We start from the raw sequence: 99,970 nt of genomic DNA on the forward strand, positions 1-99,970 counted from the left end.
CTTGGCTCGCGGCGGTTTCTCTACATCTGGGCGGATGGCGTCTCCTTCAAGCCGCGAATGGCTGAGGAAAAGCAATGTGTTCTGGTGATCGTGGGCGCCGATGAATACGGCCGCAAGGAGCTTCTGGCGATGACCGACGGCTTGGAAACACATCCGGACGTCAAACCCGATCGAAAGCACCTTCGCGACACTCCGGCATCGCACAAAACGCACCAACGGCTGCCTCAGCCGCAAGACCGGGTTGACCATGGCGTTCAAGCTGATGATGTCGGCGCAGAAGAAATGGCGCAAACTCGACGGCCAAAACCGCCTGCCCGAGATCATCAAAGGGGGTGAGTTCCGCGACAGACTCCGCCAGCTGCAAACGGCCGCCTGATCAAGCGTCACCAACTTCTGCGCATATCTCGACGGCAGCATCAGGTAGTGAAAGTGACTGATGAAATGCGCGACGCAGATCAGCGCCAGCGTGCGCGCGGGTGCGATGGGGCTGGCAGAGCCGGCGCGGTAACCATGCCGCCCTCAGTTGAGGATGGCGACGATGAAGCGCAGGCTCACAACCGCAAGGAACAGGCCGAAGGCGATTTCGAGCGCGCGACGGGAGAGCGCATGCGCAAGGCGCACGCCCAGCCCGGCGGTCAGCACCGTCGTCGGCACAAAAAGCGCGACACCGAGGAGCGAGACGAAACCCACGGCATCGGGCGGCAGGTCGGTTCGCCCCCAGCCCGCGAAGACATAGCCCAGTGCACCGGGGATCGAGATCAGCACCCCGATTCCCGCCGAGGTCGCCACCGCCTGGTGGATAGAGCGCCCGTGCAGCGTCATCAGGATATTGGCGATCTGCCCGCCGCCGATGCCCATCAGCGAGGACAGAAGCCCGATGATCCAGCCGTAGACGCGCAGCAGCCAGCCGCCCGGTAGCTCCGGCGACAGGTCCCAGCGCCTGGTGCCGCTGATCAGCTTGATGGCGTTGACCCCTGCCACCACCACGAAAACCAGCTGCATGACGATGGGCGAGGCGTAGCGCGCGATCACCGCGCCGACGAGCACGCCGAGGATGATCGGCACTGCCCAGCGGCGCAGCAGATCGCTGTCGACCGCCCCGCGCGCGTGGTGCGCCCGCCACGACCTGAGCGAGGTGGGGATGATCACCGCCAGCGAGGTGCCGACCGCAAGCGGCATCCGGGCGGCGTCGTCCACGCCGATAAAGCCGAACGCCTCGAACAGCACCGGCACCATCAGTGCGCCCCCGCCCACGCCGAAAAGCCCCGCCAGCACCCCGGTCAGCGCCCCCGCCACCAGCAGCACCCCGGCCAGTACGATCAGTTCCGATGAGAATTCCATGAGGTGAGCGCTACCTTGAGAAACGCGCGGACACCACCCGATTCGACGGTGCCCGCAGGGTCAGATCACGCGCGTCTTCAGGTCGCCGATCCCGGCGATATGACCGTGCAACTCATCGCCCCGATGAACCGCGGCGACGCCCGAAGGCGTTCCGGTCATGATGAGGTCGCCGGGCGCGAGTTCGAAGAGGCGAGAGAGTTCTGCGATAACTTCGCCCACTTTCCAGATCAGCTGGGTCAGATCCCCCTCCTGACGCAACTCGCCATTGACCTTGAGCCAGATCGCCCCTTCGACCGGGTGGCCGATCTCGGCGGCGGGGACAAGTTCGGAGCAAGGCGCGGAATTCTCGAACGCCTTCGCAGCCTCCCAGGGGCGCGATGCCTTCTTCAGCCCGGCCTGAATGTCGCGCCGGGTCATGTCGAGCCCGACGGCATAGCCGTAGACCAGATCCATCGCCTGCGCGATGGGCACGTCACGACCGCCGGCCGAAAGCGCGACGACGAGTTCAATCTCGTGGTGCACGTCCTCGGTCATCGGCGGATAGTGGAAATCCGCGCCGTCGGTGAGCAGATTGTCGGGGCTCTTCTGGAAGAAGAAGGGCGGCTCCTTGTCGGGGTCGTGGCCCATCTCGACCGCGTGCGCGGCGTAGTTGCGCCCGACGCAATAGACGCGGCGGACCGGAAAGCGGGCATCGGTGCCGCGCACCGGCAGCGTGGTGAGGGACGGGGCCGGGATCACCAGCGGCGCGGGGGGTGATTGCAGGTTCATTCGTGCTTCCTTCTTCATTTCTGGCGCGTTTGCAGGGCTTGATAGCCGTGAGGTTTCCGGGCCTCGTCCAGCGCGACGCCCTCTCGAACGGTCGCGAGGATCGCGTTCTCCGTCGTCTCGACCGCCTCGACTGTGCTCAGCACCTCCATCGCGCGCGGCAGCGGGACCACGACGACCCCGTTGCCATCGGCGCTGATCACATCGCTCGGTTTCAGCCGTACATGGCCCAGCGCGACCGGCACATTCGTCGGCTGCAGGACCACGCGGTCCTTGCCAGTGTGCATGTGGCCGCGCATCGACCAGATCGGGTAGTCGATCGCCGGACTTTCCTGCGGTTCGCGATTGACGCCATTGATCACCGTGCCCTCGATCCCGCGCGCCTTGGTGACCTCGGTCATGATGTTGCCCCAGACCGTGCGGTCGGTGCGCCCGCGGTAGTCGATAACGACGACATCGCCAGGTCCCAAGTCATCCAGGAACTCCCCGACGGTTTCGCCCGCGACCCCGGCGGGCAGGTGGGCGAAGGTGAAGGCCTGCCCAGCGATGTCGGCTTCGGGATCGATCGGCGAAAGTCCCTCGACCGCGCCGGCAATCCCGAGACGTCCATCGCATCCGACAGGCCCGAGGTGGTGAGGGCGCGAAAGCGGGAGAGATCTTCGGAAGACAGGCGTTTGCCGGCCATCGGTGGGGCGCAGTTCGCCACGCGTCGTGTCGATCATTTCGGCCAGTTCACGTTCCGCCGGCAAGCGGGTGTTCGGAGCAAACTCCCGCAGTGCCAGCATGGCGCGCAGCTGAACCAATGCAGAATGGTATGGTTCCATGGATCCGTCCGAGCCGCCCCTTCAATTCTGCGTACCTATTAAGCCGGTTAACGACTGGAGCAAGAATTGTCTTGATTAACTTTCATGATTCTTCGACCCAATCTCCTCGTTCGGTCGTGCCACCTGCGAAGAGACACTGCGATTCGAAGGCGTCTCGGGCCCGGCCGCGTCGACCGACTTTCAAGATGGCATCGCCGAGCGCATCCGCCCCGGCCAGCGGCGCGAACCGGTCATGGCCGCCTGGGGCTTCACCGCGACCGGCCAGCGCGTGCTGCTGCACCGGATGGCGGGATCGAAAGAGGGCGCCGAAACCGTCTCGGCCGTTCGCCGGGCTTACGCGGCCCCATTGGCCACGGTCCCGGCTCACTCCAGGACATGCGCGCCCGCGGGCTCGGTGATCCGCTCCTCGTGTTCTCCGACGGCGCCCCCGGCGTGATCAAGGCGATCGAGACCTGCTTTCCCCGCTCGACCCGCCAGCGCGGGCTCGCGCATCGCATGCGCAACCTTGCCGCCAAGGTGGAGGACATCCTGCCCGAGGTGAAGGCCCGCATCCAGGCCGTCTACCAGGCCCCCAGCCGCGCCATCGCCCGCGACCTGGCCGAGGGCGCCGTCGCCGAGTACATTGGCTCCCAGCCTCCACTTGGATCATCCTACGCAAAGAAATGACCCATGCTATGCTCAAACGGGATTCTAAACATGGGAAGTTCACAGCGACGTACCACCTGCGCAGCGGCGTCGTGAGAAATTCGACCGGCAGAAAAGGCACTGCCTTTGGTCCTCCGCTGCGCCTGCCACGAACGTCAGTTCCGGTCCGAAACTGTAGCTGGACATGCGGAGAAATTCATCTCTCTGCGCGGTGATTGATTGTGCAAGTGTCCGGTCAGTGGGCGTAGTGCGGCACGATGTGTAAGGCGTGCCAAAACCACCCCTTCCTGATTGCGCGCAGGTGATCAGTAGGACAATTGGCTTGACCCCTCGAGTCGTGCCACCTCGACCAGGGCCGTGTGGGCGCTGCAGCCCTGGCCCAGGCGCGAGGTGCCGGCGTCTCGCGTCAGGACGTTCGGGTTGCCGTGCGGATCGATGTTGTCGCCCGGCTCACCGAACCAGGCGCCTGTCGGAAGGGCGACGACCCCGGGGCTATCTTTTGAGACCTGCGCCCGGGCGCGGCAGGCGCCACGCGCGTTGAAGACGCGCAGAAGATCGCCGCTGCGGATGTTGCGCGCCCGCGCGTCGTCGGGGTGGATCACCAGCGTCTCGGGGCGCGCGCCCTCGACATCGGCAAGCGCGCTTTCGAGCTGGCTGTGGAGCTTGTCGCCGGGCTGCGGTGAAACGAGATGCAGCGGCGCCGCCGACGTCGCGGTCCCGAGCCATTCCGAGGGCGGCAGCCAGACCGGGTGGCCAGGGCAGTCGTCGTAGCCGAACCCGTCGATGGTCTCGGAGAAGATCTCGATCCGTCCCGAGGGCGTCCGGAGCGGTGCATGTTCCGGGTCGTCGCGGAACGGCGCGAGAAGGGTGCGGTTGGGACCCTCCGTCCGGATCGGCAGATGGACCCAGTTCTGAACCTTGAGCGTCTCGAGGTCGGGCACCTCGACCCCCTGCTCGGCGGCGAGGGCGCGATACTCGGCATAGAGCAGGGCGATCCAGTCGGAAGCGCTCCGCCCCTCGGTGAAGTCCTGCGCCACGCCGAGGCGTTCGGCCAGGTCCGCGAAGATCACGTAGTCGTCGCGCGCCTCGCCGACCGGCGGGATCAGTTGCGGCATGTGAAAGAGGTAGTCGTCGAGATTCGTCCGCCCGATATCTTCGCGCTCGTAGGGCGTGGTGGCCGGAAAGACGATGTCCGCGCGCTTCGCCGTCGCCGTCCACCAAGGCTCGTTCACGATGATCGTTTCCGGCCGCTGCCAGGCCTTGTGCAAGGCGTTGAGGTCCTGGTGGTGGTGGAACGGGTTGCCGCCGGCCCAGTAGATCAGGCGGATGTCCGGATAGGGCTCGCGCCGTCCGTTGAAGTCGTAGGGCTGACCGGGATGGCGCAGCATGTCGCCGATCCGCGCGACCGGGATCACCTTGCCCACCGGGTTCCGGCCTTGCGGGAAGGTCATGCCACGCAGGCCCACCAGCGACTTGCCGATCCCCCCGATGGCGCCATAGCCGTAGCCGACCCCGCCACCGGGCAGACCGATCTGCCCCAGCATCGCGGCGAGCACCGCCGACATCCAGTAGGGCTGCTCGCCATGCTCGGCCCGCTGCAGCGACCAGGCGACGGTGATCAGCGTGCGCGTCGCCGCCATCCGCCGGGCAAGGTTGCGGATCGTTTCGGAGTCGACGCCGCAGAGCGCGCCTGCCCATTCCGGCGATTTCGGCTGCCCGTCCACCTCGCCCATGAGATAGGGGCGGAAGCGGTCGAAGCCGGTAGTGCAGCGGGCCAGAAAATCTCGGTCGGCCAGTCCCTCGGACTCCAGCACATGGGCGAGCGCCAGCATCAGCGCCGTATCCGAGCCGGGCCGCAGCGGGATCCACTCGCACCCCTCGGGCGCGTCGGTCCGCTGCGGACCGATGTTGATGCAGCGCATGCCACGCGCGGCGAAACGCGCGAACCAGCCGGCGGTCTCGTGCTCGGTGACGCCGCCCATGCTGACTTGAGAGTTCTTCGGGTTGACACCGCCGAACATGACGAGCGTTTCCGTGTGGTCGTGGATCGTCTGCCAGCCGTCCTGATGCTCGTAGAGAAACTTCAGGAAATCCTCGCCGAAGACATGCGGCATGATGGCCTGGGCGCAGCCCGTGGAATAACTGCCCACCGAGGCGACATACCCACCAATGCAGTTGAGGAAGCGATGAACCTGGCTCTGCGCGTGATGAAAGCGGCCCGCCGAGCCCCAGCCGTAGGAGCCGCCGAAGATCGCCTCGTTGCCATGGGTCTTGCGCACCCGGTCGATCTCGGCCGCCGCAATGTCCAGCGCCTCGTCCCAGGGCAGCTCGACGAAGTCCTCGTCGCCGCGACCCCCGCGCTCCCGCCGTTCGAGCCAGCCGCGGCGGATAGAGGGCCGCGCCACCCGGCTCCGGTGATGGACCGCGGCAGGCAGGATGTCGGGGATCGCCGAGGGATGCGGGTCTGCCGCGAACGGACGCGTTGCGACGATCCGATCGCCCGCGACATCGACCTCGAACGCGCCCCAGTGGCTCGACGTCACCCTTGTCTGCCTGTCCGGAGTGTCGGTCATCAGATCCCCTCTCCTTGTCGCCGCGAACCTTCGTCCGAATCTAGCAAGAACCCACAGAGTCGGAAACGGCAACGTTGTCGGGTTTCGGGTTGAAACCGCCCCTCGCCTTGGTTCACCCGACAAAGCTGATACGTCACTCGGGAAGGCCGGCGGCGATCCGTTCCGCGCGGGCATGCAGCGCCCGCTGTGATCCCTGGCCTACCGCGCGGCCAGATCCATACTCACTGTGCTCGCGGTCGAAGCCAATGTCGTGGCGGATCCTGCTCTCGGGCATCCCGACGCCGGGTCGGGTGCCTCTTGGCTCCCGCGTGAGCAATGCGGAGAGCGCACGGAATAGTCGCGCAGCATAAGGAAGCTGGCGGTAAAGCGAAACGTCGATCGGCATCCTCTCCTCCGGTGCAGCTCCAATGTGCAGAGTTTGCCCGATCTCGCGGATCATGATAATATGACCCATATGGTATTTATAATCCCGGAAAACGGGCTGATACAGGATGCGCGATCTGCAATCCATCACCACCTTCGCCGCCGTCGCCCGGGCCGGAAGCTTTGCCGAGGCGGCGCGCCGGCTGCGGATCTCCACCACCGCCGCAAGTCGCCACGTAGCCGATCTCGAGCAGGCGCTCGGTGTGCAATTGCTGCAGCGAACCACGCGCAGCGTCAGCTTGACCGAGGCGGGTGCCCGCTACCTTCCCCGGGCCGAGGCGATCCTCGGCGAACTGGACGCCCTGCATGCCGAGACCGCCGCCGCCGACCAGACGCCCCGGGGCACGCTGCGCATCGCCGCGCCGCCCGGGATCGGGCATGACTGGATCGTGCCGCTGGTGACCGATTTCCTGGCCGACAACCCCGCGATCAGTCTGGACCTCGACCTCAGCGAACGCCTGGTCGACCTTGTCGCCGAGGGCTACGACGCGGCGATCCGGTCCGGCGCCCTCGCCAGTTCCAGCCTGATCGCGCACCGGATCATCGAAATCCGCTACCGGCTCTGCGCGAGCCCCGCCTATCTCGATCGCTGTGGGACACCCGAGACTCCGTCGCAACTGGTCGATCACGCCTGCCTCTTCTGGTGCAGCAGTGGCGCCGGGCCGGTCGCCGAATGGACCTTCCTCCAAAGCGGCTCTTCAGAGACGGTTCCGGTCAACTGTCGGCTCCGCATTGGCAGCCTGCCAGCGCTGCGGCACGCCGCACTCCTCGGGCTTGGCCTCGCCATCCTGCCGGAGCGCGATGTCACAACCGACCTGGCGGAGGGGCGGCTCGTGCACGTCCTGCCCGACTGGGAGATTCCCCCCGAAAGCCTCAGCCTGGTGCGTCCCGCCGGTGCCTTCGAGCCCGCCAGGCTGCGGCTCTTCATCGACTTCATCACAGCGGCGCTGCGTCGAAGCGGATCACGATCGGTGCGCAACGATCCGTGAATGCCCGACGCGGCTCTGCGCTAGCGCCTGTGCGCCTGGCGCTCTCGAACGGCTGGGTCGAAGTGGTGTCCCGGTCGGGATCAAGTTTGCTAACGCCTCACTCCTCATGGCGACCTGTATCGGTGCGGTTTCGCTCGTATCGTCTGGCAAGCGGAAACGACGGCAACCAGGACTCGCGGCGGATGATCCAAAGCTCGTAGGTCGGCAGCAGTTGGTCCGGGGCATCCAGAGCGCCGAGGTTCACTTCGATCTCGTCATCGCTGCGACCGAAAACTGGCGACCCACAGCGGGGGCAGAAGAAGCGTCCGGCATAGCTGCTTGCTTCACCCTCGATCGTTACCGCATCCTGCGGAAAGATGGCGGAGGCGTGAAACAGCGCGCCATGATGCTTGCGGCACTCGAGGCAGTGACAAAGGCCGACCCGATAGGGTCGTCCCGTCGCTAGGATACGTAGGTTGCCGCATAGGCAACCGCCCACGAACCGATCCATGATGCTCTCCCGTCAAGAGAGATGGATGCTGTCAGTCATCCTGACCGAACGAGCCTATGCGCTACGCGCGCGATCACCTGGTCGAAGCCGCTGCCGCGCTGGACTTCGGCGGGCCACGCCCGGTCGGTTGAACCGGCGCGCACTTCGCAAATCTGGCCTAAATCTTCGAAAAAGTGGTGGGTGATGACGGGCTCGAACCGCCGACATCTTCGGTGTAAACGAAGCGCTCTACCAACTGAGCTAATCACCCGACGCACCGGCCATAGCCAAGGCTGCGGCGCGAAGCAAGTGCGCTCTGCGTGCGAGGGTATTTCACGCCGGGCGGTGGCGGGGCGCGCGCATTGGGAGCGGTTGCGGCAGGCGTCCAAGGTTGGACGCTCTCGCAACCAACCGATATAGAAGGATAAAATCGGAAAATTAACCGCAATGAAACTTTCGCCGAAGGCGCGCGTCGGGGGCGGTTTCGGCCTGCCGCCGGTCCGCGATCAGGCCGGCAGTTCGGCGCCGACCGTGGCCAGGGCGGCCGCGGCGCGATAGGCGGGCACGGGACAGTCGTCGGGGCTGGCCGCGCGCAGCAGCGGGTCCCAGACCGGAAGCCCGGCGCCCGCCGTACCGGGCGGCAAGGCGCCTGCGTGGCAGCGCGCGGACAGCGCGGCCAGAAGTGCCGCGGCGCGCGCGGTGCTGCGCGGGCTGCCGGCAAGGTCGGGCTCGGTCTGCAGAAGCCGCGCCAGAAACCCGGTGACCAGCCCCGCGGCAAGCGCCGTGCCGTCCAGCGCGGCAATGCCCTCTGCCACGTCGAGGACGAGCCCCGCGCCCGGCGCGGCAAGGTCCACGCCCGGCCCGCGGGCGGTGAAGCCGGCCAGCGCCTCGGACCCCGGTGCGCCCCCCGAGCCGGCCAGGGCCGCCACGGACAGCACCGCGCGCCCGGCGGCGGGTTCCATCACCGCGCCGGCGCTGTCGCCCGCGGGCGCGATGGCGACGACCCCCGCGGCGCGCGCGCGCGCCAGCGCCGCCGCCAGCGCCTGGCAGGGGCGGTCGGCGGCAAAACCCAGGTCCAGCAGGTCGACGCCGGCGGCGATGCTCCAGTCGATCGCCGCGATCAGGTCCGAGGCGCGCGGCGCCTCCGGCAGGCGCAGAACCTCAAGAAAAACACCCGGGGCGGCGGCGGCAATCAGCGCCGCCACCGGTGAGGGAGAGGCACCGGCCGGCAACCAGCCTTCGACCAGCGCGCCGCTTTCGACGCGGGACCGGACGAAGGGGGACGCCGCCGCCCCGGGGACAAGCACCGCGACGCGGACGGGCTGCGCGCCCGGAACCGTCAGAAGCGGTGCAAGATCAAGGCCCATCGCTTCGACCCCGTGATCGCGGGGCGCGCCAAGCGCGGAGTCGAGGGGCGAAAGGACCAGGGTGTTCAGCCGCACCGCCGCATCGGGTGCGGTCTGGCGCAGGACCGGGCGCAACATCTCGCGCCCCCAGAACCCCACCGGCGGCACCAGGACAAGGCGCCGCACCGCCGCCGGGTTGTCGCTGCCGACCGGCAGGCGGGCCAACCCCTCGGCATCGGTGATCGCCGGCGTGGGATCGTCGATGCCGGCACCTTCGGCCAGCAGGCGCACACCGGCGAGCGGCAACCCATCGGGATCGGTGACCCGGAAATGCAGCGCGCCGCGCGGCCGGGTATCGGCGCCGGACGCCGCGGGGCGGGGATGGCGCGTGCCCATCGGCCCGGCCTGGTAGGCATGGCTTACATCCGCCTCGACGCAGAGTGCAGGACCGTAGCGCTGGCGCAGGACGTCCAGCGCGCCGGGATCGAGCACCGCGGCCAGCGTGTCGTGCCCCCGCGTGGCGGCGGCAAGGCGGCGCGGCGGCGGGGCGTCGGCGGGTTGCAGGGCGCGCAGGTCGGCCTCCAGCCCGTCGAGGTCGGGCAGCCAGCCCTGCCAGCAGGCAAGGCGCATCGCCCCCATCGTGTCCGGCGACAGCGAAAGCAGGAAGGCGTCGGTCTGCGGGGCGGGCATGGGGTTCCTCCACTGGCGGGGATGGCGGGCGATCCGGTGCCGCAGCCATAGCAACCGGGACGTTAGACCGGCGTTAGGGGGACCGCCGCCCGCGCCCGCCCACCGGCTAACGGCGCGCTAACACCGGCTGACAGAGGGTGATTTTGTGTTAGGCTGGCCAGACAGGAGACCCACATGCCCGACCTCTACGGCGCGGGAGGCAGGTGGCGCCAGCAGGCGCGGCCGCGCCCCGTGACCCGAGCGGAGGCCGGCGCCTTGCAGAACGGTGCGCGCGCGATGACCGCAGTCAGGGAACCCGAGGGCGAGCCGGTGCTGCGGCTGCACCTTCTGGGTGCGTTCTGCCTGCGCGACGGCCAGCACCGGACCATCGCCATCCGCACCCGCAAGGCGCAGGCGATGCTGGCGCTGCTGGCCCTGTCGCCGCGCGGCGCGCGCAGCCGGGTCTGGCTGCGCGACAAGCTGTGGAGCGGGTCGGACGAGAAACGCTCCTCCACCTGCCTGCGCCAGACACTGTTCGAGCTGCGCCGCGACCTGGGGCCGCTGGCCGACAGGGCGCTGCGCGTGTCGGTGCACGAGATCGCGCTGGATCTGCAGAAGGTCTGGATCGACCATCGCGCGGTCGCCGCCGACCCCGGCGCCTTTCACCGCTTCGGCCTCTGCGCCGAGACCGAGCTGCTGGAAGGCTTCGACATCGCCGACCCGGAGTTCGAGGACTGGCTGATGCTGGAACGCTCGGCCTGGGCCGACCGCGCCGAGGAACTGGCCGACGCCCCCGCCCCGCCGCTCGCCGCCGCGTCCGCGACGCCGGGCGACCGGTCCGCCGTCCTGGGCCACGACGGCGCGGTCACGGCGATGCCGGCACCGGAACCCGCCGCCTCCATCGCGATCCTGCGCAGCGTCCTGCACGGCGGCGACGCGCTCTGCGTGCCGCTGGCCGACCGCGTGATGGAGGGCATCGCCACCGGCCTGTGCGAGTTGTCGCGGGTCGACGTGCTGGACCTGCGCGAACGCGCCACCGAGGTCGAAACGCTGGTGAAAAGCGCGCGCACGGAATTCTACTGCCGGCTGCGCCTGCTGCGCGTGGGCGAGAATGTCACGCTGACGCTGCTGGTGCACCGGGCCTCGCGCATGGCGCTGGAATGGAGCCAGTCGATCCAGTGCAGGATGGACGAACTGGTCGCCTATGACGGGGTGATGCTGCAGGGCTTCGTCGCCCAGTGCGTCGACCGGCTGGCGCAGACGCTGCTGCCGCAGGGCCGCGATGCCGAACCCGCGGGCAGCGCTCGGCGGTCGGGCTATGCCGCGCTCAACCTCATCTTCCGGCTGGACCCGAACGCGCTGGAAAGCGCGCGCCGCCTCCTTCTGCCCGAGGACGACGCGCACGATCCGCTGCACGAGGCGTTGCGCGCCTATCTGGCGTCGTTCAGCGTCGGCGAGAATCTCGGCACCCTGACCGAATCCGACCGGGCCGAGATCTACCGGATGGGCACCGCGCGCCTGCGCGCCAGCCCGTTCAACAGCGTGGCGCTGGCCTGTTTCGGCCATGTGCTGGGCTATGTCTTTCAGGAACACGCCGCCGCCGGCGAGTTGCTGGAACGCGCCGTCCGGCTGAACCCGGCGCAGGCCTTCGCCTGGGACCATTACGCGCTGCACAAGCTCTATGCCGGGGATGCCCGCGCCGGGCGCGCGGCCGCCGAACGGGCGGTGGCGCTGGGGGCCTACAGCCCCATCGCCTACAGCTACGAGACGACGCTGACCATGGCCGCGACCCTCGAGGGCGATTACGACCGCGCGCTGCAGGCCGGGCGGCGGGCGCTGCAGAAGCAGCCGAAGTTCAACGCCACAAAGCGCTACCTGATGATCGCGCATACCGCGCGCGGCGACCGGGCCGAGGCCGAGGCGCTGCGCGACGGGCTTCTGGACGCCGACCCCGATATCCGCCACCCCGATATCCGCGAGGCCCGCTTCGGCCGCGGGATCCTGCACGGCAACACGGCGCTGATGGCGCATCTCGACCGACTTTTCGACTGAGGCATTTCGAATGAGCTTTCTGGACATCCTGAGCGAGGCGCGCTTCACCGTGACCGAGGTCGCGCTGCGCCTCGACGCGGTGCAGGCCGCGCTTGAACCGGCGAGCGGCGGCACCGGCAGCGCCGGCGGCGCCGCGCTCTTCGCGCTCAACCGCAATCGGAACCGCAACCGCAACCGCAACCGCAACCGCAATCGAAACCGGAACCGCAACCGCAACGACAGCGCCGGGCCCGACCTGTCGATCCAGGAGCCGTGGAAGGAACGCGCCAGGCTGCACGAACTGGCCGCCAACTGGACCGACCTGCCGCTGGCCCCGCCCCCCGACCCGGACCAGCTGCGCCACGAGGCGCTGGAACTGCTGGAAAAGCAGCACCGCCTGCGCCAGCCCGAGGAAGCCCTGCGCCGCGAGGAGATCTTGACCGAGGCCGAACTGGAATTGTCGCGCTACCTGCGTCCCCTGGGGATCGAGACCACGGGCGGCTTCGAGGCGACCATCCACCTGATGCTGGTCCTGATGGCCCTGACCGACGAGGTCGGGCTGCGCTACAAGGCGCGCTGGAACGTGCCCCGCCCCAACCAGGTGGAGCCGCGCCTGCGCCCCTTCATCGCCCAGCCGGCGCATGCCAGCTACCCGTCGAACCACGCCTTCCAGTCCTTCGCGCTGGCCTTCGTCTTCTGCCGCCTCCTGCCCGAGCATCCGGCGTCCAGCGAGCTCTTCCGCTCGGCCCGCCGGATCGCCGAGAACCGCGAATGGGCCGGGCTGCATTACGCCGCCGACACGCAGGCGGGATACGAGCTGGCCCGGATGGTCACCCCGGTGCTGGAAGAGGTGCTGGAACCCCTGATGCTGGCCGCGCAACAGGAGTGGTTCTGATGCCCGATGCCGCAACGACCGTGATCCGCCCCCCCTATCCGGCGCATGACGCGCTGTGGCCGCTGGTGATGATGGGCGTGCTGACCGCCGACCACGCCCCCAACGGCTGGACCCTGCCCGCGCCCGCGCGGCGCACGCGGGTGGCGCTGATCGACACCTCGGTGGCGGACGGGCATCCGAACCTCGACCCCGCGCTGTCGCGCGATCTGGCCTTCGATCTCTTCTCGACGCGCCTCGGCGCCTTTCCCTGGCGCGCCAGCGACGCGCCCTTGGACAACCTGCAGCTGGGCGACAGCGCCGCGGCGGTGGCGGGCCTGCCGCATTGCACCGCGCTTCTGGTCGCGTTGAAGGCGCGGCTCAGACCCGGGCAGATGCCGCGCATCGGCGGGGTCCGTCCGGCGACGCGGGCGACCTTCTCGGCGCACGGGACCGCCGCGGCCGGGCTGATCGCCGCCCGCCCGGCGCGCGCCCGCACGGAGGAGGCGCACCTGCCCGGCGACACGGATGGCGAGATCGCGCTGCCCTTCATGGGCGTCGATCCCAGCGCCGAACTGGTCCCGATCTCGACCAATTTCGACCCCGACCCCGAGGCGCTGATCCTCGCCTTCCTCTATGCCGACCTGATCGGCGCGGATGTCATCGTGCTGCCGCGCATCCTGCCCGACCCGCTGCGCACCGTGCCCGAAATGCCCGCGCACGACATCGACGGCACCGCATTCGCCGATGCCGCCGCACCCAGCCCGCTGGGCCAGAAACAATGGGAGATGTGGGACGAACTGGCGCAACTGATCGTCAATGTCTCGCTGCGCCGGCCGGTGGTCTGCGCGGCCGGAAACGCCAACGAGGAATTCGGCATCTACCCGGCCAATCTGGCGGCCGACGACAACGGCGTGATCGCCGTGGGCGCGGTCAATGCCCGCGGCTGGCCCTGCAGCTATTCGGCGGCATCGGGCCTGACGATCTGGGGGCCCAGCAGCGACGGCGAACGCTTCGACCGGGCCGAGGTGCGGCTGGACGTGCGCCGCCACGACTACGACCCGGTGGGCGTGCCGGCCGACAACGCCAACCACCGCTTTTCGCCCTTCAGCCTGATCGCGACCGACGTGCCGGGGCGCGGCGGCTACGCGGCCAGCCCCTTTCCCGGCCCTGAACCCGACGGCGATCTGCGCGAATACGGCTCGTACTATTGCCGTTTCGGCGGCACCTCGGGCGCGGCGGCGCTGGTCGGCGGGTTCCTGTCGCTGGGCCGCAGCCTTGGCCACTGGGACCGCGACGACGGCGGCATCGCCGCGCGCGACTGGCTGCTGTCCCGGTCAAAACCGCTGGCCGCCGAACGCGGCGATGCGCGCATTCCGGTGCTGTCGGGTGAGCCGGTCTTTCCCGACGACTCCACCCCCTGAGCCCGTTTCGCCCCGCCGTGGCGAAAGTTTCATTGCGGTTAACGGCGGATTTTCATGAAACAATTTCAGTGCGTTGCGAAAGTGTGCACGCGTGCACACCCCTAGCCGACAAAGGCTTTTTCGACCACGAAGTCGCCCGGTTGCGCGTTCGATCCTTCCTGCAGGCCCCAGTCCTTCAAGAGCGCCGACATGTCGCGGTTGAAGGCCAGCGACCCGCAGACCATGACCCGGTCGGTCTCGGCCGTCAGGGGGCCGGGCTGGCGCAGTTCGGCAAAGGCCCGGCCCGAGGCCAGCAGATCGGTGATCCGCCCCATCCGCGGCGACGTCTCGCGCGTCGTCGTCGGATGATAGTGCAGCCGGTCGCCGACCATCGCGCCGATCAGCGGGTCGGATTTCAGCGCGCAGATCACCTGCCGCCCGTAAGCCAGTTCCGCCGCCGTGCGGCAGGCATGCATGACCACCACCCGGCCGTAGCCCTCCCAGGTCTCGGGGTCGCGCAGCAGGCTGGCGAAGGGCGCGAAGCCGGTGCCGGTGGCCAGCATCCACAGCCGCCAGCCCGGGCGCAGCGCGTCATGGACCAGCGTGCCCACGGGCTTCGGGCGCAGGATGATCGGATCGCCCGGCCGGACGTGCTGCAGGCGCGAGGTCAGCGGCCCGTCCGGCACCTTGATCGAGTAGAATTCCAGCGTGTCGTCCCAGGCCGGCGAGGCGATGGAATAGGCGCGCAGCAGCGGCTTGCCCTCCGCGCCCGGCAGCCCGATCATCACGAACTCGCCCGAACGGAAGCGCAGGCTGCGCGGCCGCGTGACGCGGAAGGAAAACAGCTGGTCGGTCCAGTGCGTGACCTCGGTCACGGTCTGCAGATCGGTGCGCAGCGCCTGGTTCATGCCGCCCTCCCCCTCAACCTCGCGCGGTAGTCATGGGCGCGCCAGTTCGCGCGGGCCAGCCAGTCGGCCTCAGGCTGGCGCGCGGCCAGGCCGTCGTCGATCTCCACCTCGTCGAAACCCGCGCGCCGGGCCATTGCGTACTGGTCGGCGATCACATGGCCTTGCGCGCGCAGACGCCCGGCAAACCCCATCCGGCGCAGCGTGGCCGCCAGCGTGAAGCCGCGCCCGTCGCTGAAGGCCGCGAACGGGATGCGGATCGCGCCCAGCCGCGCCAGATGCGGGCGCAGCGCCTCGGCGTCGGCGTCGGCGGGCAGGTGCAGGCCGGCCGCGCCCTCGGGCGCCTCGGCCCAGCCGTGGGGCCAGTCGTCGACGGCAAAGCCTGCATCGGTCACGATCACGCTCATGACGCCAGCCTCCGCGCGACCCGGCCGTTCACGACATGGATGCCGCATTCGGTCTTGTCCTGCCCGCGCCAGCGCCCGGCGCGCGAGTCCTCGCCCGGGGCGGCGGGTCCGGTGCAGGGGGCGCAGCCGATGGACGGGTAGCCGCGCGCGACCAGCGGGTGCCGCGGCAGCGCGTGGCGGTCGATATAGCCCGCCAGTGCGCGCGCGTCCCAGCCGGCCAGCGGGTTCACCTTGATCCGGCCGCTCGCCGGGTCGCCCTCGAACAGGTCCAGATCGGCCCGCGCGCCGCCCTGGAAGCGCTTGCGCCCGGTGATCCAGCCGTCGAAGCCGGCCAGCGCGCGGTCCAGCGGGCGGGTCTTGCGCAGCGCGCAGCAGGCATCCGGCCGGCTGCGATGCAGCAGCGCGTCGGCATCCTCGGCAAAGAGGTCGCGCCGGTCGGGCTGGATGACGCGAATGTCGCGCAGCCCCAGCCGCGCCGCCAGATCGCGCTGATAGGCCAGCGTTTCGGGAAACAGCATCAGCGTGTCGATGAACAGGATCGGCGTGGCCGGGTCGGCCTGCGCCACCATGTGCAGCAGCACCGCCGATTCCGCCCCAAAGCTGGATACCATCGCCACCGGCCCCAGTTCGCCCGACAGCGCATGGGCCAGCGCCGCCTCGGACGGGCGTCCGGCGAAGCGGGCGTTCAGAAGCGCCAGGTCGGTCCGGGCGGCAATCAGGTCACGCGGCATCGGCCCTCTCCTTGTCATAGAGCGCGGCCTTGAACGGCACGGCGCCAAGGCGGCGATAGGCGGCCAGGAACGTCTCGGCGCGGCCCTTCCGCAGGGACAGATAGGCGCGCAGGATGCGCTCGATCGCCGGCACGATCTCGTCATAGGCAAAGCCCGGGCCGGTGCGTTCGCCCAGGGCCGCGTCCTCGGTCCCGTCGCCGCCCAGGGTGATCTGGTAGGTCTCCACCCCGGCACGATCCAGGCCGAGGATGCCGATATGCCCGACATGGTGATGCCCGCAGGCATTGATGCAGCCCGAGATCTTGATCTTCAGCGGCCCGATGTCGTGTTCCAGCTTCAACCGCTCGAAATGGACCGCGATGTCCTGCGCCACCGGGATCGACCGCGCGGTGGCCAGCGCGCAGTAATCCATGCCCGGACAGGCGATGATGTCCGACACCAGCCCGACATTGGCCGTGGCCAGCCCGTAGCGGCGCAGCCTTGCGTGCAGCGCGGGCAGATCGGTGCGGGCGACATGCGGCAGGATCACGTTCTGCTCGTGGCTGATGCGGATCTCGCCATAGCCATGCGCCTCGGCGAGGTCCGCGATCACCTGCATCTGCTCGGAGGTCGCATCCCCCGGCGTGGCGCCATGCGCTTTCAGGCTGATGGTGACGATGGCGTGAGACGGGTCGCGGTGCGGGTGCAGGTTGGTATCGGCCCAGGCGCGGAAGACCGGATCGGCCTCGCGCGCGGCGTGGTAGGGCGCGGGGTCGGCGGCGCGCAGGACGGGCGGCGCGAACTGCGCGGCGATATGGTCGAACTGCGCCGCCGTCGCCGCCGCGTCGAATTCGGCCTGTGTCTGGACGAAACGCGCCTCGACCAGTTCGCGCACGCGGTCGATCCCGTTTTCGTGCACGGTTATCTTGATGCGCGCCTTGTACTTGTTGTCGCGCCGTCCCAGCAGGTTGTAGGTGGCGACGATCGCTTCCAGATAGGGCAGCAACGCATCCGCCGGCAGGAACTCGCGGATCACCGGGCCCAGCATCGGGGTGCGCCCCAGCCCGCCGCCGACGATCACCTCGAACCCCGCTTCGTCGCCACGCCGGACCATCCTGAGCCCGATATCATGCGCCCGCGTCACCGCCCGGTCGTGGGGCGAGCCGGTGACCGCAATCTTGAACTTGCGCGGCAGGAACTGGAATTCGGGGTGGTCGGTGGACCATTGCCGGATCAGTTCCGCCCAGGGGCGCGGATCGGCGATCTCGTCCGCCGCGGCGCCCGCAAAATGGTCGGCGGTGACGTTGCGGATGGTGTTGCCGCTGGTCTGGATCGCATGCAGCCCGACCTCGGCCAGGGCGTCCAGCATGTCGGGCACGTCGGTCAGTTGCGGCCAGTTGAACTGGATGTTCTGCCGCGTGGTGAAATGCCCGTAGCCCCGGTCCCAGCGCGCGCCGACCTCGGCCAGCTTGCGCATCTGACCGGGGTTCAGCGTGCCGTAGGGAATGGCCACGCGCAGCATGTAGGCGTGAAGCTGCAGGTAGAGGCCGTTCATCAGCCGCAGCGGGCGGAACTCCTCCTCGGTCAGGGCGCCCGACAGGCGGCGCTCCACCTGGGCGCGGAACTGGCGGTTGCGCTCGGCCAGGAAGTCGCGGTCGAAATCGTCATAGGCATACATGGCACGGGTTCCGGTTCAGAAGGGGTGCGCGGCGCGCGCCGACGGCCCGGCGCGGCGGAAGGCTTCGCGGAAGTGGACGGGCTCGGGCCCTTGCGGCGTGGCGCGCATCGGGGCCAGGTAGCAGCCGACCACCAGATCGGTGCGGCGCGCGGCCTCGGCCAGTGCGGCTTCGGCCGCGGCCTTGTCGTCGAAGGTCCGTGCGCGCGACAGATCGCGGGTCCAGCTGCCGTCAGCGGCCAGCCAGACCACATGCCCCTCGCGCAGAAGGTTGGCGGTGACCACCTGAACGTCGGAATCGCGGGGCATGTCAGGCCATCTCCTCGATCAGCGCGGGGCGGGCGACGGGGGCGCGGCGGGGGGCCAGGCCCATCAGCATCAGCACCGGACCCGTGGGCGCGGCCTGCGCCAGATCGGCGGGCAGGCGGTCCAGCCGGCTGGCCAGGATGCGCTGCGCGGGCAATGAGGCATTCTCGACCAGCGTCACCGGCGTGCCGGGATCGGCGCCATGCATCAGCATGCGCCCCTGCACGAAGCGCGCGGCGCGCTTGCCCATGTAGATCGCGGCGACCGCGCCGGGACGGGCCAGCGCGCGCCAGTCCTGTTCGGCGTAGCCCTTCAGGTCGTGCGCCGTCATCAGCCGCAGGTCGGAATTGCGCGCGCGCTGCGTCAGGCTGGCGCCGATGGCCGCCGCCGCGGCCGACGCCGCGGTGACACCGGGCGTGACCGCCCAGTCGATGCCGGCGCCGTCCAGTGCTGCGATCTCCTCGTCCAGCCGGCCGAAGATCGACGCGTCGCCGCCCTTCAGCCGCACGACATGCGCGCCCTGCCGGGCGTGGTCGATCATCAGCGCGTTGATGTCGGACTGCGCGGTCGAGGGGCCGAAGCCTTCCTTGCCGACGGCGACGAAGGTCGCCTCGCGCCGGGCGAGTTCCAGGATGGCGGGGGCGACCAGCCGGTCGTGGATCACCACGTCGGCGCGGTCCAGCAGGCGGCGCGCGCGCAGCGTCAGCAGGTCGGGGTCGCCTGGCCCCGCGCTTACCAGATCGACGCGGCCGGGGGTCGGCGCGGCGGCCAGATGCCGGGCCAGCAGCGCCGCCAGCGCCGCGTCCAGGCCGCCTTCGCCCTCGCGTTCCAAGACCAGGGGACCGGTGCGGAAGTGAAAATCGGTCCAGAAGTCGCGCCGCGCCCGGCCCGGCGGCAGCGCCTCGGCCGCGCCGCGAAATCCCCGTGCGGCCCCGGCCAGCGTGCCCAGATGCTGCGGCAGGCGTTCTTCCATTTCTGCCTTGATCGCGCGGGCCAGGACCGGGGCGGTGCCCTCGGTCCCGATGGCGACGGTGACGGGGTCGCGGTCGACCAGCGCCGGGGTGATGAAATCGCTCGCCTCCAGATCGTCGACGACATTCACCAGCACCCCGGCCGCGCGCGCCAGGGCGGCGGTTTCGGCGTCCGGCGCGGCGGCGCCGTGCGCGGCGTAGACCAGCGCGGCGCCGGGCAGATCGGCCGCGGTCAGGGGCCGGCGATGCAGGGCCACCCCCTGCGCTTCCGCCAGTTCGCGCAGTGCGGCTTCGGGTTCTGGCGCGTACAGCTCCAGCCGCGCGGTGGTCTTCAGCAGAAGCCGCAGCTTCGCCTCGGCCACCGCGCCGGTGCCGGCAATCAGGACCCGGCGGTCGGCGAGATCAAGGAAGATCGGAAAGTGGCGCATGGTCGGACCTTCGGCAAAACGGCCCGACCAGAATGGAAAATTTTCCCGCTTTTCTCAAGTATTTGCCGCCTGAAAGGGAATTATTAGTGGCATAGACCCCAGAATCGGAAAATATTCTACTCTTCGCTGCCGGCCGCACCTCTTTCGTCCAGCGGGAACAGCCGGGGCGGAAAACCCTCCGCCGCCAGTGGTCGGCACGCGCGCGCTCGGGGATCGCTCTGGCGTCGCGCCCGGGGATCTTCCCCCGCTGGCGCGACCACGAATGCGTGCGGGGCGAGGGTGCCGATCCCCCGCCCTGCCGGTTCCTGCGCTTCGGCCCCGCCGCTCAGACGTCGAACTTGACGCCCTGCGCCAGCGGCAGCGCATCCGAATAGTTCACGGTATTCGTCGCCCGCCGCATGTAGCCCTTCCACGCGTCCGAACCCGATTCGCGCCCGCCGCCGGTTTCCTTCTCGCCGCCGAAGGCGCCGCCGATCTCGGCGCCCGAGGGGCCGATGTTGACGTTGGTGATCCCGCAATCCGAATGCTGCAGGAAGGCCTCGGCCTCGCGCAGGTTCAGCGTGAAGATGCACGACGACAGCCCCTGCGGCACGGCATTGTGCAGGGCCAGCGCCTCGTCGAAATCGCTGTAGCGCATGACGTATAGGATCGGCGCAAAGGTTTCCTCGCAGACCACGTCGGTCTGGCCCGGCATCTCGACCAGGGCGGGCGCGACATAGGCGCCGCCCAGGCCGGTTTCGGCGGGTGCGCCGCCATGGACCGTGCCGCCGTCGGCGCGGGCGCGTTCCAGCGCCGCCTGCATCCGGTCGCGCGCGCCTGCGTCGATCAGCGGGCCGACCAGCGTGCCCTTCTTGCGCGGATCGCCGATGGGCAGGCTCGCATAGGCTTTAGTCAGCCGGGCGACCAGGTCTTCGGCGATGCTTTCATGCACGATCAGCCGGCGCAGCGAGGTGCAGCGCTGCCCGGCGGTGCCGACCGCCGAAAACACGATCCCGCGCACCGCCATGTCCAGATCGGCCGAGGGCGCGACGATCATCGCGTTGTTGCCGCCCAGTTCCAGGATCGACCGGCCGAAGCGTTCCGCGACCTTCGGGCCGACGATCCGGCCCATGCGCGTCGATCCAGTGGCCGAGACGAGCGCGATGTCCGGCGCGGTGACCAGCGCCTCGCCGACTTCCGCCCCGCCGATGACCAGTTGCAGCAGCCCCTCGGGCGCGTCGTCGCCAAACCGCTTCAGCGCGCGTTCGGCGATCTTCATGCAGGTCATCGCGGTCAGCGGGCTCTTGTCCGACGGCTTCCAGATCACCGGGTTGCCGCAGACCAGCGCCAGCGCAGTGTTCCACGACCAGACCGCGACCGGAAAGTTGAAAGCGGTGATGACGGCGCAGGGGCCCAGCGGATGCCAGGTCTCGCGCATCACGTGGCCGGGCCGTTCGCTGGCGATGGTCAGCCCGTAGAGCTGCCGTGACAGACCCACGGCGAAGTCGCAGATGTCGATCATCTCCTGCACTTCGCCCAAGCCTTCGGAGGTGATCTTGCCGGCCTCCAGCGTGACCACGGCGCCCAGTTCCGCCTTGGCCGCGCGCAACTCCTCACTCAGCAGGCGAACCAGTTCGCCGCGCCGCGGGGCGGGCACCTTGCGCCAGACCTCGAATGCCGCCTGCGCGCGCCGGCGCATCGCCGCGACCTCGTCCAGCGGGGTCTCCCGGACCTTCGCCACCTCGGCGCCATCGATCGGGGAATGGACGGCCAGCGTGCCGCCGCGGGTCATGTCGTCGGTCAGGCCCGCGGCCTTAAGCGTGTCTTCGTGCGTCATCTCGGGTCGGTCTCCTTGGTTCCTGGTGCGGCCTTCCGGCGTTTCTGAAGGTCGGTTCGGGTTCGCATGCGCCTCCCATGCCACAGGATCGGCGCTTGCGCCACCGCCCCCGACGCCCAGGGATGCGATGACCAGAGGGCGGCGCGCCGCGCGCCCTGAGGGGCCTGGACCTGAAGATGCAGGAAGGTCTTGCCTGACCGCCTACTGCCCGCGCACCGCGCCTTCGCGCCGAATATCCGCCGCGCTGATCAGCCGGTCTTCCGCGACGACGATGACATGCAGCCCGGAATTGAGATCGCGCAGCGACACCTCGTGCCCCATCGCCGCCAGCGCCTCGGCCAGTTCCGCCCCCTCGGCGGTATCCTCGATGATTGAGGGGCCGTTCAGCGTGACCATGTTCGGCCGGTCGATCGCCGCCTGCGGGTCCATCTGCCAGTCGAGGATGGCGATGATCGCCGCGGCGGTGTAGCCGATGATCGCCGCCCCCCCGGGCGAGCCGACCAGCACCGCCGGGCGGCCGTCGCGCAGCACCACCGTCGGCGACATCGACGACCGCGGCCGCTTGCCGCCCTCGACCCGGTTGGCGATCGGCTGCCCGTCGGCCTCGGGGCGGAAGGAGAAGTCGGTCAACTCGTTGTTGAGCAGAAAGCCCCCGGTCATCACCCGCGATCCGAAACCCGACTCGATCGTCGTCGTCGCCGAAACCATGTCGCCGTAACGGTCCACGATCACGAAATGCGTCGTGCCCCTGCGCGGGCGTTCGCTGTCGGGCGCGCGCAGATGCGCGTCCTCCCAGGGCGGATCGCCGGCCTCGGCCTGACCCATCGAGGTCTCGGGGTCGATCAGCGCGGCGCGGTCGCGCAGGTAGTCGCGGTCCAGCAGCCCCTCCGGCATGGACACGAAATCGGCGTCGGCCATGTAGAGGGCGCGGTCGGCAAAGGCCAGCCGTCCCGCCTCCAGCAGCAGGTGCGCGGCCTCGGCGCCGGGGCCGATCTCGCGCAGGTCGAACCCCTCCAGCATGCCGAGGATCTGCCCCACGGTCAGCGCGCCGGAACTGGGCGGGCCCATGCCGCAGACCTCATGGGCGCGATATTCCACGCAGACCGGCGCGCGCTCGATCACCTCGTAACTGGCCAGATCCTCCAGCTCCAGGATGCCGGGATTGGTGTCGGTGCGCACGGCGGCAACGATATCGCGCGCGATCGCGCCCTCGTAGAACGGTGCCGCGCCCTGATCGGCGTAAAGCCGCAGGGTGCGCGCCAGGTCCGGGTTGCGCAGCAGCGTGCCCTCGGCCAGCGGCGCGCCCTCCGCGTCAAAGAAATAGTCGCGCGTGGCGTCGAATGTATCCAGGCCGCGTTCCTGCGCGTCGGCGATGGCGCCGGCCAGCCGGGGGCTGACCTCGAACCCCTCCTCGGCCTGCGCGATGGCCGGGTCGATCAGGTCGGCCCAGGGCAGCCGGCCGTGGCGGGCATGAAGCACCTCCAGCAGCTTCGGCGTCCCCGGCACGCCGACCGAGCGCCCCCCGACGACCGCATCCCAGAAGGAAAGCGGCTCTCCCTCGGCATCCAGCCAGTAGCCTTCATCCGCCGCGGCGGGCGCGCGTTCGCGCGCATCGAACGTGGTCAGGCTTTCCGTCGCGGCGTTCCAGTAAAGCAGGAATCCACCCCCGCCCAGGCCCGAGCTTTGCGGCTCCACCAGCGTCAGCATCGCCTGCACCGCGACCGCGGCATCGGCGGCCGACCCGCCGCGCGCCAGGATGTCATGCCCGACCTCGACCGCCAGCGGATGCGCCGCGGCGACCATGAACTCGCGCGCCTCGACCGACTCGCGCGCGGCAAGCGCCTGCGTGGCCTCGGGTAGCGCCTGTTCCAGCGTTGCGGCGGTCTGCCCCAGTACCGGGCCGCTGGCGGCGGCGACGGCTGCGGCGGTGAAAAGTGCGGATCGGACCAGACGGCGCATGCGCATCCCCCGTTGCGTGTGTGCAGTCTAGGGATTTTCACCTTGCGAGCCGCTCTGCGTCAACCCTGCGTTTACCAAGCTTTCTAAAAGGTTGAAAAGTGCACGAAGTGTTAACGACGATTTGCGAAAGTGGCGGGCAGCCATTCAATCGAAAGGTCTGGTGCTGCCATGACCCCCACCCTGCCACCGATCGTGCCGCAACCGGCAACGCCGCAGTCCCGCGATACCGCGGGCGCGCTGGGGATGGACACGCAGCGAAAGATCCGCGCCGCGCGCGAGGCTGAAACCGCGCGGGCGCTGCGTCCGGTCGACCCCGCCCTGACCGCCGCCGATGTGCGCCTGACCACGCGGCGCGATCAACCCGTCGGACCGCCGCCGGCCTTCACGATCAACGTGCTGCAACACCTGCGCGAAGCCGCGATGGCCCCGCCCGAGGTGCACCCCGACCCCGAGGATCTGGACACGATGTCGGCGCGCGAGACGGAGTCGCCCGCCCCCGCCGATGACCCCTCGCCCTACGCCCGATCCGGCGCCGCCCGGCCCACGACCGAACATCAGGTCGATATCAAACTCTGACAAAACCCGCCGACCGCGTGAAACCCCGGCCTGTACGCCCGGAAGGCGCTTGCGCCTCGGGCTTCCGGCACGCCGGGAAAGAACCGGCAAGCCACGCGATGCCACGCGATGCCACGCGCGCAGCGGCCAGATGGCCCGGCGCCCGCCTTGCCAAAAGTTTCATTGCGGTTAACGCCGGCGGAATACCGCTTTAAATCAAGGTCTTGGCGGAGTGCTCAAATTTGAGCACCCCGTTCGGCACCGTCGCCTACTCGGCCGCTTTTGCCATCGGGTTGTTGGGATGCGTCGTCCAGTTGGCATACTCGCGCACCTCCTCGCCGGTGCGCGGGTCGACCGCGCCCTTCGGCAGTGTCTCCATCGTGATGCAGTCCTCCACCGGGCAGACATTGACGCAGAGGTTGCAGGCCACGCATTCGGCGTCGATCACCTCGAACACGCGGCCGGGTTTCATGGCGATCGCCTGGTGGCTGGTATCCTCGCAGGCCGCGAAGCACCGCCCGCACTGGATGCAGAGGTCCTGGTCGATCCGCGCCTTGGTGACGTAGTTCAGGTTCAGGTACTGCCAGTCGGTCACGTTCGGCACCGCCCGTCCCACCAACTCGTCGACCGAGGTAAAGCCCTTCTGATCCATGTAGAGCGACAGCCCCGCGGTCAGTTCCTTTATGATCCCGAAGCCGTAGGTCATCGCCGCCGTGCAGACCTGCACGGTCCCCGCCCCCAGCGCCATGAACTCGGCCGCGTCGCGCCAGGTCGTCGCCCCGCCGATGCCGCTGATCGGCAGACCCGCCGTTTCGGGGTTGCGCGCGATTTCGGCAACCATGTTCAGCGCGATGGGTTTCACCGCCGGGCCGCAGTAGCCGCCATGCGCGCCCTTGCCGTCGATCATCGGCTCGGGGCTGAACGTGTCCAGGTTGACCGAGGTGATCGAGTTGATCGTGTTGATCAGGCTCACCGCATCCGCCCCGCCCCGCTTCGCCGCCTCCGCGGGCTTGCGGATATCGGTGACGTTCGGCGTCAGCTTCACGATGCAGGGCATGCGCGAATGCTGCTTCACCCAGCGCGTGACCATCTCGATGTATTCCGGCACCTGCCCCACGGCCGATCCCATGCCGCGTTCGCTCATCCCGTGCGGGCAGCCGAAGTTCAGCTCCACCCCGTCGACCTCGGTCTCTTCCACGGCCTTCAGGATCGACTTCCACGACTCCTCGTCGCAGGGCACCATCAGGCTGACGACCATCGCGCGGTCCGGCCAGTCGCGCTTGACGCGCTTGATCTCCTGCAGGTTCACCTGCAGCGGCCGGTCGGTGATCAGCTCGATGTTGTTGAGCCCCAGCAACCGCCGGTCGGCGCCCCAGATCGCGCCGTAGCGCGGGCCGTTGACGTTGACCACCGGCGGCCCCTCGGCCCCCAGCGTCTTCCACACCACCCCGCCCCAGCCCGCCTTGAAGGCGCGCACGACATTGTATTCCTTGTCGGTCGGCGGCGCGCTGGCCAGCCAGTAGGGGTTCGGGGACTTGATGCCGATGAAGTTCGTGCTCAGGTCTGCCATCTTGCGCCCTCCTCAGGCCGTCAGGCTTGCGTGAATGTCCTCGGCCGCGTCGCGCCCCTGCGCGACCGCGACCACGGTCAGATCCTCGCCCACCGCGCAGTCGCCGCCGGCCCAGACGCCCGGGATCGCGGTCCGGCCGATGACATCGGTGGCGATCTTGCCGCGCGCGGCCTCCAGGCCATCGGGCAGGCCGTCCAGCGTCTGGCCGATGGCCTTGAAGACCTGGTCGGCCTTCAGGCGGAAGGTTTCGCCGGTCGGCTCCAGCCCGGTCTCACCCTGGCGGGTATAGGCAAACTCGATCTCGCGCACCGCGCCGTTGCCGTGGATCGCCACGGGCATGGCATGGGTGACGATCTTCACGCCCGCCGTCGCGGCATGATCCAGTTCATGATCCGACGCCGCCATCGCTTCGCGCCCCCGGCGGTAGACCATGGTGACGTGCTCGGCGCCCAGCAGCTTCGACTGCACGGCGGCGTCGACCGCGGTCATGCCGCCGCCGATCACCACGACGTGCCGGCCGATGGGCAGCGCCGCCAGATCCTCGGCCTGGCGCAACTCGGCGATGAACTCGACCGCCGGGCGCACGCCGGCCTTTTCCTCGCCGGGCGCGGACAACGCGTTGACACCGCCCAGCCCGATCCCCAGGAACACCGCGTCGAAGTCGCCGCGCAACCTCTCCAGCGTGATCTCGCGGCCCAGTGAAAGGCCGGTCTGCAGCGTGATCCCGCCGATGCGCATCAGCCAGTCGACCTCGGCCTGGGCGATGCCGTTCGCGGCCTTGTAGGCGGCGATCCCGTATTCGTTGAGGCCCCCGGGCTTTTCGCGCGCCTCGAAGATCACGACGTCATGGCCCTTCATCGCCAAGCGATGCGCGCAGGCCAGGCCCGCGGGCCCGGCGCCGACGACGGCAATGCGCTTGCCCGTCGGTTCGGCGCGCGCATAGGGATGCGCGTTGCCCGCCATCAGCGTGTCGGTGGCGTAACGCTGCAGGCGTCCGATCTCGACCGGCTGGCCCTCGGCGATCTCGCGCACGCAGGCGCCTTCGCACAGGTTCTCGGTCGGGCAGACGCGGGCGCACATGCCGCCCAGGATGTTCTGATCGAAGATGGTCTTCGCCGCCGCCTCGGGCTGGCCGGCCTGAATCTGCCGGATGAACAGCGGGATGTCGATCGCCGTCGGGCAGGCGGTGATGCAGGGCGCGTCGTAGCAGAAATAGCAGCGGTCGGCGGCAACGCGCGCCTCGTGATCATCGAAACAGGGATAGAAATCGTCGAAGTTCTCGGCCAGCGTGGCGCGATCCAGCCGGCCGGATCGGATGCCGTCCGTCTGCGGGGTAATGGTCACGGGGCTACCTCCGGGATATCGGGTTGCTGCGTTGCCGTCGCCGCATGCTGCCACATCATGAAATTTTATCAACAGGTAAAAAATGGCCCGCGCCGGATTGTTCCCCGTCGCGCGCCAACCGCCCGGAAAAGCGGCGCGGCGCAGACCTCAGAGGCGCGCAAGCCGTTCCGTCAGCAGCGCGAAAAAGCCGTCGGCGTCGATCTCGCGCAGGAAGGTTGCGTTGGGCGCGCGGTCGGTCACCCGCCAGTAATCGACGACGGTCATGCCCAGCGTCAGGCGGCCTTCGGTCTCGATCTCGACATTGACCTCGCGGCCGTTGAACAGGTCGGGGTTCAGAAGCCAGGCGATCGTGCAGGGGTCGTGCAGCGGCGCGCCTTCGGTTCCGTACTTGTCCTTGTCGAACCGCTCGAAGAAATCGGTCCAGCCGGCCACCGCCGGGCCGACGCGGCCGGGCAGGACGCGAAACGCCTCGACCCGCGGGCGCGTGGTCAGCGCCTGGTGCGTGACGTCCAGCGGAATCATCGTGATCGGCACGCCCGCGGCGAAGACGATCGCCGCGGCTTCGGGGTCGACAAAAATGTTGAACTCGGCCGCGGGGGTGATGTTGCCGACCTCGAAATACGCCCCGCCCATGAGGACGATCCGCTCGATCCGCGGCACGATGTCGGGCGCGCGGGCCATCGCGGTCGCGATGTTCGTCAGCGGCCCGATGGGAACAAGCGTGACGCTGCCCACCGGTTCGCGCCGCAACGTCTCGATCAGGAAATCGACGGCGTGCGTCGTCTGCAGCGGCATCGCGGGATCGGGCAGGTCGATCCCGTCGAGGCCGGTCTTGCCGTGGACATGTTCCGCCGTGACCAGTTGGCGCTTCATCGGACGGTCGCAGCCGGCAAAGACCTTCACCTCGGGCCGCTCGGCCAGTTCGCAGACGATCCGGGCATTGCGCGAGGTCAGGGGCAGCGGCACGTTCCCCGCAACGCAGGTGATGCCCAGCAGGTCCAGCTCCGGGCTGGCCAGCGCCAGCAGGATCGCGACGGCGTCGTCCTGACCGGGGTCGGTGTCGATGATGATCTTGCGCGCCATTCGGCCTCCATTCTCAGGCTGCCGTACCTAGCGTTTGCCTCTGGCTTGTCGAGGGGCCGGGCTGGCCAATCCGCCGCACCGGGCTAATTCAAGGGTTGTCGCGCATCTGACGTTGCGGCAGGGAAGATCGGGAACAGGACGAGCCGTGCGATGGAAGGATCTTTTCAGCCGATGGTCGATGGCGACAGCTTCATCCCCGGCCCCGGGACCGAACGGCACTACCGCGCCGTGCTGGGGCTGTTCGCCACCGGCGTGACCGTGGTCACGACGGTCGGCGCCAAGGGCCCGGTCGGCATCACCGCCAACAGCTTCGCGTCGCTCTCGCTCGACCCGCCGCTGGTTCTCTGGGCGCCGGCGCGCGCCTCGCGCCGGTTTGCGGCCTTTGCCTCGGCCACGCATTACGCGATCCATGTGCTGGGCGCCGAGCAGTTCGCGCTTGGCCGCCATTTCGCGCGCGACGGGCTCGATTTCGATCTTCCCGGGGTCGAGCGTGGCGCCGAGGGCGTGCCGCTGCTGACCGATTGCCTGGCGCGCTTCGAATGCCGCCGCCGCGCCGTGCATGACGGGGGCGACCATGTCATCGTCGTGGGCGAGGTGCTGCGCGCAGCATCGCGCGAGGGCGCGCCGTTGATCTTCAGCGCCGGGCACTACGGAAGCTTCGCCACGACAAAGGACTGACCCGCGCCGCCATCCCCCGGGTACGCTTTCGCGCGCGCGCGTCAGCCACGCATGGTTTCTCTTGCACCGGCGCGCGGTTGCGGCGACACTCCCTGCGAAGGGAGGTTGCGATGTCGCCCGAAATCAGCACCAAGAAGGTGGTCCACATCATCTTTCAGGCGCGCCAAGCGCGCCGCGCGAGCGAGTTGCGCGCCTTCATCGACTCGCTCAACGCCGACGAGCAGGCGCATCTGACCGCGATTGCCTGGATCGGCCGCGGCGCCTTCGAACCCGAGGATTTCGACGAGGCCGTCGCCACCGCCTATGCCGAGGCGACGACGCCGACCGCGGACTACCTGCAGGGCATGCCGCATCTGGCCGAGAACCTCGAAGCCGGGCTCGAGGCGCTGGGGATCGACGTCACCGATGCCGAGGAAGACTTCTTCGAACGCTGAGCGCCCCCCGACTGCGGACGCGCCGACGCATCGATTCCTGTCCCCGGAGGTGTGATCCGACGACGAAATCGGCGGCGGTCCACGCGTGGACCAAGAACCAACTCCATGACATCATTCGATAAGCCAAAAAATCTTAACCGGATTTCAAGCATTGCGACGGGGCGTGATGTTCCCGCCACCGTCCGGCAAGGCACATCCTTCGCGATCGCCCGGATCGGCTTCTTCGATCCCCGTTGCCAAAAGTTTCATTGCGGTTAATCGCCCAGATATTTCTAACCATATCAATGTCTTGTCGAAGCGTTCAAATTTGCACGCCCCTGCCACCGATGGCCTGCTCCGGGGCCACGCCTTCAGCCGACGGGGCGCGGGGTCCGCAGCGCGCCGCGCAGCCGGTCGCGTAGGGCCGACCGGTCGCCGGCGGGCACGCCGATATGCGTCAGATACCCCGAAACCGAGCCGTAGCGCATCTCGATATGACCAAGCGCCGCCTGCATCGTCTCTGCCGGTGCGGCCAGAAGGCGCGCGTGCCGGTCCGGGTCCTCGCCGCGCGCGCGGGTATGCTCCAGCATCTCGGCGACCAACTGGCCGATCAGCGAGCCGGTCAGCGCGTAATCCTCGACGATATCCTCGGGCGCGACCTCGGCCAGGCCCAGCAGCAGCGCCGCGACCAGGCCGGTCCGGTCCTTGCCCACCGTGCAATGGAACATCACCGCGCCTTCGGGCACGCCGGCGATGGTGATCAGGATCTCGCGCAGGGCCTCGTGCCGGTCATCGACGGCGATGCGGTAGAAATCCAGCAGCGGGTCGCCGCCGACGATGTCGATCTCGGCCAGTTTCAACGGCGCCAGTTCCTCGAACACCGGCTGGTGGACATAGGTGACGCCGGGCCGGTTGGCGAAGGGATTGGGCATCGCCGCGCATTCCTCGGCGGTGCGCAGGTCCAGCACCGTGCCCAGCCCTTCGGCTTCCAGCCGCGTCACCCCGTCCGCCGTCAGCCGGTGCGGGCTGTCGGCGCGCAGGAACCGCCGCCACGGGGTCAGTTCCCCCCCGCGCGTGCGGTAGCCGCCCAGATCACGCAGGTTGTGGATCCCCTCCACCGCAAGGCGGCGCATGTCGCGCGGCGCGTGGTTCATCTGCTTGCCTCCAATCGCGCAATATCTATCAGACCGATCTGCCGGCCTTCGGGATGAAGGGGCACATAGGTCGCGGCCAGCCCATCGCCAGACCAGCTGCACAGGTTGAACCCCGCCCCTTCCAGGATGCGCAGCCCGGTCGGGTGCAGCGGGTCGATGGTCGAATGCAGCCCCGTCGATACCACGAGCGGCGCGCCTTGCCATATCACAATGCGATTCATGTGGACATGGCCTGCCAGCAGCCCGGCGATCCGGTGCCCCGCCAGCACCCGCCCCAGCGCACTGGTCGAGGCCGCGTCGAGCGTCGACCAGGGCAGCGCGCCCGGGTCCAGGCGCGGCGGGTGATGCAGCACGATCAGCTTGGCCATGCCGGGGTGGCGCTCAAGTTCGCCGCGCAGCCAGTCCAGCTGCGCGGCGTCCAACTCGCCATGGACGCGCGCCGGCACCGAGGTATCGAGCGTGACCAGATGCAGATCGCCCGCCACCGTGGCGTGGCAGTAGGCGCCGTCGCCGCGGCCGAAGACGGCGTGAAAGCCGCGGCGGCTGTCGTGGTTTCCCAGCGCCAGATGCACCGGCACCGGAAACTCGGCGAGCATCTGTTGCAGCAGTTCGTAGCTTTCGACATCGCCGCGGTCGGTCAGATCGCCGCTGAGAATGGCGAAGGCCGGCGGCACCGGCAGCCGGTCGACCGAGGCGGCGATGCGCGCCATCAGGGCCGCCTTCTGCGGCGCATTCACCGGCGACAGGTGCAGATCGCTGAGATGCAGGAATCGCGTCATGGCATCAGGCCCCCCGCGGCCAGAAGGGATTTCGTGTAGTCGTCGCGCGGCGCGGCGATCAGCCCGGCGGTCGCACCGGCCTCGACCGGGCGGCCGGCGCGCATCACCAGCACATGATCGGCCAGGCACGCCACAACCGGCAGGTCGTGGCTGATGAAGACCATGGCCAGGCCCAACTCCTCCTGCAGGTCCATCAGCAGGTTCAGGATCTGCGCCTGCACCGACACGTCGAGGGCCGAGACCGCCTCGTCCGCGACCAGTAGCGCCGGGCGGGTGACGATGGCCCGCGCGATGGCGATGCGCTGGCGCTGCCCGCCCGAGAATTCATGCGGGTATTTCCTGCCGTCTTCGGCGCGCAGGCCGACCTGATCCAGCGCCTCGTCCACGCGCCGCCCGACCTGATCCGCGCCGGTGGCGCGCAGGGGCTCGGCAATGGACCACGCCACTGTCCGGCGCGGATCGAGCGAGCCCCAGGGGTCCTGGAACACCATCTGGAAGCTTCGGCGCAGAAGGCGCAGCTCGCCCGCCGGCAGGGTATGCAGGGTCCTGCCGTCGAAGCGGACCTCGCCTTCGTCGGGAGCCTCGAACGCCATGATCATGCGCGCGAGCGTGGACTTGCCCGACCCCGATTCACCCACGATCCCCAGCGTGCGGCCCCGTTCCAGCGTGAAGGACACCCGGTCGACGGCGGTCAGCACCGGACCGGAACGCAGCAGCGACCGGCGCGGCAGGCTGTAGCGTCGGCTGACCGCGCGCACGTCCAGGATCGCGCTCATGTCCCCGCCCCCAGCAGGTGGCAGGCGGCGAACCGGCCGTCGGGCAGCCGGTACGGCTCGGGCCGAACTGCGGCGCAGTGCGACAGTTCGACCGCGCAGCGGCCAGCGAAGCGGCAGCCGGCGGGCAGCAGCGACAGCGGCGGGACGGAGCCGGGGATCGTCGGCAGGCGCTTGCGCCGGCCATCGGCATCGCGGCCCGGGGTCTGGCCGCCGATGCCGGGGCGCGCGCCCAGAAGGCCGCGCGTGTAGGGGTGGCGGGGCGCGGCCAGGACCGCGGGGGTCGGGCCGCCCTCGACGATCTCGCCGCCGTACATCACCGCGATCCGTTCGGTCGCGCGGGCCACGGCGGCCAGGTCGTGGCTGATGAAGACCAGCGCCATGCGCCGCTTGTCGGCCAGCCGCACCAAGAGTTCGATAATGCGCAGCGCGACATGCGCGTCCAGCGCCGTCGTCGGCTCGTCCGCGATCAGCAGCGCCGGGTCGCAGGTCAGCGACAGCGCGATCAGCACCCGCTGCCGCTGCCCGCCCGAGATCTCGTGCGGGTACTGGCGCAGGCGGGCTTCGGGGTCGGGGATGCCGACCTCGTCGAACAGCTCCAGCGTGCGGGCGCGGGCGGCGGACCGGCCGAGGCCCTGATGCACCAGTAGGGGCTCCATCACCGTCTCGCCCAGCCGTTGCAGCGGGTTCAGCGCCGCCATCGGCTCCTGGAAGATCATCGCCACCTTGCGCGCGCGCGCCCGGCGCCAGACACGCTCGGGCGCGCCGGACATGGCGGTGCCGTCCAGCACGATCTCGCCCGCGATGCGCGCCGCGTCGGGCACCATGCCCATCATCGCCAGCCCCAGCATCGACTTGCCCGAGCCCGACTCGCCCACGATGCCCAGCCGCTCGCCCCGCGCGACGGACAGGGTCACGTCGCGCAGCGCCCGCGCGCCGTCGAACCCGACCGAGACATCGGAAAGCGCGATCATGCCTGCCGGCTCCGCGTCAGGCGGGGATCGGTGAGGTCGCGCAGCGCATCGCCCAGCAGCGAGAAGCCCAGCACCGCCGCCATGATGCACAGCCCCGGATAGATCGCCAGTTGCGGCGCCATGAACATCAGCGTCTGCGCCTCGGACAGCATCCGCCCCCAGGAAGGCGAGGGCGGCTGCGCGCCGAGGCCGAGGTACGACAGCGCCGCTTCGGCGAGGATGGCGATGGCGAATTCGATGGTCGCCTGCACGATCACAGGCGCGGCGACATTGGGCAGGATATGGTCGCGCGAGATGGCGAACCGCCCCTGCCCGGCGGCGCGCGCGGCGGCGACGTAGTCGCGCGTCCAGATGACGTTCGCGGCGCCGCGCGTGACGCGCGCAAACACGGGTATGTTGATGAAGGCGATCGCCAGCACCGCCACCCAAAGCGACGGGCCGAAGACCGCCGAGAGCATGATCGCGAACAGAAGTGCCGGAAAGGCGAAGCCGATGTCAGCCACGCGCATGATCAGATCCTCGAACCAGCCGCCCAGGGCCGAGGCCAGCAGTCCCAGCGCCACACCAATGGACCCGCCCATCAGCACGGCGATCAGCGCCACCGTCATCGAATTGCGCGCCGCCACCATCAGTTGCGAGACGATGTCGCGGCCCAACTGGTCGGTGCCCAGCCAGTGAACATCCGACGGCGCGCCGAAACGCTCGCGGATGTTCATCAGCGCGTGGTCGTGCGGCGTCCAGATCAGCGACAGACCTGCGACACCTACGACCAGGGCCACCAGAATCGCGCCCAGGATCAGGTTCGGCGTCAGATGCCGGTTCATGCGCGGGCCTTCAGCCGCGGGTCGATCATGACGTAGATCACATCCACCAGAAAGTTCACCGTCACCACGATTACCGCAAACAGCGTCACCAGCGCCTGCACCAGCGGCAGGTCGCGGTTGGCGATGGCCTGAAAGACCAGCCGCCCCAGGCCGGGCAGGTAGAAGACATTCTCGATCACGATGGTGCCGGTGATCAGCGAGGCGAATTGCAGCCCGACGATGGTGACGATCGGCACCAGCGCATTCGGCAGGACATGACGCCAGAGGATGCGCTGGCGCGGGTAGCCCATCGCGCGCGCGGTGCGCACGTAGTCAAGTCGCATCACCTCCAGCGCCGAGGATCGCGTGACGCGCGCCAGCACCGCCGCTTGCACGATGGTTAGTGCAGCGACGGGCAGGATCAGCGCGCGCACCGCCGCGACCGGATCGGACCAGCCGGGAAAGCCCCCCGGCGGCAGCCACTGCAGATGCACGGCAAACAGCAGGACCAGCAGCATCGCCGCCCAGAAGGACGGCACCGCGATCCCGATCTGGCTGAGGAACATCACCCCCCAATCACCCGATTTGCGATGGTTCGCGGCCGCGCCGATGCCCAGGACCAGCGCCAGCAGAACGGTGGCGACCATGCCGCCGATGGCCAGCGACAGGGTCAAGGGCATGCGTTCCAGCACCAGCTCGCTGACCGGCACGCGGTAGGAATGGCTGGTCCCGAAATCACCGGTCAGCGCGTCGCCGATCCAGGCGGCGTAGCGCACCAGCACCGGATCGTTCAGGCCCAGTTGCGCGCGCAGCGCGGCCAGCGCCTGTTCGGAGGCGTCGATCCCCAGGATGGTCAGGGCAGGGTCGCCGGGCAGGATGTTCATCACCGCGAATACGACCATGGTGATGGTCAGGACGGTGGCCAGAAAGCCCACTGTCCGGCGCAGAAGGAAATAACCCATACGACCCTCCGGTCGTGCGGGGCGGTTCCGGCCCGCCCCGCACGGTCGTTCAACGCACGGTGACCTCGGACAGCGGCGTGTAGAGGATCGGCTGCGATTCCCAGAACCCCTCGACCCCTTCGCGGAAGACACCCAGCGCGGGCAGCTGGAAAAGGAAGCCGTGCACCGCGGCGTCGGCCAGGTATTCCTGCGCCTCGCGGATCAGTGCGAAGCGGGCCTCGTCGTCGACTTCGGTGCGGATCGAGGCCCAGAGGTCGTTGAACGCGGCATCGTCATAGCCGTAGAAGTAGTCCGGCCCGCGCGCGAAGTTCGACAGATCGTTGGGGCTGGTATGCGCGATGATCGTCATGTCGAAGTTCTTGTTCGTATAGACTTCCTCCAGCCAGAAGCCCCATTCGACATTCTCGACCCGCACGTCCATGCCGGCGGCGCCCAGTTGCGCCTGCACGATCTCGGCCGACCGCGTCGCATAGGGGAAGGGCGGCACCCGCAGCAGCAGCGTGTCGCCCAGAACGCCGGCCTCCTCGAACATCTGGCGGGCCATGTCGGGATCGTGCGGATACATGCCGGTCAGGTCCACATAGGCCGGGCCGTGCGGCGGGTAGAAGCTGCCGATCGGCGTCGCCAGCCCGTACATCGCGCCCTCGATGATCTCCTCGCGGTCGATGGCGTGACTCAGCGCGCGCCGGGCTTCCAGCGTGTCAAAGGGGGCGCGGGCGTTGTTCAAGGCCAGGATCACCTCGCCCTCGGTCGAGGCGTTGATCACGGTGAAGCGCGGATCGGCCTCGAACTGTGCGATCAGTTCCGGCGCCGGAAAGCCGGGGAAGGCGTCCAACTCGCCGGCCATGAGCGCAGCACTCGCCGCCGCCGGGTCCGAGATGAAGCGGTATTCCACGATCTCCAGCGCGACGTTCTCGGCGTTGCGGTGGTCGGGGTTCTTGACCAGGCGCAGCCGGTCGCCGCGGGTCCAGGCGTCGAACATGAACGGCCCGGTGCCCACGGGACGCGAGGCGTTCGACTCGACCGTATCGGGGTGCAGGATGGACGCCGGACCCTGCGCGATGTCGAACAGGAAGAAGGCATCGGGGTTGCCCAGCGTCAATTCGACCGTGTGCTCGTCGACCTTGCTGATCTCCTCGATGGCCTGAAAGGTCGCCTTGCGGGGGTTGGTGCTGTCCTCGCCGCGCGCGCGCTCGAAGGAAAAGACCACGGCATCGGCGGTGAACGGGCTGCCGTCGTGGAAGGTCGCGCCCTGGACCAGGTTGAAGGTGTAGGTCCGCCCGTCGTCCGAGATTTCCCAGCTTTCGGCCAGTTGCGGCTGCACCGCGCCCGAGGAATCGACGGTGGTCAGCGATTCGTAGACGTTCTGCGCCAGCATGACGTTGATCGCGGCGGTGGCGTCGCTGGTCGGGTCAAGCGATGTCGGCTCCTGCTGGAGGCCGAGCGAAATGCGCATCTGCGCCGCGGCCGGCGCGGCGAAGGCCAGTGCCAGCGCGGCAAGCAGGGCTGGGGCAGCTGTCGTTCTCATCGGTGGGGTCCTTTCTGGCAACCGGGTCGATGGCGGCGCCGATCATGGCGCAGGAATCCGCGTTTGCGAACCCCCTGCGCGCCGTGCGGTCGGCCACGTGCGCGCAGATTGGCACCATCGCCGCCGGGGTCAACCGCAAACGCCCTGTCGTTGCAAAGGTTTCACATTGCCCCCTGCCGGCGGGGCCGCGCGACGCTCAGGCGAAGCCTTCCTGCACCGTCTGCCCGTCGCGGGTGACGTAGTGCCAGCCGGTGACGACGAGCATCCGTTTCATGAAGGATTCCTCGATCCGCTCGCGGCTCATCCAGAACCCTTCGAACTCGATCTCCATCGCGGCTTCGGCGGCGTCGCCCTCGGGCGTGCCGTGCAGCGCGGCCAGCGCGGCCATCACCTTGCCCAGACCGGCGCGAAAGGCGTCGGACAGCGGTTCGTTGAACTCGACGAAGAAATCCGGGGTCTCCTGCGGGTCCTCGTAGACATGCAGCTGCACCCGCTCGCCATGGTCCCAGACCGGATGCGGGAAGACATGCACGCGGTGACGCTCGATCTTGGCGGACTGGAGCGCGGCCTGATAGGCGGCTTCGACCTCGGCTTCGGCAAATCGCTGGGCGGTAAGCATGGGCAGATCTCTCGGTTTGGCGCCCGCCATTATGGCAAGAGCCGCGCCGGATGTCTGCCCCGCAAAAAGGCCCGACGGACAGGACCGGGCCGGCTGTTGCCGCCGCGCCGCCGCTCAGCGCACGACGAGGTCGGCGTGAAGCGCGCCGGCGGCGCTGATCGTGTTGAGGATGTCGATCATGTCCCGCGGGCCCACCCCCAGGGCGTTGAGCCCCGCCACCACCTCGGCGAGCGAGGTGGCGCCGGGTAACTCGGCCAGTCCGGTGCCGCGATTCTCCTCGATCTCGGCCTGGGTGCGCGGGACGACGACCGTCTCGCCCTCGGCGAAGGGGTTGGGCTGGGCGACCAGCGGGCGTTCCTCGACCCTCAGCGTCAGCCCCCCCTGGGCGACGGCGACGCGGCTGATGCGCACATCCTCGCCCATCACGATGGTGCCGGACCGCTGGTCGACCACCACGCGGGCGCGCGCGCCCGGGCTGATCGGCAGGTTCTCGATCTGGCTCAGCGCGTGGGCGGCACTGGGCTGGCGGGTGGACGCGATATCGAGGATCACGGTCCCGGCGTCCTGCATGACGGCGACGGCGCGGCCGAAATAGGTGTTGATCGCCTGCTCGATCCGCACCGCGCTGGTGAAGTCGGCCTCGCGCAGGGCAAGGCGCACGCGGTTGAGCGAGGCGAGCTGGAACTCGACCTCGCGCTCGACCCTTGCGCCGCCGGGGATCGTCCCGCTGGTCGGCACGCCCTGGACGACCTGCGCCGCCTGACCGCGGGCGGCGACGCCGCCGGCGATCACCGCGCCCTGGGCGACCGCGTAGATCTGCCCGTCGGCGCCGTTCAGCGGCGTCATCACCAGCGTGCCGCCGAACAGGCTGGAGGCGTCGCCGATCGCCGAGACCGTGATATCGACGCGCGATCCGGTCCGCGCGAAGGGCGGCAGCGTGGCGGTGACCAGCACCGCGGCCACGTTGCGCGGCCGCGACTGCTCGCCGGCGATGTTCACGCCCAGCCGTTCCAGGATATTGGCCATGATGTCTTCGGTGAAGGGCGCGTTGCGGATGCCGTCGCCGGTGCCGTCCAGGCCGACCACCAGGCCGTAGCCGATCAGGTCGTTGCCGCGCACGCCGTCGAATTCCACGAGGTCCTTCAGCCGTATCTGCGCCGCCGCGGGCAGCGCCATCGCCAGGACGACCAGCGCCGCCAGCAGGCGGATCATCGCAGATACTCCGTCAGCGAAAGCCGCGTCAGCCGCGCGGTCACCGCATAGATCGATTCAAGCTGGACGCGGCTCTGTTCAAGCTGCGTCGCCGCCTTGTAGGGATCGACGCCGATCTTGTCGCTGCGCAACAACTCCAACCGGTCGCTTTCAAGCGACAGGCGCAGTTGCTGGCGCTCCAGCACCTCCTGGGCGATGCCGACGCGCGACTGCAGACCCGCCATGCGCTCGGCATTCTCCATCAGCCCGGTCATCGCCCGCTGCAGGACCGCGCGTTCCTGATCCGGGGCGAGGGTGATCGCGCCGTCGTCGAGCAGGACGACCATCGCCGCGTACATCAGCTGCCGGCGGATCGCGGGATCTTCCGCGGTGGGCAGTTCCGGCACCGCCGTGCCGTCATCCATGACGCCGCCCGCGACCGGCGCGCCGCCGCGATAGGCGGTCGTGGCGAAATCGGTGCCGGGCGACATGAACCAGGCGTCGAGCGCGGCGAAGACATCCGCGGCAGCGGTCATGCCCGCGACCTCGGCGCCCAGCGCGCCCAGCAGGACGTCCGGCTTGACCAGCGGCGCGCGATCCGATTGCACCCCCGAGAAGATCGAGCGCCCGGCCACACTCACCGCCATCGCCGCGATGGTTTCGCCGAGCGTGCTGCGCGCCGCCTGCACCGCCACCCCGCGCGCCGCCGGCCCGGCCGAGGCTTCGGCGGTCAGCACCAGCTTCACCGCCAGATCCTGCCCGGTCCGCGCCACCTTGTCGAGCGCGGCCTGCGCGGTGTCGAAGCTGGTGACCGCCTGTTTCAGCGTGTTGTCGTATTGCCCGATGCGCATCAGCCGGTTCTCGATCGCCTGCAGCGCGCCGATATCGCCGCGCAGGTGCCGCGTCACCGACTGGACCTGTCCGGTCGTCATCTCGTGACTGTGCCGCGCCAGATCGGTTCGCGCCTGCACGCCGGTTCGTTGCAGGTGAAACGGCAGTGCCATCGTGCCCAGCGTTGCCCAGGTCATGTTCAGATCTCCATCAGGCGGCGCAGCATCTGGTCGGCGACCTGGATGACGCGCGCATTGGCCGCATAGGCCTGTTCGATCAGCACGAGGCGCTGCATCTCGGCATCGGTGTCGACGCCGCGCGACAGCACGCGTTCGTGCAGGTCGGCGGCGCGGGTGGCGGTCTGGATCTGGCGGTCCTCGAACCCCTGCCGGGTCTGGCTGAGGAACGCGATCTCGCGCGCGACGCCGTTGCCGAAGCTGACCGCGCTGGCGCCGGGTGCGGGCGCATCGCCCCGCTGCAGGGCTTCGATCCAGCGCTGGATCTGGGCCGCGTCGCCCACCGGCGCGCGCGGTCCGGCGGGATCGGCGCCCAGCCCTTCGCGCAGATGCCAGAGGTGGCCGCCGCTATCGGGCTGCACCAGCGGGCTGAGCGTCAGCCGCCCGGCCAGCCCCGCCGCCGGCAGCGCGGCCAGCGGATCGCCCGCGTCGGAAAAGAGCGCCGGTCCCCCCGGCGCCGACGGGTCGATATCGGGGGCTTCGAACCGGGCGATCAGATCCGCCGCCATCGTATCCAGCGCCGCCTGCGCGGCGACACCGTGGGTGTCACGCACCTCGAACAGCGCGGCGATCCGGCCGCCGCCGAACGCCCCACCCTCGCCGGGGTTGGCGATCGGCCGGCCGTTCAGCGTCAGCGTCGACAGCGCGCCGCCCGCACGCGTCATGCCCGGTTCCATCGCGTTGACCGGCGTGAACTCGATCCGCGACGGGGTCACGTCCAGCAGAAGCTGCCCGCCCTCGGTATAAAGGATGCTGCGGCCTTCGGGCGATTGATACTCGCGCAGCGGCACAATCTCGGACAGGCGGGTGATCAGGGTCTGCCGCTCGTCCATCAGGGCCAGCGGCGGCTCGCCAGAGCTGCGCAGCCCGACGATGTCGGCGTTGAGCCGCGCCAGCCGCGCCAGCCCGTTGTTCAGCTCGGTCACCTCGCGCGCGATCGCCCGGTCGGCATCCAGCCGGGCGTCCTGCACATGGCGCTGCAGCCCGTGGAATTCCTGCAGCATCGCGCCCGCGGTGGCGGTCACGGCGGCAAGGCGCTGGTCCATGTCCGGCCGGTTGGCCGCCGAAACCAGCGCCGATTCAAACGCCGCGACCCGACCGGCAAGGGCGAAGGCATCGCCCGGATCACCGATCGCGCCCTCCAGATCCGCCCAGAAGCGCGCGCCGGCCTCGGCCCCGGCCCGGTCGGCGCCGGCCTGCCGCACCAGCCCGGTCAGCACCGGATCGACCTGACGCTCCACGCCCAGGACGCGGACACCGACCCCCTGCCCGCCGACGACCGCGGTGCCCAGTTGCAGCTTGCGCGGCGCGTAGCCGTCGGTCATCGCGTTCGCGACGTTGGTCGAGGCGACCTGAACGCCGCGTGCCGCCGCCGTCAGGCCCGAGACCGCCGCGTTCATCGCCGTGTTGATGCTCATGCTCTAGCTCCGCGCGTGGCGGCGACGGGAGGCGTCACCGCTTGATGTTGGTGGTTTCCTGCAGCATCTCGTCGACGGTCTGGATCACCTTGGCGTTCGACGAATAGGCCCGCTGCGTCTGGATCATCTGGGTGAGTTCGTGGGCGACATCCGTCGTCGACTCCTCGCGCGCGAAACCCTCGATCGTGCCCACCGGGCCGTCGCCGGCGTTCCACAGGAAGAAGGCGCCGCTTTCCTGCGTCGCGCTGTAGACCTGCCCCGCCATCGCCGACAGCCCGTTGGGGTTGGGCACGTCGACGACCGGGATCATCGCCAGCTTGCGGATGACGCCGGTGCTGTAGACCGCGTTGAGGATACCCTGCGAATCGATCTCGATCCCCGCCAGCGATCCGACGGGTGCGCCGTCCTTGCTGATCTCGACGGGGCGGAAGCGGTCGCCCAGCTGGGTCGTGCCGCCCGGCTCGCCCGGCATGCCGATCTGGATCGACATCGCCTGCGCATCGGCGCCGCGCATCACGTTCACGCCGATAGCGCCGGTTGCCGGGTCGTAGGCCGCGGGCGCGGTGTCGAAGGGCGGGGTCGAGGTGACGCTCAGGATCCGCCCGCCATCGGCCGAGGCGCCGCTGAAGACGATCCGGTGCGCGCCGACCACCACGTCGCCGGCGCCGGGATCGCGGATCTCGATGTCCCAGGTGTTGGTCGCGGGATCGCCCGCGGCGGGCACGACCGGGGTGAAGCGCACGCTCAGCCGCTCGGACGAACCGAGGTTGGTGTAGTATTCCACCGACATGTCCTGCTCATCGCCCGAGGCGCCGGCGACGGTGCCGGTCGACGGCAGGTTCACCGTCAGCGAAATGCGCGAGGTGGGCTCGTGGTCGGACTGGGTGGTCAGCACCTGGATCGGCCGCAGCCCGCCGGAAGTGTCGCGCGGAAAGGTCGGGATCGACCCGTCCGAGCCCAGCGGCACGCCCATCAGCACCATGCCCATCTCGTTGCGCAGGATGCCGGTGGTATCGGGCCGGAACGAGCCGGTGGTCATCATGTACATCGGCAGCGGGCCGCCGTTGGCCACCGCCGCCTCGGTCGTCACCGGCAGGAAGCCGCGGCCCTTGATCGCCAGATCCGTCGGATTGTTCGACGAAATCAGCGTGCCGCCCTCGTCGATCAGCCGCATCGTGCTGGCGCGCACGCCCCCCGCCGCATACCTGCCCGCGCCGGTGTCGCCCAGGACCATCGAATGGAACGAGGTCTGAACCCGCTTGTAGCCGGCGGTGGCCGAGTTGGAGATGTTGTCGGATATCGCCGCCAGCCGCGTGGCGTTGGCATTCAACCCGGTCACTCCGGCGTTGAGCGAGGACGAAATGGTCATACTTGCACCTTTCTGAAGCAATCGGACGAGCCGGCGCGAAAGATGCAGCATGCAGTGTTAAGGCCGACCTAACGGCGGCGGGGCGATATCATCCCGCCAGATGCGCGCCCAAGGCCTCGATCGCCAGCGCATAGCTGCGCGGCCCGAAACCGCAGATCATGCCCAGCGCGACCGGCGCGATATGGGAATGGTGGCGGAACGGCTCGCGCGCGTGGATGTTCGACAAATGCACCTCGACCACCGGCAGGCCGATTGCCGTGATCGCATCGCGCAGCGCGACCGAGGTGTGCGTGTAGGCGCCCGCGTTCAGCACCACGCCGGCATGACGCTCGCGCGCCTCGTGCAGGGCGTCGACCAGCGCGCCTTCGTGGTTCGACTGGCGAAAATCAATGGACAGGCCCAGCCGCGCGCCGGTTTCCTCGCACAGGGTGCGCACATCCGCCAGCGTCGCGGCGCCGTAGACCGCCGGCTCGCGGGTGCCCAGAAGGTTCAGGTTCGGGCCGTTCAGCACCAGGATCGAGGTCATGCCGTGCTCCATCGCGGGGGTCCGACATCGCGGTCCGGGCAGGTCTTGTCAAGCACCGCTTGCCGGCCTTGCCAGCGCGCGCCACAACCGCGCCGGACCCGCCACCCTCAGAACAGGACCGACGGCAGCCAGGTCACCAGCGCGGGGAACATGAACAGCAGCGCCATCGCCACGATCTGCAACGCCACGTAGGGCACGGCCCCGCGATAGATCATCATCGTCGAGACCGAGTTCGGCGCCACCCCGCGCAGATAGAAGAGCGAGAACCCGAAGGGCGGTGTCAGGAACGAGGTCTGCAGGTTCACCCCGATCATCACCCCCATCCAGACCGGATCGACACCCAGCAGCAGCAGCGTCGGCGCGGTGATCGGCAGGACGATGAAGATGATCTCGAACGTGTCGAGGATGAAGCCGAGGATGAACATGATGAACATCACGGTGATCATCGCGCCCATCGCGCCGCCGGGCATGGCGGTCAGGAATTCGCGCACCAGGTTGTCGCCGCCCATCTGCCGGAAGACGATGGCAAAGACCGAGGCGCCGAAGAGGATGATGAAGACCATCGAGGTGATGACCGCGGTGCGCCGGGCCACCTCGACCACGACGCCAAGGCTGAGCCGCCAGCGCGCCGCGGCCAGGATCGTCGCCCCCACCGCGCCGACCGAGGCGGCCTCGGTCGGGGTAGCGAAGCCGCCCAGGATCGAGCCCAGCACCGCGAAGATCAGCAGAAGCGGCGGGAAGAACGCGACCAGCACCTCTTTCCAGAGGCCCCGCTTCTCGTCCGCCGGGACGGGCGTGGCGGGGCAGCTTTCGGGATCGAGGATCGCCTTGCCGATGATGTAGAGCAGATAGAGGCCGACCAGCAGGAAGCCGGGGATCAGCGCCCCGGCGAACAGGTCGCCCACCGACACGGTCTGCGGCGCGAAGTTGCCAAGCGACATCTGCACCTGGCTGTGCATGCCTGAGATCATGTCGCCCATGAAGATCAGCACCGTCGACGGAGGGATGATCTGCCCCAGCGTGCCGGACGCACAGATCGTGCCGCAGGCCAGTTTCGGATCGTACCCCGCCCGCAACATCGCCGGCAGCGAGATCAGCCCCATCGTCACCACCGTCGCCCCGACCACCCCGGTCGAGGCCGCCAGCAGCGCGCCCACCAGGATGACCGAGATCCCCAGCCCCCCGCGCAGGTTGCCGAAAAGCTTGCCCATCGTCGACAGCAACTGCTCGGCGATCTTCGAGCGTTCCAGCATCACGCCCATGAAGATGAACAGCGGCACCGCGACCAGCACCTCGTTGATCATGTAGCCGGTGTAGCGGCCCGCCAGCGCCCGCAGGTTCGACATGTCGAAGACGCCGAACTGCAGCCCGAGGAGGGCGAAGAGGATCGAGGTGCCTGCCAGCGTGAAGGCCACCGGGAAGCCCAGCATCAGAAAGCCGATCACGCCGAAGAACATCAGCGCGGCGAGGATCTCGCCTAGAAGAACGGGGTCCATGCCGTGCTACTCCAGATCGTACTTGTATCGGTAATCGTCGGGCACCAGGTCCTCGCGGTCGGCGATCAGCAGGATCGACCGGATCGCCATCGCCACGCCCTGCAGGCCGATGACCGCCGCCAGGACCAGGATGAAGGTCTTCAGCACGAACAGCCCCGACGCACCGCCCGGGTTGGCCGACGCTTCGAAGAGGCTCCAGGACCGATGGACAAAGGTGAAGCTGTAGCTCCACACCACCCAGGCGAAGGGCAGCAGGAACACCAGCACCCCGATCAGGTCCAGCCAGGCCTTGGTGCGGGTGCTGGCCGGGCGGTAGAAGATGTCCACGCGCACGTGATCGTTGCGATAAAGCGCGTAGCCCGCCACGGCGGTGAACATCGCGCCGTTCATCCAGGGGTAAAGGTCCTGCATCCACAGGCGTGTGGTGCCCGCGACGTAGCGCTCGACCACCACCCAGAAACACGTCAGGACGATACCCACCGCCAGCCACATGAAGATGTTGCCGATCAGCCGATTGATCAGATTGATCAACTGCATCAGGTAGGACAGCAGGATCACGTTCTTTCCCCAACCCTTCGGTCACGCCGCCGGTCCGTCCCGGCGATCGGCCCGCGGACACGCCGTCCCGCGCGCGTCGCCGCGGCGGGCCGTCTCAAGGCGCCTCGCCCCCGGTCGGACCGGGGACGAGGCAGGTTGCCGAAATCAGCCAAGATCGTCGAGGTCGAAGAACCGTTCGCGCGCATCGAGGAAGGTCTTGTCGGTCCCCTCGGTCCGGGCGCGCAGGATGTTCAGCGACTCCACGAAGCTTTCCGCGGTGCGCTTGGTCAGCGGGTCGTTGCTGTCCAGGATCTCGGTCAGCAGTTCCTTCGCCGCATCGGCCCCGGCTTCCAGGATGCTGTCGGGGAAGGCCGAGTGCGCGGTCACGCCATGCTCGTTGACCAGCGTCGCCAGGGCGCGCGGGTCGTTGGCGTAGAAGTCCGACGCGACCTGGTCGTATTCGGCCTGGCAGACATCCTCGATGATGCGCTGCAGGTTCGACGGCAGCGCCTCGAACTTGGCCTTGTCGACGACCAGTTCGGTCGCCAGTCCCGGCTCGATGAAGGACGAGGTGTAGTAGTGCTTGCGCACCTGGTGGAAGCCCAGCGCCAGGTCGTTGTAGGGCCCGACGAACTCGGCCGCGTCCAGCGTGCCGGTCTGCAGCGCGGCAAAGATCTCGCCCGCCGCGAGGTTGGTCACCGACGCCCCCATCTTCTGCCAGACCTGGCCGCCCAGGCCCGGCGTGCGGAAGCGCATGCCCTGCACGTCGTCGATGCCGGTCAGTTCGTTCGAGAACCAGCCGCCGGCCTGCGTGCCGGTATCGCCGGACAGGAAGCCCTTGACCCCGAACTGGTCGTAGATCTCGTCCCAGATTTCCTGGCCGCCCATGTAGCGCACCCAGGCCGCCAGCTCGCGCGAGGTCATGCCGTAGGGCACCCCGGTGAAGAACGACAGGCCGACCGACTTGTTCTGCCAGTAATAGGCCGCGCCGTGGCTCATCTCGGCCGAGCCGTCGATGACCGCGTCAAGCGATTGCAGCGCCGGCACCATCTCGCCGGCGGTGAAGACCTGGATGGTCAGCTGCCCGTCGGTCGCGGCGGTGATCCGCTCCGCAAGCCGCTGGGCACCCACGCCCAGACCGGGAAAGTTGCGTGGCCAGGTGGTGACCATGCGCCAGGTCGTGTTGCCCTGCGCGATGGCCGGTGCGGCCAGGGTGCCGGTCGCTGCCGCAGCGGTCCCGACAGCCGAAGTCCGAAGAAAAGAGCGGCGATCCATGTATTCCCTCCCAAGAAACTTTTTTCCACAGTGCCCCGCGGGGCAGTGCGCGTGACCTTATAACCGCAGTTCTGCCGCTCTGAAAACGCTTTTCTGCCGGAAAGGTAAGTGCGGAAGATGACTTTCGCGCCAGCGTCGGACCCAATGTTCACCGGGGGTTGCGCAGGTTCAGCCAGTTCGCTCCGAAGATGATCGCGGCGCCGAGGAAGACCCAGGGGTCCAGCGCCTCGGCGTAAAGCCAGACGCCGACCAGCGCGATGATCGGCAGTCGCGCAAACTCCATCGGCGCCACGATCGAGGCCGGCGCCAGCCCCAGCGCCGAGGTCAGCGCGTAATGCGCGCTGAGCCCGGTCAGCCCGACGACGAAGAGCCACGGCACCAGCGCCGCCGAGGGCCAGGTGAAGCCGCCCAGGAACGACAGCGCCAGCCCGAAGAAGGTCTGCAGCAGCGTCATCCAGAACAGCACGCAGAGCACGTTGTCATGGCGCATCAGCATCTTGGTCAGCATCAGGTTCATGCCGAAGCCCAGCGCCGCCAGAAGCCCGGCCAGATGCCCCGCGCCGACCGGCTGCACCCCCGGCTGCGCCACCACCAGCACGCCGATGAACCCCACGCCCGCCAGTCCCGCCTTGCGCCAGGTCAGCCGCTCGCCCAGCACCAGCGGCGCCAGCAGCACCACCCACAGCGGCATGGTGAATTCCAGCGCCACTAGCTGCGACAGCGGGATCGCCATGATCCCGTAGAACCACAGGTTCTGCCCGGCGAAGTGAAAGACGTTGCGCGCCAGATGCAGCCCCGGCTGCGCGGTGCGCACCTGCGCCAGGCCCGGCCGGCTGAGCGTGACCAGCGTGGCGATGACCGCAAACCCGATCATGGACCGCCAGAACATCAGCTGGAACGAGGTCAGTTCCGCCTGCACCGCCCGTCCGCCGACCGCCATCAGCGTGAAGGACGCGATCGCGCCCAGCATCCACACCGCCGCCTTGACCGGCTGCGCCGGCGCCTCGGCCCGTTCGACCGCCGCCGCCGCCCCGCGCCCCATCCCCGGTGTGATCCGTGCCATCCGCCGCCCCCTTGCGCGCGGTCATCACCCAATTCGGGGCCGGGGGCAATGGCGGCCCCTCGGCCTCGCGGGCGTCCTTTCCGACGTCGGGTCTGCCAGACGCCTCGGCGGCGACGACCTACCCGCGTGGCAGCCCCGGGGCGAAAAGCGACGCCCGCCCGGCCGTGCGACCTACCAGATGCGGTATGCGCCGGCACGCCAAACACAAAACGCCCCGAAAATCGCGCGAAAGTCCGCGCCGCGAAAACGTCGATTCTTTTCATTATCGGGCGAAAAACGTTTCTTACTCTCGAAATATCGCCGAATTTCGGAAACGAGCGACAGTTTTTCCGGCCGAGGACGCTGTTGCTCACGCGTGAGCATCTTCCCGCCCCATGGCGGCGCGGCCGCGGCGCGCTCAGATCGTCGACGACGTCCCCGGGGCGCACGAAGACCCACTCCCCCGAAACCGCCATTGCACCCCCTCCGCAAAGCACGGTATCAGGGAAGGGCGGTATCGACAGCGGCTTTCCGGTATCGCTCTCGCCCCGCGGGGTCCATCCTGCGGGCCTTGGATTCACCGCGCCGACAGGCTGCGACGACGGGGGGCTTTCCCATGGATGACGCCATCAACCGCAACGACCTGAGCCACGTGATCGCGGCCGACCGCGCCCATGTCTGGCATCAGTTGAGCCAGCACAAGCAGTACGAGAAGATCGACCCCCGCGTCATCGTCGAGGGCAAGGGCCTGCGTGTCTGGGACGCCACGGGGCGCGAGACGCTGGATGCCGTCTCGGGCGGGGTCTGGACGGTCAACGTCGGCTACGGGCGCGAATCGATCGCCAATGCGGTGCGCGACCAGCTTCTGAAGATCAACTTCTTCGCCGCCGCCGCCGGATCGGTGCCCGGCGCGCTCTTTGCCGAGGCGCTGATCGAGAAGATGCCGGGGATGAGCCGCGTCTACTATTCCAACTCGGGATCGGAGGCGAACGAGAAGGCCTACAAGATGGTCCGCCAGATCGCCCACCGCCGCCACGGCGGCAAGAAGTGGAAGATCCTCTACCGCGACCGCGACTACCACGGCACCACCATCGCCGCGCTCGCCTCCGGCGGGCAGGAGGAACGCAAGGCGCAGTACGGCCCCTTCCCGCCGGGCTTCGTCGAGGTGCCGCATTGCCTCGAATACCGCAGCCAGTGGGGCGCGGTGTCGGACTACGGCCTGCGCGCGGCGAACGCCATCGAGGAGGTGATCGAACGCGAGGGCCCCGACACGGTCGGCGCTATCATCCTGGAGCCGATCACCGCCGGCGGCGGCGTCATCATCCCGCCCGAGGGCTACTGGCCCCGCGTGCAGGAGATCTGCCGCAAGCACGACATCCTGCTGATCATCGACGAGGTGGTCTGCGGACTGGGCCGCACCGGCACCTGGTTCGGCTACCAGAACTACGACATCAAGCCCGACATCGTGACCATGGCCAAGGGCGTCGCCTCGGGCTACGCGGCGATTTCCTGCACGGTCACGACCGAGCGCGTTTTTGAGATGTTCAAGGACGACGCCGAGGACCCCATGAGCTACTTCCGCGACATCTCGACCTTCGGCGGCTGCACCGCCGGCCCGGCCGCGGCGCTGGAGAACATGCGCATCATCGAGGCGGAGGGGCTGCTGGAGAACACGCTCACGATGGGTGCGCGGCTGATGGACAACCTGCGCGCGCTGATGGAAAAGCACGAGGTCATCGGCGACGTCCGTGGCATGGGGCTTTTCTGCGGCGCCGAACTGGTCGCGGACCGGGCGACGAAGGAACCGCTGCCCGAAAAGCAGGTCGCCGCCGTCGTCGCCGCGACCATGGCCCGCGGCGTGCAGATCGGCATGACCAACCGCTCGGTGCCGGGGCTGAACAACACGCTGACCCTCAGCCCCGCGCTGATCGTCACCGCGGCCGAGATCGACCGCATCACCGACGCCATCGACGGCGCGCTGAGCGACGTGATCGGCGCCTGACCCGCACACCGCACGCCCGCGCATCCCCCGGCAGTGACCGGGGGTGACCGGCCAACGGAAGTTCTCCCGCCCCTCGTCAAGCTGCACGCTACGCGTGCAACCTTCCTCGCGTTGGGCCGGGCGCCGCACGCTTCGCGCGCGGCGAAAAGAGGCCCCGCCGCCTGGGGCGTGCACCCCCCAACGCCCCATACCTTTCCTGTCCGAAAGTATCCCGGGGGGTGAATTGGCGCAGCCAAGAGGGGGGCAGCGCGACCCTTCACCGCCCCGGTCACAGCCCGGAATCCGCGGACTCAGGCGTTACCAGATCCCTGCCCCACCGTTCGGAACTGCCATACGCTTGCCATACGCTTGCCAGCCCCTTGCCATACACCCGCCAGCACCTTGCTTGCGGGCCGAAATCGCCCCTCCGCCGGTCTGGAAAACCCCGCGACAGGTGGTCGTCCGCGCGCCCCTTTCGCGCGGCCTCACCGGATCGCGCGCCGCGCCGTCCGCGCGATCAGCAGCAGATCGAGGCAGAGGTTCCGCCGCCGCTGGTAGATCAGGTCCAGCCGCGCCTTGCGGGGAATACAGGCCCGGCAATAGATCGCGTCGGTCTCCTGCCGCGTCCGCGCGCGCGCCAGCAGGCGCTCCTCGTGGCGGTGAAACTGCAGCGTCGCCAGCCCGCTGATCCCGGGGCGCGAGCGCAGGACACGGGCGTAAAGCTGCGGGAATCGCTCGACATATTCCCGCAGGGGCGGGCGCGGGCCGATGAAGCTCATGTCGCCCGCCAGCACGTTCCAGAGCTGCGGCAACTCGTCCAGGCGCATCCGCCGCAGCACCCGCCCCGTCCGCGTGATCCGCCCCGCCTTGTCACCGCCCGAGACCCCCGAGTCGCCGGAATCGGGGCGCATGGTGCGGAACTTCCACAGCGTGAACGGCCGACCCGGCGCGCGCATCCGCTCGGACGCATAGAAAACCGGCCGCCCATCCAGACAAAGCACCAGAAGCGCGATCACCGCCATGACCGGCACCGCCGGCACCAGCAGCACCAGCGCCAGCAAAAGGTCGAGCGCCCGCTTGCCGAACGTCATGCCACCGCCCACCGGCCGCGATGCACCCCGCGCGCAAGCCGCCTCATCCCGCCTCCGTGCAGGCCCGCCACTGCGCCACCATCTCGGCCGCGGTGCTTTCCCGGGGCGCGAAATGCACCACGCGGCACAGCGCCCGGCAGTCGAGCGTCAGGCGCTCCACCGCATCCGGCGGCGCCTTCTGCCAGTGCCAGGCAAAGCCCGTCGCGCGGGCCAGTTCGACCATCGCCATCGGTGCCGGCGCCGCGACATTCAGCACCGGGGGCAGGTCGGGCAACTCCGCCAATGTCTCGATCACCCGCGTCAACGACATCGGCCCGATATAGGACCGCACCGGCCCGCCGCCGTTGGGAAAGCGGTCGATCGCCAGCGGTCCCGGCGCGTTCAGCAACAGCGCGTCCGCGCCGGCGACATTGCCGATGCGCATGCAGCAGACCGAAAGCCCGCGTTGCCGCCATTCGCTCGCCGCCGCCTCCATCGCCCGTTTCGCCGCGCCGTAGGCCGAGGGCGCAACCGCCGGCGCCTCGTCCTCGCGCCAGGGCGCGGCGCGACCCAGGCCATAAACAGCGGCCGAGGAGGCCAGCAGGACCCTCCCGATCCCGGCTTCGTCCGCAGCCTGCAGGCAGGCCGCCGCCAGCCGCCCGTTGAGCGTCATCGACGCGTCGTCTCCGGAGGAGGGTGTGACCCCGGCAAACATCACCATGGCGCGGGGCGTCCCGGCGGAACGGACATAGGCGCGCAGGGCCGCCGCGCCCTCGTCCAGCGGTGACCAGCGCATGAAGGGCAGTGCCGCGCGCAACCGCGCAGCGCGGGTCTGCAGGCAGACCGGTGCGCCGGCCGCCGCCCAGTGCGACGACAGAAGTCGCCCGACCCGTCCGCTCGCCCCGATGACAAGCAACTCGGGTGTGGTTGCGGAATCACTCCTCGGCATTGCGCGGCAAACCTTTTCCCCCAACCCATTCATGCCACAACCGAGGGTGGTCGGCCAGCATTCAGATTATCGTTGACCGATCGGTCGGCCTATGTAACCTTGCCGCGATCGCAAGGGTGGGCAGGCTCGGCAACTGGGGTGGACATGGCGCAAACCGGAACGATCCTGACCGCGCTTTCGGATGGCGTCTGGAAGCTCACGCTCAACCGGCCCGACCGGATGAACGCCTTCGTCGCGGACATGCATCTGGAATTGCGCGCCGCACTGGATCGGGCGCGGACCGACGACGCGGTGCGCGCGGTCCTGATCACCGGCGCCGGCAGGGGCTTCTGCGCCGGGCAGGATCTGGGCGAACGCGACCCGCACAAGGGGCGGGCTGACCTGGGCCAGACCATCGGGCAGTTCTACAACCCGCTGATCCGCCAGATCCGCGCGCTCGACAAACCCGTCGTCTGCGCCGTCAACGGTGTCGCCGCCGGCGCCGGCGCCAGCATCGCGCTGGCCTGCGACATCGTGCTCGCCGCCGAATCGGCCCGCTTCATTCAGGCTTTCTCGAAGCTCGGCCTTGTGCCCGATGCCGGCGGCAGCTGGTCGCTTGCCCGACTGCTCGGCGAGGCGCGCGCCAAGGCGCTGGCGCTGACCGCCGAGCCGGTCTCGGCCACGCAGGCCGCCGACTGGGGCCTGATCTGGAAAGCGCTGCCCGATGCGCAACTGATGCCCGAGGCCGAGGCGCTGGCCGCGCGCCTCGCCGCCGGTCCGACCCTGGGGCTGGGCCTGACCAAGCGCGCGATCCAGGCGGCCAGCATCAACCCGCTCGACACCCAGCTCGAGCTTGAGCTGGAGTTCCAGCGCCGCGCCGGCCAGTCGGACGACTACGCCGAGGGCGTCGCGGCCTTCCTCGACAAGCGCGCGCCGCAGTTCAAGGGACGCTGAGCATGACGCCCGAGGGTCTCGCCCGCGCCAGTGCCGACGCGATGTGGCAGGGCGATCTGGCCTCGCAATCTCTGGGCATGGCGATCGATGACATCGGACCGGGTCGCGCCACGCTGTCGATGACCGTGCGCGACGAGATGACCAATGGCCACAAGACCTGCCACGGCGGCTTCATCTTCACGCTGGCCGACAGCGCCTTCGCCTTCGCCTGCAACAGCTACAACCAGCGCACGGTGGCGCAGATGGCGGCGATCACCTTCCTCGCCCCCGCCTTCGCCGGCGACCGGCTGACCGCCACCGCGCACGAGGTCGCCCGCGCGGGCCGCAGCGGCATCTACGACATCCGCGTCACCAACCAGGACGGCCAGCAGATCGCCGAGTTCCGCGGCCATTCGCGCACGGTGAAGGGCACGCATCTGCCCGTCGATCCCGGTAACACCCCATCCGAGTGAGGAGACATATGGAAGACCTCGCCCCCCGCCCCGGCGACCTTGAGCCGATCGAGACCGCCTCGCGCGACGAGATCGCGGCGCTTCAGCTTGAGCGCCTGCAATGGTCGCTGCGCCATGCCTACGAGAACTCGCCCTTCTACCGCCGGCGCTTTGACGATCAGGGCGTGCACCCCGACGACCTGACAAACCTCGCCGACCTTGCGAAGTTTCCCTTCACGCAGAAGACCGACCTGCGCGACACCTATCCCTTCGGCATGTTCGCCGTCCCGCGCGAGAAGATCGCGCGCATCCACGCATCCTCGGGCACCACCGGCAAGCCCACGGTCGTCGGCTATACCGCCAGGGATATCGATACCTGGGCCAGCCTGGTCGCGCGGTCGATCCGCGCCAGCGGCGGGCGGGCCGGCGACATCATCCATGTCGCTTACGGCTACGGGCTTTTCACCGGGGGCCTCGGCGCACATTACGGGGCCGAGAAGCTGGGCTGCACGGTCATCCCCATCTCGGGCGGGATGACGGAACGGCAGGTCACGCTGATCACCGATTTCAGGCCGCGGATCATCATGGTGACGCCGTCGTACATGCTGTCGATCCTCGACGAGTTTCATCGTCAGGGGATCGACCCGCGCGAAAGCTCGCTCGCCGTCGGGATCTTCGGGGCCGAACCCTGGACCAACGCCATGCGCGCCGAGATCGAGGAGGCCTTCGACATGCACGCGGTCGACATCTACGGCCTTTCCGAGGTGATGGGCCCCGGCGTCGCCAACGAATGCGTCGAGACCAAGGACGGGCTGCACATCTGGGAGGATCACTTCTACCCCGAGGTCATCGACCCAGAGACCGGCGCGCCGGTCGCCGACGGGCAGATGGGCGAGCTGGTCTTCACCACGCTCACCAAGGAAGGGCTGCCGATCATCCGCTACCGCACCCGCGACCTGACGCGCCTGTTGCCCGGTACGGCGCGATCGATGCGGCGCATGGAAAAGATCACCGGGCGGTCGGACGACATGATCATCCTGCGCGGCGTCAACGTCTTTCCCACGCAGATCGAGGAGCAGATCCTGAAATGCGCGGGCCTCGCCCCGCATTTCCAGATCGAACTGACGCGCGAGGGGCGGATGGACGCGATGTGCGTGCATACCGAGGCGACCGCCGCCGCCGCCTCGGACGACGCGCGCAAGGCCTCGGCGAAGGAACTCGCCCACCACATCAAGAGCGTGATAGGCATCTCGGCCCGGGTCAACGTCCACGAACCCGGCGGCGCGCCGCGTTCCGAAGGCAAGGCGCGGCGCGTCGTCGACACCCGCCCGAAGGCAGAGTGACCTTCATCTGTCCGCAAATATCCCGGGGGTGAGCCCGCAGGGCGAGGGGGCAGCGCCCCCTTCCCGCCGAAGGAGGCGACCGCCATGGCCCGCACCCGCGCCGCCGATTTCGAGGAGAAGCAACGCGCCATCCTCGGCAGCGCCGCTCAGGTGCTGGCCGAGCAGGGCATGGACAAGGCCTCGATGGCGCAGATCGCGGCGCGGGCGCAGGTCTCTAAAGCGCTGCTCTACCACTACTACCCGGGCAAGGCTGCGCTGATCTTCGACATCATCCGCTCGCATCTGGAAGAGCTGGAAGACGCCGTCGCCCGCGCCGACCGGTGCGACCTGCCGCCGCGCGACCGACTGCGGCTTCTGGTCCGCGCAACTCTCGCCGCCTACCGGGACGCCGACGACAAGCACAAGGTCCAGTTGAACGGCACGCCCACCCTGCCCGAGGCCGCGCGCGCCGAGATCCACGCGATCGAGCGCCGCATCGTGCGTCGCTTCGCCGAGGTTCTGCGCGCCGTGCGCCCCGACCTGGCCGGCGGGACGCCGCTGCTGCTGCCGGTGACGATGTCGCTCTTCGGCATGATGAACTGGGTCTACATGTGGTTCCGCGAGGGCGGGCCGATCACCCGCGCCGGATACGCCGATCTTGCGACCGACCTGATCCTGTCGGGCATCGACGGGTTGGAAAGCGGGTCGGACTACGGAGACTCATCTTGACCGGACGATTGCCAGCCTGCCCCCGTGGCCCTCAACCGGCCGCGCGTCCAAATTTGGACGTTTTTCCAACATCTTGATATGTAATCGGAAAAGCACCCCCGTTAACCACAACGAAAGCTTTGGCCCAAGCCCCGCCAGAGGCCAATATGAAGCCCGCGTCGGCAGCACAGGAACGCTGAAAACCGGCAACACGGTGTCCCGCCGCAGCCGTAACGCGCCGGGCCGAAAGGTCGAGCGGTTGCCGGAAGTTCTCCCGCCCCTCGTCAGGCTGTGCCTGCGGCACAACCTTCCTCGCGTTGGGCCAGGCGCCGCGCGCTATGCGCGCGGCGCGGGGCCTTGCCGCATCGGTCGGCGCAGCATCCATGCGCCCAGAAGCGCGCAAGCAGTTGGGATCGGACAGCAGTGCGGCCGTCCCGGCGGTTCGGAGGGAAAAAAGACGCCGCATCAGACGAACCGCACACCAGATATGGTATGCGCTATCTCCCCAGCCACAAAACGCCCCGAAAAGCGTGCAAAAGTCGAAAGTGCGAAATCGTCGTTCGATTCCGCTTTTGGGGAATTTTCCGTTTGAATTTTTCACCGAACGGACATTTGGTGCAATTAGCGAACGATTTTCAGGCGCGAGGGGCGCGTTGTGCGCGCGCGCACGCCCCGGGCCCGGCGCGCGCCGGGTCGGACTGATCCTTTCGGACGCGTCGGCGGCGGCGCCGGGCCCCCTTCCAGCGGAACGATCAGGCGAAGGGGGCGGGACCCCGCCTCAGCCCGGCGACCGTTCGCCCTCGGCGCGGGCATCGGAAAGCTCCTGCCCCGGCGCCAGGACCTCGGGGTCGAGGCGCAGCTCAATCAACGCCGGCAGCCCGGAGGCCAGCGCCCTCTCGAAGGCGGCGGGAAAATCCTCGGTCCGCGCGACGCATTCGCCGTGCCCGCCATAGGCCCGGACGAGGGCGGCGAAGTCGGGATTGAACAGGTCGGTCCCGCTGACCCGGCCGGGATAGGTGCGCTCCTGATGCATGCGGATCGTCCCGTAGCGGCCGTTGTTGCAGACCAGCGTGACGAAGGCCGCGCCGTATTGCCGGGCAGTCGACAGCTCGTTCATCGTCATCTGGAAATCGCCGTCCCCGGCAAGGCAGACGACCGGGCGGTCGGGATGCTCGAGCTTGGCCGACACCGCCGCCGGAACACCGTAGCCCATCGAACCGGAGGTCGGCGCCAGATGCCCGGGAAAGGCCCGCGCGCGGAAGTAGCGGTGCAGCCAGGCGGCGAAGTTTCCCGCGCCATTGGTGACGATCGCGTTGTCGGGCAGGCAGTCGGACAGATAGGCGATCACCTGCTCCAGCTTCAGCGCGCCGGGGGTTTCGCGCGGCTTGATCCAGTCGCAATAGTCGGCGCGCGCGGCCTTCGTCCAGTCCGCCCAGTCCGGATGCGCCGGGGCCTCGCGCCGCGCCAGCCGGGCGATCACATTCCCCGCCGGCGCCACCAGCGCCAGATCCGGGCGAAAGACAGTGCCGGGCTCGTCGGGGTCCGGGTGGACATGGAGGAGCGTCTTGCCCGGCGCCGCCGGATCAACGCGCGCGTAATGGCCCGAGGCGATGTCGCCGAAGCGTGATCCCAGGATCAGCAGGCAGTCGGCGTCGCGCATCCGCTGCGCCAGCGCCGGGTTCGGGCTGGCGCCCAGATCACCCGCGTAATGCAGGTGGCGGTTGTCCATCCGGTCCTGCCGGCGGAAGGTCGCGGTGACCGGCAGATCGAAATTCTCGGCAAAGCGCGCAAGGTCCTGCGCCGTCCGCGTCGACCAGACCGATCCGCCGGCCACGACAAGCGGGCGTTCCGCCCGGCACAGCATCTCGACCAGCGCGTCGATCTGCGCGCCGCAGACCGAGGGCGGGGTGGGCGCGACCGGGGGCAGGTCGGGCACGTCGACCCGCGCCTCGAGCATGTTCTCGGGCAATGCCAGCACGACGGGGCCGGGGCGGCCGGAAAGCGCCAGATGAAAGGCGCGGCTGACATATTCGGGGATGCGGTCGGTCTGGTCGATCTCGCCGGCCCATTTGGCGATCGGCGTGAAGAACGCGCGGTAGTCGACTTCCTGGAACGCCTCGCGGTCGCGGTGGCGGTTGTCGATCTGCCCAACGAACATGATCAGCGGCGTCGAGTCCTGCTTGGCGATATGGATCCCCGCCGAGCCATTGGTCGCCCCGGGCCCGCGCGTGACGAAAACCACGCCGGGCCGGCCGGTCAGCTTGGCATGCGCCTCGGCCATCATCGTGGCACCGCCCTCGTGCCGGCAGACGATGTTCTCGATGCCGCTGTCGTGCAGCCCGTCGAGGGCGGCGAGAAAGCTTTCGCCGGGCACCGAGAAGACGCGGCGCACCCCCTGTGCCTTCAGCTGATCGACAAGTATCTGCCCGCCGTGACGCATGTTCTTCCTCCACTTTCTGTCGGGCGGACGCTGGCCCATCCTGTGCGCGGATGCAAACTTGCCCCCGCCGTCCTTCGGTTTAGCTAGCCGTCGAGAAGGAGAATGCGATGCCTCAAGCAACACTCGTCGGACTCTGCGGCTCGCTCCGCGCCGATAGCTTCAACCGCAAGCTGATGCAGGACGCCGCGCGCCGCTTCGAGGCCGCGCACGGGGGCCGTTTCGTCGAGGGCGATCTGCGCCTGCCGCTGTTCGACGCGGATCTGGAAGCGCAGGGCATGCCCGAAGCGGTCACCGAACTGGCCGACAGGGTGCGCAGTGCCGACGCGGTGCTGATCGCCTGCCCGGAATACAACAAGGCGCCGCCGGGCGTCATGAAAAACGCGCTCGACTGGTTGAGCCGGGGCAAGGGCTGGCCGATGGAGGGCAAGCCCGTGGCGCTGGTGTCGGCCACCGCCGGGCGCGCCGGGGGCGAGCGGACGCAGTACATCCTGCGGCTGATGCTGGTGCCGCACCGGGCGCAGGTGCTGACCCATCCCGAGGTTCTGGTCGGGCAGGCCAAGGAGCATTTCGACGCCGAGGGCCGGCTGGCCACCGAAAGCTACGCCCAACGCCTCGACGAGCTGCTGGCGCGCCTGCACGACGCCGTGTCAGCCGCCGCGTAGCAGTTCGGTCAGCCGGATCCGCCGGTCGCCGCTAAGGACCGCGCGATAGATCACCAGCGATTCCATCACCCGCATGACGTAGTTGCGCGTCTCGGCAAACGGGATCGCCTCGACCCAGTCGACGGGGTCGACGGCAGGGTCGCGCGGATCGCCCAGTTCCTGAATCCAGCGGCGGGGCCGGCCCGGCCCGGCATTGTAGCCCGCCGCAACCAGCGTCAGCGCGCCGAATTCCTCGATCAACCCGTCCAGATAGGCGGCCCCGAGAAGCGCGTTGAACGCCGGGTCCGTGGTCAGCCGCGCCGGGTCGAAGTCGATCCCAAGCCGCCGCGCGACCAGCTCGCCCGTGCCCGGCAAAACCTGCAGCAGCCCGCGCGCATCGGCATGGCTGACCACGCGCGCATCGAATTCGGATTCGCGGCGCGCGATCGCCAGGACCAGTTCGGCCGGGGCCGGCAGATCGGCGCGTTCCAGCCCGGTCAGCGGAAAGTTCGCGCGCGCCAGGACGACGCCCGACTGCACCGCGATCTTGGCGACGTTGACCGCGAAATTCGGCTCGCCGCGCGCCAGCCACAGATCGGCCAGCGCGCCCAGTTCCTCCTCGCGCGACAGCCCCTCGGCCAGGTGCATGACGAAGCGGCGCGCCTCGTGCCACTGGCCGGCGCGGTGCAGAAGGATCGCGGCGGTCAGCAGGTCCGATCCGGCCAGCGCGGTCTGCCGCCAGGGCGGATAGGCGGGCGGGTCGACCAGCGCGGGCTCCAGCGGCAGGCCCAGCCGCTCGGCGGCCAGCTGGCCGTAATAGGCGGTCTGATGCTCGGCGGCGAAGGCCAGCGCGGCGCGCGCGGCCTCATCGTTGCCCTGGGCTTCCTGCGCCAGCCCCTCCCAGTAGCCGGCGCGCGACAGGCTGATCGGGCTGCCGACGCGGCCGCGTAGCGTGGCGAAATGGCGCGTGGCGCCGGCCGGGTCGTCCAGATGGCGCAGCGCGATGAACCCGGCCAGCCATTCCAGGTCCGCCGCGCGCGCGCCATCCTCCAGGCGGTGATGGGCGGCCAGGTCGTAGGCGCGCTGGTGCTGTCCCTCGGCCAGCGCCTCGCGCACAAGGCGCTGCCGCCCCGCCGCCCACAACTCGGGCCGGCCCAGCCCCTCGGCACTGCGCGAGCGTTCCAGCATCAGGTCGCCGGCCGTGTCGAAGATTCGATGATGCATCCGCCAGGCGAAGCGGTCGTGGGCCAGACCCGCATCATCGGCAAGCGACGCGGGCACGGCGGCGATCAGCGCGTTCACCCCCTGGGCGCGCGCCTGCAGCGCCAGCCGCGCGCGGGCCAGCGCCGCGTGGTCGCGCGGCACGCGGTCCAGCATCCGCTCGGCCGCGGCGCGCGCGCCCGACCAGAGCAGATTGTGCAGCCGCGTGACGTGCAGATCCCCCAGCGCCGCCGCATGCCGCGCCAGAAGAGCCGTCTCCTCGGTCGCGCCCAGCACATCGTCGCGCCAGATTGCCCGCGCCAGGTCGCGCGCGGCATCGCTCTCGCCCGTCGCCTCCAGCGCGCGCAGCTGCGCCAGCCGCCCCTCGGCGGTCAGCGGCGCGCGACCGTCGAACCAGCCCAGCACCACCTGGGGGGAGGCGTTGCGCAGCCGCTGTTCGCCCTGCCGCTGGACCACCGCCATCGCCGGCCAGTGCGGAAGCGCGCGCAGCAGCGCGTCATAAGCCGCCGGGTCGTCGCTGCCCCCCGCGCGCAGCATCTGCCAGAGCGCGATCTGCGTGCCGACCGGCCCGGCCAGGGGTTGAAGGCGGTTGACCGCGGCGCCGTCACCCTGCGCCAGGGCGGTGCTCAGCGTGCCCATCGCGCCGGCGGCACGCGGCAGCGGCGGCGCTTCGCGGGCGGTCAGCGTCGCGGGTCCGGTGGCCGCAAGCGCGGCAATGATGACAAGGGATCGGATGGGCTGCATGGTTCCGTCTTGAAAACCGTTTCGGAAGAGTCTAACGGCCAGTGTCCCGCGCACAATGCCGTCCCGGTTCACGGCTGCGCGACGGACAGGCCCCCGACGCCGCCCTCCTGCCACGCGGCGCGCGCCTGCACAACAGCCCCCGCGCCGGAACGGCGCCGAAGGAGAGTTCAAGATGTTCCGCGGTTCGATGCCTGCCCTGGTGACGCCCTTCAGGGACGGTGCGGTCGATTTCAAGGCGCTCGACGCGCTTGTCGAATGGCACGTCGCCGAAGGCAGCCACGGGCTGGTACCGGTCGGCACCACCGGCGAAAGCCCGACGCTGAGCCACGAGGAACACGAACAGGTGATCGAGGCCGTGGTCAAGGCCGCCGCCGGGCGCTTCCCTGTGATCGCCGGCGCCGGGTCGAACAGCACGGCCGAGGCGATCCGATTCGTCCGCCACGCAGAGGAGGTCGGCGCCGATGCCGCGCTGGTCGTCACCCCCTATTACAACAAGCCCACCCAGGCCGGGCTGATCGCGCATTTCCACGCGCTGCACGAAGCCTCGGGCATCCCGATCATCATCTACAACATTCCCGGCCGCTCGGTCGTGGACATGTCGCCCGAAACCATGGGCGAGCTGGCGCGCCTGCCGCGGATCATCGGCGTGAAGGATGCGACCGGCCGGCTGGAACGCGTGTCGATGCAGCGCGAAAGCTGCGGCAAGGACTTCATCCAGATTTCGGGCGAGGATGCGACCGCGCTGGGGTTCAACGCCCATGGCGGCATCGGCTGCATCTCGGTCACGGCGAACGTCGCGCCGCGGCTCTGCGCCGAGTTCCAGGAAACGACGCTGGCCGGCGACTACGCGAAGGCCCTGGAATATCAGGATCTTCTGATGCCCCTGCACTCCGCGATCTTCATCGAACCGGGCCTGGCGGGCGCGAAATACGCGCTGTCGCGGCTGGGCCGCTGTTCCGAGGAGGTGCGCCTGCCGCTGCTGCCGATCACCGAAAGCACGCGCCGCGCGATCGACGAGGCGATGAATTTCGCCGGCCTCAGGCCCTGACACCCGCGGCGCGCGGAAACCGCGACCGCAAGATCACCCCGATCCGACGAGGGTGACCCCGGCGGCGCGCATCTGCTCCAGCGACCCGGCAAGCGACCCGTCGAGGTCGATCGCCCGGCAGGCGGTCAGCTCGACGGTGACGACGAAGCCCAGCCGCGCCGCATCCAGCGCCGACCAGGCGACGCAGAAATCCGTGGCCAGCCCGACCAGCGTCAGCGAGGCGACGCCGCGGCTGCGCAGATAGCCCTGCAGGCCGGTCGGCGTGGACTGGTCGTTCTCGAAGAACGCCGAATAGCTGTCGATGCCGGGCCGGAAACCCTTGCGCAGGATCAGGTCGGCCGGATCGGTGCGCAGATCGGGATGAAACGCGGCACCGGCGCTGCCCTGCACGCAATGCGCCGGCCACAACACCTGCGGGCCATAGGGCATGCGGGTCAGCGAAAAGGGCTCGCCGCCCACGTGGCTGGTCGCAAAGGACGTGTGATCGGCCGGGTGCCAGTCCTGGGTGAGCACCCGCACCGGGTAATCGTCGATCATCGCGTTGATCGGGGCGACCACCTGATCGCCCTTCTCGACCGCCAATGCCCCGCCCGGACAGAAATCGTTCTGGACATCGATGACGATCAGGGCGTCGCTCGCCGGGCGCATGGCATCTCCTTGGCTTTCGAACAGGGGTAGAAGCCCCCGGCAGACACGTCAACCCGCCGGCACCTTGCGCGCCCGCGCCCCTTCGGCCTAACTGGGCCCAACGCGAAGAGAGGCGCAAATGGCCGTTGATACCTGGGACGAGATCCGCACCGCCTGGCACGTCGCGCGCGCCGGCACCGTCAGTGGCGCGGCCGAGGCGCTGGGGGTGCATCATGCCACCGTCATCCGCCATGTCGACGCGCTGGAGGCGCGGCTGGGCGTAAAACTGTTCCAGCGACACGCCCGCGGCTACACCCCGACCGAGGCCGGCGAGGCCCTGGCCCAGGTCGGCCGCGCCACCGACGAGCAGTTCACCCAGCTTGCCGCCCGGCTCAAGGGGCTCAGCGGCGGGATCGAGGGCGATCTCATCGTCACCACCGTGCCCGAACTCTGCGGCGTACTGGTCGAGGCGCTGACACCGCTCTTGCGCGAACACCAGGCCCTGAACCTGCGCATCCGCACCGACCGGCGCGTGCTGCGTCTGGAATACGGCGAGGCGCATGTCGCGCTGCGCGCCGGCAAGCAACCGGTCGAGCCGGACAATGTCGTACAGCTTCTGGCCCAGCGGTCCGTCGCGCTTTATGCCGCGCCGGCCTACCTGGCCGAAATGGGCCGGCCGGAAACCGATGCCGACCTCGCCGGCCATCGCTTCGTCGGCGATGACCTCGACGATTCCCGCGCCCCCTATTTCCGCTGGCTGGCCGAACTGGGCGCCCGGCAAATCGCGCGCTGCAACGACACCGCGGGCCGGCTGACGGCGATGCGCGCGGGGCTGGGCCTCGGGTTTCTGACCGAGGGCAACGACGCCGCCGGGTTGGAGATGGTCCTGCCCTCGCGCCCCGAATGGGAGGTGCCGCTGTGGCTGGTCACTCATGTCGATCTGCACCGCACGGCCAAGGTCCAGGCCGCCGTGTCGGCGCTGAAGCGCGGCCTTGGCGGGTGAGCCTTTCGGCGGCCCACGACCCCGACCGCCGCGCGGCGCTGCAGGGCCATGCGGCGATGCTGGCCTTCTCGGCGCTGGTCGCCGGATCGTTCAGCCTGGGCGCGCTCGTCGCGAACGAGGTCGACCCGGCGGCGCTGACCGCCATCCGCTTCCTGCTGGCCGCGGCCGTCCTCGGCGCGCTGGCGGTCGTGCTGTCGCGCCACGGCGGCTTTCGCCCGGCGCATTTTCGCGCGCCCTGGCGCTACCTGCTCCTCGCCGCGCTCTTCGCCGGCTACTTCGTGCTGATGTTCGAGGGGCTGAAGACCGCGCATCCGGTTTCGGCCGGGGCGGTCTTCACGCTGACGCCCCTGATCACCGCCGCCTGCGCCTGGCCGCTCCTGGGCCAGCGGCCGGACCGGCGCATCCTGCTGGCGCTGGCCATCGGCGCGGCCGGCGCGCTCTGGGTCATCTTCCGCGCCGATCTGCGCGCGCTGCTCGCCTTCCAGATCGGCCGGGGCGAGGCGATCTATTTCATCGGGGTGATCTGCCACGCGGTCTTCACGCCGATGCTGAAGAAGCTGAACCGCGGCGAGCCGGCGCTGGTCACCACGACAATGGTCATGGCGGCGGGTTTCGGGCTGCTTCTGGCCTGGGCCTGGCGCGAGATCGCGGCGATCGGCTGGCTGTCGCTGGCGCCCTGGATCTGGGCGGTGATCCTGTATCTGGTGCTGGCGACGACGGCGCTGACCGTGGTCCTGCTGAACTTTGCCGCGCAACGCCTGCCGTCGTCCAAGGTGATGGCCTACACCTACCTGACGCCCGCCTGGATCATCCTGTGGGAACTGGCGCTGGGGCACGGCGCGCCCGGCGCGCTGATCCTGCCCGGCGTTGCGCTGATCGTCATCGCGCTGTTGCTGCTCCTGCGCGAGGACCGGCCGGCGCCGCCGCAACCGCCCGGCTGAGGCCCGCGGGTCGGTTCGCGCCGCTCTCCCGCCCCGAAGGAGCCAGGCCCAGAAGTTTCATTGCGGTTAACGCCGGAATTTTCTGATTTTATATCAGGCGCTTGCCCGGATGCGCACGCGTGCGCATCCGGGCCGCTGTCGTCGCTTCACCCGTCCGGGCGGCACCCGAGCGCGGCCGCGCGCTTCATTCCGATAGACGCTCCGCGATCTCGGCGCGAAGGGCCTCGATCCGGTCCGCCAAGGCTCGGCGCGCTTCCTCGGCGGCGGCGATCTCGCCGTCCAGCGCGTCGACGCGGGCGCGGCGGCTGCGCGTCGCCTCGCTCTCGTCGTCCAGCCGCACGATCAGGTCGACCAGCCGCGCCTGTTCGCGCGCCAGCGCCTGCGCCTCGGCCTCGGCCTTGTCCATGCCCTGCCGCGCCTCGACCAGCGCGCGGTTCAGCCGCGCGATCTCTTCCAGCCGGTCGCGCAGCTCCGGGTCCGGGGTGCGCGCCTGCCAGTCGGTCAACGTGACAAGGTCCATGTCGGCGATCGCGAACCGGCGCAGTTGCGGCTGGCGTTCACGCACCGCATGCACGACCTCGGCGCCCGCCGGCAGGTCGATCCGCCACCGCCAGGCATCGGCGCGCGCCTCGACCCCGTCGGGATTGTCCAGCGCCCAGTCGTCGCGGCGCGGATGCTCCAACGTCAGCGTGCGGTCAGACCCCGGCGCACCGCTGATCCGGTAGCGGGTCTCGCGCACCAGATCCTCGGCCACTTCCAGCACGCCGCGCACCAGACGCATCTCGCGCACCACCTCGTCGCGCGCCGCGGTCTCGCGGATCTCGATGGCGGTGTCGCGGGCGAAATCCACCACCGCGCTGGCACCGGGCGCCAGTTCGGGGATCAGTGCATCGCCGGCGTGTCCGATTCCGTCCTCGTAAAGGGTCAGGACGCCGGCGGGCAGGCGCAGCGGCAACGGGTTCTCGATCTCCAGCGCGATCTGCGGATGCACCGCGCCGGACCCGCCCCGGTAAAGCCGCAACCGCGCGTCGGGCAGCGATTGCGACAGGAACGGCAGGCTCAGCATCTGCCCGGCGGCCAGAGTCACCGGCGCCTCCAGCGTGAAGCGCGTGACGCTGTCGCTGTCGGCACCCTCGACCGGCGCGGCGGCGGTATCCGCAGCCATCGCCTCAGGCACGGCGAAGCTGCGCGCCATGGCAGGGGAAGGCGCCGGCTCGCGCCAGCCGTCCTGCCGGTGATAGAGGTCGGGCGCGATCGCCCGCACCGCGCCGGTCGCCAGCGTCAGGCGCACCGCGTCCCAGTCGTGGCCCGTCGCGTTCTCGATCACCGCCCAGCCGCTCAGCTGCAACCCGTCGCCTTCGTCGACCGCCCGCCACGCTGTGCGCCAGACCGGCGTCGTCTGCAGCCAGGCCAGGCGCACGTCGCGCGCGCTGTCGTCGTCGGTGGCGATCGCCACCTCGATCCGGTTGGGCGCGCGGCCGGCCTGCCACGCGGCCAGCGCGGCGGCGACATCGGCGCGGTCGGCGGCGTCGCTCAGGCGCACCGCCACCCCCTCGCCCAGGCGGAAGCTGTGCAGCCGGCCATCACCGTCCATCAGCGTCAGCAGCGCGCAGGTGCCGTCCTCGCACTCGCGCGTGGTGACGCCCATGCCGGTGCCTTCCCAGACCGTGCCCCGGCGCTCGACCGAGAGCGGCGCGCCGACCAGCGCGCCCAGCAGCCGCGCCGGGTCGGACACATCCTCGGGCGCGAAGGGCAGGTTGGCAAAGGCATCGTCGAAGGCCCCCGGCCCGGGCAGCGTCAGCCGCGCGAGCCCGCCCGCCGGATCGGCGATGCGCAGGCTTTTCAGCAGATCGTCGATCTGCCCGCGCACGACGCTCAGGCGCAGCGGATCGGGGCCAAGCCGCCCCTCGGCCTCGATGAGCGCGAGGCCGGCGGTCGACAGCGTGACGGCGCGGACGCGGGTGTCGGCCGCGGCGGCCGAGGCAAGGGCCAGCGCCGCGGCAAGAAGGGCGGAGGGAAAGAGGCGGGACATCGGAAACTCCAACAGGGCCGGAATGGCCAGCGTGCGCAGTCTACGCCCCACCGATGCCGCCGCAAGGGACCGCGCGTTCACCTTGCAGCGAGACCGGCGCGCTTTCGGCTTGAGCCGGCGCGGCGGGACCACTATGCGCACAGGGGCAAAGGAGGGCGGCGAGATGAGCTTCAACACCTTCGGACGTCTTTTCCGCGTCACCACCTGGGGCGAAAGCCACGGCCCGGCGCTGGGGGCCACGGTCGACGGCTGCCCGCCGGGCGTGGCGCTGGACGAAAGCCTGCTGCAGCCCTGGCTCGACCGGCGCCGCCCCGGGCAGAACCGCTATACCACCCAGCGGCAGGAGGCCGATCAGGTCGAGATCCTGTCGGGCGTCTATGAGGGGCGCACCACCGGCACGCCGATCCAGCTGATGATCCGCAACACCGACCAGCGCTCGAAGGACTATTCGGCGATTGCCGAGACCTTCCGGCCCGGCCATGCCGACATCACCTATCACCAGAAATACGGGCTGCGCGACCCGCGCGGCGGCGGCCGGTCCTCGGCGCGCGAGACGGCAGCGCGGGTGGCGGCGGCGGGCGTGGCGCGCGCCGTGCTGGCGGACCTGGTGCCGGGTCTGTCGGTGCGGGGCTACATGGTACAGATGGGTCCGCGCGCCATCGACCGGGCGCGGTTCGACGCGGATCAGATCGACCGCAACCCGTTCTGGTGCCCCGATGCCGAAACCGCCACGGCCTGGGCCACGGACCTCGACGCGCTGCGCAAGGCCGGCAATTCGGTAGGCGCGGTGATCGAGGTCGCGGCCCGCGGCGTGCCGGCGGGCCTCGGCGCGCCGATCTACGCCAAGCTGGATGTGGACCTGGCGGCGGCGATGATGTCGATCAACGCGGTGAAGGGGGTCGAGATCGGCGCGGGCTTCGGCGCCGCGGCGCTGACCGGGGTCGAGAATGCCGACGAGATCGCGCCAGGACCGCAGGGGCCGGCCTTCGGGTCGAACCACGCCGGCGGCATCCTCGGCGGCATCGCCACCGGCCAGGAGGTGGTGGTGCGCTTCGCGGTGAAGCCGACCTCCTCGATCCTCACGCCGCGCGCCTCGATCACCCGCGCCGGCGAGGCGACCGAGGTGGTGACCAAGGGCCGCCACGACCCCTGCGTCGGCATCCGGGCGGTGCCGGTGGGCGAGGCGATGATGGCCTGCGTGCTGCTCGACCAGTTGCTCCTGCACCGCGCCCAGTGCGGCGAGGGGCCGCGCGGGCAGATCCCGACGACGGACTGACCGGAAACGGGGGCGCGCCGGCCGACCCCATCGAGGGGCCGGCCGGCGCCGATGGGCTGCGCCCATCGTGGCCAGGCCGCACCCATCCGCCACGGATCACCCCTCTCGACATGTTCGCAGCGGCAGCGCCAAGGCCCGGCGCGCGCGGCCGGCACGGGGCGGGTGGGTGGGCGTGCCGGTCGCGCGCGCCGACTTCACCACCCGCGGCACCGCGCGCCGCTCAGTTCCCCGCCCAGTCCTCGCCGACATGCTCTGCCAGATAGGTCAGGATGATCTCGCGCTCCTCGGGATCGAGCTCGGGCATGCCCTGTTCCTCGACCATCCAGTCCAGCAACTCGTCCCAGACCCGGCGCGAATAGCCGCCGTTCGTCACCGTGCGCAGGCTGTGGCACGCCTGGCAGGCATAGAAGGTCTCCTCCGCGCCCTCACCCGGGGGCAGGGGCGCGAATTCGTGCTCATCCTCGGCCAGCGCCGGCGCGGCGACCGCGAGGGCGAGGGCGAAGGCGGGGGCGGCCCGCGCCGCCCCCCCGAAAAGCGTCTTGCGCATGCGTTCCCCCTCAGGCCGCGACGACGTGGATGCGGTGGCAGGAGTTGTTGAGATACCCGCGCGGGTTCCAGCCCGGCACGACCATCGGCTGGCTGCGGCCGAAATCGTCGGTGGCGCGCGCCCATACCTCGTAATAGCCGGCCTGCGGCAGGGTCACGTTCGCCCGCCAGCGCTGCCAGGCGTAGCGGTTGACCGGCGCTTCGACCGTCGCCGGCTGCCAGGTCGCGCCGAAATCGATGGAGGTCTCCATCGCCGCGACACGGTTGTCGCCGGCCCAGGCCTGTCCGCGCACCTCGAACGGACGCCCGGCGGACACCTCGTGCCCGCCGACCGGGTCGGTGATCACCGATTTCACGATCATCGAGCCCATGACCATCATGTCCGCTTCCGGCACCTCGGCGCCCGCCTCGACCGGGTAGCGCGGCACGCGGTAGCTGAGCCCGGTCATCCCCGGCCCGTCATGTTCGCGGTCGCGCACCAGGACCCGGGTCAGCCATTTCTGGCTCACCGATCCGGCCCAGCCCGGCGCCACGATCCGCGCCGGATAGCCATGCGCCAGCGGAATGTCCTCGCCGTTCATCTTCAGCGCGATCAGCGTGTGCGGGTCCATCATCTTGTCGATCGGCCCCCCGCGCGAGATCGCCTGCCGGTCCGGGTCGCCCGAAAGATGCTCGTCGTAGCTGAAATGCCCGGTATAGACCGCCGACTGCTTCAGCCCGGCGCGGCGCAGAACGTCGCGCAGCCGTACGCCGGTCCATTCCGAACAGCCGATGGCGCCGATCGTCCAGGGATTGCCGCGCGGCAGCGGGTTGAAGCCGGCGCGCCCGTTGCCGCCGCATTCGATCTGCAGCTGCAGCGTCACCGTCTCGAACTCGTCCATCAGCTGGTCGTAGCTGAGCTCCAGCTCCTCCTCGACCTCGCCCTCGATCTTCAGCCGCCATTCGGCCTTGCTCATCGGCATCGGCATGGTGCCGTTGTTGCGGATGAAGTGCACGTCGGTCGGGGTGATGTCATCGTCCAGAAGATGCGGCGGCGTCTCCATGTTCACCGGCCGGTCGTTGTGCACGATCATGTCGCCGTGCTTCGAGTCCAGCGTGAATTCGTCCACCGTCTCGGCCAGCGCGGCCGGGATCAAGCCCATCGGCATGTTGGCGCTGAACGGAATCGTGGTGCCCAGCACCGCCCCCATCGAGGCCAGCCCCGCCCCCCGCAGGAACCCGCGCCGGTCCGGCCCGGCCTTGCGCCCGAAGACCAGCCAGTCGGCGCGTTCGGGGTTTTCATGATAAAGCTCGACCAGCCCGCGTTCTTTCTTCGGCATTCCCGTTCCTCCCTTTGGTCGGGGCGGCGCGACACCGTCCCTGAAAGCAGAGACGCACAGGGTCCCGCCAATATTCCGGAGGGTGCGAAAAAAATCTCGCGGTCAGGTCAGGCAGCGCTGGCGCGCGGCGCGCAGCAGTGCCAGGCGCGCCGGCTCGGGGGTTCGGCGGGTGATCGTCGCCTCGTTCAGCGCCGCGGCAATGGTGGCGAAGCGCGCGCCGTCCATCTCGCGGGCGATGACCAGATAGCCCTGCCCGGCCGCCCGCCAGTGCGCGCTGCGCAGATTTCCCTGCACCAGCAGCGTCAGCGCGCTGTCGCCGGTGCGCGCCGCCGGCATCTCGAACAGGCTCAGCCGGCACTGGTTGGTGCCAAGAAAGGCATAGTGGATCCCGGCGCGGCCGTCCTGCGTCTGCAGCGGCGCGGTCCGCACCAGCCGCAGCCCGGTCGCCTCGATGACCGAGGTCAGCCAGACCGGTGCCTCGGCCGCGGTCTCGGCGCCGCTTTCGGCCCAGGCGTCGTGCGCGGCGACCTCGGGCTGCAGGGCCGGGCCGGGGGTGTGCAGCCAGGCCCCCGCCGCGACCGCCAGAACCAGCCCCGCCACCAGACCCAACGCCAGCCGGTAGCGGCGGGCGGCGCGACGGGGCGGGGCTGGGGCCGGGATCACGGGCAGCGCGTCGACGCCGGGCGCGAAGCTGCCGGCCAGCGCCGCCTTCAGCCGGTGCAGCCGGGCGATGCGCGCGGCGAGCGCCGGATCGTTCGCAGCGCGCCGGGCGATCTCGGCGGCGGCGGCGGGGGTCAGTTCGCCGTCGACATAGGCGTTCAGTTGCGCGTCGTCGAACGCCGCCCCGGTGCTGCGCCCCCCGCTCATCGCCGGCCCCCCCGGCGGGCGGGAAACGGCACCACCGCGGCGTCCTGCAACTGCGCGGCCAGCGCGGCGCGGGCGCGGCTGATGCGGCTCATGACGGTCCCTCGCGGCGTTTCCAGAAGTTCGGCGGTCTCCTCGTAGCTGAAACCGGCGATATCGACCAGCGCCAGAACGTCGCGGTGATCCTTGCTCAGCCGCTGGAAGGCCGCGCGCACCAGCAGCACGTTGACCAGGCTCTCCTCGCCCCCCGGCCCGGGCTGGGCCTCGGGTTCCACCTCGGGATCGATCAGGCCGGCGCGCAGCCCCTCGCGGCGCAGCCGGTCGATCCAGAGGTTGCGCATCAGCCGGAACATCCAGACCCGGAACGCCCGGCTGTCGCGCGGCACCGACGCCGCCGCCATCGCCCGCACCATCGCGTCCTGATAGAGGTCCTCGGCATCGGCCAGTTCGCGCGACAGCGCGCAGGCATAACCGAAAAGGCGCCGACGCAGCGATTGCAGCGTCTCGTGATGATGCGCGTCGAACACGCCCGCCCCTCCCCGCCGGGTTGTCCTGCACGCCAGCCTAGCCCCACCCGCGCGAAAGGAACAGAGGCCGCGCTCAGTTGCCGGGCAGCAGCTTGCCGGGGTTCATGATGTTCTCGGGGTCCAGCGCCGCCTTCACCGCCGCCATCACCTGCCAGCCGTGCCCGTGCTCGGCCTCCATGTACTTGACCTTGCCCAGCCCGATGCCGTGCTCGCCGCTGACCGTGCCGCCCAGCTTCAGCGCGCGTTCGGCCATCCGCGCGGCCAGCTTCTGCGCCTTTTCCCACTCGACCGCGTCGCCCGCCTTCGGCAGCAGCAGCGCGTGAAAGTTCCCGTCGCCCACATGCCCCACGATCGGCCCCGGTATCCCGCTGTCGGCGATATCCGCCGCCGTCGCCTCGACCGCCTCGGCCAGGCGCGAGATCGGCACGCAGATGTCGGTGGTGATCGGCGCGGTGTCGGGATAGGCCGCCAGCATCGCCCGGTACGAATTGTGGCGCATCGCCCACAGCCGGTTGCGGTCCTCGGCCAGGCTCGCCCAGCGAAAGTCCTCGGCGCCGAAATCCCGCGCGATTTCGCCGAAACGCTCGGCCTGCTCGGCCACACCCGCCTCGGAGCCGTGAAACTCCACCATCAGATGCGGCGCATCCGCCCAGCCGGCCTGCGCCTGCGCGTTGAAGGCCGCCGCCGCCGCGGCATCGACAAACTCGATCCGCGCCATCGGGATGCCCGACTGGATGGTGGCGATGACCGCGCCCACCGCCCCCTCCATGTCGGAAAACGCGCAGACCGCGGCGCTGACCGCCTCGGGCTGGCCGTGCAGCTTCAGCGTCACCTCGGTGATCAGCCCCAGCGTCCCCTCGGACCCCACGAACAGCGCCGTCAGGTCGTACCCGGTCGACGATTTGGGCGCCCGCGTCCCGGTGCGGATCACGCGGCCATCGGCCAGCACCACCTCCAGCCCCAGCACATTGCCGCGCATCGTGCCGTAGCGCACCGCCGTCGTCCCCGACGCCCGCGTCGACGCCATGCCCCCCAGCGAGGCATTTGCCCCCGGATCGACCGGAAAGAACAGCCCCGTCGCGCGCAACTCGGTGTTCAGCGCCTCGCGCGTGACACCCGGCTGGACCACCGCGACCATGTCCTCGGGCAGGACCTCCAGCACCTTGTCCATGCGCGTGAAATCGACCGTCACCCCCCCGCGCGGCGCGATCGAGTGCCCCTCGAGCGAGGTACCGGTCCCCCAGCCGATCACCGGCAACCCGGCCTCGGCGCAGATCCGCACGATCGACGCCACCTCCTCGGTCGTCTCGGGATAGACCACGGCGTCGGGCGGCATCAGCGGGAAATGCCCCTCGCTGCGGCCGTGAAGGTCGCGGTCGGACTGCGATTGCGTGAAACGCGGCCCCAGCAGGTCGGCCAGCGCGGAATAGGCGGTGCTCATGCGGGTTCCCTCCAGTCAGGCGCCAACCTAGCGCCCGCCGCGGCGGCTGTGAAGCACCTGACGGGTGCTTGACCTGACCGGCGTTCCGGCGTCTGCATGGGACGATGACACTGCCCCCGGCGGAGGACCGCGTGGACCCGAAACGCAACACCGCCTTTCCACGGCTGCGCCGCCAGATCGACCTCGGCTGGCGGCGGATGCGGCTGCACGGGCCGGGGCAGCTGCAGTTCTGGGTCATCGCGCTGGTCATCGGCGTGCTGGCCGGGTTTGCCGCGCTTCTGTTCCGCGCCGGGATCGACGCGCTGCAGACCCTGCTCTACGGTGCCGACGACCGCGCCATCCTCGATGTCGCGCGCGCCCTGCCCTGGTATCTGCTGGTCGCCATCCCGGCGACCGGCGGGCTGGTCGTCGGGCTGATCCTGCACCGCTTCACGCCCGACGGCCGGGCGCGCGCCGTCGCCGACGTGATCGAGGGGGCCGCCCTCACCCGCGGCCGGATCGAGATGCGCGCCGGGCTCGCCTCGGCGGCGGCCTCGCTGATCACGCTGGGCAGCGGCGGCTCGGCCGGGCGCGAGGGGCCGGTGGTGCACCTCGCCGGGCTGATCTCGACCGCCATCGCGCGGCGCATCGACGCCAGCGGCGTGACCGGGCGCGACCTGCTGGGCTGCGCCGTCGCCGCCGCCGTCTCGGCCTCGTTCAACGCGCCCATCGCCGGCGCGATCTTCGCGATGGAGGTGGTGCTGCGCCACCACGCGCTGCACGCCTTCGCGCCCATCGCCATCGCCTCGGTCGCGGGCACCGTGGTCAACCGCCTGAACTACGGCAATGTCGCCGAATTCTCGCTGCCCGAAAGCCAGGGGCTGGCCTTTTACTGGGAGATCCCGGCCTTCCTGATCCTCGGCGTCGTCTGCGGCGCGGTGGCGGTGGTGATGATCCGCGCCATCTTCTGGACCGAGGATGGCGCCAGCCGCCTGCAGGCGGCGACGGGGCTGCCGCGCTGGCTGCGCCCGGCCATCGCCGGCGCGCTGGTCGGCGCGCTGGCCACCCAGTTCCCCGAGGTGATCGGCATCGGCTATCAGGTCACCTCGCTGGCGCTGACCGGCCAGATGCTTCTGCACGAGGCGATCGTGATCGCGGCGCTGAAGGTCGCGGCCGTCGCCATCACCCTGGGCGGCCGGATGGGCGGGGGCATCTTCTCGCCGGCGCTCGTGGTCGGCGCGCTGACCGGGCTGGCGTTCGGGCTGATCGCCACGGGGTTCCTGCCGCAGGTTTCGGGCGTGGCGAATGTCTATGCGCTGGCCGGGATGGGCGCTGTGGCCGCCGCGATCCTCGGCGCGCCGGTCTCGACCACCCTCATCGTGTTCGAGATGACGGGCGACTGGCAGACCGCCATCGCGGTGCTGGCGGCGGTCTCGACCGCGACGGCGGTGGCCAGCCGGTTCATCCGCCGCTCGTTCTTTTTGACGCAGCTGGCGCGGCGCGGGGTGCGGATCGCGCAGGGGCCGCAGGAATACCTGCAGCAGGTCACCACCATCCGCGGCGCGATGTGCAAGCCCGGCGCCCGCGGCGCCCCGGAGGAGGACGCGCTGGCCGCGCTCGCCGCGCAGGGCCGGGCGCTGGACGCCGACGCCTCGCTGAAGACCGCGCTGCGGCTTTTCGACCGCACCGGGGCCACGCATCTGGCCGTCACCCGCGCCGGCCCCAATGGGTCGCGCGCCGTGGTCGGCAGCCTGTCGCATGTCGACGCGCTGCGCGCCTTCACCCGCGTGCTGGCCGCCACCGCGGCCGAGGAACACTCCTGACGCCGCGCGCCCGCCGCACCCCCCCGGAATGGCGCCGGTGTTGCGCCGGGGCGCGGGGCAGCGTTCGTTACTGCCATACGCTTGCCATACGCTTGCCAGCCACTTGCCATACGCCTGCCAGCACCCTTGCCAGCGCCCCGCGCATCCCCATATCTGATCGCGTACCCAAGCCGCCGGAACGGAGACGCGCATGACCGGATACCTCAAGACCACGGTCCTGATGGCTGCAATGACAGGACTTTTCCTAGGCATCGGCTACCTGATCGCCGGTGCCGGCGGCGCCCTGATCGCGCTGGTGGTGGCCGCAGGCATGAACGCATTCGCCTGGTGGAACTCGGACAAGATGGTCCTGCGCATGCACAACGCCCGCCCCGTCGACGCCCACACCGCCCCCGAACTACAAGAGATGGTGGTCCAGCTGGCCCGCAACGCCAACATGCCGGTGCCCGCCGTCTACATCATTGACGAGGATCAGCCCAACGCCTTCGCCACCGGCCGCAACCCCGACAACGCCGCCGTCGCCGCGACGACCGGCCTGCTGAAACGCCTTTCGCAGGAAGAATTGGCGGCAGTGATGGCGCACGAACTAGCCCACATCCGCAACTACGACACGCTGATCATGACCGTGACCGCCACCTTCGCCGGCGCGATCTCGATGCTGGCGAACTTGGCGCTGCTCTTCGGCCGCGGCCGCAACGGCTCCAACCCCATCGCCCTGATCGCGATGATGTTCCTCGCCCCCCTCGCCGCCGGCCTGGTGCAGATGGCCATCTCGCGCTCCCGCGAATACGAGGCCGACCGTGCGGGCGCCGAGATCTGCGGCAACCCCCTCTGGCTCGCCGCGGCGCTCAAGCGCATCCAGGGTTTCGCCGCGCGCATCGACAACGCCGCCGCCGAGCGTAACCCGGCCACGGCGCATATGTTCATCATCAACCCGCTGCACGCCTTCAAGCACGACAAACTGTTCTCGACCCACCCCTCGACCGAAAACCGCGTGGCGGCGCTGGAAAAGTTGGCCGCCGAAACCGGCCAGAGCCGCCCGTCTTCGGTGCCCCGCTCCGGGCGCGGCGCGCAGACCGGCCCCTGGGCCTGATCCCACGCCATCCCGTACAGAGGGGTGGCGCCCGGAAAGATGGTTTATTTCAGGATAACAGAAAAACAAAGGTCGTTTGATTACAGCACCTTGCCGAAGCGTCCACGCGTGGACCACGCGCCCCGCCGGCTGAAATCGGTCAAGATCCGGTGATGCCCCGAGGCCGCTGCGTTGGCTTTACTCCGCTGCCGGACGGACCTGCTCGGCCTCGGTAGCGAGCCCTTCAAGGTGGTCGGCGATGGCCGCAGCGATGGCGCGCTTGTTCGCCACCGGTGTCACCCCCTCCCGCGTCACGAAAAGCGCGCGCTGCTCGTGTCCCGCCGTGTCCTCCCCCCGAGTCGCGACGACCAGACCGGCGCGGTCCAGCCGGCGCGCTGCGACCTCGGCCAGCTCGGCCTCCTCGACTCCTTCGAGGTACTTGAAAGCCACGCAGCGCATCGCCGGGTCGGCGTCGCAGGCCAGGTCGATCACCTTCTCGGTCGGGGCAAGCTCCAGCATCAGGCTCTTCTGCCCCGACGCGATCTTGCCAGTGACCTGCCGCGCCGGCCGGTAGTCGGCCACCCCGGCGGAAAACACCCCCGCGAACAACCCCCCGCGCACGCGATCAAGGACAAGGTCGCGGTAGGCGTCAAAGGTTCGGGCCACGGTCAACGGAAACGGCGTCGTCGGGCGCCAGGCGCCATCGCCCAGGATCAGCTCGGCCTCGGCCCCGCGCCAGATCAGTTCCTCGGCCACGCGCGCGCCAAGACGCCCGCGAAACCGGTTCACGATCCGCCGCACGTTGTCGATCTCGACCGGCGTCGGCCCGGCGGTGACCATGATCCGCTTGCCACGCAGCGGCGACGTGCTCAATGCCCGCCCGACGGCGATGCACAGCAATTCCGTATCGGGCAGGTTGTGCTTGCCATAGGCGTCGCGCGGCGCGACGAACCGCACGCCCTGCGCGGCCAGTCGCCGGGAATTGTCGACCAGCTGCGCGTTGTGCATCGTGCCGTGCATCGTCGGCGCGACCAGAACCTGGCTGCGCCCCTGCTCCATCCGACCCAGTGCCGAGATCAGCGCCGAGGCGACCACGGTGTCACCGATCCCATGCGCCATCTTGGCAATGGTCGAATGCGTCGCCGGCGCGACCAGGTAGGCGTCGAAGGGGTCGGCGTCGGACAGATGCTCTGCCGCCCAGGTCAGGCCACCCACCACCGGGCCCAGGGTCGCCCATTCCAGCGCCTCGCGCGCCACGTAGCGCAGCGCGTCGTCGCTGGCGAAGGCGGTGACCCGCGCCCCATGCCGGCGCAGGCCGCGGGCCAGTGCCGGTGTCTTCATCGCCGCGATGCCGCCGGTGACCAGAAGCGCCACGCGCTTGCCCGCCAATCGATCCGAGGCGGGCGGCACGTCGTGATCGCCCATGTCCGAGGGCGTGGGCGCAGAGAAGTCCCAGTCGTAAAGGCTCATGCCTGCGCCTCTTCCCCGCCCGTGATGTCACTGTCGACTGCCGTGCTCAGCCACTTGATATGGCTTCCCTGCGCGCGGTCGAGACGGGTGTTCAACGCTTCGAAATGGCGCGGGTGGAACCGGCTTTTCTTGCCCAGCACCTCGTTGATCTCGGGGCGCACCTCGATGTCGAACAGATCGAGTTCATGCAGCATCAGTGTCGGGCTGTAGGGACGCCCCTCGCCCAGCCAGGCGGGGATGATGGTGACGGCGTCGGGAATGCCCTGCGCATAGACGCGCATCGCGTCATCGGTGTAGGAGGAGTCGGCCGCGTGCCAGCGTCCGCCCAGCTTGACCGCGCCGAAGTAGTGCCGCACGGTCTGGCGCATCATCGGCTGCCAGCCCAGGGGCATCAGCAGGCCCAGGACATCCATATCCATCGGCATCTCGACGAAACCGGCTTCCAGGCCCGCGGCGCGCATCAGGGCAACCTGCAGGTTGGCCTTGGTCGTGCACATGCCCGAGCCGCGCTTGAGCGTGTCAGAGGCACGCTCCTGCCAGGTCCCGAAGCGGTAGGGCATCGCCTGCACGAACAGAAAGATCGCCTCGGCGGTCGAGGAGGGCGTCGCCCGGCGCAGGCGGATCGCACGGCGGCGGATCTCGGGGTGGTCATGGTCGCACAGGGTCGTCGGATCGGGAAGATCAACCGGCGGCGTGGCGGCGGTTTCGGCGGAATCGGCGGCGATCAGCGCGCGCGTCAGCGCCATGCGCAAACTACGGTTCACGGGCGCGGTCCACTTGGCCGAGGTCATGTCCAGGGTCCAGACGCGCGTCGGACCGTCGGCCATAAGCTTCGCCCCCTCGGCGCCAGACAAATGATTTCCCGGCCCCCACCAACCTTCGCGTCCGACAAGCCGGCCGTCGAGGACGACATGCAGCGATTGCGCGCCCGTATTGCCCAGCGGCTCCTGCGCGGCGAGTTCACGGACATTCCCGAAATGGTAGATCGGCGCGCCGTCATCGCCGAGATAGAGGCTCAGCGTTGAATCCTCGAAGTAATGAGGAAGTTGGGCGTCGGCGAGGAGAGCGAAGGTCAAGGTCATGGCGGTTTTCCCGATTTCACGAAGTTTTGCGGTTGTGGGCCGTGCATTGTATTAACCACAAGGGTACAAGCACGGTTACTGACACGTTAACGTCGAACCCTAAAGTCGCAAAGACTCTTTGCTTTGCGACCTCTTACCAATTACTAAAATGGTTACCGTCGGCCTACCGAAGCAAGCGGTCTTTCGATAGATGTTTCTTCAAAGACGCATCAACGTGCCGCTGCGTCGCTTTTCACCGCATTGACGCGAAAGCAGTTGAAATGCGGCCCGGTTGCGGCAATCCTGCCTCCAAAGCCCCCCGCCTTCCCGCCACCCGGCCGTAGCCGGCCATAGCCGGGCACAAGTCAGGTGGGGTTTGCGCGCTGGGGAGGGCGCCGCGATGGAGATACTGCAGCTGCTGCTGAGCGGCCTTGCCAACGGCTGCGTCTACGGGCTGATCGCGTTGGGCTTCGTTCTGATCTACAAGGCGACCGAAGCGGTTAATTTCGCGCAGGGCGATTTCATGATGCTCGGCGCCTTTGTCATGATCGGCCTGGTCAACCCGCAATTCATGGGACTGAGTTTCTGGCTCGCCGTTCCTTTGGCGCTGCTGATCATGGGCGCACTCGGCTATCTTTTCGACATCACCATCCTGCGCCAGCTGTTCGGCCAGAACCAGATTGCCATTGTCATCCTGACCATCGCCCTGGGCTTCGTGATCCGGTTTGTCGCGGGCGTCATCTGGGGGCATGAACCGCTCAACCTCCACTCGCCGCTGGCGCTGGGGGATGTCCGGTTTGGCGAGGTCGTCCTCAGCCTCGCCGATATCGCGGTGATCGTGGTGACGGTGATCCTGACCATGCTGCTCTGGCAGTTCTTCCAGCGCACGAAGCTGGGCCTGGCCATGCAGGCGGCGAGCCAGAACCAGATGGCGGCCTATTACATGGGCATTCCGGTCAAGCGGGTTCAGGGCGCGGTCTGGGCGCTGGCCGCAGCCGTCGCCTGCATCGCCGGGATCCTTTACGCGTCGAAGGGGGCGGTCGATGTCTCGGCCGGGTTCATCGGCATCAAGGCTTTCGCCGCGGCGGTGATCGGTGGCTTCGGCTCGCTGCCCGGCGCCTTGATGGGCGGGCTGATCGTCGGCGTGATCGAGCCCTTCGCGTCGCGCTACCTGCCGCCCGGATACAGCCAGATCGCACCCTACGCGCTGCTGATCATCGTTCTGGTCTTCCGACCGCATGGCCTGTTCGCGCAGGTGCGTACCAAGAAGGTCTGACCCCCATGCGCTTTCACTTCAAGACCAGCTACGACCAGGACATCCGGCTTTTCCCTGACGGCTGGAACCTGGCGGTCTATTCGGCGCTGCTGCTCTTCATGCTCGCGCTGCCCCTGATGCTCGACAGCTTTTTCCTGGGCGAGGTGACGAACGTCCTGATCTGGGCGATCGCCGGGCTGGGCCTGATGCTGCTGACCGGACAGACCGGGCAGATCAGCCTGGGCCATTCGGCCTTCATGGCGCTGGGGTGCTATACCTGCGTGCTGCTCATGGAAGCCGGCATGCCCTTCATCCTGGCCTTCCTGCTGGCGGGCATCATCACCGGCGTGGTCGGCGGGCTGATCGCGGTGCCCGCGCTGCGGCTGCACGGCGTCTATCTGGCGATCGCGACGCTCGCGCTGGCGATCATCGCCGACGACATCATCGTCATGCTGTCGCCCTGGACCGGCGGCGTGAACGGCAAGTTCGCGCCCGACATCGTCATCTTCGGGCTGGAGGTGAACCGCTGGGTGAACCCTGAATACTGGTACTACCTGGCGCTTGCCGTGGCGCTGCTGGTCACGCTGATCTATCGCAACCTCCTGCGCTCGCCGCTGGGCCGCGCCTTTGCCGCCGTGCGCGACAGCGAGGTTTCGGCGCAGGCGATGGGCGTCGATGTCGCGCGGACGAAGACCGTCGCCTTCGGCCTGTCCTGCGCGATCACCGGGCTGGGCGGGGCGCTGATGGGCCTTTTTGCCGGGGCCTTCAACAACGAGACTTTCAACTTCCTGCTCGCCATCCAGCTTCTGATGATGATCGTCGTGGGCGGGCTGGGATTCATCCACGGCGCGTTCCTTGGTGCCATCGTCGTGGCCTTCCTGCCGCAGGGCCTTTCGATCTTCACCGACACGCTGGGCCGCGGCTACCAGATCCCGGGGCTTGAAATCGGGGTGTTCGGGATGATCCTGGTCCTCTTTCTCATCTTCGAGCCGATGGGCCTCTACGGTCGCTGGCTGAAGATACGCATCTGGCTGGAGCTTTTCCCCTTCGCGCGGCGCGACATGTTCCGCCGGCAGAAAAGCTACCTGAAGACGGAGCGGGTGAGATGAGCCTGCTGGAGTTGAAGAACGTCACCCTGAAGTTCGGCGGGGTCACCGCGGTCGACAACCTGACGATGGAACTGCGCGAGGGCGAGGTCTTCGCCTTGGTCGGGCCGAACGGCGCCGGCAAGTCCACCGTCTTCAACATGATCTCGCGCTTCTACACCCCGGCCTCGGGCTCGATCAGCTTCGACGGCCAGGACCTGTTGCGCGTACGATCCCACGACGTGCCGCGCCTGGGCGTCGCGCGCACCTTCCAGAACATCGAGCTGTTCGACCGCGCCACGGTCCTCCAGAACCTGCTGATCGGCCGGCACCGCCACCGGCGCACGACGCTGATCGAGGAGATGTTCTTCGTCGGCCGCGCGTGGGGCGAGGAGCGCGCCCATCGCCACGCGGTTGAGGAGGTGATCGAGTTCCTCGACCTGCAGCCTTACCGCGACAAGTTCATCGCCGGCCTGCCCTACGGGGTGCGCAAGGTCGTCGAACTGGCGCGCGCGCTGGCCACGAAGCCGCGGCTGCTGCTTCTGGACGAGCCCGCCTCGGGCCTGTCGGTCGAGGAGACGCAGGACATGCGCTGGTGGATCGAGGATATCCGCCGCCAGATGGGCATCACCGTCCTGATGGTCGAGCATGACATGGGGCTGGTCGGCAAGGTCTCGGACCGGGTGCTGGCGCTGGATGGCGGCAAGAAGCTGGCCGAGGGCACGCCGGCCGAAGTGCAGGCGCATCCCGAGGTCATCGCCGCCTACCTGGGAACCGGCGCGATCTCTAAGACGGCGAGCGCGACGGGGGAACGGGTATGACGGTCGCGGCCCCATTGCGGCGGCATCGGGCCGCGGATGCGGCGGAACCGCCGGGCGCACAAATTTGTGCGCCCCGGCAAGTAATTGGGAAATATGGGCGTTTTCGATGCCGTTAACCACAGCGAAACCTTTGTCCGAAGCCGGTGACCAGACGCAGGCGCTTCTGGAAATCCGCAACCTCGAGACCTTCTACGGGCCGATCATGGCGATCCGCGGCGTCTCGCTCGACGTGCCGGAGGGCAAGGTGGTCACCGTCCTCGGCGCCAACGGGGCGGGCAAGACGACGCTTCTGAAAACCATCTCGGGGATCATGGACCCTGAAAAGGGCCGCATCGTCTTCGACGGGCACGAGATCCAGGGCCGCGAGCCGCACCAGATCGTGCGCCGGGGGATCGTCCAGGTGCCCGAGGGGCGCGAGGTCTTCCCGCTGCTGACGGTGGACGAGAACCTGAGCCTCGGCGCCTACACCAAATCCAACCGGGCCGAGATCGCCCAAGCGCGCGAGCTTGTCTTCTCCTACTTCCCGATCCTGGCCGAACGCCGCCAGCAGGAGGCCGGCACGCTGTCCGGGGGGCAGCAGCAGATGCTGGCGATCGGGCGCGGGCTGATGCTGAAGCCGCGGATCATGCTTCTGGACGAGCCTTCGCTCGGCCTCTCGCCGCTGCTGACGCAGGAGATCTTCGAGATCCTGCGGCGCCTGAACCAGGAAGCGGGCATGACCATGCTGGTGGTCGAGCAGAACGCGGCCGTCGCGCTCGACCTGGCCAATCATGGCTACGTCATGGAACTGGGCCGCATCGTGATGTCCGACACCGCCGAACGGCTGGCCGCGTCCGAAGATATCCAGCGCTTCTACCTGGGCCACGCCAACGAGGGCGCGCGCGGTGAACGGCGCTGGAAGAAGCGCAAGACATGGCGGTAGGCGGAGGACGGCCATGATGCAGGAGATCACCCTCAAGGGCGTGCGCGTGAACGCGAAGCCGGGGCAGCGGCCCGTCCATATCGACGGCCACAGGACGCTGCCGGCCCTGCTGCGCGCCCGCTGCCGCGAGAACGCCACGGCGACCGCGCACCGCGAAAAGCACCTGGGGATCTGGCAGAGTTTTTCCTGGACCGATTACCTGACCAACGTGCGCCATATCGGCATGGGGCTGCGCGCGCTCGGCCTGCGCCGGGGCGACGTGGTGTCGATCCTGTCCGAGGACAACAAGGAATGGATGTATTGCGACATGGCGGCGCAATGCATGGGCGCGGTCTCGTCCGGCGTCTACACCACCGACAGCGCCCGCCAGCTGGCGTTTCTGGTCAACGACTCGCAGACGCGGTTCCTGTTCATCGAGAACGAGGAGCAACTCGACAAGTTCCTCGAGGTCGAGGCGCAGATGCCGTCGCTGGAGAAGGTCATCATCTTCGACCCCGAGGGGCTGCACGTCTTCGAACACCCGAAATGCCTGTTCCTGGCCGATCTGCTGGAACTGGGGCGCGCGCAGGACGACCCCGCCGCCTTCGACGCCGAGATCGACAAGACCCTGCCCGAGGATCTGGCGGTGCTGATCTACACCTCGGGCACGACGGGCGATCCGAAGGGTGTGATGCTGACGCAGGAGAACATCGTTGCCGGGATGGAGGCGGGCCTCTACAGCCTGCCCTTCCAGAAGGGGTCCGAGCAACTCTGCTTCCTGCCGCTCTGCCATATCCTCGAACGGCTCGTCTCGCTCTACATCCCGCTGATCGTGTCCTCGACGGTGAATTTCGCCGAAAGCCCGGAAACCGTCTTCGACAACATCCGCGAGGTGTCGCCGCACGGCTTCGTCGCGGTGCCGCGCGTCTGGGAAAAGATCTATTCGCGCGTGCTGATCCTGGCGCAGGAGGCGACGCCGATCGGCCGCTGGGCCTTTGGCCAGGCGATCCGCGCCGGAGAGGCCCGCGCCGCCCATACGCTGGCGGGAAAACCCGTGCCCGCGAGTGTGGCCGCGCGCTACTGGGTCTGGGACCAGATGGTGCTGAAGAACCTGCGCCGCCTGCTGGGGATGGACCGCCTGGCGCAGGGGCTGACCGGCGCCGCGCCGATCTCGCCCGGGTTGCTGCGCTGGTATCACGCCATAGGCGTGCCGCTTTTCGAGGGCTTCGGTATGTCCGAAACCGCCGGCGTCGCCACCGTCAACCTGCCCGAGGCGAACAGCGTCGGCTCGGTCGGGCGCGCGGTGCCCGGCGTCCAGATGCGCATCGGCCAGAATGACGAGATCCAGATCAAGGGGCTGAACGTCTTCAAGGGGTATCTGGGCAAGCCCGACAAGACCGCCGAGACCCTCACCGAGGATGGCTGGCTGAAGACCGGCGATGTCGGCCGGATCGACGACGGCTACCTGACCATCACCGGGCGGATGAAGGACATCATCATCACCGCCGGCGGCAAGAACATCACTCCCGCCGAGATCGAGAGCCGGCTGAAGTTCAGCCACTACATTTCGGACGCTGTGATCATCGGCGACCGGCGCAAGTACCTGACGGCGCTGATCATGATCGACCAGGAGAATGTCGAGAAGTTCGCGCAGGACAAGAAGGTGCCGTTCTCGGACTTCCGCTCGCTCTGCCGCGCGCCCGAGATCGTGGATCTGATCAAGCGCGAGGTCGACACCGTCAACGCCGAATTCGCGCGGGTCGAGCAGATCAAGGACTTCCGCCTGATCGACGTCCTGCTGACCGCCGAGGACGAGGAACTGACCGCCACGATGAAACTCAAGCGCGCGACGGTCGAAAATCGCCACAAGGCGTTGATCGATGATATGTATTAGTCTGGGCCGACTGGCCCGTTTTGGGGAGGAAACCATGCAGCACTTCAAGACCCTGATGACCGCGACGGCGCTCGCGGCACTTGCGACGGGGGCGGCGGCGCAGACCCGCGGCGTCACCGACAGCGAAATCCGCATCGGCGGCGCGCACGACCTGTCGGGCGTCTTCGCGGCCGTGTCGACACCGGCGGTCAACGGCGCCAACCTCTATATCGACGCGGTCAACGCCAACGGCGGCGTCCACGGCCGGCAGATCCGCTACATCGTCGAGGATCACGGCTACCAGTTGCCGCGCGCCACGCAGGCCTTCAACAAGCTGATCGAGCGCGACCAGGTCTTTGCCATGCTGCTCAACCTGGGCACGCCGCACAACCTGGCGCATTACCCGCTGATGGAGCGGAGGGAGGTGCCCAACATCAACCCGCTGACCGCCGCCCGCGCCATCCTGCCCGAGCCGCCGGGGATGAACTTCACGGCCTTCTCCAGCTACTATGACCAGATGCAGGCCGGGATCGAATACCTGCACAACGAATCCGGCGCGACCAACGTCTGCGCGATGTACCTGCCGACCGATTTCGGCGAGGAGATCGCGCAGGGCTCCCGCGACGCCGCCGAGCGGCTGGGCCTCGAGTTCGTCGCGGAAACGACCCATCGCCCGGACGAGCAGGACTTCGTCGGGGCGCTGACCCGGCTGCGCTCCGAAGGGTGCCAGATCGTCACCCAGGCGCTGGGTGTGCGGGCCGGCATCACCGTGGTCGGCACCGCCAAGCGGCTGGGCTGGGACGACGTGATGTTCCTGACCTCCTCGGCGGGCTTTCTGGAAGCCGTGGCGCAGGTGCCGGGCGGGGTGACCGACGGGCTCTATGCCGCCGCGGGCTGGGTCGACCTCGTCTCGCGCGCCGGCGATCCCGAGGTGGACGAGTTCATGGCCGCCTACGAGGAACAGTTCGGCCACCCTGCCGGCGGCTTTGCGATGCTGGGCTACACCGCCGCGCGCCAGTTGGTCATGGCGCTGGAGGCCGCAGGGCCGGACCTGACCCTCGAAGCGTTCATGGATGGGATGCATTCCATCGACTACATGGACGATCTTCTGGACGTGCAGATCAGCTACAGCGAGGATGATCACCAGGGCGGCAACGACATCACCATCTCGGTGGTCGAGGAGGGCGTCTGGAAGCTGCTCGAGCGGCTCTGAGCCTTCGCGAAACGACCATGCGGGGCCGCGTTTGCGGCCCCGTTTTCGTGAGCGGTTGGCACGAAATCGTGACTGGACCCAAGGCAGGATTGCGGCTTAGCCGCGGCGCGCTTTTCGTCAAGACCCCCCGGGCGGGCTTTATTTGGCCCGGGCCGGTCATCCGCAACGGCTGCGGCGCGTATTCCCCCTCGTTGCCTCAATGGAGAGGCGGATAAAGGGAGACTTTCATGTTTCGCAAGACACTCGTTGCCACCAGCCTCGTTGCCCTGATGAGCGTACCGGCGCTGGCCGACAACCACGGCGCTGACATCGTTGATACCGCGGTCGCCGCGGGCAACTTCACCACCCTCGTCGCCGCGATCGAGGCCGCCGGCCTGGTCGAGACGCTGAAGGGCGAAGGTCCTTTCACCGTCTTCGCGCCGACCGATGAGGCCTTCGCGGCCCTGCCGGAAGGTACCGTCGAAGGTCTGCTGAACGACATTCCGACGCTGACCTCGATCCTGACCTACCACGTCGTACCCGGCGCGGTGATGTCGACCGACCTGTCGGACGGCATGATGGCGGAAACCGTCAACGGCCAGTCGGTCACCATCACCATCGGTGACGGCGTGCAGGTCGACGGCGCCAACGTGACGACGGCGGATATCGAAGCGACGAATGGCGTGATCCACGTCATCGACGCGGTGATCATGCCCGAGTGACACCAGATGTGCCGCCGCGACCTTCGCGGCGGCACGTTCCTGCCGTCTGACCAAGAGACCTGCTACAGCCCGAGAACCGCGAGGCGCTGGTCGATATCCTGACCTGTCACGTCGTGCCCGGCATCATCCGGGCCGAGCGCGTGGTCGGCCAGCGCGGGCGCATCGCGATGGTCGACGGCGACTTCATCCACGTCAACGGTACCAGCGGCAGCGCGCGGATCGACCGCGCGGCCACCGTGACCGCGCCCGATATCGCCGCGTCGAACGGACTGATCCACGTGATCGACCGGGTCCTGCTGCCCATCTGATGCCCACCCGGTCGCCGCAAAGGCCCCGCCGACTCCCTCCCCGGCGGGGCCTTTTCATGCTTGGTGCCGCCGCGCGTCGGGTCCCGCGTCCGCATGCGGACGCTCGGGCAAGGCGCTGAAAACGCTCGAATAATCGGCCGCGTTTACCACAACGAAAGTTTCGTTGCGGTCAGCGGCCGGCCAGCGAACGGTCCGCGCAACAAACCTTTCGTTGCGGTTAAGCCGAAAAATTTCCCGTTTTGGATCAAAGCGTCGCGCCGATGCTCAAGCTTGAGCACGGGGCGGCGTCCGGTCAGATGTCGTCGAAGCTGCCGCCGCGCCCGTGACCGGCGGCGAAGCGACCGGCGCCGGCGACCCCCTCGGCCAGCGCGGTCCGGACGCTGGCCCATTCCCGACGCAGCCGCCGCGCCATTTCCTCGGGCGCGAGCCGGGCCGAGAGGTGGTCGGCGCGCAGGCAGGCCTGCGGGAAGCGCGTCAGGCTTTCGGCCAGCGCCAGTGCGGCGTCGCGCGCCGCGCCCGGCGCGACGACCCGGTCGGCAAGCCCGATGGCCAGCGCTTCATCGGCCGCCACCGGCCGGCCGGTCAGGATCAGGTCGTTCGCGCGACCCTGCCCCAGGACCATCGGCAAGCGGACGGTCCCGCCATCGATCAGCGGCACGCCCCAGCGCCGGCAGAAGACGCCCAGCTGCGCATCCGCCGCCACCACCCGCAGGTCGCACCAGAGCGCGAGTTCCAGCCCCCCGGCCACCGCCGGCCCCTCGATCGCGGCGATCACCGGCTTCGACAGCATCAGCCGCGCCGGCCCCATCGGGCTGGCAAGCGGCTGGCCGATGGGGTCGCGCCAGCCCTCGGGGATGTCGAGGCCCGCGATCCAGTCCTCGGCGGCGCCGGTCGCGGCGGCCTTCAGATCGAAGCCGGCGCAGAACGCCCCCTCCGCCCCGGTCAGAACCGCAACGTCGACGTCCGGATTGGCCTCGAATTCCAGCACCGCCTCGTAGAGCCAATGCGCCAGCGCCGGATCGACCGCGTTGCGCGCCGCCGGCCGGTCGAGCGTGATCACGCGGACCCGTCCCAGCGTTTCGAGGCGCAGCATGTCAGACCTCCTCGACGTCGAGCACGCCGGGCAGCACGCGCAATTCGCCGCGCAGATGCGGCGTCAGCGGCAGGTCGGCGCCGATCTCCACCTCGATCTCGCCGCCGGTATCGGAGTCGGGCACGCAGCAGAGCAGCGGGCCGCGCAGCTTCTTCGGCGCCGTCTGGCCCCGGTGGCGGTCCAGCACCTCGGCCAGGTCGAGGACGACGCCCGTGTCGGTGATGCGCACCTTCAGCCCGGTCGCCCCGGCATCGGCGATGACCAGGTCGACCGGCTGCGCCCCCCTCGCCAGCAGTTTCAGCGTGTCGGCCTCCATCGTGGCCTCGACGGTCAGCACGACATTCGACCCCGGCTCCAGATGCGCGCGCGCCGCCTCCAGCACGTCGGAAAAGACGGTAACCTCGTAAAGCCCGGTCGGGTCGGACAGCTGGACAAAGGCAAAGCGGTTGCCGCGCGCCGACTTGCGTTCCTGCCGCGAGGAGACCGCGCCGGCGATCCGGCCGACGAAGGGCGCCTCGGCCGCGCGCCGCGTGACCTCGGTCAGCGTCAGCACCTCCTTGCGCCTGAGCGGGCCGGCGTAGTCGTCGAGCGGATGACCCGAGAGATAGAAGCCGATCGCCTGATGCTCGGCCGCTAGCCGCTCGGTCGGCAGCCAGTCCGGCCCGGTGGCCAGCCGCGGTGGGGGCAGATCATCCCCCCCCGCGCCGAAGAGCGAAACCTGGTTCGAGGCGGCTTCCTCGTGCACCGCGGCCGAGAAGGCGGTGAGCGCATCGAGGCTTTCGAAGACGCGCTTGCGGTTGCGTTCCAGCCGGTCGAAAGCCCCGGCGCGGGCCAGCATCTCCAGCGGGCGCTTTCCGATGCGCTTCAGATCCACCCGGCGGGCGAAATCGGTGAGATCGGCGAAGGGCCGGTCGCCGCGCGCGCCCGCGATCAGTTTCATCGCCTCGACGCCCACGTTCTTCAGCGCGCCGAGCGCGTAGACCAGCGCGCCGTCCGCGACCGAGAAGGTCGCCTCGGACCGGTTGACGCAGGGCGGGACGACCGGAATTTCCAGACGGTCGACCTCGCGCTTGTAGACGGACAGCTTGTCGGTCAGGTGGATGTCGCAGTTCATCACCGCGGCCATGAACTCCACGGGGTAGTTGGCCTTGAGGTACGCGGTCTGGTAACTGACCACGGCATAAGCGGCGGCGTGCGACTTGTTGAAGCCGTAGTTGGCGAATTTCTCCAGGAGGTCGAAAACCTCGCCCGCCTTGGCCTTGTCGACGCCGTTGACGATGGCGCCCTCGATGAACTTGGGGCGTTCCTTGGCCATCTCCTCGGCGATCTTCTTGCCCATCGCGCGGCGCAAGAGGTCGGCGCCGCCAAGGCTATAGCCGGCCATGACCTGCGCGATCTCCATCACCTGCTCCTGGTAGACGATGATGCCCTGCGTCTCCTTCAGGATGTGGTCGATGGAGGGGTGGATCGATTCGAGTTCGCGCAGGCCGTTCTTTACCTCGCAATAGGTCGGGATGTTCTCCATCGGGCCGGGGCGATAGAGCGCGACGAGGGCCACGATATCCTCGATGCAGGTGGGTTTCATGCGCCGCAGCGCATCCATCATGCCCGAGCTTTCGACCTGGAAGACGGCGACGGTGCGGGCCGAGGCGTAAAGCTGGTAGGTCTTCTCGTCGTCGAGCGGGATGCGTTCGATGTCCAGATCGACGCCGCGGAGCTTCAGAAGGTCGATCGCGTTCTCGATGACGGTCAGGGTCTTCAGGCCGAGGAAGTCGAACTTGACCAGCCCCGCGGCCTCCACCCATTTCATGTTGAACTGCGTGGCCGGCATGTCCGAGCGCGGGTCGCGGTAGAGCGGCACCAACTCGTCCAGCGGCCGGTCGCCGATGACAACGCCGGCGGCGTGGGTCGAGGCGTTGCGCAGCAGCCCCTCGATCTTCTGCGCGTAGTCGAGAAGGCGTTCCACGACCTCTTCCTTCGCGGCCTCGCGCAGCCGCGGCTCGTCGGCGAGCGCCTTCTCGATCGAGACGGGTTTGACGCCCTCGACCGGGATCATCTTCGAAAGCTTGTCGACCTGGCCGTAGGGCAGTTGCAGCACGCGGCCGACGTCGCGCACCGCGGCCTTGCTGAGCAGCGCGCCGAAGGTGATGATCTGCCCCACCTTTTCACGGCCGTACTTTTCTTGCACGTACTGGATGACCTCCTCGCGCCGGTCCATGCAGAAGTCGATGTCGAAGTCGGGCATCGAGACGCGTTCAGGGTTGAGGAAGCGCTCGAACAGCAGGCTGTAGCGCAAGGGGTCGAGGTCGGTGATGGTCAGCGCGTAGGCGACAAGGCTGCCCGCGCCCGAACCGCGGCCGGGGCCGACCGGGATGCCCTGATCCTTGGCCCATTTGATGAAATCGGCGACGATCAGGAAGTATCCGGGAAAGCCCATCTGCTCGATGATGCCCAGTTCGAAATCAAGACGTTTCTGGTACTCCGCGACCGGCGCGGCATGGGGGATGACCGCCAGCCGGCCCTGCAACCCCTCGTTGGCCTGGCGGCGAAGCTCCTGCACCTCGTCATCGGCGAAACGCGGCAGGATCGGCGGATGTTTCCGGGCGCGAAAGGCGCAGCGGCGCGCGATCTCGACGGTGTTTTCCAGCGCCTCGGGCAGGTCGGCGAAAAGCGCGGCCATTTCCGCCTCGGTCTTGAAATAGTGCTGCGGTGTCAGCCTCCGGCGCGGCTCGGCCTGGTCGACATAGACGCCGTCCCGGATGCACAGCAGCGCGTCATGTGCCTCGTAAAGGTCGGGGGCTGGAAAATGCACGTCGTTCGTGGCCACCAGCGGCAGGTCCATCGCATAGGCCAGTTCGACGAGCGGCCGTTCCGTCGCGGCCTCGGCCTCGGGCACGGCGCCGCCCTCGCCGGGATGGCGCTGCAACTCGACATAGAGCCGGCCCGGATAGATCGCGCCCAACCGGGTGACCAGTTCCTCGGCGCGCGCGCGCTGCCCGTCGCGGAGCAGCCGCCCGACCACGCCATCGGGTCCGCCGGTCAGGCAGATCAGTCCCTCTGCATGCGCCGTCAGTTCCTCGGGCGTGACATGCGCCAGCGCGCTGCCGGGCCGCAGATAGAGGCAGGAGTTGAGCTTCATCAGGTTGCGATAGCCGGCCTCGGACTGGGCCAGCAGCACCAGCGGTGCCGGCGCGCGCGGCTTGTCCCCGGGTTGCGCCGGCGGCAGTTGCAGGTCGATCTGGCAGCCCAGGATCGGCTGGATACCGGCATCCGCCGCCAGCGTCGAGAATTCGAGCGCGGCAAAGAGGTTGTTGGTATCGGTCACCGCCACCGCCGGCATCGCGTGCTTTTCGCACAGCTTCACCAGGGACTTCAGCGGCAGCGCCCCTTCGAGCAGCGAATACTCGGTATGGGTGCGAAGATGGATGAATCGGGGGGGGCTCATGGCGCCATGATGCCGGCGCGGGACGCCCGGCGCAAGGCACCGGTGCCGCCCCGGCGACAGCTTTAACCGACGCGACCGGACGTGAAGTTACCGCTTGCCAGCGCGCCGCGCGCCGGTGTTGACTGGCAGGTCAGGAAACCGCGCCGCCTGCCTCGCAGGGCGGGCGGCCAGAACCTCGCAGGACGGGCGGCCAGGGCCGGAGATGAGTGAAATTGCGTTTCTTCTGAACGGGACACCGGTCAGGCTGACCGATCCGCCGCCCACGCGCACGCTGCTTGACTGGCTGCGCGAGGATCGCGCACTGACCGGCACCAAGGAGGGCTGCAACGAGGGCGATTGCGGCGCCTGCTCGGTGATGGTGACCGACGCCCGCGGCACGCGCGCGCTGAACGCCTGCATCCTCTTCCTGCCGCAGCTCGACGGCAAGGCCATCCGCACGGTCGAGGGGCTGGCGGGCCCCGACGGCGCCCTGCATCCCGTCCAGCACGCGATGATCGACCACCACGGCAGCCAGTGCGGCTTCTGCACGCCGGGCTTTGTCGTGACGATGGCGGCCAACCACCTGAACGGCGTGACCGACCACGACACGGCGCTCGCCGGCAACCTCTGCCGCTGCACCGGCTACGCGCCCATCCAGCGCGCCGCCGAGGCCGCGGCGCAGGCGCCCGTCCCCGACTGGCTGCGCCAGGCCACCGACCCTGCCTTCATCTGTCCACAAATATCCCGGGGGGAGGCGGCGCAGCCGACGGGGGGCAGCGCCCCCCACCCCTTCCTCCCGCGCACGGCAGAAGACCTGGCCGACTGGTACGCCGCCCACCCCGACGCCACGCTGATCGCCGGGGCGACCGATGTGGGCCTCTGGGTCACCAAACAGTTGCGTGACCTGGCCCCCGTCGCCTTCATCGCCGGTATCGAGGATCTGCGCGGGGTCTCGTTGACCGACACCGAGGTCCGCATCGGCGCGGTGACGACGCTGGCCGACCTTCTGCCCGCCATGGCGCCCCTGCATCCCGATTTCGCCGAACTCATCCGCCGCTACGGCGCCGCCCAGGTGCGGGCGGCGGCGACGATCGGCGGCAATATCGCCAACGGCTCGCCCATCGGCGACGGGCCGCCGGCGCTGATCGCGCTGGGGGCGGTGCTGCATCTGCGCAAGGGGCCGGCGCGCCGGTCGATCCCGCTCGAGGATTTCTTCATCGACTACGGCCGGCAGGACCGCGCCCCCGGCGAGTTCGTCGAGGCGGTCAGCTTTCCCCGCCAGCCCGACCGGTTGCGCGCCTACAAGATCTCCAAACGCTTCGACCAGGACATCAGCGCCGTCTGCGGCTGCTTCAGCATCCGGCTTGACGGCCAGACCGTGCGCGAGGCGCGCATCGCCTTCGGCGGCATGGCCGGCATCCCGAAACGCGCGGCCGCGGTCGAGGCCGCGCTGACCGGCCGGCCCTGGATCGAGGCCACGGTCGAGGCCGCGCTTCCGGCCTTTGCCGAGGATTTCCAACCCATCGACGACATGCGCGCCTCGGCCGACTACCGGCTGCGCAGCGCGCGGAACATGCTGCGGCGCTATTTCCTCGAGGATCAGGGCGCCGCCACCCGCGTGCTGGAGGTCGCCCCGTGAGCGTCCACAAGCCCCTGCCGCACGACGCCGCGGCGCTGCATGTCACCGGCGCCGCGCGCTATGTCGACGACATCCCCACGCCCGCCGGCACCCTGCACCTGGCCTTCGGGCTGAGCACCGTCGCGCATGGCGCGATAACCGCCATGGACCTTGCCGCCGTCCGCGCCGCGCCGGGGGTCGTCGCGGTCCTGGCGGCAGGCGATATCGGCCCCGCCGATTGCAGCCCGTCGAACCACGACGAGCCGCTTCTGGCCACGGGCGACGTGCAGTATCTGGGCCAGCCGGTCTTTCTGGTCGTGGCCCGAAGCCACCTTGCCGCGCGCAGGGCCGCGCGGCTGGGCAGGGTCAGCTACGCGGAAAGGGCCGCGATCCTGAGCATCGAGGAGGCGCTGGCGGCGAACAGCCGGTTCGAGGATGGCCCGCGCATCTGGGCGCGCGGCGACGCGGCCGCCGCCATCGAGGCCGCCCCGCATGTCCTCGAGGACCGGATCGAGATCGGCGGGCAGGAGCATTTCTACCTCGAAGCGCAGGCGGCGCTGGCGCTGCCGCAGGAGGGGGGCGACATGCACGTTGCCTGCTCCAGCCAGCACCCGACCGAGATCCAGCACAAGGTCGCCGATGCCCTGGGCGTGCCGATGCACGCCGTGCGGGTCGAGGTGCGGCGGATGGGCGGCGGCTTCGGCGGCAAGGAAAGTCAGGGCAACGCGCTGGCGGTGGCCTGCGCGCTGGCCGCCCGCGCCACCGGGCGGGCGTGCAAGATGCGCTACGACCGCGACGACGATTTCCTGATCACCGGCAAGCGGCACGATTTCCGCATCGACTATCGCGCGGGTGTGGGTGAGGACGGCCGCATCCTGGGAATCGATTTTCGCCACTATACCCGCTGCGGTTGGGCGATGGACCTGTCGCTGCCGGTGGCCGACCGGGCGATGCTGCACGCCGACAACGTCTATTTCCTGCCCGCCGTGCGGATCGAAAGCCACCGGCTGCGCACCCACACCCAATCCGCCACCGCCTTTCGCGGCTTCGGCGGCCCGCAGGGGATGCTGGGGATCGAGCGGGTGATGGACCAGATCGCCCACCGCCTTCGCCGCGATCCGCTGGCGGTGCGGCGGGCGAATTTCTACGCGGCGTCCCATCGACCCGTCCCGCCGGCGCCGGACGTGCCGGAGGCGCCCGCGAGCGAGCCCGCCTCGCGCGGCGCGGTGGAAGCCGTCGCCCGGCCCGTGCCCGAACCGCCCGCGGACGGGGCGCAGACGACGCCCTACCTCATGCCGGTGACCGATTTCATCCTGCACGAGCTGGTGGCGGAGTTGGAGGAATCCAGCCAGTACACGCAGCGCCGGGCCAGGGTCAGCGCCTGGAATGATACGAATCCGATCCTGAAGCGCGGGATCGCGCTGACGCCGGTGAAGTTCGGCATCTCGTTCACGCTCACGCATCTGAACCAGGCGGGCGCGCTGGTTCATGTCTACCAGGACGGCTCGATCCACCTGAACCATGGCGGGACCGAGATGGGGCAGGGTCTGTTCCAGAAGGTCGCCCAGGTCGCGGCGCAGGTGTTCGGCGTGCCGCTCGGCCGGGTCCGGATAACGGCCACCGATACGGCGAAGGTGCCCAACACATCGGCCACCGCGGCGTCGTCCGGGTCGGACCTGAACGGCATGGCGGTGCAGGCGGCCTGCCTGACGATCCGCGACCGGATCGCGGACCTGCTGGCCGCGGAGCATCAGTGCCAGCCCGTCGACGTACGCTTTGAAGAGGATCGCGTGCGAGTGGCAGGCGCCGACTACCCCTTCGCCGAGGTGATCGCGCGGGCCTATCAGGCGCGGATCAGCCTGTCTTCCACCGGCTTCTACCGCACGCCGGGGCTGAACTGGGATCGGATCGCGGGGCGGGGGCGGCCGTTCCTTTATTTCGCTTATGGCGCCGCGGTGTCCGAGGTGGTCATCGACACGCTGACCGGCGAATACCGCATCCTGCGCGCCGACATCCTGCACGATTGCGGCGCCAGCCTGAACCCGGCGCTGGACATTGGGCAGATCGAGGGCGGCTATGTGCAGGGCGCGGGGTGGCTCACGACCGAGGAGCTGGTCTGGGACGGCAAGGGGCGGCTCCGCACCCACGCCCCCTCGACCTACAAGATCCCGGCGATGGGCGACCGGCCGCGGGTCTTCAACGTCGCGCTCTGGGACGGGCGCAACCGGGAAGAAACGATCCACCGATCCAAGGCCGTGGGCGAACCGCCCCTGATGCTGGGTATCTCGGTGCTGATGGCGCTGTCGGATGCGGTGGCGGCCTGCGGCGACGGGTCGCTCTATCCCCGGCTGGATGCGCCGGCGACGCCGGAGCGGGTGCTGGCGGCCGTCGACCGGCAGCGGGGGCGGCATGGCGATTGACCGCGCGGAACTGGCGGCAGCGCTCGACCGCCGACCGGCGGTGGTGCGCGTTGTCATCGCCGCGCACCGGGGGTCAACGCCGCGCGGGGCCGGAACCGCGATGCTGGTCTGGGCCGAGGGTCAGGCCGGCACGATCGGCGGCGGCGCGCTGGAATACGAGGCGGCGAAAAGAGCACGGACGCTGCTGGCGGGCGGCGGGCCGCGCGTGGAACGCCTGCCGCTGGGACCGGGGCTGGGACAGTGCTGCGGCGGCGCGGTGACGCTGATCTTCGAGCGCCTCTCTGCCGTCGAGCTTGCGGCGTTTCCCGAGTGCGGCGCGCATGCCCGCCCGGTCACCGCGGATGCCGGCGCCATGCCGCTGGCAATCCGCCGCGCGCTGAAGGCGGCGCGCGAAGAGGGGGTGGCGCCCGTCCTGCTGTCGGGCGGCTGGCTTGTCGAGCCCATCGCCGCCCCCGACCGCGCGCTCTGGATCTGGGGGGCGGGGCATGTCGGCCGGGCGCTGGTGAGCGTGCTGGCGCCGCTGCCCGATGTCGCGCTGACCTGGATCGACACCACGCCCGAACGATTCCCGGCCGAGGTGTCGCCGAAGGTTACCGTCCGCACCCATCCCGACCCCGCCGCACTGGTCGCGGAGGCGCCAAAGACGGCCGAGCACCTGATCCTGACCTTCAGCCATGCGCTGGACCTGGACCTTTGCCACCGGCTGCTGGGGCATGGCTTCACGGGCGCCGGGCTGATCGGCTCGGCGTCGAAATGGGCGCGCTTTCGGTCACGGCTCAAGGCGCTGGGGCATACGGACGCCCAAATCGCGCGCATCCGCTGCCCGATCGGCGACCCGTCCCTGGGTAAGCATCCGCAAGCCATTGCGGTGGGCGTTGCCGCCGCGCTACTGAAACGGGACCGCCGCGACAGGGAAAGGGACGCTGCCGGATGACCACGCCGCTTCTGGCCATCAAGGGGATCACCAAGGCCTATCCCGGCGTCGTGGCGAACAGCGACGTCAGCTTCGATATCGGCAAGGGAGAGATCCACGCGCTCTTGGGCGAGAACGGGGCGGGCAAATCGACGCTGGTCAAGGCGATCTACGGGCTGGTCCGGCCGGATTCGGGCACCATGCGCTGGCGGGGCGAACCCTTTGCGCCGACGGCCCCGCACGAGGCGCGGGCGGCGGGTGTTGCGATGGTGTTCCAGCATTTCAGCCTGTTCGATGCCCTCGACGTGGCCGAGAACGTGGCACTGGGCATGGACAACCCGCCGCCGCTGCGAAAGCTGGCCGCGCAGATCCGCAAGGTGAGCAACGACTACGGCCTGCCGCTCGACCCCGGGCAGCTGGTCGGCGATCTGTCCGCGGGCCAGCGCCAGCGGGTCGAGATCGTGCGCTGCCTGCTGCAGGACCCGCATCTGCTGATCATGGACGAACCCACATCGGTGCTGACCCCGCAGGAGGTGGACACGCTTTTCCGCACCCTGCGCCAGTTGCGCGCCGAGGGGCGGTCGATTCTCTATATCTCGCACAAGCTGGAGGAGATCCGCGCGCTCTGCGAGACGGCGACGGTGCTGCGGCTGGGCAAGGTGGTCGACCGCTGCGACCCGCGCGACCGCACCGCGCGCGAACTGGCCGAGATGATGGTCGGCACCAAGCTGCACCAACCCGAACGCCCGCCGCACAGCCCCGGCGACATCGCACTGGAGGTCAGAGGCCTGAGCCTGCGCTCGCCCTCGCCCTTCGGGACCAGCCTGAAGGAGGTTTCGGTCGCGGTGCACATGGGCGAGATCCTGGGCATCGGCGGCGTGGCGGGAAACGGACAGGACGAGCTGTCGGCGGCGCTTTCGGGCGAGTTGCGCGCGCCGCCCGGGGCCGTGTCGATCCGGGGCGAGACGGTAGGCCATATGGGTCCGAACGCGCGGCGCGCGATGGGGCTTCTCTGCGCGCCCGAGGAGCGCCTGGGCCATGCCGCGGCGCCGGAGATGACGCTGGTCGAGAACGCGCTGCTGACCGGCGCCTGGCGGCAGAAGCTGGTCAACGGCGGGTTCGTGAACTGGACCAAGGCCCGCGGCTTTGCCGAGGCGGTGATCAAGCGCTTCGATGTGCGCACGCCGGGGGCGCATGTCGTGGCGAGGGCGCTGTCCGGCGGGAACCTGCAGAAATTCGTCATCGGCCGCGAGATCATGCAGCGCCCCGACGTGCTGGTCGTCAACCAGCCGACCTGGGGCGTCGATGCCTCGGCCGCCGCGGCGATCCGGCAGGCGTTGATGGATCTGGCGCAGGGGGGGGCGGCCGTGGTCGTCATCAGCCAGGACCTGGACGAGTTGCTGGAGATCGCCGACAGCTTTGCCGCGCTCAACGCCGGGCGGCTGACGGCCAAGCGGCCGGTGCGCGGGCTGACGCTGGACCAGGTGGGCCTGATGCTGGGCGGGGCAGAGGAGGCCGGCGATGCTGCGGCTTGAGAAACGCGCCCAGCCCTCGAACTTCTGGAACTGGGCGACGCCGTTGCTGGCCGTCGCGCTGACCATGGTGGCGGGCGCGATCCTTTTTGCCTTCCTGGGCAAGGACCCGTTCGCGGCGATCAAGATGATCTTCTGGGACCCGCTGTTCAATCCACAGTTCGCGGCCTATTCGCGGCCGCAACTGCTGGTCAAGGCCGCGCCGCTGATCCTGATCGCCGTGGGGCTGGCCATCGGCTTTCGCGCCGGGATCTGGAACATCGGGGCCGAGGGGCAATACATCATCGGCGCGCTCTGCGGTGCGGCGGTGGCGCTGGCGTTCTTTCCGTCGCCGGGCTGGTACATCTTTCCGCTGATGGTGCTGGCCGGGGCGGCCGGGGGCTGGGCCTGGGCGATGATCCCGGCGATCCTGAAGACGCGGTTCAACACCAACGAGATCCTGGTGTCGCTTCTGCTGGTCTACGTGGCCGAGAAGATCCTGGCGGCGATGGCCACGGGGCGGATGCGCAACCCCGACGGCGCGGGCTTTCCCGGCTCGCGCAACATCGCCCAGTATCCGGCGGCCTCGAACCCCGAGATTATCGCCGGGTCGGGGATGCACTGGGGGGTCGTCGCCGCCTTCATCGCTGTGATCTTCACTTATATCCTGCTGCACAAGCACATCCTCGGCTATCAGATCCGGCTTGCCGGTCAGGCCCCGCGCGCCGCGCGTTTCGCCGGGGTGGCGCCCGCGCGGCTTGTGGTGATGTGCCTCGGCTTCTCGGGGGCGATGGCCGGGCTTGCCGGGCTGTTCGAGGTGGCCGGTCCCGCGCGCATGATCTCGATCGATTTCAACGTGGGCTACGGCTTCACCGCGATCATCGTGGCCTTTCTGGGCCGTCTGCACCCGGTGGGGATCGTGCTGGCCGGGCTCTTGATGGCGCTGACCTATATCGGCGGGGAACTTGCGCAGTTCATGCTGGGGCTGCCCGGCGCGGCGATCCAGGTCTTTCAGGGGATGCTGCTGTTCTTCCTGCTCGCCCTCGATGTGCTGTCGAACTACCGCATCCGCCTTTCCTGGCCGGAGGCTGCGTGATGGACCTGTCGTCGATCAATCCGGTCGTGCTGGCCGCGGCGCTGATGGTGGCGGCGACCCCGATCCTGCTGGCCGCCATCGGCGAATTGGTCGCGGAAAAGGCCGGCGTGCTGAACCTGGGCGTCGAGGGGATGATGATCACCGGCGCGGTCACCGGCTTTGCCGTCGCGGTGATGACGCGCAACCCCTACCTGGGCATGCTGGCGGCGCTCTGCGGCGGGGCGGCGGTGTCGCTGATCTTTGCGCTGCTCACGCAGGTGCTGATGGCCAACCAGGTCGCCTCGGGCCTGGCGCTGACGCTGTTCGGGTTGGGGTTTTCGGCGCTGCTGGGTCAGGGCTTTGTCGGCATCCCGCCCCCGCGCACGCCGAAGATGGACCTGGGCTTTCTGTCCGACCTGCCGGTCCTGGGACCGATCCTGTTTCGGCATGACCCGATGGTCTATGTCTCGATCGCGCTGGTCGCGGCGGTCTGGTACTGGCTGAACCACACCCGCGGCGGGCGCATCCTGCGCGCGGTCGGCGAGAACCACGAAGCCGCGCATGCGCTCGGTTACCGTGTGCGCCGCGTCCGCATCCTCGCCATCGCATTCGGCGGCGCCTGCGCCGGGCTGGGCGGGGCGTATCTGAGCCTGATCCGCGTGCCGCAATGGACCGAGGGCATGACCGCCGGGGCCGGCTGGATCGCACTGGCGCTCGTCGTCTTCGCCTCGTGGCGGCCGTGGCGGGCGCTCCTGGGCGCCTATCTTTTCGGCGGCATCATCGTCTTGCAGTTGAACCTGCAGGCGGCGGGCGTGCGCATCCCCGTCGAATACCTTGCCATGTCCCCGTATCTGGTGACTATTCTGGTTCTTGTCGTCATGTCCTCGGGGCGCGCGCGCAAGACGCTTGCCGCGCCCGGCTCGCTGGGCCGACCGTTCCACGCCACCGGCTGACGCCGGCGATTTCACAGCGCGGGCCCTGGCAGTGACCACCGGCCCCACACCAACAGGGAGAGACCCATGAACCGCAGACATTTACTGGCCGCGCCGGCCCTGGCGCTGGGACTGAGCGCGCTGGGGGGCGCCGCCTTCGCCCAGGACCCGTTGAAGGTCGGCTTCATCTACATCGGGCCGGTCGGCGACCACGGCTGGAGCTACACCCACGACCTGGCCCGCCGCGCCGTCGAGGAGCATTTCGGCGATGCCGTGGAGACGAGCTTCGTGGAAAGCGTGGCCTATGGCGCCGACGCCGAGCGCGTGATGACCCAGATGGCGCTGTCGGGCACCGACATGATCTTCGCCACCTCCTTCGGCTACGGGCCGGACATGAACGCGGTCGCCCAGCGGTTCCCCGACGTCGCGTTCGAGCATGCGACGGGCTACATCCAGGAGGCGCCGAACGTCAGCCTTTACAACGCGCGCTTCTATGAGGGCCGCGCGGTAATCGGCCACATCGCCGGCAAGATGACCGAGACGAACACCGTGGGCTACATCGCCTCGTTCCCGATCCCCGAGGTGGTGATGGGCATCAACTCGGCCTATCTGCACGCCAAGGCGGTGAACCCGGATGTGAACTTCCGGGTGGTCTGGGTCTACAGCTGGTACGACCCGGCGCAGGAGGCGGCGGCGGCGGAGGCGTTGATGGAGCAGGGGGCGGATATTCTGATGCAGCATACCGATTCCACGGCGCCGGTGACGATTGCGCAGGACCGCGGGATCTATGCCTTCGGGCAGGCGTCGGACATGACCAGCTTCGCCCCGGAATCGCACCTGACCGCGATCCTGGACGTCTGGGCGCCCTACTATATCGAGCGTATCCAGGCCCGCATCGACGGCACCTGGGAGGCCGGGAATGTCTGGCACGGGATCGAGGAAGGCATGGTCGGATTCGCCGCGCTGAACGACGCCATCCCCGAGGACGTTCGCGCGGAAGCCGAGGATATGATTGAAAGAATCGCCTCGGGCGAGTACCACCCCTTCACCGGGCCGATCAACCGGCAGGACGGCACCGAGTGGCTGGCCGAGGGCGAGACGGCGCCCGACGGCGACCTGCTGGGCATGGATTTCTACGTCGAGGGGATGTCCGGCAGCGTGCCGAACTGAACCCGCCAACGCCCGCCCGCAAGGGCCGGAAAACACGCACGGCCCGGGGGCGACCCCGGGCCGTTTTCGCATCCGCCAGCCCGCGAAAACCCCGCCGGCAAGGGTGCTGGCAGGCGTATGGCAAGTGGCTGGCAAGCGTATGGCAAACGTATGGCAGTTCCGAACGGCGCGGTCGCGGATCGTAAAGGTTTCGGCCGCCGCCGACGGCCCGCGCAGAGCGCCCGGTCCGAGCGCGCGCAGCCGGTCCTCGACCCGCTTTGCGGGCCGAAACCCGGAACAACGTCCCTGATCGGGCGCCGGCGCGGGGTGGGTGGGAACCCGTGGCGGCGGGTTTGCGTTGGCCTCGTGACCAAGCAATTAAACCAATGCGAGGAGGCCGTCATGAACGACCTGAAAGACGTCTACCTGGACCAGTTGCAGGATCTGTTGAGTGCCAACAAGCAGGCCAAGGAAGCCACGCGCAAGCTGACGCTGGCGGCCAAGAACGAAGCCCTCAGCCGCGCGCTGGAGCGTGGCATGGACGGCATCGACGACGGCTGCGCCAAGCTGAAGGAGATCATCGCCGCGCATGGCGCCGATCCCGAGGGCGAGCATTGCAAGGGGATGGAAGGCCTGGTCCGCGAGGCGCGCGCGCATGCTATCGAGGAGGATTTCGGCTCGGACGCGGCGCGCGATGCGATGATCGTGACCCAGTACCAGCGGATGGCGCATTACGCGATCGCGGGCTACGGCTGCGCGCTGGCCTTCGCCACGCAACTGGGGCTCAAGGACGAAGCGAAGAAACTGCAGGACATGCTGGACGCGGCCTATGCCGGCGACCGGACCATGACCGAAATCGCCGAGTCCGAGATCAACGAGGCCGCGGCCTGAGGCCGCAGCCGGGCCCCGCGCCGCGCGAACTGACGATGGGGCTGGTTCCGGAAGGGACCAGCCCCATTTTCATAGTCCACCCCCCAGCCAAGGGGCGACAGTACAGGCACCGCAACCTGCTTCAGGCGCTCCGCTCGCTGCATCCGCGAGCGTGCCCCGGGTGCCGATCGGTTGAACTTCCCGGTCTAACTAATTTAACTCTATAGATTCTAACGGAAGGGCGCATCCCGTGCCTGTGGATAAGTCTGCGCTTCGGTTAACTTGCGAAGCAGCCGGGGCTTCGTCACACCAGCGATCCCGATGTAGCCTGCAGTTGAATTAGCTCAGAAAATCAGCGGCTCCCGACTTTCCGCGATGATCGTGTTGGCGTCGATCGTTTCATAGAGCGGGCAGACCTCGAGCGAGAAGGAGGTCGTTCGTGGAAGAGACGGTGTTGAGCCGGCTGCGCAGCTTGATAGCTCCGCCGCCTCGGGTCAGCTACCGATGCGCCAGAGGGGTCCCGATTCAATGCCGATTGACAGAGACGGAGCCACCTCGATGGTCACACGGGAGTAGGTATTGTCGATCTGCCTGACCTCGAAGGGTGCATCACGAAGGATTGAGCAACCTGATGTCTGGAAATTTTGCTGAGAGCGG

Annotated in this window: 86 protein-coding genes, 1 tRNA gene and 1 pseudogene; 37 read left to right on the top strand and 51 right to left on the bottom strand. The window is 69.1% G+C overall.

Annotated features, from left to right (window positions below):
• Positions 1 to 376, top strand: a pseudogene (locus IM708_RS08785) (IS256 family transposase); the annotation flags it as partial.
• A gap of 143 nt (positions 377 to 519) precedes the next feature.
• Here the strand turns inward: IM708_RS08785 and IM708_RS08790 are convergent.
• The 3 genes from IM708_RS08790 to IM708_RS08800 are packed head-to-tail and all read right to left on the bottom strand — an operon-like array spanning position 520 to position 2,930.
• Positions 520 to 1,341 (bottom strand): sulfite exporter TauE/SafE family protein, encoded by an 822-nt coding sequence (locus IM708_RS08790; RefSeq protein WP_209426128.1) that lies wholly within the window; start codon positions 1,339 to 1,341, stop codon positions 520 to 522.
• 60 nt (positions 1,342 to 1,401) lie between these two features.
• Positions 1,402 to 2,109 (bottom strand): fumarylacetoacetate hydrolase family protein, encoded by a 708-nt coding sequence (locus IM708_RS08795; RefSeq protein ID WP_209426130.1) that lies wholly within the window; start codon positions 2,107 to 2,109, stop codon positions 1,402 to 1,404.
• A gap of 14 nt (positions 2,110 to 2,123) precedes the next feature.
• Positions 2,124 to 2,930: a GntR family transcriptional regulator gene (locus IM708_RS08800; RefSeq protein ID WP_209426132.1), complete on the bottom strand. Its 807-nt coding sequence runs from the start codon at positions 2,928 to 2,930 to the stop codon at positions 2,124 to 2,126.
• Positions 2,931 to 3,305: 375 nt separating this feature from the next.
• Between IM708_RS08800 and IM708_RS08805 the strand changes: the two genes are divergently transcribed.
• On the top strand, positions 3,306 to 3,596 hold the full coding sequence (locus tag IM708_RS08805) for a transposase (protein ID WP_209426134.1): 291 nt from the start codon (positions 3,306 to 3,308) through the stop codon (positions 3,594 to 3,596).
• A 284-nt stretch (positions 3,597 to 3,880) separates the two neighbouring features.
• Here IM708_RS08805 and IM708_RS08810 read toward each other — a convergent pair whose 3' ends face one another.
• Both IM708_RS08810 and IM708_RS08815 read right to left on the bottom strand, forming a co-directional pair.
• Positions 3,881 to 6,148, bottom strand: a complete 2,268-nt coding sequence (locus IM708_RS08810) for a molybdopterin-dependent oxidoreductase (RefSeq protein WP_209426136.1) — start codon at positions 6,146 to 6,148, stop codon at positions 3,881 to 3,883.
• A gap of 133 nt (positions 6,149 to 6,281) precedes the next feature.
• Positions 6,282 to 6,533 (bottom strand): hypothetical protein, encoded by a 252-nt coding sequence (locus IM708_RS08815; RefSeq protein WP_209426138.1) that lies wholly within the window; start codon positions 6,531 to 6,533, stop codon positions 6,282 to 6,284.
• 106 nt (positions 6,534 to 6,639) lie between these two features.
• On the opposite strand from IM708_RS08815, the gene IM708_RS08820 reads away from it, so the two are divergent.
• Positions 6,640 to 7,560 (top strand): LysR family transcriptional regulator, encoded by a 921-nt coding sequence (locus IM708_RS08820; protein WP_209426140.1) that lies wholly within the window; start codon positions 6,640 to 6,642, stop codon positions 7,558 to 7,560.
• A gap of 97 nt (positions 7,561 to 7,657) precedes the next feature.
• On the opposite strand, the gene IM708_RS08825 is transcribed toward IM708_RS08820, so the two are convergent.
• The 3 genes from IM708_RS08825 to IM708_RS08835 form a co-directional block, all read right to left on the bottom strand.
• Positions 7,658 to 8,050 carry a GFA family protein gene (locus IM708_RS08825; RefSeq protein ID WP_209426142.1) on the bottom strand — a complete coding sequence of 131 codons (393 nt, stop codon included), beginning with the start codon at positions 8,048 to 8,050 and terminating at the stop codon, positions 7,658 to 7,660.
• A gap of 174 nt (positions 8,051 to 8,224) precedes the next feature.
• Positions 8,225 to 8,300, bottom strand: a tRNA-Val gene (locus tag IM708_RS08830).
• A 235-nt stretch (positions 8,301 to 8,535) separates the two neighbouring features.
• A complete protein-coding gene (locus tag IM708_RS08835) occupies positions 8,536 to 10,065 on the bottom strand; it encodes a S8 family serine peptidase (protein WP_209426144.1) in 1,530 nt (509 codons plus the stop codon).
• 174 nt (positions 10,066 to 10,239) lie between these two features.
• Between IM708_RS08835 and IM708_RS08840 the strand changes: the two genes are divergently transcribed.
• From IM708_RS08840 to IM708_RS08850, 3 genes are read left to right on the top strand one after another with little or no spacing between them, the layout of a single operon-like run.
• Positions 10,240 to 12,096: a tetratricopeptide repeat protein gene (locus tag IM708_RS08840; protein WP_209426146.1), complete on the top strand. Its 1,857-nt coding sequence runs from the start codon at positions 10,240 to 10,242 to the stop codon at positions 12,094 to 12,096.
• Between the two features lie 10 nt (positions 12,097 to 12,106).
• Complete coding sequence (locus IM708_RS08845) at positions 12,107 to 12,970, top strand: phosphatase PAP2 family protein (RefSeq protein WP_209426148.1); 864 nt, start codon at positions 12,107 to 12,109, stop codon at positions 12,968 to 12,970.
• Positions 12,970 to 14,370, top strand: coding sequence for a S8/S53 family peptidase (locus IM708_RS08850; protein ID WP_209426150.1), 1,401 nt, complete (start codon positions 12,970 to 12,972; stop codon positions 14,368 to 14,370). The genes IM708_RS08845 and IM708_RS08850 overlap by 1 nt, the downstream gene beginning before the upstream one ends.
• Positions 14,371 to 14,471: 101 nt before the next feature.
• Here the strand turns inward: IM708_RS08850 and IM708_RS08855 are convergent, their stop codons facing one another.
• The 8 genes from IM708_RS08855 to ggt all read right to left on the bottom strand — a co-directional run bounded on the left by IM708_RS08855 (position 14,472) and on the right by ggt (position 23,526).
• Positions 14,472 to 15,257, bottom strand: a complete 786-nt coding sequence (locus IM708_RS08855) for a ferredoxin--NADP reductase (RefSeq protein ID WP_209426152.1) — start codon at positions 15,255 to 15,257, stop codon at positions 14,472 to 14,474.
• Positions 15,254 to 15,661, bottom strand: coding sequence for a DUF934 domain-containing protein (locus IM708_RS08860; RefSeq protein ID WP_209426153.1), 408 nt, complete (start codon positions 15,659 to 15,661; stop codon positions 15,254 to 15,256). Before IM708_RS08860 ends, IM708_RS08855 begins: the two co-directional genes overlap by 4 nt.
• Positions 15,658 to 16,392, bottom strand: coding sequence for a phosphoadenylyl-sulfate reductase (locus tag IM708_RS08865; protein WP_209426154.1), 735 nt, complete (start codon positions 16,390 to 16,392; stop codon positions 15,658 to 15,660). Before IM708_RS08865 ends, IM708_RS08860 begins: the two co-directional genes overlap by 4 nt.
• Positions 16,382 to 18,049, bottom strand: a complete 1,668-nt coding sequence (locus IM708_RS08870) for a nitrite/sulfite reductase (RefSeq protein ID WP_209426155.1) — start codon at positions 18,047 to 18,049, stop codon at positions 16,382 to 16,384. Before IM708_RS08870 ends, IM708_RS08865 begins: the two co-directional genes overlap by 11 nt.
• Positions 18,050 to 18,064: 15 nt before the next feature.
• Entirely contained in the window at positions 18,065 to 18,355 is a 291-nt protein-coding gene (locus IM708_RS08875) for a DUF2849 domain-containing protein (RefSeq protein ID WP_209426156.1), read from the bottom strand.
• Position 18,356: 1 nt separating this feature from the next.
• Positions 18,357 to 19,751, bottom strand: a complete 1,395-nt coding sequence (gene cysG / locus IM708_RS08880; RefSeq protein ID WP_209426157.1) for a siroheme synthase CysG — start codon at positions 19,749 to 19,751, stop codon at positions 18,357 to 18,359.
• 325 nt (positions 19,752 to 20,076) lie between these two features.
• A complete protein-coding gene (locus IM708_RS08885) occupies positions 20,077 to 21,567 on the bottom strand; it encodes an aldehyde dehydrogenase family protein (RefSeq protein WP_209426159.1) in 1,491 nt (496 codons plus the stop codon).
• A gap of 201 nt (positions 21,568 to 21,768) precedes the next feature.
• Positions 21,769 to 23,526: a gamma-glutamyltransferase gene (gene ggt, locus IM708_RS08890; RefSeq protein WP_245243088.1), complete on the bottom strand. Its 1,758-nt coding sequence runs from the start codon at positions 23,524 to 23,526 to the stop codon at positions 21,769 to 21,771.
• A gap of 168 nt (positions 23,527 to 23,694) precedes the next feature.
• On the opposite strand from ggt, the gene IM708_RS08895 reads away from it, so the two are divergent.
• Positions 23,695 to 24,102, top strand: coding sequence for a hypothetical protein (locus IM708_RS08895; RefSeq protein WP_209426161.1), 408 nt, complete (start codon positions 23,695 to 23,697; stop codon positions 24,100 to 24,102).
• A 247-nt stretch (positions 24,103 to 24,349) separates the two neighbouring features.
• On the opposite strand, the gene preA is transcribed toward IM708_RS08895, so the two are convergent.
• From preA to IM708_RS08910, 3 genes are all read right to left on the bottom strand, one after another.
• Positions 24,350 to 25,651, bottom strand: a complete 1,302-nt coding sequence (gene preA / locus IM708_RS08900; RefSeq protein ID WP_209426163.1) for an NAD-dependent dihydropyrimidine dehydrogenase subunit PreA — start codon at positions 25,649 to 25,651, stop codon at positions 24,350 to 24,352.
• 12 nt (positions 25,652 to 25,663) lie between these two features.
• The gene (locus IM708_RS08905) at positions 25,664 to 26,953 is read right to left on the bottom strand and encodes an NAD(P)-dependent oxidoreductase (protein WP_245243091.1); all 1,290 of its coding nucleotides are present in this window, start codon (positions 26,951 to 26,953) and stop codon (positions 25,664 to 25,666) included.
• 189 nt (positions 26,954 to 27,142) lie between these two features.
• Positions 27,143 to 28,078 (bottom strand): nucleoside hydrolase, encoded by a 936-nt coding sequence (locus IM708_RS08910; protein WP_209426167.1) that lies wholly within the window; start codon positions 28,076 to 28,078, stop codon positions 27,143 to 27,145.
• Positions 28,079 to 28,249: 171 nt separating this feature from the next.
• Between IM708_RS08910 and IM708_RS08915 the strand changes: the two genes are divergently transcribed.
• Complete coding sequence (locus IM708_RS08915; protein WP_245243092.1) at positions 28,250 to 28,756, top strand: flavin reductase family protein; 507 nt, start codon at positions 28,250 to 28,252, stop codon at positions 28,754 to 28,756.
• A 110-nt stretch (positions 28,757 to 28,866) separates the two neighbouring features.
• Entirely contained in the window at positions 28,867 to 29,190 is a 324-nt protein-coding gene (locus tag IM708_RS08920; protein ID WP_209426169.1) for a DUF3775 domain-containing protein, read from the top strand.
• A gap of 350 nt (positions 29,191 to 29,540) precedes the next feature.
• Here the strand turns inward: IM708_RS08920 and IM708_RS08925 are convergent, their stop codons facing one another.
• The 17 genes from IM708_RS08925 to IM708_RS09005 form a co-directional block, all read right to left on the bottom strand.
• Complete coding sequence (locus IM708_RS08925; protein ID WP_209426170.1) at positions 29,541 to 30,323, bottom strand: tyrosine-protein phosphatase; 783 nt, start codon at positions 30,321 to 30,323, stop codon at positions 29,541 to 29,543.
• The gene (locus IM708_RS08930) at positions 30,320 to 31,102 is read right to left on the bottom strand and encodes a metallophosphoesterase (RefSeq protein WP_209426171.1); all 783 of its coding nucleotides are present in this window, start codon (positions 31,100 to 31,102) and stop codon (positions 30,320 to 30,322) included. Before IM708_RS08930 ends, IM708_RS08925 begins: the two co-directional genes overlap by 4 nt.
• Positions 31,099 to 31,878: an ATP-binding cassette domain-containing protein gene (locus IM708_RS08935; RefSeq protein ID WP_209426172.1), complete on the bottom strand. Its 780-nt coding sequence runs from the start codon at positions 31,876 to 31,878 to the stop codon at positions 31,099 to 31,101. Before IM708_RS08935 ends, IM708_RS08930 begins: the two co-directional genes overlap by 4 nt.
• A complete protein-coding gene (locus IM708_RS08940) occupies positions 31,875 to 32,849 on the bottom strand; it encodes an ABC transporter ATP-binding protein (RefSeq protein ID WP_209426173.1) in 975 nt (324 codons plus the stop codon). Before IM708_RS08940 ends, IM708_RS08935 begins: the two co-directional genes overlap by 4 nt.
• On the bottom strand, positions 32,846 to 33,673 hold the full coding sequence (locus IM708_RS08945; RefSeq protein WP_245243089.1) for an ABC transporter permease: 828 nt from the start codon (positions 33,671 to 33,673) through the stop codon (positions 32,846 to 32,848). The genes IM708_RS08940 and IM708_RS08945 overlap by 4 nt, the downstream gene beginning before the upstream one ends.
• The gene (locus IM708_RS08950) at positions 33,670 to 34,614 is read right to left on the bottom strand and encodes an ABC transporter permease (RefSeq protein WP_209426174.1); all 945 of its coding nucleotides are present in this window, start codon (positions 34,612 to 34,614) and stop codon (positions 33,670 to 33,672) included. Before IM708_RS08950 ends, IM708_RS08945 begins: the two co-directional genes overlap by 4 nt.
• A 49-nt stretch (positions 34,615 to 34,663) precedes the next feature.
• Entirely contained in the window at positions 34,664 to 36,142 is a 1,479-nt protein-coding gene (locus tag IM708_RS08955) for an ABC transporter substrate-binding protein (protein ID WP_209426175.1), read from the bottom strand.
• Positions 36,143 to 36,338: 196 nt separating this feature from the next.
• Positions 36,339 to 36,761, bottom strand: a complete 423-nt coding sequence (locus IM708_RS08960; protein ID WP_209426176.1) for a hypothetical protein — start codon at positions 36,759 to 36,761, stop codon at positions 36,339 to 36,341.
• Positions 36,762 to 36,875: 114 nt separating this feature from the next.
• Positions 36,876 to 37,973, bottom strand: a complete 1,098-nt coding sequence (locus IM708_RS08965; protein WP_209426177.1) for a flagellar basal body P-ring protein FlgI — start codon at positions 37,971 to 37,973, stop codon at positions 36,876 to 36,878.
• The gene (locus IM708_RS08970; protein WP_209426178.1) at positions 37,970 to 38,980 is read right to left on the bottom strand and encodes a flagellin; all 1,011 of its coding nucleotides are present in this window, start codon (positions 38,978 to 38,980) and stop codon (positions 37,970 to 37,972) included. The genes IM708_RS08965 and IM708_RS08970 overlap by 4 nt, the downstream gene beginning before the upstream one ends.
• A 2-nt stretch (positions 38,981 to 38,982) precedes the next feature.
• Complete coding sequence (gene flgK / locus IM708_RS08975; protein ID WP_209426179.1) at positions 38,983 to 40,437, bottom strand: flagellar hook-associated protein FlgK; 1,455 nt, start codon at positions 40,435 to 40,437, stop codon at positions 38,983 to 38,985.
• Positions 40,438 to 40,471: 34 nt separating this feature from the next.
• Positions 40,472 to 41,806 carry a flagellar hook-basal body complex protein gene (locus IM708_RS08980; protein WP_209426180.1) on the bottom strand — a complete coding sequence of 445 codons (1,335 nt, stop codon included), beginning with the start codon at positions 41,804 to 41,806 and terminating at the stop codon, positions 40,472 to 40,474.
• An 88-nt stretch (positions 41,807 to 41,894) separates the two neighbouring features.
• Entirely contained in the window at positions 41,895 to 42,332 is a 438-nt protein-coding gene (gene aroQ / locus IM708_RS08985; protein ID WP_209426181.1) for a type II 3-dehydroquinate dehydratase, read from the bottom strand.
• A 107-nt stretch (positions 42,333 to 42,439) separates the two neighbouring features.
• Positions 42,440 to 43,828, bottom strand: coding sequence for a TRAP transporter large permease subunit (locus tag IM708_RS08990; RefSeq protein ID WP_209426182.1), 1,389 nt, complete (start codon positions 43,826 to 43,828; stop codon positions 42,440 to 42,442).
• Between the two features lie 6 nt (positions 43,829 to 43,834).
• Positions 43,835 to 44,386 carry a TRAP transporter small permease subunit gene (locus IM708_RS08995; RefSeq protein WP_209426183.1) on the bottom strand — a complete coding sequence of 184 codons (552 nt, stop codon included), beginning with the start codon at positions 44,384 to 44,386 and terminating at the stop codon, positions 43,835 to 43,837.
• Between the two features lie 144 nt (positions 44,387 to 44,530).
• Positions 44,531 to 45,640 carry a TRAP transporter substrate-binding protein gene (locus IM708_RS09000; protein WP_209426184.1) on the bottom strand — a complete coding sequence of 370 codons (1,110 nt, stop codon included), beginning with the start codon at positions 45,638 to 45,640 and terminating at the stop codon, positions 44,531 to 44,533.
• 148 nt (positions 45,641 to 45,788) lie between these two features.
• Positions 45,789 to 46,703 carry a DMT family transporter gene (locus IM708_RS09005; protein WP_245243090.1) on the bottom strand — a complete coding sequence of 305 codons (915 nt, stop codon included), beginning with the start codon at positions 46,701 to 46,703 and terminating at the stop codon, positions 45,789 to 45,791.
• 595 nt (positions 46,704 to 47,298) lie between these two features.
• Here IM708_RS09005 and IM708_RS09010 point away from each other — a divergent pair.
• A complete protein-coding gene (locus tag IM708_RS09010; RefSeq protein ID WP_209426185.1) occupies positions 47,299 to 48,684 on the top strand; it encodes an aminotransferase class III-fold pyridoxal phosphate-dependent enzyme in 1,386 nt (461 codons plus the stop codon).
• A gap of 464 nt (positions 48,685 to 49,148) precedes the next feature.
• Here IM708_RS09010 and IM708_RS09015 read toward each other — a convergent pair whose 3' ends face one another.
• Together IM708_RS09015 and IM708_RS09020 are read right to left on the bottom strand one after the other, a co-directional pair.
• Positions 49,149 to 49,754, bottom strand: coding sequence for a sugar transferase (locus IM708_RS09015; protein ID WP_209426186.1), 606 nt, complete (start codon positions 49,752 to 49,754; stop codon positions 49,149 to 49,151).
• A 43-nt stretch (positions 49,755 to 49,797) separates the two neighbouring features.
• Positions 49,798 to 50,682, bottom strand: coding sequence for an NAD(P)-dependent oxidoreductase (locus tag IM708_RS09020; RefSeq protein ID WP_209426187.1), 885 nt, complete (start codon positions 50,680 to 50,682; stop codon positions 49,798 to 49,800).
• A gap of 144 nt (positions 50,683 to 50,826) precedes the next feature.
• On the opposite strand from IM708_RS09020, the gene paaG reads away from it, so the two are divergent.
• The 4 genes from paaG (at position 50,827) to IM708_RS09040 (ending at position 54,097) form a co-directional block, all read left to right on the top strand.
• Positions 50,827 to 51,615, top strand: coding sequence for a 2-(1,2-epoxy-1,2-dihydrophenyl)acetyl-CoA isomerase PaaG (gene paaG, locus IM708_RS09025; protein WP_209426188.1), 789 nt, complete (start codon positions 50,827 to 50,829; stop codon positions 51,613 to 51,615).
• Between the two features lie 2 nt (positions 51,616 to 51,617).
• Positions 51,618 to 52,067, top strand: coding sequence for a hydroxyphenylacetyl-CoA thioesterase PaaI (paaI, locus tag IM708_RS09030; RefSeq protein WP_209426189.1), 450 nt, complete (start codon positions 51,618 to 51,620; stop codon positions 52,065 to 52,067).
• A gap of 8 nt (positions 52,068 to 52,075) precedes the next feature.
• The gene (paaK, locus tag IM708_RS09035) at positions 52,076 to 53,389 is read left to right on the top strand and encodes a phenylacetate--CoA ligase PaaK (protein WP_209426190.1); all 1,314 of its coding nucleotides are present in this window, start codon (positions 52,076 to 52,078) and stop codon (positions 53,387 to 53,389) included.
• 84 nt (positions 53,390 to 53,473) lie between these two features.
• A complete protein-coding gene (locus tag IM708_RS09040) occupies positions 53,474 to 54,097 on the top strand; it encodes a TetR family transcriptional regulator (RefSeq protein WP_209426191.1) in 624 nt (207 codons plus the stop codon).
• A gap of 757 nt (positions 54,098 to 54,854) precedes the next feature.
• On the opposite strand, the gene IM708_RS09045 is transcribed toward IM708_RS09040, so the two are convergent.
• The gene (locus IM708_RS09045) at positions 54,855 to 56,516 is read right to left on the bottom strand and encodes a thiamine pyrophosphate-binding protein (RefSeq protein WP_209426192.1); all 1,662 of its coding nucleotides are present in this window, start codon (positions 56,514 to 56,516) and stop codon (positions 54,855 to 54,857) included.
• Between the two features lie 107 nt (positions 56,517 to 56,623).
• Between IM708_RS09045 and IM708_RS09050 the strand changes: the two genes are divergently transcribed.
• Positions 56,624 to 57,178, top strand: a complete 555-nt coding sequence (locus IM708_RS09050) for an NADPH-dependent FMN reductase (RefSeq protein ID WP_209426193.1) — start codon at positions 56,624 to 56,626, stop codon at positions 57,176 to 57,178.
• Here IM708_RS09050 and IM708_RS09055 read toward each other — a convergent pair.
• Complete coding sequence (locus tag IM708_RS09055; RefSeq protein WP_209426194.1) at positions 57,164 to 59,122, bottom strand: lytic transglycosylase domain-containing protein; 1,959 nt, start codon at positions 59,120 to 59,122, stop codon at positions 57,164 to 57,166. The two genes, IM708_RS09050 and IM708_RS09055, sit on opposite strands and share 15 nt — an antisense overlap.
• 172 nt (positions 59,123 to 59,294) lie before the next feature.
• On the opposite strand from IM708_RS09055, the gene dapA reads away from it, so the two are divergent.
• Entirely contained in the window at positions 59,295 to 60,170 is an 876-nt protein-coding gene (dapA, locus tag IM708_RS09060) for a 4-hydroxy-tetrahydrodipicolinate synthase (protein WP_209426195.1), read from the top strand.
• Positions 60,171 to 60,203: 33 nt separating this feature from the next.
• Here dapA and pncA read toward each other — a convergent pair whose 3' ends face one another.
• Positions 60,204 to 60,818 (bottom strand): bifunctional nicotinamidase/pyrazinamidase, encoded by a 615-nt coding sequence (pncA, locus tag IM708_RS09065; protein ID WP_209426196.1) that lies wholly within the window; start codon positions 60,816 to 60,818, stop codon positions 60,204 to 60,206.
• Between the two features lie 118 nt (positions 60,819 to 60,936).
• On the opposite strand from pncA, the gene IM708_RS09070 reads away from it, so the two are divergent.
• Both IM708_RS09070 and IM708_RS09075 read left to right on the top strand, forming a co-directional pair.
• Positions 60,937 to 61,800 (top strand): LysR family transcriptional regulator, encoded by an 864-nt coding sequence (locus tag IM708_RS09070; protein ID WP_209426197.1) that lies wholly within the window; start codon positions 60,937 to 60,939, stop codon positions 61,798 to 61,800.
• Positions 61,801 to 61,856: 56 nt separating this feature from the next.
• Entirely contained in the window at positions 61,857 to 62,741 is an 885-nt protein-coding gene (locus IM708_RS09075) for a DMT family transporter (protein ID WP_209426229.1), read from the top strand.
• A 184-nt stretch (positions 62,742 to 62,925) separates the two neighbouring features.
• Here IM708_RS09075 and IM708_RS09080 read toward each other — a convergent pair whose 3' ends face one another.
• Positions 62,926 to 64,773: a hypothetical protein gene (locus tag IM708_RS09080; RefSeq protein ID WP_209426198.1), complete on the bottom strand. Its 1,848-nt coding sequence runs from the start codon at positions 64,771 to 64,773 to the stop codon at positions 62,926 to 62,928.
• A 163-nt stretch (positions 64,774 to 64,936) separates the two neighbouring features.
• On the opposite strand from IM708_RS09080, the gene aroC reads away from it, so the two are divergent.
• Positions 64,937 to 66,049: a chorismate synthase gene (gene aroC / locus IM708_RS09085; protein WP_209426199.1), complete on the top strand. Its 1,113-nt coding sequence runs from the start codon at positions 64,937 to 64,939 to the stop codon at positions 66,047 to 66,049.
• Between the two features lie 220 nt (positions 66,050 to 66,269).
• On the opposite strand, the gene IM708_RS09090 is transcribed toward aroC, so the two are convergent.
• From IM708_RS09090 to IM708_RS09110, 5 genes are all read right to left on the bottom strand, one after another.
• Positions 66,270 to 66,596, bottom strand: a complete 327-nt coding sequence (locus IM708_RS09090; protein WP_209426200.1) for an aldehyde dehydrogenase — start codon at positions 66,594 to 66,596, stop codon at positions 66,270 to 66,272.
• Between the two features lie 10 nt (positions 66,597 to 66,606).
• Positions 66,607 to 67,914 carry a sulfite oxidase gene (locus IM708_RS09095; RefSeq protein WP_209426201.1) on the bottom strand — a complete coding sequence of 436 codons (1,308 nt, stop codon included), beginning with the start codon at positions 67,912 to 67,914 and terminating at the stop codon, positions 66,607 to 66,609.
• Between the two features lie 102 nt (positions 67,915 to 68,016).
• The gene (locus tag IM708_RS09100; protein ID WP_209426202.1) at positions 68,017 to 68,781 is read right to left on the bottom strand and encodes a hypothetical protein; all 765 of its coding nucleotides are present in this window, start codon (positions 68,779 to 68,781) and stop codon (positions 68,017 to 68,019) included.
• A complete protein-coding gene (locus IM708_RS09105) occupies positions 68,778 to 69,305 on the bottom strand; it encodes an RNA polymerase sigma factor (RefSeq protein ID WP_209426203.1) in 528 nt (175 codons plus the stop codon). The genes IM708_RS09100 and IM708_RS09105 overlap by 4 nt, the downstream gene beginning before the upstream one ends.
• Before the next feature lie 73 nt (positions 69,306 to 69,378).
• Positions 69,379 to 70,746: an FAD-linked oxidase C-terminal domain-containing protein gene (locus IM708_RS09110; RefSeq protein ID WP_209426204.1), complete on the bottom strand. Its 1,368-nt coding sequence runs from the start codon at positions 70,744 to 70,746 to the stop codon at positions 69,379 to 69,381.
• A 197-nt stretch (positions 70,747 to 70,943) separates the two neighbouring features.
• Here IM708_RS09110 and IM708_RS09115 point away from each other — a divergent pair, with 197 nt between their 5' ends.
• Together IM708_RS09115 and htpX are read left to right on the top strand one after the other, a co-directional pair.
• On the top strand, positions 70,944 to 72,548 hold the full coding sequence (locus tag IM708_RS09115; protein WP_245243095.1) for a chloride channel protein: 1,605 nt from the start codon (positions 70,944 to 70,946) through the stop codon (positions 72,546 to 72,548).
• A 190-nt stretch (positions 72,549 to 72,738) separates the two neighbouring features.
• Positions 72,739 to 73,641: a zinc metalloprotease HtpX gene (gene htpX / locus IM708_RS09120; RefSeq protein WP_209426206.1), complete on the top strand. Its 903-nt coding sequence runs from the start codon at positions 72,739 to 72,741 to the stop codon at positions 73,639 to 73,641.
• Positions 73,642 to 73,818: 177 nt separating this feature from the next.
• Here htpX and IM708_RS09125 read toward each other — a convergent pair whose 3' ends face one another.
• Positions 73,819 to 75,090, bottom strand: coding sequence for a phosphopantothenoylcysteine decarboxylase (locus IM708_RS09125; protein WP_209426207.1), 1,272 nt, complete (start codon positions 75,088 to 75,090; stop codon positions 73,819 to 73,821).
• A complete protein-coding gene (locus tag IM708_RS09130; RefSeq protein ID WP_209426208.1) occupies positions 75,087 to 76,172 on the bottom strand; it encodes a transglutaminase family protein in 1,086 nt (361 codons plus the stop codon). Before IM708_RS09130 ends, IM708_RS09125 begins: the two co-directional genes overlap by 4 nt.
• A gap of 379 nt (positions 76,173 to 76,551) precedes the next feature.
• On the opposite strand from IM708_RS09130, the gene IM708_RS09135 reads away from it, so the two are divergent.
• From IM708_RS09135 to IM708_RS09170, 8 genes are all read left to right on the top strand, one after another.
• The gene (locus IM708_RS09135; RefSeq protein ID WP_209426209.1) at positions 76,552 to 77,427 is read left to right on the top strand and encodes a branched-chain amino acid ABC transporter permease; all 876 of its coding nucleotides are present in this window, start codon (positions 76,552 to 76,554) and stop codon (positions 77,425 to 77,427) included.
• 5 nt (positions 77,428 to 77,432) lie between these two features.
• The gene (locus tag IM708_RS09140; RefSeq protein ID WP_209426210.1) at positions 77,433 to 78,515 is read left to right on the top strand and encodes a branched-chain amino acid ABC transporter permease; all 1,083 of its coding nucleotides are present in this window, start codon (positions 77,433 to 77,435) and stop codon (positions 78,513 to 78,515) included.
• Positions 78,512 to 79,312: an ABC transporter ATP-binding protein gene (locus tag IM708_RS09145; RefSeq protein WP_209426211.1), complete on the top strand. Its 801-nt coding sequence runs from the start codon at positions 78,512 to 78,514 to the stop codon at positions 79,310 to 79,312. Before IM708_RS09140 ends, IM708_RS09145 begins: the two co-directional genes overlap by 4 nt.
• Before the next feature lie 106 nt (positions 79,313 to 79,418).
• Positions 79,419 to 80,234 (top strand): ABC transporter ATP-binding protein, encoded by an 816-nt coding sequence (locus IM708_RS09150; protein WP_209426212.1) that lies wholly within the window; start codon positions 79,419 to 79,421, stop codon positions 80,232 to 80,234.
• A gap of 13 nt (positions 80,235 to 80,247) precedes the next feature.
• On the top strand, positions 80,248 to 82,107 hold the full coding sequence (locus tag IM708_RS09155) for a long-chain fatty acid--CoA ligase (protein WP_209426213.1): 1,860 nt from the start codon (positions 80,248 to 80,250) through the stop codon (positions 82,105 to 82,107).
• Positions 82,108 to 82,141: 34 nt separating this feature from the next.
• Entirely contained in the window at positions 82,142 to 83,299 is a 1,158-nt protein-coding gene (locus IM708_RS09160; RefSeq protein ID WP_209426214.1) for an ABC transporter substrate-binding protein, read from the top strand.
• A 227-nt stretch (positions 83,300 to 83,526) separates the two neighbouring features.
• Positions 83,527 to 84,000, top strand: a complete 474-nt coding sequence (locus IM708_RS09165) for a fasciclin domain-containing protein (protein WP_209426215.1) — start codon at positions 83,527 to 83,529, stop codon at positions 83,998 to 84,000.
• A gap of 59 nt (positions 84,001 to 84,059) precedes the next feature.
• Entirely contained in the window at positions 84,060 to 84,308 is a 249-nt protein-coding gene (locus IM708_RS09170) for a fasciclin domain-containing protein (RefSeq protein ID WP_209426230.1), read from the top strand.
• A gap of 292 nt (positions 84,309 to 84,600) precedes the next feature.
• Here the strand turns inward: IM708_RS09170 and IM708_RS09175 are convergent, their stop codons facing one another.
• Positions 84,601 to 85,401 carry a crotonase/enoyl-CoA hydratase family protein gene (locus IM708_RS09175; protein WP_209426216.1) on the bottom strand — a complete coding sequence of 267 codons (801 nt, stop codon included), beginning with the start codon at positions 85,399 to 85,401 and terminating at the stop codon, positions 84,601 to 84,603.
• A 1-nt stretch (position 85,402) separates the two neighbouring features.
• Positions 85,403 to 88,846, bottom strand: coding sequence for a DNA polymerase III subunit alpha (gene dnaE, locus IM708_RS09180; RefSeq protein ID WP_209426217.1), 3,444 nt, complete (start codon positions 88,844 to 88,846; stop codon positions 85,403 to 85,405).
• 202 nt (positions 88,847 to 89,048) lie between these two features.
• Here dnaE and xdhA point away from each other — a divergent pair, with 202 nt between their 5' ends.
• The 8 genes from xdhA (at position 89,049) to IM708_RS09220 (ending at position 99,334) form a co-directional block, all read left to right on the top strand.
• Positions 89,049 to 90,464 (top strand): xanthine dehydrogenase small subunit, encoded by a 1,416-nt coding sequence (xdhA, locus tag IM708_RS09185; protein ID WP_209426218.1) that lies wholly within the window; start codon positions 89,049 to 89,051, stop codon positions 90,462 to 90,464.
• Positions 90,461 to 92,863, top strand: coding sequence for a xanthine dehydrogenase molybdopterin binding subunit (gene xdhB / locus IM708_RS09190; RefSeq protein WP_209426219.1), 2,403 nt, complete (start codon positions 90,461 to 90,463; stop codon positions 92,861 to 92,863). Before xdhA ends, xdhB begins: the two co-directional genes overlap by 4 nt.
• Positions 92,853 to 93,797, top strand: a complete 945-nt coding sequence (xdhC, locus tag IM708_RS09195) for a xanthine dehydrogenase accessory protein XdhC (protein ID WP_209426220.1) — start codon at positions 92,853 to 92,855, stop codon at positions 93,795 to 93,797. The genes xdhB and xdhC overlap by 11 nt, the downstream gene beginning before the upstream one ends.
• On the top strand, positions 93,794 to 95,311 hold the full coding sequence (locus IM708_RS09200) for an ABC transporter ATP-binding protein (RefSeq protein ID WP_209426221.1): 1,518 nt from the start codon (positions 93,794 to 93,796) through the stop codon (positions 95,309 to 95,311). Before xdhC ends, IM708_RS09200 begins: the two co-directional genes overlap by 4 nt.
• The gene (locus tag IM708_RS09205) at positions 95,298 to 96,383 is read left to right on the top strand and encodes an ABC transporter permease (RefSeq protein WP_209426222.1); all 1,086 of its coding nucleotides are present in this window, start codon (positions 95,298 to 95,300) and stop codon (positions 96,381 to 96,383) included. Before IM708_RS09200 ends, IM708_RS09205 begins: the two co-directional genes overlap by 14 nt.
• Positions 96,383 to 97,315: an ABC transporter permease gene (locus tag IM708_RS09210; protein WP_209426223.1), complete on the top strand. Its 933-nt coding sequence runs from the start codon at positions 96,383 to 96,385 to the stop codon at positions 97,313 to 97,315. The genes IM708_RS09205 and IM708_RS09210 overlap by 1 nt, the downstream gene beginning before the upstream one ends.
• 66 nt (positions 97,316 to 97,381) lie before the next feature.
• Positions 97,382 to 98,464 carry a BMP family ABC transporter substrate-binding protein gene (locus IM708_RS09215; protein WP_209426224.1) on the top strand — a complete coding sequence of 361 codons (1,083 nt, stop codon included), beginning with the start codon at positions 97,382 to 97,384 and terminating at the stop codon, positions 98,462 to 98,464.
• Positions 98,465 to 98,845: 381 nt separating this feature from the next.
• Positions 98,846 to 99,334 carry a DUF892 family protein gene (locus tag IM708_RS09220; RefSeq protein WP_209426225.1) on the top strand — a complete coding sequence of 163 codons (489 nt, stop codon included), beginning with the start codon at positions 98,846 to 98,848 and terminating at the stop codon, positions 99,332 to 99,334.
• Positions 99,335 to 99,970 lie beyond the last annotated feature (636 nt).

The organism is Pararhodobacter sp. SW119 (genome assembly GCF_017811755.1).
Classification (GTDB): domain Bacteria; phylum Pseudomonadota; class Alphaproteobacteria; order Rhodobacterales; family Rhodobacteraceae; genus Pararhodobacter.

Excerpts from the sequence above, each read along its gene's own strand:
- IM708_RS09130 (WP_209426208.1), bottom strand. The coding sequence starts at position 76,172 with ATGACCTTGACCTTCGCTCTCCTCGCCGACGCCCAACTTCCTCATTAC.
- IM708_RS09210 (WP_209426223.1), top strand. The coding sequence starts at position 96,383 with ATGGACCTGTCGTCGATCAATCCGGTCGTGCTGGCCGCGGCGCTGATG.
- IM708_RS09090 (WP_209426200.1), bottom strand. The coding sequence starts at position 66,596 with ATGCGCAAGACGCTTTTCGGGGGGGCGGCGCGGGCCGCCCCCGCCTTC.
- IM708_RS08875 (WP_209426156.1), bottom strand. The coding sequence starts at position 18,355 with ATGCCCCGCGATTCCGACGTTCAGGTGGTCACCGCCAACCTTCTGCGC.
- IM708_RS08935 (WP_209426172.1), bottom strand. The coding sequence starts at position 31,878 with ATGAGCGCGATCCTGGACGTGCGCGCGGTCAGCCGACGCTACAGCCTG.
- htpX (WP_209426206.1), top strand. The coding sequence starts at position 72,739 with ATGACCGGATACCTCAAGACCACGGTCCTGATGGCTGCAATGACAGGA.
- paaK (WP_209426190.1), top strand. The coding sequence starts at position 52,076 with ATGGAAGACCTCGCCCCCCGCCCCGGCGACCTTGAGCCGATCGAGACC.
- IM708_RS09125 (WP_209426207.1), bottom strand. The coding sequence starts at position 75,090 with ATGAGCCTTTACGACTGGGACTTCTCTGCGCCCACGCCCTCGGACATG.
- IM708_RS08835 (WP_209426144.1), bottom strand. The coding sequence starts at position 10,065 with ATGCCCGCCCCGCAGACCGACGCCTTCCTGCTTTCGCTGTCGCCGGAC.
- dapA (WP_209426195.1), top strand. The coding sequence starts at position 59,295 with ATGTTCCGCGGTTCGATGCCTGCCCTGGTGACGCCCTTCAGGGACGGT.
- IM708_RS08815 (WP_209426138.1), bottom strand. The coding sequence starts at position 6,533 with ATGCCGATCGACGTTTCGCTTTACCGCCAGCTTCCTTATGCTGCGCGA.
- paaI (WP_209426189.1), top strand. The coding sequence starts at position 51,618 with ATGACGCCCGAGGGTCTCGCCCGCGCCAGTGCCGACGCGATGTGGCAG.
- IM708_RS09050 (WP_209426193.1), top strand. The coding sequence starts at position 56,624 with ATGCCTCAAGCAACACTCGTCGGACTCTGCGGCTCGCTCCGCGCCGAT.
- IM708_RS09145 (WP_209426211.1), top strand. The coding sequence starts at position 78,512 with ATGAGCCTGCTGGAGTTGAAGAACGTCACCCTGAAGTTCGGCGGGGTC.
- IM708_RS08930 (WP_209426171.1), bottom strand. The coding sequence starts at position 31,102 with ATGACGCGATTCCTGCATCTCAGCGATCTGCACCTGTCGCCGGTGAAT.
- aroQ (WP_209426181.1), bottom strand. The coding sequence starts at position 42,332 with ATGACCTCGATCCTGGTGCTGAACGGCCCGAACCTGAACCTTCTGGGC.
- IM708_RS09140 (WP_209426210.1), top strand. The coding sequence starts at position 77,433 with ATGCGCTTTCACTTCAAGACCAGCTACGACCAGGACATCCGGCTTTTC.
- IM708_RS09200 (WP_209426221.1), top strand. The coding sequence starts at position 93,794 with ATGACCACGCCGCTTCTGGCCATCAAGGGGATCACCAAGGCCTATCCC.
- IM708_RS08820 (WP_209426140.1), top strand. The coding sequence starts at position 6,640 with ATGCGCGATCTGCAATCCATCACCACCTTCGCCGCCGTCGCCCGGGCC.
- IM708_RS08805 (WP_209426134.1), top strand. The coding sequence starts at position 3,306 with ATGCGCGCCCGCGGGCTCGGTGATCCGCTCCTCGTGTTCTCCGACGGC.
- IM708_RS09175 (WP_209426216.1), bottom strand. The coding sequence starts at position 85,401 with ATGCTGCGCCTCGAAACGCTGGGACGGGTCCGCGTGATCACGCTCGAC.
- IM708_RS08870 (WP_209426155.1), bottom strand. The coding sequence starts at position 18,049 with ATGTATGCCTATGACGATTTCGACCGCGACTTCCTGGCCGAGCGCAAC.
- IM708_RS08970 (WP_209426178.1), bottom strand. The coding sequence starts at position 38,980 with ATGACCTGGGCAACGCTGGGCACGATGGCACTGCCGTTTCACCTGCAA.
- IM708_RS09215 (WP_209426224.1), top strand. The coding sequence starts at position 97,382 with ATGAACCGCAGACATTTACTGGCCGCGCCGGCCCTGGCGCTGGGACTG.
- IM708_RS08800 (WP_209426132.1), bottom strand. The coding sequence starts at position 2,930 with ATGGAACCATACCATTCTGCATTGGTTCAGCTGCGCGCCATGCTGGCA.
- IM708_RS08860 (WP_209426153.1), bottom strand. The coding sequence starts at position 15,661 with ATGAGCGTGATCGTGACCGATGCAGGCTTTGCCGTCGACGACTGGCCC.
- IM708_RS09040 (WP_209426191.1), top strand. The coding sequence starts at position 53,474 with ATGGCCCGCACCCGCGCCGCCGATTTCGAGGAGAAGCAACGCGCCATC.
- IM708_RS08920 (WP_209426169.1), top strand. The coding sequence starts at position 28,867 with ATGTCGCCCGAAATCAGCACCAAGAAGGTGGTCCACATCATCTTTCAG.
- IM708_RS09150 (WP_209426212.1), top strand. The coding sequence starts at position 79,419 with ATGCCGTTAACCACAGCGAAACCTTTGTCCGAAGCCGGTGACCAGACG.
- IM708_RS09080 (WP_209426198.1), bottom strand. The coding sequence starts at position 64,773 with ATGTCCCGCCTCTTTCCCTCCGCCCTTCTTGCCGCGGCGCTGGCCCTT.
- IM708_RS08825 (WP_209426142.1), bottom strand. The coding sequence starts at position 8,050 with ATGGATCGGTTCGTGGGCGGTTGCCTATGCGGCAACCTACGTATCCTA.
- ggt (WP_245243088.1), bottom strand. The coding sequence starts at position 23,526 with ATGCGCCGTCTGGTCCGATCCGCACTTTTCACCGCCGCAGCCGTCGCC.
- IM708_RS09160 (WP_209426214.1), top strand. The coding sequence starts at position 82,142 with ATGCAGCACTTCAAGACCCTGATGACCGCGACGGCGCTCGCGGCACTT.
- paaG (WP_209426188.1), top strand. The coding sequence starts at position 50,827 with ATGGCGCAAACCGGAACGATCCTGACCGCGCTTTCGGATGGCGTCTGG.
- IM708_RS09220 (WP_209426225.1), top strand. The coding sequence starts at position 98,846 with ATGAACGACCTGAAAGACGTCTACCTGGACCAGTTGCAGGATCTGTTG.
- IM708_RS08845 (WP_209426148.1), top strand. The coding sequence starts at position 12,107 with ATGAGCTTTCTGGACATCCTGAGCGAGGCGCGCTTCACCGTGACCGAG.
- IM708_RS09070 (WP_209426197.1), top strand. The coding sequence starts at position 60,937 with ATGGCCGTTGATACCTGGGACGAGATCCGCACCGCCTGGCACGTCGCG.
- IM708_RS08865 (WP_209426154.1), bottom strand. The coding sequence starts at position 16,392 with ATGCCGCGTGACCTGATTGCCGCCCGGACCGACCTGGCGCTTCTGAAC.
- preA (WP_209426163.1), bottom strand. The coding sequence starts at position 25,651 with ATGGCAGACCTGAGCACGAACTTCATCGGCATCAAGTCCCCGAACCCC.
- IM708_RS08960 (WP_209426176.1), bottom strand. The coding sequence starts at position 36,761 with ATGCTTACCGCCCAGCGATTTGCCGAAGCCGAGGTCGAAGCCGCCTAT.
- pncA (WP_209426196.1), bottom strand. The coding sequence starts at position 60,818 with ATGCGCCCGGCGAGCGACGCCCTGATCGTCATCGATGTCCAGAACGAT.
- flgK (WP_209426179.1), bottom strand. The coding sequence starts at position 40,437 with ATGAGCATCAACACGGCGATGAACGCGGCGGTCTCGGGCCTGACGGCG.
- IM708_RS09015 (WP_209426186.1), bottom strand. The coding sequence starts at position 49,754 with ATGACGTTCGGCAAGCGGGCGCTCGACCTTTTGCTGGCGCTGGTGCTG.
- IM708_RS08855 (WP_209426152.1), bottom strand. The coding sequence starts at position 15,257 with ATGAACCAGGCGCTGCGCACCGATCTGCAGACCGTGACCGAGGTCACG.
- IM708_RS09165 (WP_209426215.1), top strand. The coding sequence starts at position 83,527 with ATGTTTCGCAAGACACTCGTTGCCACCAGCCTCGTTGCCCTGATGAGC.
- IM708_RS08810 (WP_209426136.1), bottom strand. The coding sequence starts at position 6,148 with ATGACCGACACTCCGGACAGGCAGACAAGGGTGACGTCGAGCCACTGG.
- IM708_RS08840 (WP_209426146.1), top strand. The coding sequence starts at position 10,240 with ATGCCCGACCTCTACGGCGCGGGAGGCAGGTGGCGCCAGCAGGCGCGG.
- IM708_RS08795 (WP_209426130.1), bottom strand. The coding sequence starts at position 2,109 with ATGAACCTGCAATCACCCCCCGCGCCGCTGGTGATCCCGGCCCCGTCC.
- xdhA (WP_209426218.1), top strand. The coding sequence starts at position 89,049 with ATGAGTGAAATTGCGTTTCTTCTGAACGGGACACCGGTCAGGCTGACC.
- IM708_RS09205 (WP_209426222.1), top strand. The coding sequence starts at position 95,298 with ATGCTGCGGCTTGAGAAACGCGCCCAGCCCTCGAACTTCTGGAACTGG.
- IM708_RS08915 (WP_245243092.1), top strand. The coding sequence starts at position 28,250 with ATGGTCGATGGCGACAGCTTCATCCCCGGCCCCGGGACCGAACGGCAC.
- IM708_RS09005 (WP_245243090.1), bottom strand. The coding sequence starts at position 46,703 with ATGGCACGGATCACACCGGGGATGGGGCGCGGGGCGGCGGCGGCGGTC.
- IM708_RS08945 (WP_245243089.1), bottom strand. The coding sequence starts at position 33,673 with ATGAACCGGCATCTGACGCCGAACCTGATCCTGGGCGCGATTCTGGTG.
- IM708_RS09000 (WP_209426184.1), bottom strand. The coding sequence starts at position 45,640 with ATGGATCGCCGCTCTTTTCTTCGGACTTCGGCTGTCGGGACCGCTGCG.
- IM708_RS09100 (WP_209426202.1), bottom strand. The coding sequence starts at position 68,781 with ATGAGCGGGGGGCGCAGCACCGGGGCGGCGTTCGACGACGCGCAACTG.
- IM708_RS09155 (WP_209426213.1), top strand. The coding sequence starts at position 80,248 with ATGATGCAGGAGATCACCCTCAAGGGCGTGCGCGTGAACGCGAAGCCG.
- IM708_RS09045 (WP_209426192.1), bottom strand. The coding sequence starts at position 56,516 with ATGCGTCACGGCGGGCAGATACTTGTCGATCAGCTGAAGGCACAGGGG.
- IM708_RS09075 (WP_209426229.1), top strand. The coding sequence starts at position 61,857 with ATGCTGGCCTTCTCGGCGCTGGTCGCCGGATCGTTCAGCCTGGGCGCG.
- xdhC (WP_209426220.1), top strand. The coding sequence starts at position 92,853 with ATGGCGATTGACCGCGCGGAACTGGCGGCAGCGCTCGACCGCCGACCG.
- IM708_RS09020 (WP_209426187.1), bottom strand. The coding sequence starts at position 50,682 with ATGCCGAGGAGTGATTCCGCAACCACACCCGAGTTGCTTGTCATCGGG.
- IM708_RS09055 (WP_209426194.1), bottom strand. The coding sequence starts at position 59,122 with ATGCAGCCCATCCGATCCCTTGTCATCATTGCCGCGCTTGCGGCCACC.
- IM708_RS09010 (WP_209426185.1), top strand. The coding sequence starts at position 47,299 with ATGGATGACGCCATCAACCGCAACGACCTGAGCCACGTGATCGCGGCC.
- IM708_RS08885 (WP_209426159.1), bottom strand. The coding sequence starts at position 21,567 with ATGACGCACGAAGACACGCTTAAGGCCGCGGGCCTGACCGACGACATG.
- IM708_RS08965 (WP_209426177.1), bottom strand. The coding sequence starts at position 37,973 with ATGATCCGCCTGCTGGCGGCGCTGGTCGTCCTGGCGATGGCGCTGCCC.
- IM708_RS08850 (WP_209426150.1), top strand. The coding sequence starts at position 12,970 with ATGCCCGATGCCGCAACGACCGTGATCCGCCCCCCCTATCCGGCGCAT.
- IM708_RS08980 (WP_209426180.1), bottom strand. The coding sequence starts at position 41,806 with ATGACCATTTCGTCCTCGCTCAACGCCGGAGTGACCGGGTTGAATGCC.
- IM708_RS08950 (WP_209426174.1), bottom strand. The coding sequence starts at position 34,614 with ATGGGTTATTTCCTTCTGCGCCGGACAGTGGGCTTTCTGGCCACCGTC.
- IM708_RS08940 (WP_209426173.1), bottom strand. The coding sequence starts at position 32,849 with ATGATCGCGCTTTCCGATGTCTCGGTCGGGTTCGACGGCGCGCGGGCG.
- IM708_RS09115 (WP_245243095.1), top strand. The coding sequence starts at position 70,944 with ATGCGGCTGCACGGGCCGGGGCAGCTGCAGTTCTGGGTCATCGCGCTG.
- aroC (WP_209426199.1), top strand. The coding sequence starts at position 64,937 with ATGAGCTTCAACACCTTCGGACGTCTTTTCCGCGTCACCACCTGGGGC.
- IM708_RS08790 (WP_209426128.1), bottom strand. The coding sequence starts at position 1,341 with ATGGAATTCTCATCGGAACTGATCGTACTGGCCGGGGTGCTGCTGGTG.
- dnaE (WP_209426217.1), bottom strand. The coding sequence starts at position 88,846 with ATGAGCCCCCCCCGATTCATCCATCTTCGCACCCATACCGAGTATTCG.
- IM708_RS09135 (WP_209426209.1), top strand. The coding sequence starts at position 76,552 with ATGGAGATACTGCAGCTGCTGCTGAGCGGCCTTGCCAACGGCTGCGTC.
- IM708_RS08990 (WP_209426182.1), bottom strand. The coding sequence starts at position 43,828 with ATGGACCCCGTTCTTCTAGGCGAGATCCTCGCCGCGCTGATGTTCTTC.
- IM708_RS08895 (WP_209426161.1), top strand. The coding sequence starts at position 23,695 with ATGACCCCCACCCTGCCACCGATCGTGCCGCAACCGGCAACGCCGCAG.
- cysG (WP_209426157.1), bottom strand. The coding sequence starts at position 19,751 with ATGCGCCACTTTCCGATCTTCCTTGATCTCGCCGACCGCCGGGTCCTG.
- IM708_RS09110 (WP_209426204.1), bottom strand. The coding sequence starts at position 70,746 with ATGAGCACCGCCTATTCCGCGCTGGCCGACCTGCTGGGGCCGCGTTTC.
- IM708_RS08910 (WP_209426167.1), bottom strand. The coding sequence starts at position 28,078 with ATGGCGCGCAAGATCATCATCGACACCGACCCCGGTCAGGACGACGCC.
- IM708_RS09095 (WP_209426201.1), bottom strand. The coding sequence starts at position 67,914 with ATGCCGAAGAAAGAACGCGGGCTGGTCGAGCTTTATCATGAAAACCCC.
- IM708_RS08955 (WP_209426175.1), bottom strand. The coding sequence starts at position 36,142 with ATGAGAACGACAGCTGCCCCAGCCCTGCTTGCCGCGCTGGCACTGGCC.
- IM708_RS08925 (WP_209426170.1), bottom strand. The coding sequence starts at position 30,323 with ATGAACCACGCGCCGCGCGACATGCGCCGCCTTGCGGTGGAGGGGATC.